At 70.0% G+C, this 90,950-nt stretch carries 67 protein-coding genes; 48 read left to right on the top strand and 19 right to left on the bottom strand.

The annotated features are described in order from the left end of the window. Positions 1-327 precede the first annotated feature (327 nt). A complete protein-coding gene (locus ACGFY9_RS46625; RefSeq protein ID WP_393764889.1) occupies positions 328-921 on the bottom strand; it encodes an NADAR family protein in 594 nt (197 codons plus the stop codon). A gap of 211 nt (positions 922-1,132) precedes the next feature. Between ACGFY9_RS46625 and ACGFY9_RS46620 the strand changes: the two genes are divergently transcribed. The 8 genes from ACGFY9_RS46620 to ACGFY9_RS46585 all read left to right on the top strand — a co-directional run bounded on the left by ACGFY9_RS46620 (position 1,133) and on the right by ACGFY9_RS46585 (position 10,789). Then, positions 1,133-2,668 carry a gamma-aminobutyraldehyde dehydrogenase gene (locus tag ACGFY9_RS46620; RefSeq protein WP_393764887.1) on the top strand — a complete coding sequence of 512 codons (1,536 nt, stop codon included), beginning with the start codon at positions 1,133-1,135 and terminating at the stop codon, positions 2,666-2,668. Positions 2,669-2,724: 56 nt separating this feature from the next. Continuing rightward, on the top strand, positions 2,725-3,972 hold the full coding sequence (locus ACGFY9_RS46615; protein ID WP_393764886.1) for a PotD/PotF family extracellular solute-binding protein: 1,248 nt from the start codon (positions 2,725-2,727) through the stop codon (positions 3,970-3,972). A gap of 5 nt (positions 3,973-3,977) precedes the next feature. After that, a complete protein-coding gene (locus ACGFY9_RS46610) occupies positions 3,978-5,132 on the top strand; it encodes an ABC transporter ATP-binding protein (protein WP_393764897.1) in 1,155 nt (384 codons plus the stop codon). Next, complete coding sequence (locus ACGFY9_RS46605) at positions 5,132-6,061, top strand: ABC transporter permease (protein WP_393764885.1); 930 nt, start codon at positions 5,132-5,134, stop codon at positions 6,059-6,061. The genes ACGFY9_RS46610 and ACGFY9_RS46605 overlap by 1 nt, the downstream gene beginning before the upstream one ends. Next, positions 6,062-6,862 carry an ABC transporter permease gene (locus tag ACGFY9_RS46600; RefSeq protein ID WP_393764884.1) on the top strand — a complete coding sequence of 267 codons (801 nt, stop codon included), beginning with the start codon at positions 6,062-6,064 and terminating at the stop codon, positions 6,860-6,862. Positions 6,863-6,891: 29 nt separating this feature from the next. Continuing rightward, positions 6,892-8,319: an NAD(P)/FAD-dependent oxidoreductase gene (locus tag ACGFY9_RS46595; protein WP_393764882.1), complete on the top strand. Its 1,428-nt coding sequence runs from the start codon at positions 6,892-6,894 to the stop codon at positions 8,317-8,319. A 129-nt stretch (positions 8,320-8,448) separates the two neighbouring features. Continuing rightward, the gene (locus ACGFY9_RS46590) at positions 8,449-8,904 is read left to right on the top strand and encodes a hypothetical protein (protein ID WP_365309969.1); all 456 of its coding nucleotides are present in this window, start codon (positions 8,449-8,451) and stop codon (positions 8,902-8,904) included. Positions 8,905-9,016: 112 nt separating this feature from the next. Further along, on the top strand, positions 9,017-10,789 hold the full coding sequence (locus ACGFY9_RS46585) for a chitinase (protein WP_393764895.1): 1,773 nt from the start codon (positions 9,017-9,019) through the stop codon (positions 10,787-10,789). Here ACGFY9_RS46585 and ACGFY9_RS46580 read toward each other — a convergent pair. Then, complete coding sequence (locus ACGFY9_RS46580) at positions 10,777-11,352, bottom strand: phosphatase PAP2 family protein (RefSeq protein ID WP_393764880.1); 576 nt, start codon at positions 11,350-11,352, stop codon at positions 10,777-10,779. The genes ACGFY9_RS46585 and ACGFY9_RS46580 overlap by 13 nt on opposite strands. A gap of 478 nt (positions 11,353-11,830) precedes the next feature. Then, entirely contained in the window at positions 11,831-13,165 is a 1,335-nt protein-coding gene (gene gabT / locus ACGFY9_RS46575; protein WP_393764878.1) for a 4-aminobutyrate--2-oxoglutarate transaminase, read from the bottom strand. A gap of 245 nt (positions 13,166-13,410) precedes the next feature. Here gabT and ACGFY9_RS46570 point away from each other — a divergent pair, with 245 nt between their 5' ends. The 3 genes from ACGFY9_RS46570 (at position 13,411) to ACGFY9_RS46560 (ending at position 19,154) form a co-directional block, all read left to right on the top strand. Further along, positions 13,411-15,825 carry an ATP/GTP-binding protein gene (locus ACGFY9_RS46570; protein WP_393764876.1) on the top strand — a complete coding sequence of 805 codons (2,415 nt, stop codon included), beginning with the start codon at positions 13,411-13,413 and terminating at the stop codon, positions 15,823-15,825. Between the two features lie 116 nt (positions 15,826-15,941). Then, positions 15,942-17,531, top strand: coding sequence for a PucR family transcriptional regulator (locus ACGFY9_RS46565; protein WP_393764874.1), 1,590 nt, complete (start codon positions 15,942-15,944; stop codon positions 17,529-17,531). Between the two features lie 177 nt (positions 17,532-17,708). After that, positions 17,709-19,154 (top strand): aldehyde dehydrogenase family protein, encoded by a 1,446-nt coding sequence (locus tag ACGFY9_RS46560; protein WP_393764893.1) that lies wholly within the window; start codon positions 17,709-17,711, stop codon positions 19,152-19,154. Positions 19,155-19,307: 153 nt separating this feature from the next. On the opposite strand, the gene ACGFY9_RS46555 is transcribed toward ACGFY9_RS46560, so the two are convergent. After that, positions 19,308-22,145: a glycoside hydrolase family 3 C-terminal domain-containing protein gene (locus ACGFY9_RS46555; protein WP_393764872.1), complete on the bottom strand. Its 2,838-nt coding sequence runs from the start codon at positions 22,143-22,145 to the stop codon at positions 19,308-19,310. 291 nt (positions 22,146-22,436) lie between these two features. On the opposite strand from ACGFY9_RS46555, the gene ACGFY9_RS46550 reads away from it, so the two are divergent. From ACGFY9_RS46550 to ACGFY9_RS46520, 7 genes are all read left to right on the top strand, one after another. Continuing rightward, a complete protein-coding gene (locus tag ACGFY9_RS46550; RefSeq protein WP_393764870.1) occupies positions 22,437-24,128 on the top strand; it encodes an extracellular solute-binding protein in 1,692 nt (563 codons plus the stop codon). A 27-nt stretch (positions 24,129-24,155) separates the two neighbouring features. Next, a complete protein-coding gene (locus ACGFY9_RS46545) occupies positions 24,156-25,190 on the top strand; it encodes an ABC transporter permease (RefSeq protein ID WP_393764868.1) in 1,035 nt (344 codons plus the stop codon). Beyond that, complete coding sequence (locus ACGFY9_RS46540) at positions 25,187-26,149, top strand: carbohydrate ABC transporter permease (RefSeq protein ID WP_393764866.1); 963 nt, start codon at positions 25,187-25,189, stop codon at positions 26,147-26,149. Before ACGFY9_RS46545 ends, ACGFY9_RS46540 begins: the two co-directional genes overlap by 4 nt. Positions 26,150-26,252: 103 nt before the next feature. After that, on the top strand, positions 26,253-28,475 hold the full coding sequence (locus ACGFY9_RS46535) for a 1,4-beta-glucanase (RefSeq protein ID WP_393764864.1): 2,223 nt from the start codon (positions 26,253-26,255) through the stop codon (positions 28,473-28,475). Beyond that, positions 28,475-30,445, top strand: coding sequence for a beta-galactosidase (locus ACGFY9_RS46530; RefSeq protein WP_393764862.1), 1,971 nt, complete (start codon positions 28,475-28,477; stop codon positions 30,443-30,445). The genes ACGFY9_RS46535 and ACGFY9_RS46530 overlap by 1 nt, the downstream gene beginning before the upstream one ends. Next, entirely contained in the window at positions 30,442-32,709 is a 2,268-nt protein-coding gene (locus tag ACGFY9_RS46525; RefSeq protein ID WP_393764860.1) for a glycoside hydrolase N-terminal domain-containing protein, read from the top strand. Before ACGFY9_RS46530 ends, ACGFY9_RS46525 begins: the two co-directional genes overlap by 4 nt. A gap of 36 nt (positions 32,710-32,745) precedes the next feature. Further along, the gene (locus ACGFY9_RS46520) at positions 32,746-33,459 is read left to right on the top strand and encodes a hypothetical protein (protein WP_393764858.1); all 714 of its coding nucleotides are present in this window, start codon (positions 32,746-32,748) and stop codon (positions 33,457-33,459) included. A 26-nt stretch (positions 33,460-33,485) separates the two neighbouring features. Here ACGFY9_RS46520 and ACGFY9_RS46515 read toward each other — a convergent pair whose 3' ends face one another. The 3 genes from ACGFY9_RS46515 to ACGFY9_RS46505 all read right to left on the bottom strand — a co-directional run bounded on the left by ACGFY9_RS46515 (position 33,486) and on the right by ACGFY9_RS46505 (position 37,138). Continuing rightward, positions 33,486-33,872: a hypothetical protein gene (locus ACGFY9_RS46515; protein ID WP_393764856.1), complete on the bottom strand. Its 387-nt coding sequence runs from the start codon at positions 33,870-33,872 to the stop codon at positions 33,486-33,488. A gap of 107 nt (positions 33,873-33,979) precedes the next feature. Then, on the bottom strand, positions 33,980-36,043 hold the full coding sequence (locus tag ACGFY9_RS46510) for a TIM-barrel domain-containing protein (RefSeq protein WP_393764854.1): 2,064 nt from the start codon (positions 36,041-36,043) through the stop codon (positions 33,980-33,982). 81 nt (positions 36,044-36,124) lie between these two features. Next, positions 36,125-37,138, bottom strand: coding sequence for a LacI family DNA-binding transcriptional regulator (locus ACGFY9_RS46505; RefSeq protein WP_327400947.1), 1,014 nt, complete (start codon positions 37,136-37,138; stop codon positions 36,125-36,127). Positions 37,139-37,395: 257 nt separating this feature from the next. Here ACGFY9_RS46505 and ACGFY9_RS46500 point away from each other — a divergent pair, with 257 nt between their 5' ends. Next, a complete protein-coding gene (locus ACGFY9_RS46500; protein ID WP_393764852.1) occupies positions 37,396-38,205 on the top strand; it encodes an endo-1,4-beta-glucanase in 810 nt (269 codons plus the stop codon). Between the two features lie 111 nt (positions 38,206-38,316). Continuing rightward, a complete protein-coding gene (locus tag ACGFY9_RS46495; protein WP_393764850.1) occupies positions 38,317-40,248 on the top strand; it encodes an acyl-CoA dehydrogenase family protein in 1,932 nt (643 codons plus the stop codon). Between the two features lie 7 nt (positions 40,249-40,255). Here ACGFY9_RS46495 and ACGFY9_RS46490 read toward each other — a convergent pair whose 3' ends face one another. Then, positions 40,256-40,705, bottom strand: a complete 450-nt coding sequence (locus ACGFY9_RS46490; RefSeq protein WP_393764848.1) for a lamin tail domain-containing protein — start codon at positions 40,703-40,705, stop codon at positions 40,256-40,258. 188 nt (positions 40,706-40,893) lie between these two features. On the opposite strand from ACGFY9_RS46490, the gene dxr reads away from it, so the two are divergent. The 6 genes from dxr to ACGFY9_RS46460 all read left to right on the top strand — a co-directional run bounded on the left by dxr (position 40,894) and on the right by ACGFY9_RS46460 (position 48,671). Next, positions 40,894-42,162, top strand: coding sequence for a 1-deoxy-D-xylulose-5-phosphate reductoisomerase (gene dxr / locus ACGFY9_RS46485; RefSeq protein WP_393764846.1), 1,269 nt, complete (start codon positions 40,894-40,896; stop codon positions 42,160-42,162). 8 nt (positions 42,163-42,170) lie between these two features. Then, positions 42,171-43,463, top strand: coding sequence for a M50 family metallopeptidase (locus tag ACGFY9_RS46480; protein ID WP_393764891.1), 1,293 nt, complete (start codon positions 42,171-42,173; stop codon positions 43,461-43,463). A gap of 168 nt (positions 43,464-43,631) precedes the next feature. Then, on the top strand, positions 43,632-44,789 hold the full coding sequence (ispG, locus tag ACGFY9_RS46475; RefSeq protein ID WP_393764844.1) for a flavodoxin-dependent (E)-4-hydroxy-3-methylbut-2-enyl-diphosphate synthase: 1,158 nt from the start codon (positions 43,632-43,634) through the stop codon (positions 44,787-44,789). A gap of 578 nt (positions 44,790-45,367) precedes the next feature. Then, the gene (locus ACGFY9_RS46470; protein WP_318019153.1) at positions 45,368-46,216 is read left to right on the top strand and encodes a GNAT family N-acetyltransferase; all 849 of its coding nucleotides are present in this window, start codon (positions 45,368-45,370) and stop codon (positions 46,214-46,216) included. Between the two features lie 104 nt (positions 46,217-46,320). Further along, positions 46,321-46,884 (top strand): GNAT family N-acetyltransferase, encoded by a 564-nt coding sequence (locus ACGFY9_RS46465; RefSeq protein ID WP_393764842.1) that lies wholly within the window; start codon positions 46,321-46,323, stop codon positions 46,882-46,884. Between the two features lie 83 nt (positions 46,885-46,967). Next, a complete protein-coding gene (locus tag ACGFY9_RS46460) occupies positions 46,968-48,671 on the top strand; it encodes a proline--tRNA ligase (protein ID WP_393764840.1) in 1,704 nt (567 codons plus the stop codon). A gap of 96 nt (positions 48,672-48,767) precedes the next feature. Here the strand turns inward: ACGFY9_RS46460 and ACGFY9_RS46455 are convergent, their stop codons facing one another. Next, positions 48,768-49,181, bottom strand: coding sequence for a hypothetical protein (locus ACGFY9_RS46455; RefSeq protein ID WP_393764838.1), 414 nt, complete (start codon positions 49,179-49,181; stop codon positions 48,768-48,770). 15 nt (positions 49,182-49,196) lie between these two features. Between ACGFY9_RS46455 and ACGFY9_RS46450 the strand changes: the two genes are divergently transcribed. From ACGFY9_RS46450 to ACGFY9_RS46435, 4 genes are read left to right on the top strand one after another with little or no spacing between them, the layout of a single operon-like run. Next, positions 49,197-50,168 carry an FAD:protein FMN transferase gene (locus tag ACGFY9_RS46450; RefSeq protein WP_393764837.1) on the top strand — a complete coding sequence of 324 codons (972 nt, stop codon included), beginning with the start codon at positions 49,197-49,199 and terminating at the stop codon, positions 50,166-50,168. After that, a complete protein-coding gene (locus ACGFY9_RS46445; RefSeq protein WP_393764835.1) occupies positions 50,165-50,746 on the top strand; it encodes a ferric reductase-like transmembrane domain-containing protein in 582 nt (193 codons plus the stop codon). The genes ACGFY9_RS46450 and ACGFY9_RS46445 overlap by 4 nt, the downstream gene beginning before the upstream one ends. Continuing rightward, complete coding sequence (locus ACGFY9_RS46440) at positions 50,743-51,966, top strand: NADH-ubiquinone oxidoreductase-F iron-sulfur binding region domain-containing protein (protein ID WP_393764833.1); 1,224 nt, start codon at positions 50,743-50,745, stop codon at positions 51,964-51,966. Before ACGFY9_RS46445 ends, ACGFY9_RS46440 begins: the two co-directional genes overlap by 4 nt. Before the next feature lie 2 nt (positions 51,967-51,968). Then, on the top strand, positions 51,969-52,193 hold the full coding sequence (locus tag ACGFY9_RS46435) for a ferredoxin (protein ID WP_393764831.1): 225 nt from the start codon (positions 51,969-51,971) through the stop codon (positions 52,191-52,193). A 78-nt stretch (positions 52,194-52,271) separates the two neighbouring features. Here the strand turns inward: ACGFY9_RS46435 and ACGFY9_RS46430 are convergent, their stop codons facing one another. From ACGFY9_RS46430 to ACGFY9_RS46420, 3 genes are read right to left on the bottom strand one after another with little or no spacing between them, the layout of a single operon-like run. After that, positions 52,272-53,171, bottom strand: coding sequence for an aminoglycoside phosphotransferase family protein (locus tag ACGFY9_RS46430; RefSeq protein WP_393764829.1), 900 nt, complete (start codon positions 53,169-53,171; stop codon positions 52,272-52,274). A gap of 51 nt (positions 53,172-53,222) precedes the next feature. Continuing rightward, positions 53,223-53,687 (bottom strand): ferritin-like domain-containing protein, encoded by a 465-nt coding sequence (locus ACGFY9_RS46425; RefSeq protein WP_393764827.1) that lies wholly within the window; start codon positions 53,685-53,687, stop codon positions 53,223-53,225. Then, positions 53,684-54,202, bottom strand: coding sequence for a hypothetical protein (locus ACGFY9_RS46420; protein WP_393764825.1), 519 nt, complete (start codon positions 54,200-54,202; stop codon positions 53,684-53,686). Before ACGFY9_RS46420 ends, ACGFY9_RS46425 begins: the two co-directional genes overlap by 4 nt. 307 nt (positions 54,203-54,509) lie before the next feature. On the opposite strand from ACGFY9_RS46420, the gene rimP reads away from it, so the two are divergent. The 9 genes from rimP to ACGFY9_RS46375 all read left to right on the top strand — a co-directional run bounded on the left by rimP (position 54,510) and on the right by ACGFY9_RS46375 (position 66,880). Beyond that, entirely contained in the window at positions 54,510-55,034 is a 525-nt protein-coding gene (rimP, locus tag ACGFY9_RS46415; protein WP_393764823.1) for a ribosome maturation factor RimP, read from the top strand. 2 nt (positions 55,035-55,036) lie between these two features. Continuing rightward, positions 55,037-56,035 carry a transcription termination factor NusA gene (gene nusA / locus ACGFY9_RS46410; RefSeq protein ID WP_033284955.1) on the top strand — a complete coding sequence of 333 codons (999 nt, stop codon included), beginning with the start codon at positions 55,037-55,039 and terminating at the stop codon, positions 56,033-56,035. A gap of 90 nt (positions 56,036-56,125) precedes the next feature. Beyond that, positions 56,126-56,404, top strand: coding sequence for a YlxR family protein (locus ACGFY9_RS46405; protein WP_078652706.1), 279 nt, complete (start codon positions 56,126-56,128; stop codon positions 56,402-56,404). A gap of 146 nt (positions 56,405-56,550) precedes the next feature. Beyond that, entirely contained in the window at positions 56,551-59,745 is a 3,195-nt protein-coding gene (infB, locus tag ACGFY9_RS46400; RefSeq protein ID WP_393764820.1) for a translation initiation factor IF-2, read from the top strand. Positions 59,746-59,881: 136 nt separating this feature from the next. Next, complete coding sequence (locus tag ACGFY9_RS46395) at positions 59,882-60,175, top strand: DUF503 domain-containing protein (RefSeq protein ID WP_393764818.1); 294 nt, start codon at positions 59,882-59,884, stop codon at positions 60,173-60,175. A 54-nt stretch (positions 60,176-60,229) separates the two neighbouring features. After that, the gene (gene rbfA, locus ACGFY9_RS46390; protein WP_033284958.1) at positions 60,230-60,679 is read left to right on the top strand and encodes a 30S ribosome-binding factor RbfA; all 450 of its coding nucleotides are present in this window, start codon (positions 60,230-60,232) and stop codon (positions 60,677-60,679) included. Beyond that, complete coding sequence (truB, locus tag ACGFY9_RS46385) at positions 60,676-61,581, top strand: tRNA pseudouridine(55) synthase TruB (protein ID WP_393764816.1); 906 nt, start codon at positions 60,676-60,678, stop codon at positions 61,579-61,581. Before rbfA ends, truB begins: the two co-directional genes overlap by 4 nt. 267 nt (positions 61,582-61,848) lie before the next feature. Continuing rightward, positions 61,849-65,781, top strand: coding sequence for a trypsin-like peptidase domain-containing protein (locus ACGFY9_RS46380; protein ID WP_393764814.1), 3,933 nt, complete (start codon positions 61,849-61,851; stop codon positions 65,779-65,781). Positions 65,782-65,920: 139 nt separating this feature from the next. Then, positions 65,921-66,880, top strand: coding sequence for a bifunctional riboflavin kinase/FAD synthetase (locus ACGFY9_RS46375; RefSeq protein WP_393764812.1), 960 nt, complete (start codon positions 65,921-65,923; stop codon positions 66,878-66,880). A gap of 60 nt (positions 66,881-66,940) precedes the next feature. Here the strand turns inward: ACGFY9_RS46375 and ACGFY9_RS46370 are convergent, their stop codons facing one another. From ACGFY9_RS46370 to eccE, 3 genes are all read right to left on the bottom strand, one after another. Then, a complete protein-coding gene (locus tag ACGFY9_RS46370) occupies positions 66,941-69,952 on the bottom strand; it encodes an SCO5717 family growth-regulating ATPase (RefSeq protein ID WP_393764810.1) in 3,012 nt (1,003 codons plus the stop codon). A 380-nt stretch (positions 69,953-70,332) separates the two neighbouring features. After that, the gene (locus ACGFY9_RS46365; RefSeq protein WP_393764808.1) at positions 70,333-71,049 is read right to left on the bottom strand and encodes a hypothetical protein; all 717 of its coding nucleotides are present in this window, start codon (positions 71,047-71,049) and stop codon (positions 70,333-70,335) included. After that, positions 71,046-72,380 (bottom strand): type VII secretion protein EccE, encoded by a 1,335-nt coding sequence (gene eccE, locus ACGFY9_RS46360; protein WP_393764806.1) that lies wholly within the window; start codon positions 72,378-72,380, stop codon positions 71,046-71,048. The genes ACGFY9_RS46365 and eccE overlap by 4 nt, the downstream gene beginning before the upstream one ends. 198 nt (positions 72,381-72,578) lie before the next feature. Between eccE and eccB the strand changes: the two genes are divergently transcribed. The 7 genes from eccB (at position 72,579) to ACGFY9_RS46325 (ending at position 80,199) form a co-directional block, all read left to right on the top strand. Further along, positions 72,579-74,099, top strand: a complete 1,521-nt coding sequence (eccB, locus tag ACGFY9_RS46355; RefSeq protein WP_393764804.1) for a type VII secretion protein EccB — start codon at positions 72,579-72,581, stop codon at positions 74,097-74,099. A 12-nt stretch (positions 74,100-74,111) separates the two neighbouring features. Continuing rightward, complete coding sequence (gene mycP, locus ACGFY9_RS46350; RefSeq protein WP_393764802.1) at positions 74,112-75,377, top strand: type VII secretion-associated serine protease mycosin; 1,266 nt, start codon at positions 74,112-74,114, stop codon at positions 75,375-75,377. 448 nt (positions 75,378-75,825) lie between these two features. Continuing rightward, entirely contained in the window at positions 75,826-76,296 is a 471-nt protein-coding gene (locus ACGFY9_RS46345; RefSeq protein ID WP_393764800.1) for a hypothetical protein, read from the top strand. Next, positions 76,296-78,089, top strand: a complete 1,794-nt coding sequence (locus tag ACGFY9_RS46340) for a hypothetical protein (protein WP_393764798.1) — start codon at positions 76,296-76,298, stop codon at positions 78,087-78,089. The genes ACGFY9_RS46345 and ACGFY9_RS46340 overlap by 1 nt, the downstream gene beginning before the upstream one ends. 93 nt (positions 78,090-78,182) lie before the next feature. Next, the gene (locus ACGFY9_RS46335; protein ID WP_393764796.1) at positions 78,183-79,394 is read left to right on the top strand and encodes a S8 family serine peptidase; all 1,212 of its coding nucleotides are present in this window, start codon (positions 78,183-78,185) and stop codon (positions 79,392-79,394) included. A gap of 96 nt (positions 79,395-79,490) precedes the next feature. Further along, entirely contained in the window at positions 79,491-79,829 is a 339-nt protein-coding gene (locus ACGFY9_RS46330; RefSeq protein WP_393764794.1) for a WXG100 family type VII secretion target, read from the top strand. Positions 79,830-79,893: 64 nt separating this feature from the next. Next, on the top strand, positions 79,894-80,199 hold the full coding sequence (locus ACGFY9_RS46325) for a WXG100 family type VII secretion target (protein ID WP_327400905.1): 306 nt from the start codon (positions 79,894-79,896) through the stop codon (positions 80,197-80,199). A 97-nt stretch (positions 80,200-80,296) separates the two neighbouring features. Here ACGFY9_RS46325 and ACGFY9_RS46320 read toward each other — a convergent pair whose 3' ends face one another. The 4 genes from ACGFY9_RS46320 to eccCa form a co-directional block, all read right to left on the bottom strand. Then, on the bottom strand, positions 80,297-80,827 hold the full coding sequence (locus ACGFY9_RS46320) for a hypothetical protein (RefSeq protein ID WP_393764792.1): 531 nt from the start codon (positions 80,825-80,827) through the stop codon (positions 80,297-80,299). A 32-nt stretch (positions 80,828-80,859) separates the two neighbouring features. Next, complete coding sequence (locus ACGFY9_RS46315) at positions 80,860-82,929, bottom strand: DUF6571 family protein (protein WP_393764790.1); 2,070 nt, start codon at positions 82,927-82,929, stop codon at positions 80,860-80,862. Next, positions 82,929-83,375: a hypothetical protein gene (locus tag ACGFY9_RS46310; protein ID WP_393764788.1), complete on the bottom strand. Its 447-nt coding sequence runs from the start codon at positions 83,373-83,375 to the stop codon at positions 82,929-82,931. Before ACGFY9_RS46310 ends, ACGFY9_RS46315 begins: the two co-directional genes overlap by 1 nt. A 122-nt stretch (positions 83,376-83,497) precedes the next feature. Next, the gene (gene eccCa, locus ACGFY9_RS46305; protein ID WP_393764786.1) at positions 83,498-87,463 is read right to left on the bottom strand and encodes a type VII secretion protein EccCa; all 3,966 of its coding nucleotides are present in this window, start codon (positions 87,461-87,463) and stop codon (positions 83,498-83,500) included. A 250-nt stretch (positions 87,464-87,713) separates the two neighbouring features. On the opposite strand from eccCa, the gene eccD reads away from it, so the two are divergent. Next, positions 87,714-89,219: a type VII secretion integral membrane protein EccD gene (eccD, locus tag ACGFY9_RS46300; RefSeq protein ID WP_393764784.1), complete on the top strand. Its 1,506-nt coding sequence runs from the start codon at positions 87,714-87,716 to the stop codon at positions 89,217-89,219. 65 nt (positions 89,220-89,284) lie between these two features. Continuing rightward, positions 89,285-90,811 carry a PQQ-binding-like beta-propeller repeat protein gene (locus ACGFY9_RS46295; RefSeq protein ID WP_393764782.1) on the top strand — a complete coding sequence of 509 codons (1,527 nt, stop codon included), beginning with the start codon at positions 89,285-89,287 and terminating at the stop codon, positions 90,809-90,811. Positions 90,812-90,950 lie beyond the last annotated feature (139 nt).

Below are 90,950 nucleotides of genomic sequence, written 5' to 3'. Positions count from 1 at the left end.
GGGGGGGGGGGCCGCGGCCCCCCCCCCCCCCCCCCCGCCCCCCCCCCCCGCCGCCCCCCCCCCCCCCCCCCCCCCCCCCCCCCCCCCCCCCCCCCCCCCCCCCCCCCCACCCCGACCTCACAACACACCCGCGCGCCCCCGCACCCCGACCCCGCTCACCCCAACCCCTCAGGGGCGCGGGGCTGAATCGATATGCGGCTCCGCCGCGTGAGCGCGACCAGCCCCCACGCACCCGCACCCCGCACACAGCCCAAACCACTCACCCGCAAACCGGCACGAACCCCCCGCCCCGCTCACCCCCCCCGTCACCCCACCCCCAACCCCCCGTCACGCCACCCCCAACCGCCCCCGCGCCACCATCAACGCGAACCCCAACAAGTTCGCCCCCCGCCACCGCTCAGGATCCCCCGCCGCCACATCGTCCGCGGCCAGCCCGATCCCCCACACCCGGTCCACGGGACTCGCCTCCACCAGCACCCGATCCCCCGTGCCCAGCAGAAACGCCCGCAGTTCCTCATCCCCCGCGAACTTGTGGACGCTCCCCTCGACGACGATCCCGAACCGCTCCCGCGCCCAGACCTCCTCGTCGAACCCCCGCACCAACCGCCCCGCCTTCTTCGCCTCGGCCGGATGCCCCGCAGCCAGCACCCGCGCAAGCGCATCCCCGTCGCTGAACAGCCGCGCTTTCCCCGCCATCATCCAGTGCTCGGCGGTCCCATACGTCACCCCGTCCACGGTGAACGGCGACGGCCACCACTGGCTCAGACAGCTCGCGCTCACCCGGCCGTCCGGGCGGGGCCGGTGGCCCCAGAAGTGCAGGTACTTGACCCTGGCCCCGGCCCGCACTTCCCTGATCAGGGCTTCCCGCGAATCGATCTTTTCCGCGGCCCCCGCCGCGAGCTTCCCCGTGATCCTGTCCATACACGCGAGTCTTGCAGGCACCACTGACACTCCGTCCCCCCTTTTCCACACGGACTCGACACCTGGTCGAAGGATTCCGTCGCGTAACCAAAAGGCAACAACGGAATCACTTGTTGGAGTCCCTTTGCTCTGTCAGGATCGGCATTCAAATCGAGCTGGAGCTACGCCACCCGCCAGCGGACGAAGCGGGGCGAAGGCGGAGGAGAGCGACATGCACAACCCGGGTAGCGTCACCCCGGAACGATTCCCCGCACAGGAGTACTTCGAGGACGGCGCGCAGTTCATCGCGGGCCGCCTGACCAAGGGCACCTCGGGCCACACCCATGCCGTCGTCGACCCGGCCACCGGCGAGGACGTGTACACGTACGCGCTGGCCGGTACGGACGACGTGGACGCCGCCGTGGCCGCCGCGCGCGCCGCGTTCCCGGGCTGGTCGGGTGCCACCCCCGGCGAGCGCTCCGACGCGCTGCACCGCTTCGCCGCCGTACTCGCCGAGCGCGCGGACGACTTCGCCCGCGCCGAGTCCCTCCAGTGCGGCAAGCCCCTCAAGCTGACCCGCGAGTTCGACGTCCCCGGGACGATCGACAACACGTCCTTCTTCGCCGGTGCCGCACGGCATCTGCAGGGACAGTCCGCCGGTGAGTACTCCGGCGACCACACGTCGTACGTGCGCCGTGAACCCATCGGTGTCGTCGGCTCCATCGCGCCCTGGAACTATCCCCTCCAGATGGCCGCCTGGAAGATCCTCCCGGCGATCGCCGCGGGCAACACGATCGTCCTGAAGCCCGCCGAGCTGACCCCGCTCACCTCCCTGATGTTCGCGCAGGCCGCCACGGAGGCGGGCATCCCGGACGGAGTCATCAACATCATCACCGGCACGGGGAAGGTCGCCGGTGAGCATCTCGTCGGGCATCCCGACGTGGCCATGACCTCCTTCACCGGGTCCACCGCCGTCGGCAAGCGCGTCGCCGAGATCGCGACCGCCACCGTCAAGCGCATCCACCTGGAGCTGGGCGGCAAGGCACCCTTCGTGGTCTTCGACGACGCCGACCTCGAAGCCGCCGTCAACGGAGCCGTCGCCGGTTCGCTCATCAACACCGGGCAGGACTGCACGGCCGCCACGCGCGCGTACGTGCAGCGGCCCCTCTACGACGCGTTCGTCCAGAAGACGGCCGCCCTCATGACGAGTGTCCGGGTCGGCGATCCCTTCGCCCCGGGCACCGACCTCGGGCCGCTGATCTCGCACGTACAGCGCGACCGCGTCGCCGCCTTCGTCGACCGGGCGCGTGACTACGCGCGCGTGGTGACCGGTGGCGAGGCTCCTCAGGGAGATCTCAAGAACGGCGCGTACTATCGCCCCACCCTGGTCGCGGACGCCGCCCAGGACAGCGAGATCGTGCAGTCCGAGCTGTTCGGACCGGTCCTGGTCGTCCTGCCCTTCGACACCGACGACGAAGGCATCGCGCTCGCCAACGACACCCCGTACGGCCTCGCGGCCTCCGCGTGGAGCCGGGACGTCTACCGGGCCAATCGCGCGACCCGCGAGATCAAGGCCGGCTGCGTGTGGATCAACGACCACATCCCGATCATCAGCGAGATGCCCCACGGCGGATACAAGGCGTCCGGCTTCGGCAAGGACATGTCCGCCTACTCGTTCGAGGAGTACACCCAGATCAAGCACGTCATGTTCGACAACACGGCGGTGGCCCGCAAGGACTGGCACCGCACGATCTTCGGGGACCGATAGCAGAACTGACGGCCGCCCAAGGCGCCGCCGTCTCCTCCCGAAAGGGCAGCACGCGCATGAAGCAGTACGAGCCCGACCGCCTGACCCCGGCCGAAGTGGCCGCCGCGCGGCGCAGCTTCCGCAAGAGCCGGTCCGCGCTGACCCGCCGTTCGGTGCTGCGCGCCTCCGCGGGCGGCGCGCTCGCGGTCGGCGGACTCGGCGCCCTGAGCGGCTGCGGGATTCCCGCGGCAGGCAAGACCCAGGGCGGCGTGTCCGCCGACGACCACTCGGCCACGGAGAAGGAGATCGACTTCTCCAACTGGCCCGAGTACATCGACACGGACGAGAGCGGCAACCACCGCCCGACGCTGGACGCGTTCACCAAGCGGACCGGCATCAAGGTCAAGTACACCGAGGACATCAACGACAACGACGAGTTCTTCGGCAAGATCCAGCCGCAGCTCGCCGCCGGCCAGTCCACCGGCCGCGACCTGATCGTCCTCACCGACTGGCTGGCCGCCCGCATGATCCGCCTCGGCTACGTCCAGAAACTGGACGCGTCGAACCTGCCGCACGCCTACGCCAACCTGTCGGACCAGTTCCGCAGCCCCGACTGGGACCCGGGCCGGGCCTACTCGTACGTGTGGCAGGGCATCTCGACCGTCATCGCCTACAACAAGAAGGCGCTCGACGGCGTCGAGGTGAAGTCGATCTCCGACCTGCTCGACAACCCCAAGCTCAAGGGCCGCGTCGGCTTCCTCACCGAGATGCGCGACAGCGTCGGCATGACGATGCTCGACATGGGCAAGGACCCGGCGAAGTTCACCACCGACGACTACGACGCGGTCATCGCCCGCCTCCAGAAGGCCGTCGACAAGGGCCAGATCCGCCGCTTCACGGGCAACGACTACACGTCCGACCTCACCAAGGGCGACTTCGCGGCCTGCGTCGCCTGGGGCGGCGACATCGTCCAGCTCCAGTCGGACAACCCGGACGTCGGCTACGTCATCCCCGAGGCCGGCTACATGACATCGACCGACAACCTGCTGATCCCCAACAAGGCGCGCCACAAGACGAACGCCGAGCGGCTCATCGACTACTACTACGAGCCCGAACCGGCCGCCGAACTCGCCGCCTACGTCAACTACGTGAGCCCGGTCGCGGACGTGAAGCCCTACCTCGCCAAGCTCGACAAGTCGGCGGCGAGCAACCCGCTGATCCTTCCCGACAAGGCCATGGCGGCCAAGTCTCACGCCTTCCGCTCCCTGAGCTCGAAGGAAGAGACGTCATACCAGCAGAAGTTCGCAAAGCTCACAGGGGCGTGACGACGATGAACACCAAGGACAACAGCGGCGACGTCCGCCTCTCCGGAATCAGCAAGACGTACGACAACGGCTTCACCGCCGTCCAGCCGCTCGAACTGACCGTCCCCCAGGGCTCCTTCTTCGCCCTGCTCGGCGCCTCGGGCTGCGGCAAGACCACCACCCTGCGCATGATCGCCGGCCTGGAGGAACCTTCCTCCGGCACCGTCCACCTCGGCGACCAGGAGGTCACCAACCTCCCGCCGTACAAGCGGCCGGTGAACACGGTCTTCCAGTCGTACGCCCTCTTCCCGCACCTCGACATCTTCGAGAACGTCGCCTTCGGTCTGCGCCGGCGCGGCATCAAGTCGGTGAAGCAGCAGGTCGTCGACATGCTCGACCTGGTCCAACTCGGCGAGCAGGCACGCAAGAAGCCGCACCAGCTCTCCGGCGGCCAGCAGCAGCGTGTCGCCGTGGCCCGCGCGCTGATCAACCACCCCAAGGTGCTCCTCCTCGACGAGCCCCTCGGCGCCCTCGACCTCAAGCTGCGCCGCCAGATGCAGCTGGAGCTCAAGCGCATCCAGACCGAGGTCGGCATCACCTTCATCCACGTCACGCACGACCAGGAGGAGGCCATGACCATGGCCGACACGGTCGCCGTGATGAACGCGGGCCGTGTCGAGCAGCTCGGCTCGCCCAGCGACCTCTACGAGAACCCGAACACCACCTTCGTCGCCAACTTCCTGGGCACCTCCAACCTCATCGAGGCCGAGGTCGACTCCAAGAGCGGCGACGACATCATCCTCAAGGCGGGCGGCGGCAAGCTCGTCCTGCCCGAGGCACGATGTTCGGCGCCCACGACGACCGGCGGCAAGGTCCTGGTCGGCGTACGCCCCGAGAAGATCACCCTCACGCACGCCGACGACGCCGGCGAGATCCCCGAGAACCGCAACCGCATCACCGGCAAGATCGCCGACTCCAGCTTCATCGGCGTCTCCACCCAGTACGTCATCGACAGCCCGGTCTGCCCCGAGTTCGAGGTCTACGCCCAGAACATCGACCGCGACACCCGGCTGCGGCCCGGCGCCGACGTCGTCCTGCACTGGAACCCGGCCCACACCTTCGGCCTCGACGCCGCCCAGGACATCGACGCCGGCGTCGACATCGAGGAAGAGGCCGCCTGATGTCGACCCTCACCGAGGCGCCCCCGCCCCTGGCGCCCACCGCGCCCGAGAAGAAGCCCCCGCGCAAGAGGGGCCGCTTCACGCCGTACTGGCTGCTGCTGCCCGGCATCCTCTGGCTGATCGTCTTCTTCGCGCTGCCGATGATCTACCAGGGCTCCACGTCGATCCAGACGGGCTCCCTGGAGGACGGCTACAAGGTCACCTGGCACTTCGCGACCTACTGGGACGCGCTGTCCGAGTACTGGCCCCAGTTCCTGCGCTCGGTCCTCTACGCCGCCGCCGCGACCATCCTCTGTCTGCTGCTCGGCTACCCGCTCGCGTACCTCATCGCGTTCCGCGCGGGACGCTGGCGGAACCTGATCATGATCCTGGTGATCGCGCCGTTCTTCACCAGCTTCCTGATCCGCACCCTCGCCTGGAAGACGATCCTCGCGGACAGCGGCCCGGTCGTCAGCGCCCTCAACACGCTGCACGTCCTGGACGTCACCAACTGGCTCGGCTGGACCTCCGGCGACCGCGTCCTCGCCACACCACTCGCTGTGGTGTGCGGACTGACGTACAACTTCCTGCCGTTCATGGTGCTTCCGCTCTACACCTCGCTGGAGCGCATCGACGGACGGCTGCACGAGGCGGCCGGCGACCTCTACGCCAAGCCGTTCACCACCTTCCGCAAGGTCACCTTCCCGCTGTCGATGCCCGGCGTCGTCTCCGGCACCCTGCTGACCTTCATCCCGGCGGCCGGCGACTACGTCAACGCCGAACTCCTCGGCTCCACCGACACCCGCATGATCGGAAACGTCATCCAGACGCAGTTCCTGCGCATTCTGGACTACCCGACAGCGGCCGCTCTTTCCTTCATCCTCATGGCCGCCATCCTCGCCATGGTGACCATCTACATTCGCAAGTCCGGGACGGAGGATCTGGTTTAAATGACCGTCGTACGCTGGTTCAAGCGTCATTTCGTCGTCATCGCGGGACTGATTACCCTCGGATATCTGCTCCTTCCGAACGTCATCGTCACGGTGTTCTCCTTCAACAAGCCGAAGGGGCGCTTCAATTACGAGTGGCAGCAGTTCTCGCTGGACGCCTGGAAGCAGCCGTGCGGTGTCGCCGACATGTGCGGCTCGCTCTCCATCAGCCTCCAGATCGCCGTCTGGGCGACCATCGGCGCCACCGTCCTCGGCACGATGATCGCCTTCGCGCTGGTCCGCTACCGCTTCCGCGCCCGCGGTGCGATCAACTCGCTGATCTTCCTGCCGATGGCGATGCCCGAGGTCGTCATGGCGGCCTCGCTGCTCACGCTGTTCCTCAACATGGGCGCCCAACTGGGCTTCTACACCATCCTGATCGCCCACATCATGTTCTGCCTCAGCTTCGTCGTCACCGCCGTCAAGGCCCGCGTGATGTCGATGGACCCGCGCCTGGAACAGGCCGCCCAGGACCTCTACGCCGGCCCGGTGCAGACCTTCCTCCGCGTCACCCTGCCCATCGCGGCCCCCGGAATCGCGGCAGGCGCGCTGCTTTCCTTCGCGCTCTCCTTCGACGATTTCATCATCACCAATTTCAACGCGGGCTCGACCGTCACCTTCCCCATGTTCGTCTGGGGTTCGGCGCAGCGCGGCACACCCGTCCAGATCAATGTCATCGGTACGACCATGTTCCTCGTCGCCGTATTGTTGGTGCTCGTCTCCATGGTGATCACCAACCGCCGCAACAAGGTGAAGGCGTAACCGCACTATCCCTGTAGGGAGTTGAAATCATGGCCCCGAGCGCCATGAGCCGTAGCAACAACTGGACGAAGTCCCTTTCGGAAGCACGGCCGGTGCCGTTCTGGCTGGACGACCCCGGCAAGCCCCACCCCGAACCCGCGCTCACCGGCGGCGAGACCTGCGACCTGCTGGTCGTCGGCGGCGGTTACAGCGGACTGTGGACCGCGCTCATCGCGAAAGAGCGCGACCCGCAACGGGACGTGGTGCTGGTGGAGGGCCGCGAGGCGGGCTGGGCCGCCTCGGGCCGCAACGGCGGCTTCTGCGCCGCCTCACTCACCCACGGACTCTCCAACGGCCTCACCCGCTGGCCCGATGAGATCCACAAACTGGAGGAGCTGGGCGCCCGCAACCTCGACGAGATCGAGAGCGCGGTCGCCCGCTACTCCCTGGACTGCGAGTTCGAGCGCACCGGCGAGATCGACGTCGCCACCGAACCCCACCAGGCCGAGGAACTCCACGACTGGCACGCCGAGTTGGAGAGCAAGGGCCTGGCCGACGGCACCGAGTTCCTGGACGCCGAGGCGCTCAGGGAACAAGTCGACTCACCGACCTTCCTGGCCGGCCTGTACGACCGTAGAGGCGTCGCGATGCTCAACCCGGCCAAGCTGGCCTGGGGGTTGAAGCGCGCCTGCCTCCAACTAGGCGTCCGCGTCTACGAACACACCCCCGCCCTCGCCCTCAAGTCGTACGGCGCCGGCATGGCCGTACGCACTCCGTACGGATCCGTCCGCGCCCGCCGGGTCGCGCTCGGCACCAACATCTTCCCGAACCTCATCAAGCGGGTCCGCTCGTACACCGTCCCGGTCTACGACTACGCCCTGATGACCGAACCGCTCTCCGCCGACCGGTTGGCGTCGATCGGCTGGAAGAACCGCCAGGGTCTCGGCGATTCGGCGAACCAGTTCCACTACTTCCGGCTCTCCGCCGACAACCGCATCCTGTGGGGCGGTTACGACGCGATCTATCCCTACGGCGGCCGGGTCCGCGCCGAGTACGACGACCGGCCGGAGACGTACGCCAAGCTCGCCGAGCACTTCTTCACCTGTTTCCCGCAGCTGGAGGGCCTCAACTTCAGCCATGCGTGGGGCGGCGCGATCGACACCTGCTCGCGCTTCTCGGCGTTCTTCGGCACCGCCCACCAGGGCAAGGTCGCGTACGCGGCGGGCTTCACCGGGCTCGGCGTCGGCGCGACCCGCTTCGGCGCGGACGTGATGCTGGACCTGCTCGCGGGGGAGCGGACCGAGCGCACGGAACTGGAGATGGTCCGCAAGAAGCCGCTGCCCTTCCCGCCCGAGCCCTTCGCGTGGACGGGCATCGCGCTCACCAAGTGGTCGCTGGCGCACGCCGATTCACACGGCGGCCGGCGCAACCTCTGGCTGAAGACGATGGACAAGCTGGGCCTCGGCTTCGACAGCTGAGCCGCTCCTGATCGGCGGGTGTGATCCGGTTCACTCCTTCGGGGTGCCGGAACCCGCGTAATGCCTGGCGGAGACCTCCCTCTCTCCTGTGACGCGACCAGCGTCGACATGAGAAAGGGAGGTCTCCTCATGACTGGGGCGAAGACGGCCGTCGAGTGGCTGGCATCCGTAGCTCCGGATCCGGAGGCCTGCCGCTGGGAATGGGAGCGCAACCCCCTCGGGGTCGCGCTGCTGCCCGCCGGCAAGGCCTGGGACGTACTCATCCTGCCGGGTGAGCTCGGCTATCCCACGCTCGATGTGCTCACCAGGGTCATCGATCAACTGGGCCCGGTACTCGTCGACTTCGGCGACGCACGGATGGGCTTCCTCGTACCGCCCGGCACCGCGAGCCGCTGGCTGGGCACGGGGATCCGTACGGCGGGACTCGGCACCTGGATCGTCGTGCCGTACCCCGGCCGGTCGACCGGCGGAGTCCGCTGGCTGGTACCGCCGGACGGCTCCGGCACCCTCACCGACCCCGCACTCCTCGAACTCGCCATGCACGAGGCGGCGGCGGGCCTGGCGACGGAAGGGGAGGACGGGTGAGCGGTTGAGGTCTTGACAAGCTAATTGGTCTGGACCAAATTGGGCGCGCTCCACCCCTCCAATTCCCCCATGCCCGGAGGCACTTGTGGACCGCACCAGACCCGTCCTCACCATGCTCACGGCCTTGGCCCTGGCCGTGTCCGGATTCACCGCGCTCTCGTCGGCCGCCCGTGCGGCCGACGCGGACCTGGCGAAGAACGGAGGCTTCGAAGCGGGCCTCGACAGCTGGTCCTGTACCGCGAGCAGCGGTACGACGGTCAAGTCGCCCGTGCACGGCGGCAGTTCGGCGTTGCAGGCGACCCCGGCCGGCAACGACTACGCCCAGTGCGCGCAGACGGTGACCGTGCAGCCCAACTCCCAGTACGCGCTCGCCGGTTACGTCCGCGGCAGCTACGTCTACCTCGGCGCGAGCGGCACCGGCACCACCGACGTCTCCACCTGGACCCAATCGGCCCCCGACTGGCAGCAGTTGACGACCAGCTTCCGCACCGGCCCGTCCACCACCAAGGTCACGATCTACACCCACGGCTGGTACGCCACCGGTGCCTACTACGCCGACGACATCTCCCTCACCGGCCCGGCGGTCGACGTAGGACAGCCGCCAACTACCCCGACGGGCCTCGCCGTAGGCTCCGTGACGTCCTCCTCCGTCGCCCTCTCCTGGTCCGCCGTCACCGGCGCCACGAGCTACGCGATCTACCGCGACGGGGTCAAGGTCCAGACGGCGAGCGGCACTTCGGCCAGCGTGAGCGGGCTGTCGGCCGCGACGGCGTACGGCTTCCAGGTCACCGCGGTGAACGACGCGGGCGAGTCCGCGAAGTCGACGGCGGTCACCGCGACGACGTCCACAGGCTCGGGCCCCAGTACCGGCCTGCCCACCCACGCCCTGGTCGGCTACCTCCACGCGAGCTTCGCCAACGGCTCCGGCTACACGCGCCTGGCCGACGTACCCGACAGCTGGGACGTCATCGACCTGGCCTTCGGTGAACCCACCTCCGCCAGCTCGGGCGACATCCGCTTCAACCGCTGCCCGGTCAGCGAGTGCGCGAACGTCGAGAGCGACGCCGACTTCAAGGCGGCCGTCAAGGCCAAACAGGCGGCGGGGAAGAAGGTGCTGATCTCCATAGGCGGCGCCAACGGCCAGGTCCAACTGACCACGACAGCGGCCCGCGACACCTTCGTCTCCTCGGTCTCGAACATCATCGACACCTACGGACTCGACGGCCTCGACATCGACTTCGAGGGCCACTCGCTGTCGCTGGACGCGAGCGACACGAACTTCAAGAGCCCCACAACTCCCGTGGTGGTCAACCTCATCGCGGCCCTGAAGACCCTGAAGGCCAAGTACGGCTCGAAGTTCGTGCTGAGCATGGCGCCCGAGACGTTCTTCGTGCAGATGGGCTACCAGTTCTACGGCACCGGCAAGTTCGGCGGCCAGGACCCGAGGTGCGGGGCGTATCTGCCCGTCATCTACGCCCTCCGCGACGACCTCACCCTGCTCCACGTCCAGGACTACAACTCGGGTCCGATCATGGGCCTCGACAACCAGTACCACACCATGGGCGGCGCCGACTTCCACATCGCGATGACCGACATGCTGCTCACGGGCTTCCCGGTCGCGGGTGACACCACCAACGTATTCCCGGCCCTGCGCCCCGACCAGATCGCCATCGGCATGCCGGCGTCGGTCAACGCGGGCAACGGCTATGTCGCCCCGGCCGAGGTCACCAAGAGCCTGGACTGCCTGACGAAGAAGGTGAGCTGCGGCTCGTACGCGACCCACGGCACCTGGCCGACCCTGCGCGGGCTGATGACCTGGTCGATCAACTGGGACCGGTACTCGAACTGGGAGTTCCAGAAGACGTTCGACGGCTACTTCGGCTGAGGGCCGCTGCGAAAGCGGTCGAGGAAGAGCCACAGCGAGGCGAGCAGCACCGTACCGAGGCACCAACTGGCCACGACGTCCAGTGGCCAGTGGTAGCCCCGGCGGACCAGGCCGAAGCTGACGCCGGCGACCAACAGGGCGCAGGCGATGACCAGTTCGCGGCGGGCGTACGTCGTCCGGAGCCAAGGGAGGAGAACCAAGGCCGAGGCGCCGTAGGCGATCATCGCGGTGGCTGTGTGGCCCGAGGGGTAGTAGCCGGTGCCGGGCGGGACTGCCGGGGTGCCGCCGCGGGCGATCAGTTCCTTGAGGGGGACGACGATCGCCGGGACCAGGGCCATCAGCACGGCCGCCGCGAGGGGTGGCAGCCACCACCGGTTTGTACCTGTGGCACGGGCGCGCCAGCCGACGTAGACGAGAACGACCATGAGGACAGGTACCGCGACCTGGATGTTGCCGAGGTCGGCGAGGAGTTCGGAGGCCCGGTCCGGGTGGACGAGTGCGCGGCTGAGGCGGGTGTCCAGGCGGAGGAGGGGACCGTCGGCCGCTACCTGCCAGGTGATCACCGCGAAGAGCAGCGCGGGAAGGGCGAGAAACAGCCAGAAAAAGGAGGTCGGCCGGCCCGGAACAGGGGGGGTAGTTCCGGGCCGGCCGTCCGGATCGGATCGTCGGCCGCCCCGGGGGGTTTGGGGCGGGCGACGATCCGATCGGTGAGGAGATTCGGAGCCAGAGGCTCCTGTTGTGTGCGCGAGGGCACGACCAGGTCGAAGCTGGGGAGGCCCCGGCCTGAAGTCGCCCACAGTCCCCTGTGGGCGGGGTGTATCTCTCATCTGGGTAGAACCTACGGCAGTGGCTGCGGGTACGACAGGCGGAATCGCGTCCCGTCATGCACCCCGCACACCTTCTTCACACGGCCTGACGCCCGCCGCCCCCGCCTGTGAATCGCTGTGGACGGAACGGGTGGGGCGGTTGAGGCGTATGAGGCTCAACTCCTGTGCGGGAGCTGGGAGTTGCGTGTGGCTGGGAGGTACGGGCGGGGGTGGCTCAGATACGTGCGAACGCCTGCTCGATGATGTCGAGCCCCTCGCTCAGCAGGTCCTCCCCCATGACCAGCGGAGGCAGGAAGCGCAACACGTTGCCGTAGGTGCCACAGGTCAGGACCAGCAGCCCCTCCTGGTGGCACGCCTTGGCGAGCGCGGCCGTCGCCTCCGGGTTCGGCTCCTTGGTCGTACGGTCCTTGACGAGCTCGATGGCGATCATCGCGCCGCGCCCGCGCACGTCGCCGATGATGTCGAACTTCTCCGCCATGGCCCCGAGCCGGACCTTCATGACCGACTCGATGTTCTTGGCCTTGGCGTTGAGGTCCAGCTCCTTCATGGTCTCGATCGCACCGAGCGCACCGGCACAGGCGACGGGGTTGCCGCCGTAGGTACCACCCAGCCCACCGGCGTGCGCGGCGTCCATGATCTCGGCACGCCCGGTGACGGCGGCGAGCGGCAGCCCGCCCGCGATGCCCTTGGCGGTGGTGATCAGATCGGGCACAACCCCCTCGTCCTCACACGCGAACCACTGCCCCGTACGGCAGAACCCGGACTGGATCTCGTCGGCGACGAAGACGATCCCGTTGGCCTTGGCGAACTCGCTCAGCGCCGGCAGGAAGCCCTTCGCCGGCTCGATGAAGCCGCCCTCGCCGAGGACCGGCTCGATGATGATCGCGGCGACGTTGTCCGCGCCGATCTGCTTGTTGATCATGTCGATGGCCTGCGCGGAGGCCTCGGCACCGGCGTTGTCCGGACCGGTCGGCCAGCGGTAGCCGTAGGCGACCGGGACGCGGTACACCTCGGGCGCGAACGGCCCGAAGCCGTTCTTGTACGGCATGTTCTTCGAGGTCAGCGCCATGGTGAGGTTGGTCCGGCCGTGGTACCCGTGGTCGAACACGACGACGGCCTGCCGCTTGGTGTACGCACGTGCGATCTTGACCGCGTTCTCGACGGCCTCGGCGCCGGAGTTGAACAGTGCGGACTTCTTGGCGTGGTCACCCGGGGTCAGCTCGGCCAGCGCCTCCGCGACCTCCACGTACCCCTCGTACGGCGTGACCATGAAACAGGTGTGGGTGAAGTCGGCGAGCTGCGCGCTCGCCCGGCGTACGACGGCCTCGGCGGACGCGCCGACGCTCGTCACGGCGATACCGGAACCGAAGTCGATGAACCGGTTCCCGTCGACGTCCTCGATGATCCCGCCGCCCGCGCGCGCGGTGAACACGGGCAGCACGGAGCCCACACCGGCCGCGACCGCGGCGGTACGGCGGGCCTGCAGCTCCTGCGACTTCGGGCCGGGGATGGCGGTGAGAACGCGGCGCTCCTGCGGAAGTGCGGTCATGAGGGGCTCCTGGGGTGGTGCGGACGCTTTTCTTCTTTCTTCCTTTCTCGCAGGCTAGGGCGGGTGGCCGGGGGTGGGCATGCTCCATGTGGGCGGTGTCGGGGGTGGGGGTTGTCCGTCGTGGCCAGTGCCGTTGTCGAGGGGATCGGTACGGGCCCGGCCGCGTAAACGGTGAACTCCCCTTCCAGGCGCGTTAGATTGACTCGCTGACGGTGGATGGAACGGCTGGTCAGGGGGCAAGGTCGATGGACAGCGACGGGACGCAGGACGCGCGACACACACAGGCCAATCCTGTGCCGCGTCCGGCGCGGCCGCCGGAGGTACCGGCCATGCCGCCGCGGCCTGCGCGGACACCGGGCTCGACGCCCGCGCCCGAACAGCCGCCGCGGTTCAACCCGGCCGTCGCCGACTGGCTGAACGAGCCCCGGCCGGCCGCCGCACCCGGGATCTGGCGCTACGGATACCGCCCGCCCAAGGCCGACCGCTCATCGACGCGGCTCTCCCCGGTCGCGATCCTCGGGCTGCTGGTCCCCCTGGTGGTGGCGCTGATCGTGTGGTCCTTCTGGCGCCACGGCGCCGTTCCGTACCAATGGGTCGTGCTCAAGCTGTTCACCCCGAACGACTGGTGGTGGGCCGGCACCACATCCCCCAAGAACTTCAGGGGCACCGAGGCCATCAGCGTCTACGACGGTGTCTTCTTCGCCCTGCTCGTCTACACCGTCATCCGGCTGGGCGGTTGGCTCGACGTCGCCCGCCATGTCATCGGCAGCCGTCCACAGCCGGCTCGCGCACTGCTGGCGGCCATCGGCGGCCTTGTCACGCTGAGCTTCGTGTTCCCCAAGGCGTTCGGCGTCGGCTGGAACGCCCTGCCCGTCCAGGACCCGCTGTTCTCTCTCCTGACCCTGATCACCGGGGGCTACGAGATCTTCCAGTCGGTGCTGCTCATCGACTTCCTGTACGCCCTCATCACCGCCCTGGTCCTGTGGCCCTTCGCCCGCCTCGGCGGCTGGTGGGCACTCGCGAAGGAACGACTCGCCGCGCGCGCCGACACGGGGGACGACGGCTCCCAGCCGGTGCCCGCCGCGCTGCCGCCCGCCCAGTGGCCCGCGCTGCGGGAGGCCGGCCAGCACGAGGCCGCCGAACTTCTCACCGCCGAAGTACTGATGGGCCGTATGAACGACGTGGACTGCGTCCGGATCGGGCACGCGTGGGAAACCGCCCGCAGGGAAGCACAGCTGGCGGCCTTCAGCGACACGGTGCTGCGCAAGGGAGCGGCGGCCTGGGTCCACCCGTCCGGAGTCCGGGACCTGGCCGGCCGTGCCGCACGGCACGACCTCCTCGAAGGGCAGGTGCGCATCGGACAGTGGACGGCCGGGGAACGTACGCCGTCGGCCTACCGCGGCGCGGGCACGGCACTCGGCCCCGACGCACTCGGCACCTCGCTCCTAGTCGTGGGGCCGTCCGGCTCCGGCAAGACCAAGCACGTGGTCGCCCCGGTCGTCGAGTCCCTGGCTCTGCGGGCGCTGACCGGACAGTGTGCCGTCGTCGCGGTCTGCGCGGCCGGCACCCCGCTCGGCCCGGACTCGGCGTACGACGTCGTGGTGCGGATCGGAGACCCCGCCTCCGTCTACGACCTGGATCCCTACGCCGACAGCGCCGACCCCGACGCGGCCGCCGCGTTCCTCGCCGAGGGACTGGTCGGAGACCTCGACACCGTCGGCGCCCAACGGGCCACGACCGCACTCGCCCAACTGCTCGGGCCGTATCGGGCGGTGCACGGCACCTTCCCGTCCCTGCCCGTGCTGCGGGAACTCCTCGAAGGCGAGCCGTCGGCGCTCGCCGCCCTGCGCCAGGCGCTGTCGGCGCCGGAGCACGCAGGCCTGCGCCGCGACCTCGACGCCCGGGCCCGTCAGACCGGTGCCGCAGCCGACCCCGGACCGGTGCTCGCCGACCGGCTCGCGCTGTTGGACCGGCCCGTGTTCGCCGACTTCTTCGGCACCGGCGACGCGGCCGTCCGGCCGTTCTCGCTGCGTGCCGTCGCCCATCACCCCCTGAGGGTCCGGATCGACGTGCCGGCTCACGGGCACGAGGAGGCCTCCCGGCTGATCACCCGGCTGGTCCTGGCCCAGTTCGACCATGTCGTGCACGACACCGGCCGCCGGCACTTCGCCTGTCTCGTCCTCGACGACGCGACCGGGACGGTGACCGCCGAGTCCGTTCGGCGCATGCAGCGTCTGCGCTCCCAGAACGCGGGCGTGGTCCTCGCCCTGCGCACCCTGGGCGACGTCCCCGAGGCGCTGCACGGACCGCTGCACGGCGCCGTCGGCTGCCGGATGGCCTTCTCCGGCGTCACGACCTGGGACGGCAGCCGCTTCGCGCACGCCTGGGGCACGGAGTGGGTGGAGACCCGGGACGTGGCCCAGCACACCGTCTTCGCGGACCAGCCGATGACCCGGGCCATCCACGCCCTGCGCAAGCTGGTGACGGGCCGGGCGGTGACGACGGAGGCCGTGACCGTACGGCAGGTCGAGCGGGAGCGGTGGTCCGCGTCCCAGCTCGCGCACGAGGTGCCGCCGGGGCACGCGGTGCTGTCCCTCACGACGGTGGAGGGGAAGCACACTCCGCCATCACTGGTGGATCTGCGAGCCCCAGCCCGCTGAACCGGACATACAGATACGCACCCACCATACGGTGAGGCAGAATCGGCACAGGCAGTTCATACGTGACGGCCAAAAGATCGACATGATCGCCAGTTCTTCCTCCACCTGAAGGCACCATGCCCCCCACGCTCGCCTCCCTCGTCCACCACTCCGCGCTCAAGCTCACCGTGCGCGCGGGTGAGGACCGGCTGGACGTGCCCGTCCGCTGGGCGCATGTGAGTGAGCTGGCGGACCCGGTGCCGTACATGGAGGGCGGGGAGCTGCTGCTGACGACCGCGTTGAAGCTGGACGCGGAGGACGCGAAGGCCATGCGGCGCTATGTGAAGCGGCTGGTGGGCGCGGGAGTCGTCGGGCTGGGGTTCGCCGTCGGGGTCAACTACGACGAGATCCCGAAGGTGCTGGTCGACACGGCCCAGGAGGAAGGGCTGCCGTTGCTCGAAGTGCCCCGCCGCACCCCGTTCATCGCGATCAGCAAGGCCGTCTCCGCGGCGATCGCCGCCGACCAGTACCGCTCCGTCACCGCCGGCTTCGCCGCCCAGCGCGAACTCACCAAGCAGGCCCTCACCGACGGCCCCGAGGGACTCCTCGCCGCCCTCGCCGCACAGGTCGACGGATGGGCCGCGCTCTACGACGCGTCCGGCGCCGTCGTCGCCACCGCACCGGAGTGGGCGGGCCGTCGCGCCGCCCGGCTCACGGCGGACGTGGAGCGGTTGCGGGACCGGCCCGCGCCGGCCTCGTCCGTCGTCGGCGGGCCGGACAACGAGGACCGTGTCGAACTGCACACCCTCGGCACCGGCCGCCGCCCGCGCGCCGCACTCGCCGTAGGAACCGCGTCCGCGCTCGGGACGGCGGAGCGGTATGCCGTGCACTCCGCGATCGCGCTCCTGACCCTCACCACGGAACGCTCGCGGTCCCTGCAGGCCGCCCACGAGCGGATCGGGGCGGCGGTGCTGCGGCTGCTGCTCGCCGGGCACCCGGACCACGCGCGGGCGGTCGCCGGGGACCTGTACGGCGGGCTCCTCGACGCGCCGTTCCGGATCATCGTGGGGGAGTCGGGGGAGTTGCCGGACAGTGACCCCTTGGACGGGCTCGCCGAGGCCGTCGAATCCGCTGCGGCGCGGTCCGGGGAAGCTGTGCTCGTCGTACCGGAAGGGCCGGAACGGCTGGTCGTGCTGGCCGTCGACGGCGGTGCCGCGGTCGAGGCGTGCGGGGAGTACGCGGCGACGCGGGAGGGCGAGCGGGCCTCTTCGAGCACCGGGGAGCGCACCGGTGATGAGGACGACCTGGTCGTGGGGCTCTCCGCTCCGGCCGGGCCCATCGCCGCCGCGGCCGCCTACAAGCAGGCCGAGCAGGCGTTGTCCGTGGCGCGGAGGCGGGGGCGGGTGCTCGTCGAGCACGAGCAGCTGGCCGCCGGGTCCGTGCTGCCGTTGCTCGCCGATGACGCGGTGCGCGCGTTCGCGGACGGGTTGCTACGGCCGCTGGCCGAGCACGACGCCACCGGGCGCGGGGATCTTGTCGCCTCGCTGCGGGCGTGGCTCTCCCGGCACGGGCAGTGGGACGCGGCGGCCGCCGACCTCGGGGTGCACCGGCACACCTTGCGGTACCGGATGCGGCGGGTCGAGGAGATCCTCGGGCGGTCGCTGGACGATCCGGACGTACGGATGGAGTTGTGGCTCTCGTTGAAGGCGACGGCCGCGGCGGAGTAGGCGGCACGGCATCTGCCGAACTGGAGTGTCTCCGCCCGGCACTGCTACGGCTCGGACAAACGCGCCCCCGCTTCCCCGCACCTACCGTTGACCAGAAGCATCGAGAAGCACCGAGTAACACCTAGAACAAGCACCCCCAACGCGGAAGGGCCGGCACACGCAATGCCCAACGAAACTGTGGCAGTCACCCACGCCTTCTGGCTCGCCGGCCGCCAGGCCACCGGCGAGGACACCTTCGACGTCACCTCACCCTGGGACGGACGCCTCGTCGGCAAGGTCAGCGTGCCGACCGACGCCCAGGTCGAGGAGGCGGTGGCCGCCGCCCACGCCGTACGGGACGAGTTCGCCGCGACCCCCGCCCACGTCCGCGCCGCCGCCCTCGACCACGTCAGCAGGCGTCTCGTCGAGCGCACCGAGGAGATCGCGCGGCTCATCTCCGCCGAGAACGGCAAGCCGATCAAGTGGGCACGTGGTGAGGTCGGCCGCGCGGTGTCCGTGTTCCGGTTCGCCGCGGAGGAGGCCCGGCGGTTCAACGGCGGCGAGGCCCAGCGCCTCGACACCGACGCCGGCGGCCAGGGCCGGCTCGCCCTCACCCGGCGCTTCCCGAAGGGTGCCGTCCTCGGTATCGCGCCCTTCAACTTCCCGCTGAACCTCTGCGCCCACAAGATCGCCCCCGCGATCGCGGCCGGCGTGCCGATCATCCTCAAGCCCGCCCCGGCCACCCCGCTCTCCGGCCTGATCATCGGCGACCTGCTCGCCGAGTCCGAGCTGCCCACCGGTTCGTGGAGCGTCCTGCCGGTCGCCAACGACCACATGCCCGCCCTCGTCCAGGACGAGCGGCTGCCGGTGATCTCCTTCACCGGTTCGGAGAAGGTCGGCTACGCGATCATGGACTCGGTGCCGCGCAAGCACTGCACCCTGGAGCTGGGCGGCAACGGCGCGGCCGTCGTCCTCGGGGACTACGCCTCCGACGCCGACCTCGACTGGGCCGCGACCCGCATCGCCACCTTCTCGAACTACCAGGGCGGCCAGTCCTGCATCTCCGTGCAGCGGGTCATCGCGGACGCGGCCGTCTACGACCGGCTGCTCCCGCGCATAGTCGCCGCCGTCGAGGCCCAGGTCACCGGCGACCCGAGCGACGACAAGACCGACGTCGGGCCGCTGGTCAGCGAGGCCGCCGCGCAGCGCGTCGAGTCGTGGGTCCAGGAGGCCGTCGAGGCGGGCGCCACCCTCCTCACCGGCGGCAAGCGCGACGGCGCCTCGTACGCGCCGACCGTCCTCACCGACGTACCGGCGGACACGACGATCTCCTGCGAGGAGGTCTTCGGACCGGTGCTGACCGTGACGAAGGTGGACGGCGAGGCCGCCGCCTTCGCCGCCGCCAACGACTCCAAGTACGGCCTCCAGGCAGGGGTGTTCACCCACGACGTGCAGGTCGCCTTCCGCGCCCACCGCGCGCTCGAAGTCGGCGGTGTCGTGATCGGCGACGTTCCGTCCTACCGCGCCGACCAGATGCCCTACGGCGGCGCCAAGCAGTCCGGCGTCGGCCGCGAGGGCGTCAAGTTCGCGATGGACGACTACACCTACGAGCGGGTGCTGGTGCTCACGGGCCTCGCGCTCTGACCGGGCTCGGGACGGGAGGGATCGCTCTGACCGTTCTCTCACCCAACGGCTCTAGCTAATGGGATCCATTTTCATATAGTCTCCTCGAAGGGGCCCGGCACCGATGCCTTCCGGTGCCGGGCCCCTTCTCAGCCGTCGGCTGCCTCCGGACCCTCAGCCCGAGAAGCCGACATGAGCGAGCCGCAGTGGGCCGCGCAGCTTCAGGTGCACGTCGTGCACGCCCTCGGCGACGATCCCGGCACCGAGCGTGGTGTAGCCGTACGGGCCTGACGTCGGCGCGGACAGGGCGAGTCGGGCGAGCGCCGGGCCACCGTCCAGGGACAGTTCTACGACGCCCTCGCCCGCAACCTCCACGGTCACCTCCGTGACACCGGCGCCGAAGTCGCAGTGCCAGTAGGTCAGTTCGGCCGTTCCGCCCTGTGCCGGGGTCACCGCGTCGCCCGCCACCTTCGTCCGGTCGACGATCTCGCCGCCCGACTGCTCGTCGAAGTCGGCCGCGTCCAGGCCGCGTTGGAGGAGAGGGCGGGGTGCTGCGGGCTCGCCGTCGAGCGTCACCGTCGTACGGAGACGGATGTCCTCGCTGGAGGCGCCGAGGAGGAGTTCGTACGGACCCGGTTCGAGGCGGTGGCCACCCCGCGCCACGTCCCAGAACCCGAAGGCGGACAGCGGGACTTCGAAGGACAGCACCGCCGCCTCGCCCGGCGCGAGGGTCACGCGGCGGTGGGCGGCCAGTTCGCGGCGCGGACGCGCGACCGACGGGTCCGTGGCGCGGGTGTACAGCTGCGCGACCTCGTCGGCCGTCACGTCGCCCGTGTTGGTGACCGTGAACTGCACGTGCACCGCGTCGAGTTCGACCTGGGCCCTGAGGCCGCCGTACACGAAGGACGCGTACGACAGGCCGTGGCCGAAGGGGAAGAGAGGGGTGCCCTCGAAGTAGAGGTAGGTCTGGCGTCCGCCGATCACGTCGTAGTCGAGGAGGCCGGGCAGGTCGGTGTCGGACGCGTACCAGGTCTGGGGGAGGCGGCCGGCGGGGGAGACGTCGCCTGCGAGGACGCGGGCCAGGGCGGTGCCCGCCGCCTGGCCGCCGTGAGCGGTCCACAGGATCGCGGGGAGTCCGGCCGGGTCGACCGTGTACGGGTACGCGGAGACCAGCGCCAGGACGGTCTTCGGGTTGGCGGTGCGGGCCGCGCGCAGGAGGCGTTCCTGGTGGGCGGGGAGGCGGAGTGTCGTACGGTCCTCGGTCTCGCGGCCGTTGATGTGCGGGTCGTTGCCCGCGACCACGAGCACCACGTCCGCCGCCTCCGCGACCCGGGCCACCGCGTCCTCGCCGCGCTCGGCGACCACCACCTCGAAGACTTCCGCGCCCTTTTCGGCAACCTTCACGCCGTCGGCGGCGACAGAGACGTGGCGACCCGTACCGATGTGCAGCAGGAGGTGACCGTTCTCGTGGGGTTCCAGACGGAATGTCTCCTGGACGACCCAGCCTCCGGGCTGGTCGGCGGAGGCGCGGACGTAGCCGTCCTCGGCGACCGAGAGGTAGCGGCCGTCGGGGGCGCGGAGGGTGAGGACGCCCTCGCCCCAGTCGACGAGGGCGAGTTCGGTGCCGGTGTCGTCCGTGGTGAGGGGCGGGAGGTCGGTGCGGCCCGCGAGGAGAGCCGGGTCCAACGCGCCCTCGGCTCCGCGTACTTCGTCTTCCGCGTCCGCCAACGGGACGTGCAGGAAGGCGCCTTGGGAGGTGCGCAGCCGGACGCGGTCCACGCCCTCCGCGAACTCGACGCGCTCGGCGCCGAACCGCTCGTACAGGCCCTCCAGCGGAGTGGAGCGGTGGATCAACGTGCCGCTGTACCAGTCGAGTTTGCACTCGTCCGCGAGCAGACCGATGACGGCGAGGCGCGTGTCGTGGGCGAGGGGCAGCAGATCGTCGTCGTTCTTCAGGAGAACCACCGCCTGTTCGGCGGCCTCCTGGGCGAGGGCCCGGTGCGCCGGGGTGTCGAAGTCCTTGATGTCGGCGTGCGGGTCCTGCGCCGGGTCGAACTCGCCGAGCCGGAACCGCACCGAGAGCTGACGGCGGACCGCCGCGTCGACGTCCGCCTCCGTCAACAGGCCCTGGTCCAGGGCACCTTGAACCCGCGCCACGATCGTCGAACCGTCCGTGCCGTGATCGGTGAAGCTGTCCACGCCGGAGAGCAGCGAGGCGGCCGTCGCCTCCTCGTGGGTGTCGAAGTAGTGCTCGGAGTCGACCAGGTTGGAGGGCGCGCCCGCGTCCGAGCAGACCAGCAGGTCCTCGTCGGTCCAGGTGCGCAGCTGCTCGCGGAGGTAGGGCGAGACGTGGTTGGGGCGGCCGTTGACCAGGTTGTACGCGGGCATCACCCCGGCCACCGCGCCCGCCTCGACCGTCTCGCGGAACGCGCGCAGGTCGTACTCGTGCAGCACGCGCGGGCGCACCGAGGACGACGAGATGTCCCGGCCCGTCTCGTTGTTGTGTGCCAGCCAGTGCTTGAGGACGGGGGCCGTGCGCCAGTACGTCGGGTGGTCGCCGCGCAGGCCCCGCGTGTACGCGGTGGCGATCGCCGAGGTCAGCTTCGGGTCCTCCGAGTAGCCCTCCTCGTTACGGCCCCACAACGGATGGCGCAGCAGGTTCACCGTCGGGGACCACACGTTGAGGCCGACGCGGTCGTCGCGGGCCCGCATCGCGCGGACCTCCTTGGACACCGCGTCGCCGACCCGGCGTACGAGATCCTCGTTCCAGGTCGCGCCCAGGCCGACCGCCTGCGGGAAGACCGTCGCCGGGCCCATCCACGCGACGCCGTGCAGGGCCTCCTGGCCGGTGCGGAACGCGGCGACGCCCAGACGCGCCACGGCGGGCGAGTACTGGTGCAGGAAGCCGACCTTCTCGTCGAGGGTGAGCCGCGCCAGCAGGTCGTCGATGCGCTTCGCGAACGGCAGGTGCGGATCGCGGAAAGGCGGCGTAGGCGGCGTTTGTGCGGTCACGTGGGGTTCCCCTTGCGATGGAGCGGCGCGGCTCTTTCGAAGCGCTTCGATGCTGATTCGATGCGGGGCAGGTGTCAAGAGACCTTCACCGTTATTTCAAGCAGCACATACGGACAGGTCATGCCCCGCACCTCCGAGGAATCTTGGGAGCGACCCTTGTGCACCCTTGGGTGTTCACTTAACCTCGCAGCAACATCGAAGCGCTTCGACTAAGTGCTCTGTTCCACTCAAGACACCGCAGCCGACGGCTCCACCGCCGGGTGTCCTGGTGCGCCATGAAGGGTTGACGCAATGACGCCGAACGCCTCCGCCGCCTCCGCTCCCAGCCGGAGAAGCTTCCTCGCCTCCACGGCGGTCGCCGCCGTCGCGGTAGCGGGAGGGGTACCGCTGCTCTCCGCCTGCGGGGCCTCGGACAGCGGGTCGGGCGGGGGCAGTTCGGAGGGCAAGGGCGTCAAGAAGCTGCTGCCGGCGTACGTGGCCAGCAACGTGGTGAGCCCCGACATCCCGGCGAAGAACGGCTCCGCGCTCGGTTTCACCGCCAAGCTCGACCTCGCCACCCTGAAGACCTCGGTGCCGAAGAAGCTCGGCAAGGGCAGCAAGGTCTCCATCATGTCGCCGTTCTGGGGCTCCCCGCCGAAGAGCGACAACGCCTACTACAAGGCGATGAACGCTCTGATCGGCGTCGACGTGGCCTGGCAGAACCAGGATGGCAACACCTACGACCAGAAGCTCGGCGCGGTCCTCGCCTCCAGCGACATCCCCGACATCGTGGTCGTCCCCAGCTGGAACATGGGCGGCAAGATACCCAGCGCCATCATCGGCAAGTTCGCCGACCTCGGCCCCTACCTCTCCGGCGACAAGGTCAAGGACTACCCGAACCTCGCGGCGATCCCCACCGACGCCTGGCAGCGCTGCATCTTCGGCGGCAAGCTGCGCGGACTGCCGATGCCGTCCTCGTACGTCCCCAACATCGTGCCGCTCTACCGCAAGGACATCTTCGACAAGGAGGGGTACGAAGTCCCCACCTCCGCCGATGAGTTCATGGCCCTGGCCAAGGAGATCACCAACGCCAAGGCCAAGCGGTGGGCCTGCCTGGACATGAAGTGGACCGCCTTCAACGCGTGGGGCGTGCTCTCCGGCAGCGAGAAGTCGCTCGGCTGGAACCTCGTCGACGGCAAGCTGGTCAACCGCGTCGAGACACCGGAGTACCTCGAAGCGCTGGAGTGGACCCGCAAGCTGTTCGCCGCCGGATACGTGCACCCCGACGCCAAGTTGGGCAAGAGCGCCGCCACCGACCCGGGCCCCAAGTTCGCCGCCGGCGAGTTCCTCATCTACAACCAGGACATCTCGCAGTGGTGGAGCCGCACCGCCGAACAGGCCACCCAGAACCCGGACTACAAGATCTGGGGCATGGACATCTTCGGCCACGACGGTGGCGACCCGACCCTCTGGGCCGGATCACCGGCCGGCATCTTCGCCTTCATCAGCAAGAAGGCCTCCGAGTCCGTCATCCATGACGCGCTGGCCGTCGCCAACGTCACCGCCGCGCCGTACGGCACCAAGGAGTACATGCTCACCAACTACGGCGTGGAAGGCACCCATTACACCGTCAAGAACGGTGTCCCCACCAAGACCGACCAGGGCAACAACGAGGTCATCAACGCCTACGTCATGGTCGCCAGCCCCGCCGCCACCATCGCCCACCCCGACTTCCCCGAGGTCGCCAAGGCGCAGGTCGAGTGGCAGCAGCGGATGGGCGCCTTCACAAAGAAGTCGAGCTTCTACGGCCAGCAGATCACCGAGCCGAGCCGTTACACCAACCTCTCCAACGACTTCGAGCAGCTGGAGGACGACATCGTCCGCGGCCGCAAGAAGATCAGCGACATGCAGCAGGCCGTCTCCGACTGGAAGAGCAAGGGCGGCGACCAACTCCGCGCCTGGTACCAGAAGTTGCTCGACGACAACGGCACGGCGGCGAGCTGACCGGGTACCGAGGCAAGGAGAACGGCCGTGTCCCACAGCACGGTGCCTCGGAGCAGGACCGAGGCCGACACGACAGGGAAGACCCCGGTGGCGTCCGGCGGCGCCACCGGCTCCCGGCAGAACAGGCCCAAGGCGAAGGTGAGTTGGCGCATCAGGTTCCGACGCGACCGCGTCCTGCTCCTGATGACCCTGCCGGCCGTCCTGCTCATCCTGGTCTTCAACTACCTGCCGATCCTCGGCAACATCGTCGCCTTCGAGGACTACGACCCCTACGTCAGCGACAACGGCATCGTCTCGATGCTGCACAGCCCCTGGGTCGGCCTGGAGAACTTCCAGCAGATCTTCGCGGACTCCGCCTTCTGGGGCGCCGTACAGAACACGCTCGTCCTGTTCTTCCTCCAGCTCATCCTGTTCTTCCCGATCCCGATCCTGCTCGCGCTGCTCATCAACAGCGTGGTCAGGCCCCGGGTCCGGGCGCTCTCCCAGGCGATCCTCTACCTCCCGCACTTCTTCTCCTGGGTGCTGGTCATCGCCGTCTTCCAGCAACTCCTGGGCGGGGCGGGCCTGTTCTCGCAACTCCTGCGGCAACACGGCTTCGACGGCCTCGACGTCATGACCGACCCCAACACGTTCAAGTTCCTCATCACCGCGCAGAGCGTGTGGAAGGACGCGGGCTGGGGGATCATCGTCTTCCTCGCCGCACTGTCCTCCGTCAGCCCCGATCTGTACGAGGCCGCCGCGATGGACGGCGCGGGGCGGTGGCGCCGGATGTGGCACGTCACGCTGCCGGCACTCCGACCCGTGATCGCGCTGCTGCTGGTGCTGCGCGTCGGTGACGCGCTGACCGTCGGTTTCGAGCAGATTCTGCTCCAACGCGACGCCGTGGGGCCGGGAGCGGCGGAGGTCCTCGACACCTTCGTCTGGTGGAACGGCGTCCGCAACCAGGACTTCGGCTACGCGGCCGCCGCCGGACTCGTCAAGGGCGTGATCAGCCTCGGGCTGGTCCTCGCCGCGAACAAAGTGGCCCACCTCATGGGCGAGCAGGGGGTGTACAAGAAGTGACCGCCGTCATCGACCAACCCGTCGAGCCGTCCAGGTCCGCCAAGTCCGTACGGCCGCCCGGGCGTTGGGCCGCGCCGCCCCGGCCTACCTGGGAGGAGGAACCAGGCAAGGTCGGCCTCGCCGGCAAGGGGCTCGTCCTCACCCTCGCCTGTCTCGCCATCCTCTTCCCGCTCTGGATCGTCCTCGTCACCAGCCTCTCCTCACGCAAGACCATCGACCAGGCCGGCGGGCTCGTCATGGTGCCCAAGGGCATCACCTTCGTCGCCTACAAGGAACTCCTCAGCGGCGGCCAGGTCACCCGCGCGGCGATCATCAGCGTCCTCATCACCGTCGTCGGCACGGCGTTCTCCATGGCGGTGTCCGTCCTCTGTGCGTACGGGCTCTCGCGTATCGGGTCGCTCGGACACCGGTGGATCCTGATGATGATGCTGGCGACGATGTTCTTCAGCGCCGGGCTCATTCCGACGTACTTGTTGGTGCAGTCGCTCGGCCTGACCGACAGTTATCTCGCGTTGATCCTGCCCAGTGCGCTCAGTGTCTTCAACATCCTTGTGCTGCGCGGGTTCTTCATGGGGATCTCGCAGGAACTCATCGACAGTGCGCGGATCGATGGTGCCGGTGACTTCCGGATTCTGTGGGTCATCGTCATGCCGTTGTCGCGTGCGGTGCTGGCTGTCATCACGTTGTTCTATGCCGTGGGGTATTGGAGCGCCTGGTTCAACGCGTCGCTGTATCTGAACGACCAGGACATGATGCCGTTGCAGAACGTCATGATCCAGCTGGTGCAGAAGCAGGAGGCTCCGGTGGGGCTTGGGCAGGCGATCAAGACGGGGGAGCTGTCCGGGCTTGCCGTTCAGATGGCGGTCATGGTGATGGCGTTGTTGCCGGTGGCTGTGCTTTCGCCGTTTGTGCAGCGGCATTTCAAGAAGGGGATGCTTACGGGCGCCGTTAAGGGCTGAATCGGTTGCTTTTTGTCTGCGGGTGCGTGGGGGCTGGTCGCGCAGTTCCCCGCGCCCCTTAAAAGAACTCCCCTCACCGTTTCTCTGTAGAACGAGGTGTGTCATGCGCGCGTCCGAAATGAGCCGGCGTGCCGTTCTGGCGAGTACTGCAGTCGCCGCCGCGCTCACCGCGGTGCCGGCCCTCGCAACGCGGGCGCAGGCGGCGGAAGCGACCACAGCCACCCCTTCCTACCGCTGGCGCAACGCCGTCATCGGCGGTACCGGATTCGTCACCGGTGTTCTCTTCCACCCCTCCGTCCGCGGTCTCGCCTACGCCCGTACCGACATAGGCGGCGCCTACCGCTGGGACGACCGTGTCGCCCGCTGGACCCCCCTCACCGATCAACTCGGTTGGGACGACTGGAACTTGCTCGGTGTGGAGGCGCTCGCCGTCGACCCCAGGCATCCGGACCGGCTGTACCTCGCCGTCGGCACGTATGCCCAGTCCTGGGCGAGCAACGGGGCGGTCCTCCGCTCCGAGGACCGGGGCGCCACCTGGACCCGCACCGACCTCACCGTGAAGCTCGGCGGCAACGAGGACGGACGGGGCGCCGGAGAGCGGTTGCTCGTGGACCCGCGGGACAGTGACACCTTGTGGCTCGGCACCCGGCATGGCGGGTTGCTCAAGTCGACCGACCGGGGCGCCAGTTGGGCGGCCGTCAGCGGCTTCCCGGCGGCCGCCAGTCAGAGTGGCCAGGGCGTCACCTTCCTCGTCGCCGTCGGGCGTGCCGTCTACGCCGGGTGGGGTGACGGCGACGGAAGCGCTACTGCCGTCAACCTCTACCGCACCACCGACGGCACCACCTGGACCGCCGTCCCCGCGCAGCCCACCGGCACCTCCGCCAAGGTTCCGATCCGGGCCGCGTACGACGCACGTGCCCGTGAGCTGTACGTGACGTACGCCGACGCCCCCGGGCCCAACGGCCAGTCCACCGGCGGTGTGCACAAGTTGGCCGTCGCGAGCGGGACTTGGACGGACGTGACGCCGGTCGTGCCGGGCGGGACCACTTCCGACGGGTCCAGTGACACCTTCGGCTATGGCGGCGTCGCCGTCGACGCCCGGCGCGCCGGCACCGTCGTCGTCTCCACCAACAACCGCTGGGCGGCCGTCGACACCCTGTACCGGACCACCGACGGCGGCCGTACCTGGACGTCCCTCAAGGACGCTGCTGTCTTCGACGTGTCCGAGACTCCTTTCCTCAAGTGGGGTGCGGACCAGCCGAAGTTCGGCTGGTGGATCCAGGCCGTGGCCGTCGACCCGTACGACTCGAAGCACGTCGTCTACGGCACCGGCGCCACGCTCTACGGCACGCGTGACCTCACGCACTGGGCGCCGCGGATCCGTGGCCTGGAGGAGACGTCCGTGAGACAGCTGATCTCGCCCCCGGTCGGGGAGGCGCACTTGATCAGCGCCTCGGGGGACATCGGCGTGATGTACCACGAGCGGCTCACGGCGTCTCCGTCGCGCGGCATGGCGACGAACCCCGTGTTCGGGTCGGCGACCGGGATCGCGCAGGCCGCGGGCAGGCCGTCGTACGTCGTCCGTACGGGCTTCGGCGACCACGGCAACGGTGCGTACTCCCGTGACGGCGGGCGGAGCTGGGCGCCCTTCGCTGCCCAGCCCGACATCGCCGGGGACTCACCGGGGCCGATCGCCACCAGCGCCGACGGCAGTACGCTGCTGTGGTCCTTCGTGCACTGGGACGGCACGAAGTACCCAGCTCACCGCTCGGCGGACAACGGCACGACCTGGACCGAGGTCTCCTCCTTCCCGAAGGGCGCCACGCCGGTCGCCGACCCGGCCGACCCGACGCTCTTCTACGCATACGACACCGACACAGGAACGCTATACGCCAGCACTGACAGTGGCCGTTCGTTCGCGGAGCGTGCGGGTGGACTGCCTGCCGGCGACAGTCAGTTCCAGCTGGTCGCGGCGCCGGGGCGGTCCGGTGACCTGTGGCTGAGCGTCAAGTGGAACGGGCTCTACCGGTCCCTCGACGGGGGCGTCAGCTTCTCGAAGGTCGACAGCTGCTGGGCCTCGTACACCCTTGGTTTCGGCAGACCCGCCCCCGGCGCGGACTACCCGGCGATCTATCAGGTCGGCTCCACCGAGACCATCACCGCCGTCTACCGCTCCGACGACGGGGCGAAGACCTGGGTGCGTATCAACGACGACCAGCACCAGTGGGGTTGGACCGGGCAGGCCATCACCGGCGACCCGCGCGTCCACGGCCGCGTGTACCTCGCCACCAACGGGCGCGGCATCCAGTACGGGGAGCAGATCTGATGCCTCGGCTCGGCGATGCCACCCGCGGGCGCATCCTCTTCGGCGGTGACTACAACCCCGAGCAGTGGCCCGAGGAGACCTGGCACGAGGACGTCCGGCTGATGAAGGACGCCGGCGTCAACTCCGTCACCCTCGGCGTCTTCTCCTGGGCCAGGCTCGAACCCGAGCCGGGGGCACGGGAGTTCGGCTGGCTCGACCGGCTGATGGATCTGATGCACGGCAGCGGGATCGGCGTCGTCCTCGCCACGCCCACCTCCTCACCGCCCCCGTGGCTCGGCCGCCTCCACCCGGAGACCCTGCCCCGCGACGCCGACGGCCGGATCGAATGGTGGGGCGGGCGGCAGCACTTCTCGCACTCCAGCGCCGTCTACCGCAGCCACGCCGCCGCCATCACCGAGGCCCTGGCCGCCCGTTACGGCGGCCACCCCGCGCTCACCATGTGGCACATCAACAACGAGTACTGCACCTTCGACTACGGCGACGAGGCCGCCGTCGCCTTCCGATGCTGGCTGCGCGCGAAGTACGGCACGCTCGACGCCCTCAACTCGGCCTGGGGGACGGCCTTTTGGAGCCAGGGTTACGACACCTGGGACGGCATCCTGCCCCCGCGTCACGCCCACTACCTCAACAACCCCACCCATGTGCTCGACTTCCGGCGCTTCACCTCCGACATGCTGCTGGAGTGCTACACCGCCGAGCGCGACATCGTCCGCCGGCACACCCCGCACATCCCGGTCACCACCAACTTCATGCCGTTGTGGGTGGGGCAGGACGGCTGGCGCTGGTCCGAGGAGGAGGACGTCGTCTCGGTCGATCTGTATCCCGATCCGCGTGACCCCCTCGGTGCCCAAAGTGCCGCTCTGGTCCAGGACTTGACCCGTTCGCAGGCGCGCGGTCCCTGGATGCTCATGGAGCAGGCCGCCGGACCGGTCAACTGGCGCGGGGTGAACCACCCGAAGCCGCGCGGCCTCAACCGCCTCTGGTCCCTCCAGGCCGTGGCCCGCGGCGCCGACGCCGTCTGCTACTTCCAGTGGCGTCAATCCCGGCAGGGCGCCGAGAAGTTCCACTCCGGGATGCTCAGTCACGCGGGGGAGCGGGGCCGCACCTTCCAGGAGGTGAAGCGGCTCGGAGCCGAACTCGCCCGGATCGGTAGTGAGGTGACGGGCACTCACATCACCGCCGACATCGCGATTTTGCATGACTGGAACGCCTGGTGGGCGGGCGCGCAGGACGGGCGTCTCTCCACCGAGGTCGACCACCCGGAAGTCCTCCGCGCCTGGCACCGCGCCCTCTGGGAGTCCCACCTCACCACCGACTTCGCCCACCCCGAACACGACCTGTCCGCCTACAAGTTGGTCGTCGTGCCGCAGCTCTACCTCCTCACGGACACCGCGATCGACAACCTCCTCGCGTACGTCCGAGGCGGCGGCACCCTCGTCTCCGGCTTCCTCACCGGCATCGCCGACGAGGACGACCGCGTACGCCCCGGCGGTATGGACGCCCGACTCCGCGAACTGTTCGGCATCCGCACCCTGCACGAGTGGTGGCCACTGGACGCGGGGGAGACGGTGGAGTGCGAGGGCCTTCGCGGGACGCTGTGGTCCGAGGAGATCGAGCCGGTGGACGAGGGCGTCGACGAGGTGATTCCGTACAAGGGCGGAGAGCTGGACGGTCTGCCCGCCGTCCTGCGTAAGGGCAGCTCCTGGTACGTCTCGACGCTCCCGGAAGCGCACGCGCTCCGCGCCCTGCTCGACCGGGTGGCAGCCGAGGCGGGCGTCCGACCGGTGCTCGCCGGGCTTCCGTCGGGCATCGAGGCCGTACGGCGCGGGGAACTGCTGTTCCTCCTGAATCACAGCCGCGAACCAGTCACCGTCGAACTCTTTGGCACTCACCACGACGTGCTCACCGACACGACCGCCGAGGGCGAGATCACCCTCGGCCGTTACGGTGCGGCAGTGTTGCGCCCATGACCAGCGAACCCGCACCGGCCGGCCCTCCGACCCCCGCCCCCGCACACGCCACCTGGGAGCCCCTCCCCGCCACCCGCTGGGAGGACGCCTTTCTCAGCGGCAACGGCCACCACGGCGTCCTCGTGTTCGGTGATCCGAACGACGACCGCGTCATCGTCACCCACCACACCCTCGTCCGCCCGAACGGCGCCGAACACGCCAGGCCGCCCCACCTCGCCGCCGAACTCCCCGCACTCCGGGCCCGGTTGCTCGCCGGCGACCTCACAGCCGCCGAGGAGTTCACAGACGACCGCCCGCTCCAGTGGGTGCAGCCGTTCCACCCGGCCTTCCAGCTACGGCTGCGCAGACCGTCCGGCGCGGCCGGGCGCGACTACCGCCGTACCGTCGACTTCACCACCGGCGAGGTCGCCGCCCGCTGCGACGAGTGGCGCAGCCGCGTCTTCGTCTCCCGGGCCGACGACGTGGTCGTCCAGCACATCACCGCCCCCGACCTCACCCTCGACCTCGCCCAGGACCACCAACTCCCGGGTGCGCCAACAGGGTTGGGCGTCGGCCACGGCACGCTCCTCACCTCAGACGGCGCCGTTCTCACTCTCCGCGTCCGCTATCCCGACAGTGATCGCGCGTGCACCGGAGTCACCCTCGCCGTGGTCACCGGCGGCACAACACGGCTCACCTCGGCGGGAGTTCGGATCGCCGGGGCCAGTGAGGTCCTTCTCCTCACCCGAGTACGGCGCCATACCGGCGAGCTGGACGTCGTAGAAGAGACCCGGGCCCTGCGGGAACTGATCGACGAGGGGCAGTCCTACGACGCCCTCCTCGACCGCCACCTCGTCCTCCATCGCACGGCCTACGCCCGCGTCACCCTCGATCTCCACGCCGACGACGCCGAACGCGTCCTCCCCGGGAGTGAGTTGCTGAAGCGGACCCACAGCCCCGCCCTCCTCGAACGGCTCTTCGCGGCCGGCCGGTACCACCTGCTCTCCTCCAGCGGACTGTTGCCGCCCCGGCTCACCGGACTGTGGACCGGCGACTGGAACACGGCCTGGTCGGGGGCGTTCACCAACGACGCGAACCTCAACCTCCAGACCGCCTGCGCCGCGAGCGCCGCGCTCCCCGAAGTCACCGATGCCCTCGCCTCCTTGATTCACCGTCAGCTCGGAGACTGGCGGGAGAACGCCCGTGCCGTCTTCGGCGCCAGGGGTGTCGTCGCGCCCGCGCACACCGACGGGGAGTCCGGGCTGTCGTACCACTTCAGCCGTGAGTACCCGCTGCACCTGTGGACCACCGGGGCGGACTGGCTGCTCAAGCCGCTCGTCGACCACGACGAGACGCGTGGCGCGCGCGATCCGCGTACCGCCGCCGTACTGGCCGAAGTCGCCCTGTTCTACGAGGACTTCCTCACGGCTGAACAGACCGACGCGACCGGACCCGGCACCGGCCGCGCCGGTCAACTGGTCGTCGTCCCCTCCTACTCACCCGAGAACCGTCCCGCGAACGCCAACGCCAGTTGGGGCGCGATCAACGCGGCGATGGATCTCTCCGCCGCCCGGCACGCACTCCACACGGCCGCCGCCTACCACCCGGGCACGCCCGAGGCCCTCCGATGGCTGGCCCTCGCCGACCGGCTGCCCCCGCACCGGGTCAACTCCGAAGGCGCGCTCGCCGAATGGGCCTGGCCGGGACTCGACGACACCTACGACCACCGTCACCTCAGTCATCTCTACGGTGTGTGGCCGCTCGACGAGATCAACCCGTACGACACCCCGCGGCTCGCCGCCGCCGCGCACCGCGCGCTCCAACTCCGGGGCGCCGAGAACGACTCCGCCCACGGGCACCTCCATCACGCGCTCGTCGCGGCCCGGCTCCGGGACGGTGAGCGGGTCGCGCACGCCCTCGGGCAGGTGCTCGACGGCGACTTCTTCCACGCCTCGCTCATGAGCGCGCACTACCCGAACCGCGACGTCTACAACGCGGACGCCGCGCACACCCTGCCCGGCGTGCTCGTCGAGGCGCTCGTGCAGTCCACCCCGGACCGGCTGGTCCTGCTGCCCGCACTCCCGGCGGCGTATCCGCACGGTCAACTCACCGGCGTACGCACGAGGTTCGGGGCGGAGGTCGATCTGAGCTGGACGCCCCACTCCGCCACGGCGCTGATCCGGCCGTCCCGAACTCACCGCGTCGAACTCCGGACTTCCTCCGGCACGGAGCCGCTCGACCTCGTGGCCGGAGAAGACCGCGTCCTCACCCTGGGGGCGCGGTAGCCACTCGCACCTCCCCCCACCCATGGAAGGGACACCATGGCAACACGCAAGCTGGGCCGCGTACTCACGGCCGTTCTCGCCCCCGCACTCGCGCTCGGCGCCACCGTCGCGCTCGCCTCGGCCCCGGCCTCCGCCGCCGTCTGGAGCTCCTGCGACCAGTGGGGCACCACGACCCTGAACGGCTACACGCTCTACAACAACATCTGGGGCTCCGGCGCCGGCAGCCAGTGCATCTGGGCCAACTCCGGTACCAACTGGGGCGTCAACGCCAACCACCCCAACACCGGCGGCATCAAGTCCTACCCCAACGCCAAGAAGGTGATCAACAAGTCGATCACCTCGCTCGGTTCGCTCAAGAGCAGCTACAACGTCACGGTTCCGTCGTCCGGTTCGTACAACACGTCGTACGACATCTGGGACACCAACTACGACTACGAGATCATGCTCTGGGTCAACAAGACCGGAGCCGTCGGCGCCCTCGGCACCTCGCAGGGCACCCTCACGCTGGGCGGTTCGACCTGGACCGTCTACAAGGGCAACAACGGCGCCAACGACGTGTTCTCGTTCCTGCGCACCTCCAACTCGACCTCCGGCACGGTCGACATCCTGCCGATCCTCAAGTGGATCAAGGACACCAAGGGCTGGTTCGGCAACGTGACCATCGGGGACCTGCAGTTCGGGTTCGAGATCACGTCCTCGTCCGGCGGGCTCGACTTCACCACCAACAGCGAGAGCGTCACCAGTAGTTGACCCACCCCGGCAGTCACGTACTCCGCTCAGCCGCCCGGTCCCCGTACTCCGCGAGGGCCGGGCGGTGCCACGACGAGCGCCGCGACCCAGCAGCCGAGCGCGGTCAGCACGAGGCCGAACGCCGCCGGATTGACGTACCCGGGAACGGTGTTGGTGACGTAGCTGCCCCCGCCCGTCATCTCGCAGTCGAACCTGAGCGGGACGAAGTCCACGGAGTAGTCCACGACTTGGGCGGCTCTGGGGTCCTCCGGCCCGCCCTCCTGCCCGTTGGTCGTACGACAGGGCAGTATCGGCGAGGAGTTGGCGCCGCCGTCCTCGGCCTGGAGGATCGCGCCCAGGACGCAGAACAGACCCCAGAGATACAGGGCGAACGCGGCGAGGCCCGCAGCAAAGGCGAGCTTGCGTAACACCATCGGAGGAGTCCAGCAGAACAAGATCGGTACGGCTGTGACGGAGGCCACAGTTCCGCACAACGGAAGCGTCACGGCCCGGGCGCCCGCCCCCCACGGGCGCCCTGCCCCTACTCCGTCACCGGCAGCGTCGCCCCGTCCCGCAGGAACAGCGGAATCCGGTCCAGCGGCGCGTCGACCGTGACCGCCGTACCGCCTTCGTACGTCTCGCCCGTCCACGCGTCCGTCCACCACGCGCCCGCCGGGAGATACGCCGTACGGACCGTGGCGCCCGCCGTCAGCACCGGGGCGACCAGCAGGTCCGGGCCGAAGAGATACGCGTCGTCGACCGACCAGGTCGCCGGGTCTGCCGGGAATTCGAGGAACAGCGGGCGCATCACCGGCAGCCCCTCCTCGTGCGCGGCGCGCATCACGTCGAGGACGTACGGCTTCAGGCGTTCGCGCAGCCGCAGGTATTTCTCCAGGATCGGCAGGGCCCGATCGCCGTACGACCAGACCTCGTTGGGGCCGCCGGTCATGTCGGGGCCGAGCGGCATGCCCGGGTCGCGGAAGCCGTGCAGGCGCATCAGCGGGGAGAGCGCGCCGAACTGGAACCAGCGGACCATGACCTCCTGGTACGCCGGGTCGTCCGGGTCACCGCCGTGGAAGCCGCCGATGTCCGTGTTCCACCAAGGGATGCCGGAGAGCGCGGTGTTGAGGCCCGCGGCGATCTGGCGGCGCAGAGTCGGGAAGTCGGTGCCTATGTCACCCGACCAGAGCGCCGCGCCGTGGCGCTGACTGCCCGCCCATGCCGAGCGGTTGAGGGTGATGACCTCGTCGTCACCGGCACCCTCGGTGCGCAACCCCTCCGCGAACGTACGGGAGTTCTCGGCCGGGTAGATGTTGCCGACCTCCAGACCCGGGCCCGCCCAGTAGCGCAGGTTCTCCTGGAAGCCCGGCTTCAGTTCGGGCTCGCAGGCGTCGAGCCAGAAGGCCGTGATGCCGTACGGCACAAGGTAGTTGTCGCGGATCTTCGACCACAGGAAGTCACGGGCCTCGGGGTTCGTGGCGTCGTAGAAGGCCACCTGGACCGTCGACGCGACCCCCTTGTCCGGCCAGTCGGCGTGGGCCATCGGGCCGTACTGGGTGCCGATGAGGTAGCCGCGCTGTTCCAGTACCCCGTGGTTCTCGCTGAGCGGGGACACCGACGGCCAGACGCTCACCACCAACTTCACGCCCAGCTCGTCGAGTTCGCGGACCATGGCCGCCGGGTCGGGCCACTCGGCCGGGTCGAACTTCCAGTCGCCGAGGTGTGTCCAGTGGAAGAAGTCGCAGACGATCGCGGAGAGGGGGAGTTCGCGGCGCTTGTACTCCCTTGCCACGGCGAGGAGTTCGGCCTGGGTGCGGTAGCGCAGCTTGCACTGCCAGAAGCCCGCCGCCCACTTCGGCAGCATCGGCGTACGGCCCGTCACCGCGCTGTAGCGGCGCTGGCCGTCGGCCGGGTCGCCCGCGGTGATCCAGTAGTCGATCTGCCGGGCCGAATCGGCGACCCAGCGTGTGCCGTTGCCTGCGAGTTCCACGCGGCCGATCGCCGGGTTGTTCCACAGCAGGGTGTAGCCGCGGCTGGAGACGAGCACCGGGATGCCCACCTCGGCGTTGCGCTGGACCAGGTCGAGGACCAGCCCCTTCTGGTCCAGCTTGCCGTGCTGGTGCTGCCCGAGGCCGTACAGCTTCTCGTCCTCGTACGCGGCGAAGCGCTGCTCCAGGCGGTGGTGGCCGTTGCCGACCGCCGTGTAGAGGCGCGAGCCGGGCCACCAGAAGTGGGCACGGGCCTCGGCGAGGAGTTCGCTGGAGTCGTCGGTGCGCAGGAAGCGGATCAGGCCCTCGGCGTCGACCTCGACGGTCAACTCGCCCACGGTCAGGGTCCCTTGACCGTCCTCGATCTTGACGGTGGCCTCGGTGGCCGGCGCCTCGTCAAGGAGCGCTCCGGGCAGCCCGTCGAGCAGCGGGCCGCCGAGCCGGGCCCTGACCCGTACCGCGTCCGGCCCCCACGGTTCGATCCGCAGGGTCTCCTGACGGCCGCTCCACTCCAGCGCGCCGTCCCGCTCACGGAAGGTGCCGACGGTGGGCGACGACTGCGCGAGGCTGACCGCACCCGCGCCCTGACTGATCTGGTTTTCGGCAGGCTGATTCACGAGAGGGCTCCTGTGAGGAGTGCAGACATGGCGGTGCCCTGGCGGCGGCACAGGGGTGGAGCTCTGAGGTCGGAAAAGGGGTCAGGAAACCGCGGGCGCCGGCCCCGTACTCGCCCGCATCGTCAACTCCGGTGTGATCAGCACGACTTCGTCGCTGCCGCGGCCATCCAGCTTGGCCACCAGGTGCTCCACGGCGTAACGGCCCATCTCCTGCGCGGGGATGGCGACGGACGTCAGCCGCACCGAGGCCTGGGTGGCGACCTGGTCGGGGCAGACCGCGACCACCGACACGTCCTCCGGCACGGCCCGGCCCTGCTGGCGCAGCAGCGCGAGCAGCGGCTCGACCGCCGACTCGTTCTGCACGACGAAGCCCGTGGTGCCGGGGCGCTCGTCGAAGATCCGGGCCAGGGTCGTCGTCATCGCGTCGTACCCGCCCTCGCACGGCCGGTGCAGCACCCGCAGGCCCAACTCCCGTGCGCGGGACCGGAGTCCGTCGAGGGTGCGCTCGGCGAAACCGGTGTGCCGCTCGTAGACCGCGGGGGCCTCGCCGATGACAGCGATGTCGTGGTGGCCGAGCTTGGCGAGGTGTTCGACGCACAGCGCGCCGGTCGCCCCGAAGTCGAGGTCGACACAGGTCAGCCCGGTGGTGTCGGCGGGGAGGCCGATCAGCACGGAGGGCTGGTCGGTGCCGCGCAGCAACGGCAGCCGCTCGTCGTCGAGTTCGACGTCCATCAGGATCATCGCGTCGGCGAGCCCGCTGCCGGTGACCCGGCGCACCGCGTCGGGACCCTCCTCGCCGGTGAGCAGCAGCACGTCGTAGCCGTGCAGGCGGGCGGTGGTCGCCACGGCGATGGCGATCTCCATCATCACCGGCACGTACATGTCCGTGCGCAGCGGCACCATCAGCGCGATGATGTTCGACCGGCTGCTGGCCAGGGCGCGGGCGCCCGCGTTCGGGTGGTAGCCCAGCTCGCGGATGCTCTGCTCGACCCGCTGCCGGGTGGCTCCGGAGATGGACCGCTTGCCGCTGAGGACATAGCTCACCGTGCTCGCCGAGACTCCGGCGTGCTGGGCGACCTCGGCGAGGGTGACCATCCAGCTCTCCAAGCTTTGTGAAGCGCTTCGACAGTGCGCGTTGCTGACAAGGGCGGGTGAGGGTGGTTCGACATTAGCTTCAGGCGGTGTGGGTGTCCATAGGTTGTCGAAGCGCTTCGACACTTTCTCAAAACACCGGGCTCGACTGTTCGGGAAACCCCGGCCCTGCGAGATTCTCCGCGCCGGGGAGGCAACCTCCGGGCGGGTCGGCGGCCACTGAGAGGTCGTAGACGAACCGTCCCCCGGAAGGACCCCCGATGCAACACCGCAGACCACGCCTGTCCAAGAAGCGGAAGACGCTGGTCGCCACCGCGGTGGCTCTCACGGCGCTCGCCGGTGTCACCGTCGCCCAGGCGGGTGAGTCGAGCGAGAAGTGCACGGCGGACGACACCGTCACGCTCGGCAAGTACTACGTCAACAACAACCAGTGGGGACGCGACAAGGCCACCGGCAGCCAGTGCGTGTGGGACAACTCCCGGTCGGGGTCCACCATTTCGTGGGGCACGTCCTTCAACTGGGCCAACAGCGGCAAGGGCACCGACGCCGACGTGAAGACGTTCGCGAGCACCGTCCTCGGCTGGCACTGGGGCTGGAAGGCCGACAAGGCGACCACCGGGCTGCCGGTCCGCGTCGGTGACCGGAAGCCGGTGAAGACGACCTGGGACTTCTCGCTCAGCTCCAGCCCCGGCACGCTCGATGTCGCGTACGACCTGTGGCTGCACTCCAAGAACACCGCCGGCTGGGCGGACCAGCCCACCGACGAGATCATGATCTGGCTCAACCGGCAGGGCGGCGCGGGCCCGCTCGGCACCAGGTTCGGCAGCGTCAGCCTGGACGGCGCCATGTGGGACATCTACCAGGGGAACATCGGCTGGAACGTGTACTCCTTCGTCCGGCAGAGCAACACCACGAAGGCGTCCCTGAACATCGACGACTTCACCCAGGCCCTCGTCCGGCGCAAGCTGCTGAGCAACGACAAGTACCTCTCCGGCATCGAGTCCGGCACCGAGATCTTCAAGGGTTCGGGGCGGCTTGACACGAAGGCGTACTCCGTCGACATCGGCTGAACGGACGCGCGAAGGGTGGCTGCTTCGCGGTGGATCGGGTACATACGATCGGGTAGCACCCGTCGGTAACCGCCATGGTCCGAGGGCCCGATTCGCGGCGAGGTGAGTCCCATGTCCGCTCCATCCAGCAAACCCACCGTCACCGAGCGGGAAGCCCGGCAGGTGGCGGAGGCGGCCAGGGAACAGGACTGGCGCAAGCCCAGCTTCGCCAAGGAACTGTTCCTCGGCCGCTTCCGGCTCGACCTGATCCACCCCCACCCCCTCCCGGCCGGCGAGGACGCCCGGCGCGGCGAGGAGTTCCTCGCGAAGCTGCGCGTCTTCTGCGAGACGGAGATCGACGCGGCCCGCATCGAGCGCGAGGCCCGCATCCCCGACGAGGTCATCAGCGGCCTCAAGGAGATCGGCGCCCTCGGCATGAAGATCGACACCAAGTACGGCGGCCTCGGCCTCACCCAGGTGTACTACAACAAGGCGCTGGCCCTCGCGGGCTCCGCCTGCCCCGCGGTCGGCGTGCTGCTCTCCGCCCACCAGTCGATCGGCGTACCGCAGCCGCTGAAGCTGTTCGGCACGGACGAGCAGAAGGCGGAGTTCCTGCCCCGCTGCGCCCGCACCGACATCAGCGCCTTCCTGCTCACCGAACCCGACGTCGGCTCCGACCCGGCCCGCCTCGCGACCAGCGCGGTGCCCGACGGAGACGCGTACGTCCTCGACGGGGTGAAGCTCTGGACCACCAACGGCGTCATCGCCGACCTGCTGGTCGTGATGGCCCGGGTGCCGAAGAGCGAGGGCCACAAGGGCGGGATCACGGCCTTCGTCGTGGAGACCGACTCGCCCGGCATCACCGTCGAGAACCGCAACGCCTTCATGGGCCTGCGCGGCATCGAGAACGGCGTCACCCGCTTCCACCAGGTCCGGGTCCCCGCCGCCAATCGCATCGGCCCCGAGGGCGCTGGCCTCAAGATCGCCCTCACCACCCTCAACACCGGCCGCCTCTCCCTCCCCGCGTCCTGCGTCGCCGCCGGCAAGTGGTGCCTGAAGATCGCCCGCGAGTGGTCGGCGGCGCGTGAGCAGTGGGGCAGGCCGATCGCCGAGCACGAGGCGGTGGGCGCGAAGATCTCCTTCATCGCGGCGACCACCTTCGCCCTGGAGGCCGTACTCGACCTGTCCTCGCAGATGGCGGACGAGGACCGCAACGACATCCGCATCGAGGGCGCGCTCGCCAAGCTCTTCTCCTCCGAGATGGGCTGGCTCATGGCCGACGAACTGGTCCAGATCCGCGGCGGCCGAGGCTTCGAGACGGCCGAGTCGCTCGCGGCCCGCGGCGAGAAGGCGGTCCCCGCCGAACAGGTCCTGCGCGACCTCCGCATCAACCGCATCTTCGAGGGCTCGACGGAGATCATGCACCTCCTCATCGCCCGCGAGGCCGTCGACGCCCACCTCAAGGTCGCCGGCGACCTCATCGACCCGGACAAGTCCCTCCAGGACAAGGCGAAAGCGGGCGCCAACGCGGGCGTCTTCTACGCCAAGTGGCTCCCGAAGCTGGTCGCGGGCACCGGCCAACTCCCGGGCACCTACGGCGAGTTCCGCCACGGCATCGACCTCTCCCGGCACCTTCGCTATGTCGAACGCGGCGCCCGCAAACTCGCCCGGTCCACCTTCTACGCCATGTCCCGCTGGCAGGGCCGCATGGAGACCAAACAGGGCTTCCTCGGCCGGATCGTCGACATCGGCGCGGAACTCTTCGCGATGAGCGCGGTCTGCGTACGGGCCGAACTCCTGCGCACCCAGGGCGATCACGGCCGCGAGGCCTACCAACTCGCCGACGCCTTCTGCGAACAGTCCCGCATCCGCGTCGAGGAGCTCTTCGGCCGCCTGTGGACCAACACCGACACCGTCGACCGCAAGGTGGCCAAGGGCGTCCTCGGTGGCGCGTACACGTGGCTGGAGGAGGGCATCGTCGACCCGTCGGGCGAGGGCCCGTGGATCGCCGACGCGACCCCCGGACCCAGCAAGATGGAGAACGTCCACCGACCCGTCGACTGAGCCCGGATCAGCAGTACTTGTCGCTCGGATCCCGCGTCGTCCAGGAGCAGGTGTCGACCTTGCTGCCGCTCGACCTGGTCAGCGTCGCCGTGTCGCTGGTGTTGTTCCAGACATAGGCGGCACGGCCCTGGTACGTGTTCGACGCGGTGTCCGAGCCCTTGCCCGTGTGCACCTTGATGTACTTGCCGGCGCCGATCTTGATGTTCTTGAAGACGTACCGGTGGTTCGAGACGTCCTTCAGGACCCACCCCTTGAGCGAGATCGCCGACCGGCTGGTGTTCTTGATCTGCACCCACTCGCCGTTCAGGCTCGTGTTGGACCGGTTGTCCGAGCCCGGGCTGTCGAACCAGACGTGGTAGATCGTGACCCCGCCGGCGGCCTCGGCCGGGGTGCTGAGCAAGGTGCCGGTGAGTATCGCGGCGCCCGCGAGCGCGGGCAGGGCAGCGCGTATCCGCATGGAGAATCCCCCCAGGATGTCGTCCACTGGCCGGCCGTCCACCGGCGCAGGACTGAAGTGTTATCACATGACCTTCACGTCGTATTCACAAAGGGGGATTTCCCTTCAATCACCGATGAGAGCCGATAAGCCACCCACCCGAGGGAACCGCTGTCCACCCGGGCACCCGTTGCGGCAACAATGGAGGGATGAGCGACAGTCCAGCACCCCTCGCCGACCCACATCTCGTCTACGACCCCGTCGTGGGAGACGGTCCCAAGGCCCTGGTGATCCTCGGGTCCACCGGGTCCATCGGCACCCAGGCCATCGACCTGGTGCTGCGCAACCCGGACCGTTTCAAGGTCACCGCACTCTCCGCGAACGGCGGCCGGGTCGGGCTCCTCGCCGAGCAGGCGTACCAGCTCAGGGTGCGGACGGTCGGGGTCGCCCGCGAGGACGTCGTACCCGCACTGCGCGAAGCGCTCGCCGCGCAGTACGGCGCGGGGGAGCCGCTCCCGGAGATCCTCGCCGGTCCTGACGCGGCCACCCAACTCGCCGCCTCCGACTGCCACACCGTGCTGAACGGCATCACCGGATCCATCGGACTCGCGCCCACCCTCGCCGCCCTGGAGGCGGGCCGCGTCCTCGCGCTCGCCAACAAGGAGTCGCTCATCGTCGGCGGCCCGCTGGTGAAGGCGCTCGCCAAGCCGGGGCAGATCATCCCGGTGGACTCCGAGCACGCGGCGCTGTTCCAGGCCCTCGCGGCCGGTACCCGCGCCGATGTCCGCAAGCTCGTCGTCACCGCGTCCGGCGGCCCCTTCCGCGGCCGTACGAAGGCGGACCTCGCGCGAGTGACCGTAGAAGAGGCACTCGCGCACCCCACCTGGGCGATGGGCCCGGTGATCACGATCAACTCGGCAACCCTGGTGAACAAGGGGCTGGAGGTGATCGAGGCGCACCTGCTGTACGACATTCCCTTCGATCGCATTGAGGTGGTCGTGCACCCGCAGTCGTATGTCCACTCGATGGTGGAATTCACGGACGGTTCGACACTCGCCCAGGCGACGCCCCCCGACATGCGCGGGCCGATCGCCATCGGGCTCGGCTGGCCCGAGCGGGTCCCGGACGCGGCGCCCGCGTTCGACTGGAGCAAGGCGTCGACGTGGGAGTTCTTCCCGCTCGACACCGACGCGTTCCCGTCGGTCGGCCTGGCCCGGCATGTGGGACAGCTCGCGGGCACGGCGCCGGCGGTGTTCAATGCGGCGAACGAGGAGTGCGTGGAGGCGTTCCGCGCGGGCGCGCTGCCGTTCAACGGAATCATGGAGACGGTGACACGGGTGGTCGAGGAACACGGGACACCGGCCACGGGAACTTCCCTGACCGTGCCGGACGTCCTCGAAGCGGAGACCTGGGCACGCGCCCGGGCCCGCGAACTGACAGCGCAGACGACCACGGCGAACGCGGAGGCGCGTGCATGACAGCCCTGATGATGATCCTCGGCATAGTCGTCTTCGCGGTCGGCCTGCTGGTCTCGATCGCCTGGCACGAGCTGGGGCATCTGTCCACCGCGAAGCTCTTCGGCATCCGGGTGCCCCAGTACATGGTCGGCTTCGGCCCGACCATCTGGTCCAAGCGCAAGGGCGACACCGAGTACGGCTTCAAGGCCATCCCGTTCGGCGGCTACATCCGCATGATCGGCATGTTCCCGCCCGGCCCCGACGGCAGGATCGAGTCCCGCTCCACCTCGCCCTGGCGCAGCATGATCGAGGACGCCCGCTCGGCCGCCTTCGAGGAACTGGAGCCCGGCGACGAGTCCCGCCTGTTCTACACACGCAAGCCCTGGAAACGGGTCATCGTGATGTTCGCGGGCCCCTTCATGAACCTCATCCTCGCGGTGGCGCTCTTCCTCACCGTTCTGATGGGCTTCGGCATCTCGCAGCAGACCAACACGGTCAGCTCGGTCTCCGAGTGCGTCATCGCGCAGAGCCAGAACCGCGACACCTGCAAGAAGTCCGACCCGGCCTCCCCGGCGGCGGCAGCGGGCCTGAAGGCGGGCGACAAGATCGTCAGCTTCAACGGAGTCAAGACCACCGACTGGAACAAACTCTCCGACCTGATCCGCGCCACCCCCGGCAAGACGGTCCCGATCGTCGTCGAGCGCAAGGGCCAGGCCCTCACCCTGCACGCGAAGATCGCGTCCAACCAGGTCGCCAAGAAGGACTCCAGCGGCCAGATCGTCCAGGGCCAGTACGTCACCGCCGGCTTCCTCGGCTTCAGCGCGGCCACCGGCATCGTCCGCCAGGACTTCGGCGACTCGGTCACCTGGATGGGAGACCGCATGAGCGAGGCCGTCGACTCCATCGCGGCCCTCCCCGGCAAGATCCCGGCCCTGTGGAACGCGGCCTTCGACGGCGCCCCTCGCCAGGCCGACTCCCCGATGGGCGTGGTCGGCGCGGCCCGCGTGGGCGGCGAGATCTTCACTCTCGACATCCCGCCCACCCAGCAACTGGCCATGGCCCTGATGCTGGTGGCCGGCTTCAACCTCTCCCTCTTCCTCTTCAACATGCTCCCGCTGCTCCCGCTCGACGGCGGGCATGTCGCGGGCGCGCTGTGGGAGGCGCTGCGGCGGAACCTGGCGAAGGTGCTCAAGCGCCCGGACCCGGGCCCGTTCGACGTGGCGAAGCTGATGCCGGTCGCGTATGTGGTGGCGGGGATCTTCGTCTGCTTCACCTTGTTGGTGTTGGTGGCGGACGTGGTTAACCCAGTCAAAATCTCCTAGCCATTCGTAGTTCGTGGCGGCCCGGCAGCTTCTGTGCCGGGCCGCTCTCCATTGAGTGGGTTTACGGCCGGGATGTGCTCGGGCCCGTGCGGTTGACGTAATCTCGAACCCTGGAGCCCGCTGTTCCGGGACCGGGGCCTTGATCCACGACTTGGGGTTGCACAGCAGATGACTGCGATTTCTCTCGGCATTCCGTCCGTTCCGACCCGGCTCGCCGAGCGCCGCAAGAGCCGGCAGATCCAGGTCGGCACCGTGGCGGTCGGCGGGGACGCGCCGGTGTCGGTGCAGTCCATGACGACGACCCGTACGTCGGACATCGGGGCGACGCTCCAGCAGATCGCCGAGCTGACCGCGTCCGGCTGCCAGATCGTCCGCGTGGCCTGCCCCACGCAGGACGACGCCGACGCCCTCGCGACGATCGCCCGCAAGTCGCAGATCCCGGTGATCGCCGACATCCACTTCCAGCCCAAGTACGTCTTCGCCGCGATCGAGGCCGGCTGCGCGGCAGTTCGCGTGAACCCCGGCAACATCAAGCAGTTCGACGACAAGGTCAAGGAGATCGCGCGGGCCGCCAAGGACCACGGCACCCCGATCCGCATCGGCGTGAACGCGGGCTCGCTGGACGCTCGACTGCTGAAGAAGTACGGCAAGGCGACCCCCGAGGCGCTGGCCGAGTCGGCCCTGTGGGAGGCGTCCCTCTTCGAGGAGCACGGCTTCCAGGACATCAAGATCTCGGTCAAGCACAACGACCCGGTCGTGATGGTCGAGGCGTACCGCCAGCTCGCGGCCCAGTGCGACTACCCGCTCCACCTCGGCGTCACCGAGGCGGGCCCGGCCTTCCAGGGCACGATCAAGTCGGCGGTGGCTTTCGGCGCGCTGCTCTCACAGGGCATCGGCGACACGATCCGGGTGTCGTTGTCCGCCCCGCCGGTGGAGGAGGTCAAGGTCGGCAACCAGATCCTGGAGTCCCTGAACCTCAAGCCCCGCCGCCTGGAGATCGTCTCCTGCCCCTCCTGCGGCCGCGCCCAGGTCGACGTCTACAAGCTGGCCGAGGAGGTCACCGCGGGCCTGGAGGGCATGGAGGTCCCGCTGCGGGTCGCGGTCATGGGCTGTGTCGTCAACGGTCCCGGCGAGGCCCGCGAGGCCGACCTCGGCGTCGCCTCCGGCAACGGCAAGGGCCAGATCTTCGTCAAGGGCGAGGTCATCAAGACCGTCCCCGAGTCGAAGATCGTGGAGACGCTGATCGAGGAGGCGATGAAGATCGCCGAGCAGATGGAGGCGGACGGGGTCGCCTCCGGCGAGCCTTCGGTTTCGGTTGCGGGCTGAGGGCCGAGGCGCGGGCTGAAGGTCTGTTGCGGGCCGAGGGAGCTGGGCGGGGCTGAGGGGTCTGGCGCGGGTTGAACGTCTGTGGCGGGCTGGGGAGCTGGCGTGGGCTGAGGGGCTGGGCCGGGCTGAGTGGTCTGGCTCGGGCCGTAGACCTGTGGCGGGCTGATCGGTCTGGCGTGGACTGAAGTCTGTGGCGGGCGAGAGGTCTGGTGTGGGCTGAGGATCTGTGGCGGTCCGAGGGGCTGGCACAGGTTGAAGACCTGGGCGGGCTGAAAGGTCTTGGGACTGGTACATGCCGGGGTGCCGAGGCCTCGGGGTCTTGCTCGCCGAGGTTCTGGGGCTTCCTGAGCCGGAGCCAGAGTCTTGGGCCTCACTTGTCAGCGCGGGCCAGCACAATCAGCCCGTCCGGCGTTTGAGGACGAGGCCGTCCAGGCCGACAGCGGGGGTCTGGGGGCGGCAGCCCCCAGAGACGGCGACCTGACCCACCCCCACTGAGAAGCAAGCGGCAACACAAAGCACCGCTCAGCTTCCGCAGGTACAGTGCGGAGATCAGCAGACCTTAGGGTGAGGCCCCGCACGTGTTGACCCAGACCACCTCTCGGGTGCTCGAACCGAGCGACCTGGACGCCGCGCTCGCCGTACTGGACCGCGAGCCGGTCACGAACGCCTTCGTGACCTCGCGGGTGCAGGTCGCGGGTCTCGACCCGTGGCGGCTCGGCGGCGAGATGTGGGGCTGGTACGAGGACGGCATGCTGACGTCCCTCTGCTACGCGGGCGCCAACCTCGTCCCGATCTGCGCGACCCCCAGAGCCGTCCGCGCCTTCGCCGACCGTGCCCGCAGGGCCGGCCGCCGCTGCTCCTCGATCGTCGGCCCGGCCGAGGCGACGGCCCAACTCTGGCGCCTCCTCGAACCGAGCTGGGGCCCGGCCCGCGAGGTCCGCGCCCGCCAGCCCCTCATGGTCGCCGACCGCATGCCCACCGACATCGCCCCCGACCCGTATGTCCGCCGCATCCGCAAGGACGAGATGGACACGATCATGCCGGCGTGCGTGGCGATGTTCACCGAGGAGGTCGGCGTCTCCCCCCTGGCCGGCGACGGCGGCCTCCTCTACCAGGCCCGAGTGGCCGAACTCGTGGGCTCCGGCCGCTCGTTCGCCCGCCTCGACGAGTACGGCAAGGTCGTCTTCAAGGCGGAGATCGGCGCCGCGACGCCCAAGGCCTGCCAGATCCAGGGCGTGTGGGTGGCTCCCGAGTACCGGGGGAGGGGCGTGGCGGCCCCGGCGATGGCATCGGTACTGCGTTACGCGCTGGCGGACGTGGCCCCCGTGGTCAGCCTGTACGTGAACGACTTCAACACCCCGGCGCGACGGGCGTACTTGAGGGTGGGCTTCCAAGAGGTCGGCGCGTTCATGAGCGTCCTCTTCTGAAACGCGCTAAGGGGCGACCCCCCAAGGGGCGCGAGGAACTGCGCGACCAGCCACACACAACCCGCACCCGAACAACCACCGAAACTCCCCTGTACTCTCCCCACATGCGATTTCCCGGTCACGGTCACCGCCACCCCCAAGACGTCGTGATCGGCCCCCTGGACCTCTCCGCCCACGTTGACGAAGCCCTAGCCGTACAGGCCCTCGCATTCGGCCTGGGCCCGGACGAGGTGGCGGTAAGACGCCAGATCGTCCTGCGCCACATGACCTACCCCGGCGCCCGCGCCCTCGGCGCCACCACCGAGGGCCGACTGGTCGGCTTCATCTACGGCATGCCCAACAACCGCACCCACTGGTGGTCCACAGTCGTAGAGCCGTACCTCCGGGCCCGCGACCACGACGACTGGCTCGACCACTCCTTCGTGATCACCGAGTTGCACGTCCACCCGCACTACCAGAACCGCGGCGCGGGCCGTTCCCTGATCACCACCATCACGGACGCGGCCACCGAACCCCGCTCGATCCTCTCGGCGATCGACACCGACAGCCCGGCCCGGGGCCTCTACCGCTCCCTCGGCTACGAGGACCTCGCCCGCCAGGTCCTGTTCCCCAGCGCACCGAAGCCGTACGCAGTCATGGGCGCGCCCCTCCCGCTGCGCCACCGGTAGACACCGTTAACCGATTTCCACCGGCACAGCACGCCCGGCTAACCTCCTAGCCATCACCCTTTCCCGGCAGGAGTACAGGAACCATGGCGAACGCACCGGTCCAGCGCATGTCCCAGTTGATGGCGAAGACGCTGCGCGACGACCCGGCGGACGCCGAGGTCCTCAGTCACAAGCTGCTCGTGCGGGCCGGCTACGTCCGCCGTACCGCGGCCGGCATCTGGTCCTGGCTGCCCCTGGGCAAGAAGGTCCTCTCGAACGTCGAGCGGATCGTGCGTGAGGAGATGGACGCGATCGGCGCCCAGGAGGTGCTGCTCCCCGCGATCCTGCCCCGCGAGCCCTACGAGGCGACCGGCCGCTGGGAGGAGTACGGCCCCGAGCTGTTCCGCCTCAAGGACCGCAAGGGCGGCGACTACCTCCTCGGCCCCACCCACGAGGAGATCTTCACGCTGATCGTGAAGGACCAGGTGTCCTCCTACAAGGACCTGCCGGTCATCCTCTACCAGATCCAGAACAAATACCGCGACGAGGCCCGCCCGCGGGCCGGTGTGCTGCGCGGCCGTGAGTTCCTGATGAAGGACTCGTACTCCTTCGACACCGAGGACGAGGGCCTCGCCCACTCCTACGCCCTGCACCGCGAGGCCTACCAGAAGGTGTTCGCGCGCCTGGGCCTCGACTACCGCATCTGCGCCGCCACCGCGGGCGCGATGGGCGGCTCCAAGTCGGAGGAGTTCCTCGCCCCCGCCGAGGCCGGCGAGGACACCTTCGCGGACTGCCCGAACTGTGACTTCGCCGCCAACACCGAAGCGATTTCGTACGAGTTGAAGCCCGTGGACGCCGCCGGCGTGCCCGCGCTCGAAGAGATCCCGACCCCCGACACCCCCACCATCGAGACCCTCGCCGCCCACCTCGGCGTAGCGGCCTCCGCCACGCTGAAGAACCTCCTCGTGAAGGTCGACGGCGAGATCGTGGCCGTAGGAGTCCCCGGCGACCGCGAGGTCGACCTGGGCAAGGTCGAGGCCCATTTCGCCCCAGCCGCAGTGGAGTTGGTGACGGCGGAGGACTTCACCGGCCGTCCCGACCTGGTGCGCGGCTACGTCGGCCCGCAGGGCCTGGGCGACAAGGTCACGTACATCGCCGACCCGCGCGTGGCCCCCGGCACCTCGTGGATCACGGGCGCCAACAAAGAGGGCACGCACGCCAAGAACGTCGTGGCGGGCCGTGACTTCGAGGTCGGCGAGTACGTCGACGTCGTGGTCGTCCAGGAGGGCGACCCCTGCCTCAAGTGCGGCACCGGCCTCAAGCTGGACCGCGCCATCGAGATCGGCCACATCTTCCAGCTCGGCCGCAAGTACGCCGACGCCCTCAAGCTCGACGTCCTCGGCCGGCACGGCAAGCCGGTCCGGGTGACCATGGGCTCCTACGGCATCGGCGTCTCCCGCGCGGTCGCCGCCCTCGCCGAGCAGACCGCCGACGACAAGGGCCTGTGCTGGCCCGCCGAGGTCGCCCCGGCCGACGTGCACGTCGTCGCCGCGGGCAAGGCCCTCCAGACCGAACTCGCCCTGGACGTCTCGGAGAAGCTGCGCGCGGCCGGCCTGCGTGTCCTGGTTGACGACCGCGCCGGGGTCTCCCCGGGCGTGAAGTTCACCGACTCGGAGCTGATCGGCGTACCGAAGATCCTGGTCGCGGGCCGCCGCTCCGCCGAGGGCGTCCTGGAGTTGAAGGACCGCAGGACGGGCGAGCGCGAGGAGCTGACCGTCGACGAGGCGATCGCGCGCCTCACCGCGTAGGCAAGTACCGCGTACGCGGCGATCACCAGGGCCTTGTTGAAGCCTCAAGCAATTTAAGATTCCTCTCAGAGAGTTCTCGGGAGGCGTATGGGCGCCTCACAGACTTCTCTCAGGCTGGTCCCCGACCGTAGTGAGTGACAGAGAGTCACTGCGGAGGGGAACGGTCATGACAGTCAAGGAGCGTGGGGCCGCTACGGCGGTCCGCAGAGGCAGGCGGCGCATCGCGGCCGCGACGGCGGCGATCACGCTGGCCGCGGCGGCCGGGGTGTTCGCCCTGGTCGGCACGATGCAGTCGGACGCGGAGGCGGACACGGCGGCGAGCAGCACCGGCACGAGCAGCTCGTCGTCGTCCTCGACACCCTCGCCGTCCGCCTCCTCCAACACCTCGTCCACGTCGGACAGTTCGACCTCGTCGTCGTCCTCATCCTCCTCATCTTCTTCGTCCTCGTCGGACCTCCAGTCGTCCTCGTCCGGCGTGACGTCGTCGTCCGGCAGCTCCACCGACTCCACGTCGGGAGCGTCGTGATGAGCACACGTACGAGCACCGCGCCCCTGCGCACCACGGCCGCCGCCGACTGGCGTGCCCTCGGGACCAGCGTTCGGCTGGTCGTCACCGACCCGGCCCTGCTGGACTCCTGCAACCTGCTCCTCGCCCGGCACCTCGCCGAGGTCGACGCGGCGTGCAGCCGGTTCCGTACCGACTCCGAACTGGCCGCGCTCGACGCCTCGTTGGGCCGCCCGGTCACCGTCAGCCCGCTGCTCGCCGAGGCGTTGGCGGTCGCGCTGCGCGCCGCCGAGGCGACGGACGGCGCGGTCGACCCGACGGTCGGCTCGGCCATGAACGCCATCGGCTACGACCGCGACTTCACCCTCGTCCAGGAGGACGACCGCCCGATCCGGCTCACCGTGAAGCGCGCACCGGGCTGGCGCACGATCGACCTGGACCGTACGACGGGCACGGTCACCGTCCCGGCCGGCGTCCGCCTGGACCTCGGCGCCACGGCGAAGGCCTGGGCCGCCGACAAGGCCGCCGCGATGCTCGCCCAAGTGGCCGGCTGCGGAGTCCTGGTGAGCCTCGGCGGCGACACGGCGGTCGCGGGCGAGCCCCCGGCCGGCGGCTGGAACATCCGCGTCCAGGACGTCACCGGCTCCGTCGACGAGACGCCCGCGCACGGCACGTACGCCACGATCGGCCTGCGCTCCGGCGGCCTGGCCACCTCGGGCACGGCGGCCCGCCGCTGGCGCCGGGGCGGCTACGAGCTGCACCACATCGTCGACCCGCGCACCGGCCTCCCCGTCCGCAGCCCCTGGCGCACTGTCTCGGTCGCCGCCGCGACGAGCGCCGACGCCAACGCGGCGAGCACAGCGTGCCTGGTCAAGGGGGCGGGCGCGGAACGCTGGTTGACGCGCCTGGGCCTCCCCGCGCGCCTGGTCGCGCAGGACGGCACGGTCGTCACGACCCCGGGCTGGCCCACGCATCCGGCGGCCGCCGTATGAGCTCCGAGATCCTCTGGTACGCCAACCGCGCCACCGGAGCCGTCTGCCTCGTCCTGTTCACGATCGTGGTCCTGCTCGGCATCGCGGTCCGGCTGCGCACCCGGCTCCCCGGCCTGCCCCGCTTCGGCACGGTGAACCTGCACCGCACCCTCTCCCTCTCCGCGACCGCCTTCCTGGCCCTGCACATCGCGATGGCGGTGATCGACGGATACGTGAACATCACCGTCGCCGACGCGGTCGTCCCCTTCGTCTCCGACTACGAGCCGCTCTGGCTCGGCCTCGGCACGGTCGCCTTCGACCTGATGCTCGCGGTCCTGGTCACCAGCCTCCTCAGGGAACGCATCGGACACCGCACCTGGCGGGCGCTCCACTGGCTCGCGTACGCCTCCTGGCCGGTCGCCCTGATCCACGGCATCGGCATCGGCACGGACACCGGCACCGACTGGATGACCTGGCTGACCGTGTCCTGCGTGGCCGCCGTGGTAGCCGCCTTCGGCGTCCGCCTGGCCCACTCGGCCCGGGATTCCCGCCGCACCCCCGCAGCCCTGCTCCGCACAGCAGAAGGAGCCCGTTCATGACCACGACCACGACCTTCACCGACGTCTACATGTCCCCCCGCCTCCTCGCCCCCGGCGGCACCGCGGCCGACCTCTCCACCCACGAACTCCGCTACGGCCCACTGTCGTACGGAGATCCCGACACGCTCCTCAGAACGGTCGCCGAGTCCGGCCTCACCGGCCGCGGAGGCGCCGCGTTCCCGACGTACCGCAAACTCGTCGCGGTGGCCGACGCGAGCCGCCGTACGGGCCGCGCACCCGTGGTCGTGGCGAACGGCGCGGAGGGTGAACCGGCCAGCCGCAAGGACAAGACGCTGCTCCGTCTGTCGCCCCATCTGGTCCTGGACGGGCTGCAGTTGGCGGCACGGGCGGTGGGCGCGGGCGAGGTCCACCTGGCGGTGGAGGACGGCGCGTCCTACCTGGAGTCGGCCCTGGCCCAACGCAACGACCCCCTCCCCGTACAGATCGCCCGCCTGCCCAAACGCTTCCTGTCCGGCCAGGCATCGGCACTCGCGCAATACGTCTCCGGAAACACCCCGTTGCCCCGCCACCAGCACCCGCCGGTCCGCGAACGCGGGGTGAACCGCGCCCCCACCCTCATCCAGAACGTGGAAACCCTGGCCCACCTGGCCCTGGTCGCCCGCTACGGCGCCGACTGGTTCCGCAGCGCCGGCACCCCAGCCCAGCCGGGCAGCACCCTATGCACCCTGCACGTCCCGGGCCGCGAAGTCCGGGTGGTGGAAGCCCCGTTCGGCCTCCCCCTGAACCGGCTGCTCCCCCTGCAGGGAACCTCCGCGGTACTGGTGGGCGGCTACCACGGCACCTGGCTCCCGACCCACGAGGCAGCCCAACGCGCGCTGGACGCAGGCGACTTGGGAGCGGGCGTCCTGGCCGCACTCCCGGCCGACCGTTGCGGCGTAGCCGAAACCGCCCGCGTTCTCCGCTACTTGGCCCTGCAATCGGCAGGCCAGTGCGGCCCCTGCCTCAACGGCCTCCCGCGCATAGCCTCCGCCTTCCAGACCCTGGCCACCCCCGGCCCCCAGACCAACACCCGCCAGGACGTGTCCCGTTGGTCCGGCCTGGTAGAGGGCCGAGGCGCCTGCCACCACCCCGACGGCACGGCCCGCCTGGTCCGCAGCGCACTTACTACTTTCGCGGCCGAACTGGACGCCCACGCAAGGGGTTTGTGCACCGCGAGCGACCCCACCCCCTTGCTCCCGATCCCGAACGAGGCCCACTGACCATGGACCAGAAGACGCACCAGAAGATCGACATCGACTGGACGGCGTGCCAGGGACATGGCTTGTGCGCCGAGTTGCTCCCCGACCACATCACCCTGGACGAGTGGGGCTATCCCCTGACGGACGGCACCCCGATCCCGCCCCGCACCCTGAAACGAGCCCGCAGAGCAGCGTCGGACTGTCCCGTGCTGGCCTTGAAATTGACGACGAGGGGAGCGCCCCTTTAGGGGCGCGGGGCTGTATCGATATGCGGCTCCGCCGCGGGGCGCGACCAGCCCCCACGCACCCGCAGACAAAAACGAGACCTAAAGCCACCCGGCAAATTCCAGCAACAACTCAGCATCCCGAGGCCGCCCCACGCGCAGTGCCCGCACCCCAGACTCCACAGCCCGGAACAACGTCCACCCCCGCAACCGCTCCTGATCCACATCCAAAGACTCAGCAAGTCGCTTGATCCGCCGCCGAGTTGTAGAAGCCCCCGAAGGCGTAGCGATCAAATCCTCGACCCGATCCCGAACCAACCGAGCCAGATCAAACGCACACTCACCCACAACCGGATCCGGCCCCACCGCAAGCCACGGCACCCGCTCAGCAGCCAACACCTTGCTCTGCCGAAACGTACCGTGCAGCAACCGAACCTCAGGCGGCGCAGCCAACAACGCCTCCCGAGCCTCCAACGCGGCCGAGACCAACGAGGCAACCTCAGCCCCACCGCTACCGCTGTCCCGCATGACCAGAGCCTGCCGCCCCGTCCGCTCGGCCACAGTCTCAAACGCATGATCGGCAGGCGGCTCCACCCACAACCGCCGCAAGGTCCCCGCCGCCTCCAACAAGGCCCTGGCCTCCGGCAACGACCGCACCGACACATCAGGCTGCAACCGCTCCAGCACGAGCACACCCTCGGCGGCGAACGGCTCGACAAGCTGCACGGCACCCAGCCCACCCCACCGCGCGAGCGCGGCCCGCTCACTCTCCGGGCGGGCCCGACGCGGGGCCAGCTTCAACACGGCCGGGGTCCCATCGGCCCGCCGCACCAGCACGACCAAACTGCTGCGCCCGCCGGGAACCTGCACCCGCTCCACAGTCAACTCGCGTAGATCAACGGCCTGTTGAGCCACCTCGGGCAGCTTCTCCAACCAGTCGTCACCACTCGGTGCCGTCTCCCCGAGCGCCCTCACCAGACGCTGCGGCGGTTCGAAAGCCATGCGCGAGTTGTTCCCTTCCTACGGTCCTGCGGTGTTGCGTCCCGGTGCGGATCACGCCGTGGGTGTCGCCGAGGCCGTGGGGGTCGCGGCCCGCTCGGCGAGACCAGGGAAGGGTACGCTCCCGCCGCGCCAGCGCACCGCGCGGACCGCCGCTTCCCGCAGCGCCTCCGCGGCCGTACCGCGCACCCCGTCCGTCGACGCCCGCACGAGGTCGGAGTAGACACCGGCCACCCGCTCCTCCAGCTCCGCGGCGAGCAGTACGGCCGCCGTCGAGTCCGGCACCGGGAACGGCAGCGCGTACGCGGCGGACGCGGCCACGGGCGTGCCGCCCAGGTCCCGCACCGCGCGGACCAGCGCGTCGCGCCGGGCCCGGTGGGCGTCGTAGGCCGCCTTGGCCTCGGTCCGCCGGCCCTCGCGGATACGCCCGCCGACGACGCCGTAGCCGTACACCGCCGCGTGCTCGGCGGCCAACGCGGCCTGCAGCGCGGTCAGTTCCGCGGCCTTCTCCTCGCTCACTTGGCACCCTCCGTCAGCAGATACGCGTGCGCGGCACCCGCTGCGGCCACCGAGGCCAGCAGCCGGGCCAGTTCGCCGGGCAGATCGAGCAGCGACTTGGCCCGCCGGTCGGCGAGAGCCCGCTCGGTGGCGGCCAGACCGGCGAGGGTGTCGCTCGGGGTGGCGGGTACGGCCGTGGCCGAAGCCGACGGTGAGGCAGTGGCCGTAGCGGACGGTGTCGAGCTGCTGCCGCCGAAGGCCGCCGCATGCCTCACGACCTCCGCCCGCAGCGGGTCCAGGCGGTCCGCCAGCGTCGGGTGTGCGGCGAGTGCCGCGTCGTAGCGCTGGAGGAGGGTCTCGCTGTCGGCGGCCGCACGCGCGCGTGCGTGTTCGGCGGCCGACTCGCTGCCGCCCGTGGTCCCGGAGTCGTCCCCGTCGGTGGAACAGCCCACCAGGAGAGCGGCTCCGGCGGCCGAGGCGAGCAGGCTCCTTCTGCGCGGCCCGACGAGGGTGCGCGGAGGTGAGGGGAACGGCACGGCAGACGTCCTCGGGGGGCTCGTACGAACGGAATGACGGCAAGGGCAGCGCGCCCGTGATCACGGTACCCGCGGACGCCCCCGACGTATGTCACCGGCTCGTACGCTTGCCCAAGGGGCGCGGGGAACGGCGCGACAAGCCCCCACCGACCCGCACCCGCCCGACCACGTCAACCACCCGAGCCCAAAGGCGCCCCGCGCCACCACCGGAGGTACACGTGGACGGCAACACACCCCGGGACCGGATACCCTTTGACCAGACACGCGCCCTACCCACAACAGCACACGCGGCCGAGGAGTCACCCGGATGAGCACGACCCAGAGCGAGAGGCTGCGAGAACTGCTGGAACCGCTCGTCGGCTCCCAGGGACTCGATCTCGAAGAGGTCGCGGTGGATTCCGTCGGACGCAAGCGGGTGCTCCGCGTGGTCGTCGACTCCGACTCCGGTGCCGATCTGGACCAGATCGCCGATGTGAGCCGCGCGCTCTCGGCGAAGCTCGACGAGACCGACGCGATGGGTGCCGGCGAATACACCCTGGAGGTCGGGACCCCCGGCGCCGAGCGAGAGCTCACCGAACACCGTCACTACGTACGTGCCACCGACCGGCTGGTGAAGTTCCAGCTGGCCGAGAGCGGTGAGCTGGTCGCCCGGATCATCGCCGTGGACGACGACGGCATCGACGTGGAAGTGCCCGGCGTGAAGGGGCGCAAGCCCACCGCCAAGCGGCTCGCCTTCGCGGACGTCGTCAAGGCCCGCGTGCAGGTCGAGTTCAACCGCAAGAACAAGAACGACGACATCGAAGACAACGAAGAGAACGCAGAGGAGGCGTAGCCGTGGACATCGACATGAGTGCCCTGCGGGGCTTGGTGCGGGAGAAGGAGATCTCCTTCGACCTGCTGGTCGAGGCGATCGAGTCGGCGCTCCTCATCGCCTACCACCGCACCGAGGGAAGCCGCCGCCACGCGCGCGTGAAGCTCGACCGGGAGACCGGTCATGTGACCGTGTGGGCGAAGGAGGACCCCGAGGACCTGGAGGAGGGGCAGGAGGCGCGCGAGTTCGACGACACCCCGTCCGACTTCGGCCGGATCGCCGCCACCACCGCCAAGCAGGTCATCCTGCAGCGCCTGCGGGACGCGCAGGACGACGCGACGCTCGGCGAGTACGCGGGCCGCGAGGGCGACATCGTCACCGGAGTCGTCCAGCAGGGCCGCGACCCGAAGAACGTGCTCGTCGACATCGGCAAGCTGGAGGCCATCCTGCCGGTGCAGGAGCAGGTCCCCGGCGAGACGTACCCGCACGGCATGCGCCTGAGGTCGTACGTCGTCCGGGTGGCGAAGGGTGTGCGCGGTCCGTCTGTGACGCTGTCCCGCACGCATCCCAATCTGGTGAAGAAGCTGTTCGCCATGGAGGTGCCGGAGATCGCCGACGGGTCGGTGGAGATCGCCGCCATCGCGCGCGAGGCCGGCCACCGTACGAAGATCGCCGTCCGCTCCACCCGCAGCGGTCTGAACGCCAAGGGCGCCTGCATCGGCCCCATGGGCGGCCGGGTGCGCGCGGTGATGGGCGAGCTGAGCGGCGAGAAGATCGACATCGTCGACTGGTCGGACGACCCGGCCGAGATGGTCGCCAACGCGCTCTCCCCGGCGCGGGTCTCCAAGGTCGAGGTGGTCGACCTCGCGGCCCGCTCCGCGCGCGTGACGGTGCCGGACTACCAGCTGTCCCTGGCGATCGGCAAGGAAGGGCAGAATGCCCGGCTTGCGGCCCGGCTGACGGGGTGGCGCATCGATATCCGTCCGGACACCGAACAGCCGTCCGACCAGGCAGGGGAATAGATCTCGGCCGCGAGTGGCTTAGATCACGACAACAACCGTTCGATTCTTCCCCCGAAGGGGTGAGGTCGGTGCGGGGAGGTAGACTTAGCAGTGTCTGGCCGGACGCGAGCCCGCGCATGCCCTGAACGCACCTGTGTGGGGTGCCGGGAGCGAGCGGCCAAGAAGGAACTGCTGCGGATCGTGGCGGTCGAGGGCGAATGCGCTCCCGATCATCGCGGTACGCTGCCCGGCCGGGGCGCGTATCTGCACCCCGCCCTGGTCTGTCTCGACCTGGCGGTACGCCGCCGGGCGTTCCCACGGGCGCTGCGTGCCCAGGGAGCGCTCGACACAAAGGCGTTGCGCCTCTACGTCGAGCAGGCGACACAGTAAGAGCGAGTCGTACGGAACCTCCGTGCGGCCCGGTATTCCGCGAGTTGGAAGTAGGTCGAGATTGCGATGAGCACTCGATGAGCACGCGATGAGTACGCCCATGAAGTAGCGACGGTCCGGACGCACCCGGACCTAAAAGGAGCGAAGTGGCTAAGGTCCGGGTATACGAACTCGCCAAGGAGTTCGGGGTGGAGAGCAAGGTCGTCATGGCCAAGCTCCAAGAACTCGGTGAATTCGTCCGTTCGGCGTCCTCGACGATCGAGGCGCCCGTTGTACGCAAGCTGACAGACGCCCTCCAGCAGGGCAACGGAGGCGGCAAGCCCGCCCCCGCACGCAAGGCTGCCCCGGCTCGTCCGGGTGCCCCCTCTCCGGCGCAGGGTGCCCGTCCGGGTCCTGCCGCCCCGCGCCCGCCGGCCCCGAAGCCGGCCGTCGCCGAGAGCGCCCCCGCGGCTCCCGCAGCCCCGGCCGCGCCCGCCGCACCGGCCTCCGCCGGTGGTCCCCGTCCGGGCCCGCGCCCCGCGCCGCGTCCGGCCCCGGCCTCGCCGGCGCCGACCACGCCCGAGTTCACCGCCCCCCCGGCGGCTCCCGCGGCTCCGGCCGCGCCTGCCTCCAACGGCGGTTCCAATTCTGCCCCGCGTCCGGGCGCCCCGCGTCCGGCGAGCCAGGCTCCCCGTCCGGGCGGTGCCCGTCCGGCCGGTCCCGGCCAGGGCGGCCAGGGTCGTGGCGACCGTCCCGAGCGTGGCGGTGACCGTCCCGGCGCACCCCGACCGGCCGGAGGCCATGGCGGCCCTGGCGCACGCCCCGGTGCTCGTCCGGCCGGTCCCCGTCCGGGCAACAACCCGTTCACCTCCGGTGGTTCCACCGGCATGGCGCGCCCCGGGGCTCCCCGTCCCGGTGCCCCGCGTCCCGGCGGTCAGGACCGTCCCGGTGGTGCTCCCGGCGGCGCTCCGCGTCCGCAGGGTGCCGGTCAGGGCGGTCCTCGTCCCCAGGGCGCTTCGGGTGGTGCCCGTCCGGGTGCTCCCGGCGGCGCGCGGCCGAGCCCGGGCGGCATGCCCCGCCCGCAGGGCGGCGCTCCGCGTCCCGGCGGTGGCCCCGGTGGCAACCGTCCGAACCCCGGCATGATGCCGCAGCGTCCCGCTGCGGGCAGTAGCCCGCGTCCCGGTGGCGGCCCCGGTGGCCGTGGTCCCGGTGCCGGCGGCGGTCGTCCCGGCGGTCCCGGCGGCGGCGGTCGTCCCGGTGGCGGCGGCGGTTTCGCCGGTCGTCCGGGTGGCGGCGGTGGCGGTTTCGCCGGTCGTCCCGCGGGTCCCGGTGGCGGTGGCGGCGGTTTCGCCGGCCGTCCGGGTGCTCCCGCCGGTGGCGGCGGTGGCCGTCCCGGCTTCGGCGGTCGTCCCGGTGGCCCGGGTGGCCGTGGTGGCACACAGGGCGCCTTCGGCCGTCCCGGTGGTCCCGCGCGTCGTGGTCGCAAGTCGAAGCGGCAGAGGCGCCAGGAGTACGAGGCCATGCAGGCCCCGTCGGTCGGCGGTGTGATGCTGCCTCGTGGCAACGGACAGTCCGTCCGTCTGTCGCGCGGTGCGTCCCTCACCGACTTCGCCGAGAAGATCAACGCCAACCCGGCGTCGCTCGTCGGCGTGATGATGAACCTCGGCGAGATGGTCACTGCCACGCAGTCCGTCTCCGACGAGACGCTGAAGCTCCTCGCGGACGAGATGAACTTCGTCCTGGAGATCGTCAGCCCGGAGGAGGAGGACCGCGAGCTCCTGGAGTCCTTCGACATCGAGTTCGGCGAGGACGAGGGTGGCGAGGAGTTCCTCGTCGCGCGTCCGCCGGTCGTGACCGTCATGGGTCACGTCGACCACGGTAAGACCCGACTGCTGGACACCATCCGCAAGACGAACGTCGTCGCGGGCGAGGCCGGCGGTATCACGCAGCACATCGGTGCGTACCAGGTCGCGACCGAGGTCAACGGCGAAGAGCGTCGCATCACCTTCATCGACACCCCGGGTCACGAGGCGTTCACCGCCATGCGTGCCCGTGGTGCCAAGTCGACCGACATCGCGATCCTCGTGGTGGCGGCCAACGACGGTGTGATGCCCCAGACGATCGAGGCGTTGAACCACGCCAAGGCGGCCGACGTGCCGATCGTGGTCGCGGTCAACAAGATCGACGTCGAGGGTGCCGACCCGACCAAGGTGCGCGGTCAGCTCACCGAGTTCGGTCTGGTGGCCGAGGAGTACGGCGGCGACACGATGTTCGTCGACATCTCCGCCAAGCAGGGCCTCAACATCGAGAGCCTGCTGGAGGCCGTGGTCCTCACCGCGGATGCCTCGCTCGACCTGCGGGCCAACCCGGAGCAGGATGCGCAGGGCATCGCGATCGAGTCCCACCTCGACCGCGGCCGCGGCGCCGTCGCGACCGTCCTGGTCCAGCGAGGCACCCTGCGGGTCGGCGACACCATGGTGGTCGGCGACGCGTACGGCCGTGTCCGCGCGATGCTCGACGACAAGGGCGACAACGTGGAAGAGGCGGGTCCCTCGACCCCGGTCCTCGTCCTCGGACTCACCAACGTCCCGGGCGCCGGCGACAACTTCCTCGTCGTCGACGAGGACCGCACGGCACGTCAGATCGCCGAGAAGCGCGCGGCGCGCGAGCGCAACGCCAACTTCGCCCGGCGTGGAGTCCGGTTCTCCCTGGAGAACCTGGACGAGGCCCTCAAGGCCGGTCTGGTGCAGGAACTCAACCTCATCATCAAGGGCGACGCGTCCGGTTCGGTGGAGGCTCTCGAGTCCTCGCTGCTCCAGCTCGACGTCGGCGACGAGGTCGACATCCGCGTCCTGCACCGCGGCGTGGGTGCGGTCACCGAGTCGGACATCGACCTGGCGACCGGCTCCGACGCGATCGTCATCGGCTTCAACGTCCGCGCAGCGGGCCGAGCGGCGCAGATGGCGGAGCGCGAGGGCGTCGACGTCCGGTACTACTCGGTGATCTACCAGGCCATCGAGGAGATCGAGGCGGCCCTCAAGGGCATGCTCAAGCCGGAGTACGAGGAGGTCGAGCTCGGCACGGCGGAGATCCGCGAGGTCTTCAAGTCGTCCAAGCTGGGCAACATCGCCGGTGTCCTGGTCCGCTCCGGAGAGGTCAAGCGCAACACCAAGGCGCGCCTCGTCCGCGACGGCAAGGTCATCGCGGAGAGCCTCACCATCTCCGGTCTGCGTCGCTTCAAGGACGACGTCACCGAGATCCGCGAAGGGTTCGAGGGCGGTATCAACCTCGGCAACTTCAACGACATCAAGGTCGACGACGTCATCGCGACGTACGAGATGCGCGAGAAGCCTCGCGGCTGATCGACACAGCACGCGATCGGGGCCGGTCGGCGGAGAGAATTTCCGTCGATCGGCCCCGGCCGTTGCGTGTACGGTTCCAGTATCGGCGTCCGAGACCGGCGCCCATACCCCGAACCGGCGGGACATCCGGACACACATGTATGTGGGGACTCTGTCCTTCGACCTGCTCCTCGGCGACGTCCACTCGCTGAAGGAGAAACGCTCTCTCGTCCGTCCGATCGTGGCCGAACTCCAGCGCAAGTACGCGGTGAGCGCGGCCGAGACGGGCAGTCAGGACCTCCATCGCAGGGCCGAGATCGGGCTCGCGGTGGTCTCCGGGGACACGGAACACCTCACCGACGTACTGGACCGCTGCGAGCGACTCGTCGCCGCGCGGCCCGAGGTGGAACTGCTCTCCGTTCGACGCAGACTCCACAGCGACGAAGACTGAAGCAAGCAGCAAGACGTAGTTGCAGCACGACGTAGTTACTAAGGAGACGGACCAGTGGCCGACAACGCGCGTGCCAAGAGGCTGGCGGACCTCATCCGAGAGGTGGTGGCCCAGAAGCTCCAGCGCGGGATCAAGGACCCCCGGCTCGGCACCCACGTCACCATCACGGACACCCGCGTCACGGGCGACCTGCGGGAGGCGACCGTCTTCTACACGGTCTACGGCGACGACGAGGCGCGAGCCGAGGCGGCGGCCGGCCTGGAGAGCGCCCGGGGCGTCCTGCGCTCCGCGGTCGGCGCCGCGGCCGGCGTGAAGTTCACGCCCACCCTCACCTTCGTCGCGGACGCCCTCCCGGACACCGCCAAGACCATCGAGGACCTCCTCGACAAGGCACGGCAGTCCGACGAGAAGGTCCGCGAGGTCTCGGCGGGCGCCGCCTACGCGGGCGACGCGGACCCGTACAAGAAGCCCGGCGAGGACGACGAGGACGACGCCTCCGAATGACCGAGAAAACCCGGACGCCCGACGGCCTTGTCATCGTGGACAAGCCGTCGGGCTTCACCTCGCACGACGTGGTCGCCAAGATGCGCGGCATCGCCCGCACCCGCCGCGTCGGGCACGCAGGCACCCTCGACCCCATGGCGACGGGCGTGCTCGTCCTCGGTGTCGAGAAGGCGACAAAGCTCCTGGGCCACCTCGCCCTCACGGAGAAGGAGTACCTGGGCACGATCCGCCTGGGCCAGAGCACCCTGACCGACGACGCCGAGGGCGAGATCACGGGGTCGGCAGACGCCTCGAAGGTCACCCGGGACGCCGTCGACGCCGGGATCGCCAAGCTCAGCGGCGAGATCATGCAGGTCCCGTCCAAGGTCAGCGCCATCAAGATCGACGGCGTGCGCTCGTACAAACGGGCCCGCGACGGCGAGGACTTCGAGATCCCCGCCCGCCCCGTCACCATTTCCTCCTTCGCGGTCCACGACGTCCGGGACGCGGTGGCCGAGGACGGCACCCCCGTCCTGGACCTGGTGGTCTCGGTGGTCTGCTCGTCCGGCACCTACATCCGGGCCCTGGCCCGCGACCTGGGCGAGGACCTCGGCGTGGGGGGCCATCTGACCGCCCTGCGCCGCACCCGCGTCGGCCCGTACAAGCTGGACACGGCCAAGACCCTGGACCAGCTCCAGGAAGAGCTGACCGTGATGCCGATCGCCGAAGCCGCCGAGGCCGCGTTCCCGCGCTGGTCCGTGGACAGCAGGCGGGCGAAGCTGCTGCTCAACGGCGTTCGCCTGGACATCCCCGAGGAGTACACGGGCGCCGGCGCGGTCGGCGTCTTCGACCCCGAGGGCCGCTTCCTGGCACTCGTGGAGGAACAGAAGGGCAAGGCGAAGAGCCTCGCGGTCTTCGCCTGAGAAACGCTCCCCGGGCGGGGCGGGATCTCAAGTCCCGCCCGTGGAGCGGCGGTCACGGGGTCTACGTTCCCACCGCTCCACGGTCCCCCCTCGGTTCCCCCACCCCTAGGGTGTATCCAACCCTCCGCTTCTATTCACCCGTCCGGGCAGGCGCTCGGAGTGAACCGAGGGAGCGGAAGGGGGCGCTTTCACCACGCGATCTGTCCCGCTGATCACGTCACGCCTACCGTCGAACACAGGGCACGGGTACGGCGGGGAGGTTCGACCATGGCGGGACGTGGCCCGCGGACGGACGGCGGCCGTCGGACGCGGGAAGACGCACGGGCGGAGCGATCAACGCGGGCTGCCATGTCGGCTGTTGATGGTGATGACGCGCCAGGTGCCGCGCCCGCCGCCGGTGATGAGTCCTTGGTGCGCATCCGCGACCTCGCCGGGCGTCCGCGCGGGACCGGCTTCGTCGCCGACCACCACGGCACGGTGATCACCAGCCACGAGGCGGTCGACGGACTGCCCCGCCTGGTCCTGCACGCCGCCGGCGACCGCACCTGCCTCGTGACCGCCGACGCGGTGACCCCCCTGCCCGCCCTCGACCTCGCCCTCGTCCGCACCGAGGGCCTCGGTGTCGACCCGCTCCCCGTCACCGTCCGGGACCGCGTGGAGACCGGCACCTACGTCCGGGTCGCCGCCGACCGCTGGCGCGAGGCCCGCCTCTTGGGCGCGACCTCCGTGACCTACACGGCCACCGACCGCTTCCATCTCCTCGACGACGCCCTGGAGTTGGCGATCGGTACGGCGGGGCGGGACGCGCTGCGGCTAGGCGGGGGAGCGGCCGGGGGCCCGGTCCTCGACGCGGTGACCGGAGCGGTGATCGGTGTCCTGGGTACGGCGTTGCAGTCCGGGCAACGGGACACGGGGTTCGCGGTGCCTCTGAGGCAAGCCGGAGGTGGGGAGGGGTTGTTGGGCGACCTCCTCGCACGGAATTCGGCGACCGTGCCCGCGTACGGCGCCGACCTCAATCTGGCGGGAGTCCTGGAACTGACGGCCACCTCGGTGGGGTCGGACGGGCCGCTGGGTGCGCTCGCGGGGTTCGTCGGTCGCGGGCGTGACGGCGACGGTGCGTGTGTGGTAGAGCCGGTTGAACGGCCGTCGCTGGTACGGGAGTTCGCCGCGTTCGTCGAGAGTCCGGCCGCCGTGCTCGGGCTCGTCGGGGCACCGGGCAGCGGCCGTACGACGGAACTCGCGGCGCTCGCCGCACGGCGCAACGGAGGTGCGGAACCGGCTCCCACGCTGTGGCTGCGCGGTGCCGATCTGCGGGACGGTGACGCGTCGGTGGCGGACGCGGCACGCAGGACTGTGGAGCGGGCGGCACGCATCGTCGCCGCGTCGGTCTCGCCGCCGGGGGACTCCGGTGACCTCGGTGACCTGGGCGATGTCGGTCCCGAGCGGCTGGCCCGGGTTGCCCGTGACGCCGGGCGCCCCTTGCTGTTGCTGCTCGACGGGCCTGAGGAGATGCCGCCGGTACTGGCGCATCGGCTGGCCGAGTGGACCCGGGGGACGGGGGAGTGGTTGCGGCAGAGCGGGGCGCGGTTGGTGGTGGGGTGTCGGGCGGAGTACTGGGAAGGGGCGGGGTTTTCGGGGGAGTTGCTGTACGGCGGGGTTGTTTCTGGTGCGGGTGGGGGTGGGGCTGACGGGGCGGGTTCGGGTCGGGGTGGGGTGCCTGGGCGTGACGATGTCGGGTCGGGTGAACTCAGGGTGCGGACGTCCGACGATGGCGGTTCGCTTCGGCCCGAGGCGCCTGCGTGTGCCGATGCCGGGTCGGTTCGGTTCGGGGCGTCCGCATCTGACGCTGATGGGTCGGTTCCGTTCGGGGTGCCCCCGTCCGACGACGGTGGTCGGGTCCGGTTCGGGGCGCCCGCGCCCGACGACGCCGATCCGGTTGACTTCGGAGCGCCCGGGTCTCCCAGTGCAGGCCGGCATCACTCAGCCCGTCCGGCGTTTGAGGACGAGGCCGTTCAGGCCGATGGGGGGTCTGGGGGCGCAGCCCCCAGGACGGTACTGCCGGCCTGCGTCCACCTCGGAGACCTGCGGCCGGATGAAGCCCGCCGAGCCCGCGCAGCCTACGGCGTTCCCGATGGCGCCCTCGCCGACGCCGATGCCCGGCACCCCCTCACCCTCCGGCTCCTTTCAGAGGTGCTCGCGGCGCTGCCCGCTACCCCGGGTGCCCAACTCCACCGGGACGACGTTTTCGCCGCCTACCTGGACCTCATGTGCCTCCGGATCGCGGTCCGGCTAGCCGCAGAGAACGGCCTGCGCGGAACCGTCGTACGGCGCCTCGCGGCGAAGGTGTCCGGGCAGGTGCACGAGGCGGCCCGGCGCAGTCTCGGGCCGGGGCAGGGGGAGTTGGACCGGGAGTCGTTCGAGGTGGTGTTCCCGTGGGGGCCCGCACCGGCGCGGCTCGCCGGCGGTACCGGGTGGGCGTCCGCCGTACTCACCGAAGGGCTGCTCGTGCCGGCCGGTACCGGATACCGGTTCACCCACGAGGAGTTGGCCGACTGGATCCAGGGTACGCACCTCGACCTGGACGAGGCTCTGCGTGCCCTGGTGCACCGACCCCGTACCCCACGGGCCGGGCATCCCCTCCCCGTCCCGCACCACCGCATCGGCCCCGTCGTACAGGCCCTGCTGCTCCTCGCCCGGCAACACGGCACCCGCCAACTGGCGCTGCGACTGGAGGAGTTGGCGCACGCCCTGAACGCCGACCCGGAGTCCTGGTGGGCCGCACGGCTGCTCGCCGAGGTGCTGCTGAGGGTGCCCGACGCGACGCCATACGGCAACGTACTGCGGTTGCTGGCCGACCAGTTGGTGGCACGGAGGCAGCAACAGGCGGTCGTACCGAAGGAGTTCGCGCCCGAGTTCTGGACCGCGCTGCACCTGCCGCACGCCGAGCGATTCGAGTTGCTGCGGCGTCTCGTGCTCGCCGACGGACCCCCGCAGGACAGCGCCCCGCCTCGATTCCTGGACGCCGCCGCCGAGTTGCTCGCCGCGGACCCCGCCGCCGTACAGCCGCTGCTGACCCGGTGGTTCGACGACGAGCGGTCGTTGCCCGCGATGCCGGAGGCGACCGTGGCGACGGCCGCGCAGGCGTTGTTGCACACGCATCGGCGGCAGGCGCTGGACGACCTGACGGAGGTGCTCGTCGGGTGTGCGCACGGGCGGGCCGACGAACTCCTCGCCGTACTGGCCGAGGAGGAGCCGTCGGCCGTGTGTCGGGCCGTGGACCGGTGGGCGCACGACGAGCGGCCGGCCCGCAGGGTGGCGGCGGTGGCGTACGGACTGCGGGCCGCACCGCACGTACGGACGGAGGCGGACCGTGAACTCCTGCGCTACGCGGCCGAGTTCCTGCTGGCCCGCCCCGCCGACTCCACCCTGCACGGCGGCGCGCTCGCCCTCCTCGTCCGCGATCCGCACACCCGCACCCGCCATCTCCCGCAGGCGCTACGGCACTTCGCGTCCGGCGACCCGCAGTTCCCGCCGAGCGCGCTGGCCGCCGCGCTGACCACGCACCCCGAACCGGTCCTGGAGGCCTTCCGCGCCCGGCTGCACGGACCGCACGCGAGCGAGGCGGTCCGCACGCTCGCCGACGTGGCGACCCCGTCGCTCGTGCGCCGGGCCGCCGCCCTGGTGCGCGAGACCGCCGTACGGTGGCCGGAGACGGCCGCGTACCTCGGCGTCTACGTCGACCGGTGCCTCGACCACGGCCCCACGGTCCGCGCGATCCTGTTCCCCCTGGTCACCGGTCTCCTCGACGCCGGCCCGGCGTCGGTGCGGACGGTCCTCGCGGGCGTGCTCGCCGCCCCCGGCACCCCGGCATCCCGCCCCCTGCGCCGCGAACTCCTGGAGTTCCTGCTCGCGCACGAGCACGACCCCGCCGTACTGGACGCGCTCCTGCACACGGCTGGCCGCCGTGACGACGACGAGATCCGCGACCTCGTCCACCGCACCGGCCGGCTGCTCGTCCGTACCCCCGCGGGCGCGACCCGTTTCGACCGCGGGCTCGTCGACCTGGGCCGCCACGTGCCCGGCTTCGCCGCCCTGATGGCCCGCTGGCTGGCCGACACCCCGGAGGACTGGGCGGCGGTCGTCGGACCCAGTACGCGGCGCATGATCGAGAACCTGGCCGGGGTGGGGGTTCCCGCGTAGCGGCCTCGGTACGTGCGCCCGGTCACAGCCTCCAGGCCGATGCGGGTCGGAGGCCCCCGGCATGGCACCCTTAGACCTGCGTAAGAGGTCAATGACACAGGTCTACATACGGACACGGGTTCGATGAGGAGCGGTCACAGTGCAGCGCTGGCGTGGCTTGGAGGACATCCCTGAGGACTGGGGGCGCAGTGTCGTCACCATCGGTTCTTATGACGGGGTCCACCGCGGGCACCAGCTGATCATCCGGCATGCCGTGGAGCGCGCCCGTGAGCTGGGCGTTCCCTCCGTCGTCGTCACCTTCGACCCGCACCCCAGCGAGGTGGTGCGCCCCGGCAGCCACCCGCCGCTGCTCGCCCCGCACCACCGCCGTGCCGAACTGATGGCCGAGCTGGGGGTCGACGCGGCGCTGATCCTGCCGTTCACCAAAGAGTTCTCGAAGCTGTCCCCGGCCGACTTCGTGGTCAAGGTCCTGGTGGACAAACTGCACGCGAAGGCGGTCGTCGAGGGCCCCAACTTCCGCTTCGGCCACAAGGCCGCGGGCAATGTGGCCTTCCTGATCGAGCAGGGCAAGACATACGACTTCGAGGTAGAGGTGGTGGATCTTTACGTGAGCGGTGCGGCGGGCGGCGGTGAGCCCTTCTCCTCCACACTGACCAGGCGCCTGGTCGCCGAGGGCGACGTCGAGGGCGCCCGCGAGATTCTCGGCCGCCCGCACCGGGTGGAGGGTGTCGTTGTGCGCGGCGCCCAGCGCGGTCGCGAGATGGGCTTCCCGACGGCCAACGTCGAGACCCTGCCCCATACGGCGATCCCGGCGGACGGCGTCTACGCCGGTTACCTCCACGTCGAGGGAGAGGCCATGCCGGCCGCGATCTCCGTCGGCACGAACCCGCAGTTCGACGGCACCGAGCGCACGGTGGAGGCGTACGCGATCGACCGCGTCGGCCTCGACCTGTACGGCCTGCACGTCGCCGTCGACTTCCTCGCCTTCGTGCGCGGCCAGGCGAAGTTCGACTCGCTGGAGGGCCTGCTGGAGCAGATCGCGCAGGACGTGAAGCGCTGCCGGGAGCTGATCTCGGCGGACGCGGGCGACGCCGGGTAGCCGTTCTTCTTTCTACGACGCGAAGGCGGCCGGTGCTTGTGAGCACCGGCCGCCTTCGCGTTACTGCTGCGGGGGTGCGGGCGGCGGGGGCGGGGTCTGGTCGCCGTCCGGCTGGCCGTAGCCCGGGTGCTGGGGATACGGCGGGGCCGGCTGCTGCGCCGGGGCCTGACCCTGCTGGGGGTAGGGCTGCTGCCCGTACAGCTGCTGACCGGGGTGCGGCGGCTGCGGTTGGTGCTGTTGCTGATGCTGGGGGTAGGCACCCGGCTGGCCGGGAGCCTGCTGGCCCGGGTACTGCTGCTGGCCCGGATAACCCGGCTGACCGGGCTGTCCCGGGTACCCCGGGTATCCCTGCTGGCCCGGCATCGGCGGGGCCAGTACCGGCGGGGGATTGCCGTCACTCGTCCACAGACCGTGCATCTGCTGGTGGCGGACGAAGTCCTCGGCGACCAGGGCCGCGAGGTTGAAGTACGACTCCCGGACCTTCGGCCGCATCATGTCGAGGTCGACCTCCGCACCGGCGGCGAGATGCTCGTCGAACGGTACGACCACGACACCGCGGCAGCGCGTCTCGAAGTGGCTGACGATGTCCTCCACCTTGATCGTCTTGCCGGTCTCGCGGACACCGGAGATGACCGTGAGCGAGCGTGAGACCAGGTCGGCGTACCCGTGCGCCGACAGCCAGTCCAGCGTCGTACTCGCGCTGCTCGCACCGTCGACGGACGGCGTCGAGATGATGATGAGCTGGTCGGCGAGGTCGAGCACACCGCGCATCGCGCTGTAGAGCAGACCGGTGCCGGAGTCGGTGAGGATGATCGGGTACTGGTTGCCCAGGACGTCGATCGCGCGGCGGTAGTCCTCGTCGTTGAACGTGGTCGAGACGGCCGGGTCGACGTCGTTGGCGATGATCTCCAGACCGGAGGGCGCCTGGGACGTGAACCGGCGGATGTCCATGTACGAGTTGAGGTACGGGATCGCCTGGACCAGGTCGCGGATGGTCGCGCCGGTCTCGCGGCGCACTCGGCGGCCCAGGGTGCCGGCGTCCGGGTTGGCGTCGATCGCGAGGATCTTGTCCTGGCGCTCGGTGGCGAGGGTGGAGCCGAGCGCGGTGGTGGTCGTGGTCTTGCCGACACCGCCCTTGAGGCTGATCACCGCGATCCGGTAGCACGACAGCACCGGCGTCCGGATCAGCTCCAACTTCCGCTGCCGCTCGGCCTCTTCCTTCTTCCCGCCGAGCTTGAACCGCGAGGGCGCGGCACCGGGCCGGCCGCTCTTCGCCTTCTGCTTCTTGTTGCTGAGCAGCCGGTCCGACGACAGCTCCACGGCAGCGGTGTAACCGAGCGGCGCGGCACCGGGATTGGTCGGCTGCCGCTGGTCGTGCTGCATGGGCTGCGGCCAGGCGGCACCGGTGCGGGGGTCGACCGGGGGTTGGGCGGGAGGCTGGGACTGGGGGTGCGGCTGCGCCTGCGGGGGCTGCGGTCCCTCGGGCTGAGCCTGCTGCGCGGGAGCGGGGGGCGCCGGGGGGAATCCGTAGCCGCTCTGGGGGTTGGGCGGGCCCTGCTGCGCGGGTGCGGGAGGGAAGCCGTAACTGCCTTGCTGGTCCGGCGCGTTGGGGGCGGGCGGGGTCTGCTGCGCCGGTCCCTGCGGGAAGCCGTAGCCGCCCTGCTGGTTCGGGGGTGCCGGGGTGGGCTGGGCCTGCTGCGCGGGCGGGAGCGGGAAGCCGTAGCCGCCGCCTTGCTGGTTCTGCGCGGCGGGGTTGGGCGGGCCCGGCTGCGCGGGTGCAGGGGGGAAGCCGTAACTGCCCTGCTGGTCCGGTGTGTTGGGGGCGGGCTGGGTCTGCGGTGCCGGTGCCGGTGGGGGCGGGAAGCCGTAGCCGCTCTGCTGGTTCGGCGCGGGGGCCGGGCCCTGCGGGGTCGGCGCCGGCGGTGCGTCCCAGGCCGCCGGTGCCGGCTGCGGGGGGTGCGGCTGGAACGGGGGCTGCTGCTGAGGCGGCAACGGCGGCTGGGCCGGGGCCGCGACCGGCTGCTGCGGTACGGGCGGTTGGGGCGCGGCGGGCTCAACGGACGGCGCCTGAGCCTGGGGGTGGGGCTGCGCGGGCCACTGGTCGGCCGGGGCCGGGGCGGCGGGCTGGTAGGAGGGCGGCAACGGCGGGACACCGCTCTGCGGGGCCGGCGGGGGAGCCCAGGCGGGAGGGGCTTCCTGTACGTCAGCCTGTACGTCACCGGTGGTGCCCGTGGCCGGGTCGGCGGCGTGGGGGGAGTCGGCGTCGGGCGTGGCCGGGGCGGCCGGTGTGGTGTCGATGCTGCTCGGCTCGTCCTCCGTGTCACCGGCCGGGTCCGCGTCGGGGTGCGCCACAGAGGCGGCGGAGGCGGTGTCGGCGCTCTCGTCGTCAGCGGTGTCCGTGTCGGTGACCGCGTCGTCCTCGTCCTGAGCGCTGACCTCGGCGGCGCCGGTCTCCTCGGCGTCACTGTCGTCCGCCGGCACCTCGCCCTCGAACTCCCGCTCCCCGGAACCCGGTTCCGCGTCACCGGCAGCGGCGTCCGAGCCTTCGGCGCCTTCCACGGGACCTTCGTCTGCCGCAGGAACCTCGGCCGGAGCCACGGAGGTCTCCGCGTCGGCCTGCTCAGGGCCGGTCTGTGCCGACGCGGCGTCTGCCCCGACACCACCCCGCTCCGGGATCTCCCGCTTCAACGAGGCGGACGAGATCCGCATCGTTGCCCCGCTCGCGAGGTCACCGTTCTCAGGCTCCTCCTCGGGGGCCGCGGGCGACGGAACCGCCGCGGGCGTCCAGCCGGCCTGGAAACCGGAGTTGTCCGGCGGTGCCGGCACCGGGAACGCGGGGCCGACCGGGGGCGCCGGAGGCGGGGGCGGCATCGCCGTACCGCTCGCCGGAGTCGGCGGCGGTGAGGCCTGCGCGGACGCGCCCGACGCGCCGGACGAGTTCTGCGTGTACCAGGCCGGTGGCGCGTAGTCGATCGTGAACTCGCCCGTCATCTCGATGGCGGACTCGTCGTCGGGCTGGTCATCGCCGGGCGTGGCCCAGCCCCCGCGGATCCCGTCCCGATCGCTGCTCACAATTCCTCCTGGTGTGGTCGAGCACCCTCATGTCGTGCCGGGGCGACCGCTCGTGTCGTACGGGCCCGGTCCGCCGAAAGCGCCGGGAACGGTCGGTCGGCGGCCCGAATCGATCGGATCCGCCCGGCCCGTCCCCCGAAGCGCTGTCGGCCCGGCCGCGGGCCCTGACGCGGCGCCCGGTCCCAGCCTAATCACCACAAGCGACCTCACGGCAGGCCCGCCCACCTCTCCGCGCCTGTCCAACGCGCCACAGGACGCCCTGAACCGGCACACGTGCCCACCAACTCCTCACGCAAAACGGGTGATAGCGGCGCGCGTCCTCTACGAAAGAGGGGGCGAAAGGGGACCAATCGTTCAATGTCGGTCAGTGGTCCGCCGGTTCAGTCCATCCGGCGTGGTGTACCCAACAATCCGATCTCGGCGTCCGTGGGCTGTGTCATCACATACTGCCGGTCGCGGTCGCCGCACCAGAGCGTGACGCCGTCCGGGAGCGTGGGCAGGGAGTCGACGTCGGCCCGGGGGAGCGCCATGGCGCGGCCCAGCTCCGCCGACTCGTCAGGCGAGATCCGCTGCACCCCGACGAGCCGGGCCTGCCGTATGAGCCGGGGTGCGACGGGACTGAGATACGGCAGCAGGGTCAGCACCGACTGCCAGGGCCCGGACACGACCCGCCCGCGCGGTGGACGCATGCCGCAGTCCCGCACCACGAGCACGGGTGTGCCCGCCGAGGCGCCCTGCGGCTGGACGCGGCCCACGTCGTACACTGCCAGGCCGTTCTGTCCGCCGCCCATGGCGTGGACCATCTGCATCCAGGCCTGCGGGCGGCCGGTCTCCACGGCGACGCGCGCACCGGTCGCCGCCGCTCTGAGGGCGATGACCTGTGCGGTCCACAGACCGCCGATGAGGACGACGTCGTAGGGAGTGGGCCGGTTGAGGCCGAGCACCGCGGGCTGTCCCTCGGCGTCGACGCCGATCACGACGCCGTCGTCCCCGATGGGCAGCGCGAGCGCGTCCACCTGTTCGGGGGACAGCACATGGCGTCCGTGCCGGGGACCGATCAGGCCGAGGCCGCTGCGCAGCATCTCCATCGCGGTCATCGGGCACCTCCGAGGGGCAGCGTGGCGAGCACACCGGGGAGCTGCTCGCGGTCGAGGCGGGCCAGTGCCAGGCCCGTGTGCTGTGCCGCGCCCTCCAACGCGCGCCGCGCCGCGACCAGTTCGTCGTCGCTGCGGCCCGTCACCCGCAGGTGTCCGCACATCGACACCTCTTGGCGCTCCCCGCGCGCGAGCGTGAGGCTGAACGTCGTGGCGAGCGCCGGTGTGGCCGTGAGCAGGGCGATCAGCTGCGGCAACGACGGGCCGCGACCGCCCAGTTGGGGCCAGCGGCGGATCCAGTACGTCGTGTGTCTGCGGTTGTCGCAGCGCCAGCTCCGGCTGGACTCCTCGGTCCGGCGCTCCCGCGTTTCCGTCCGTCCGGCCTCCGCCGTCACCAGGGGGTTCGCGCAGGCGGAGGTGGCGAGGGCCGCGGTCAGCTCCTCCTCGTTGAGGATCGTCGTGCGGAAACCGGCGCCGGTGAGGCGGCTCGCGAGATGGTCGGCGACGCGCACGACGCACTTCTGCGCTCCGGTGAGCCCTCCGCCCCGGGCGGCCACGGCCTCCAGACACTGCTCGGGGTCGAGCTTCAGCGCGATCCAGGTGATGCGCACCGCCGGGGCGCCGGTCTGCTCCTGCAGCGGCGCGTAGTTGGTGACGGCCACGGAGTGCTGGGGCAGGTGGAGCGCGGGCGCGGGCTGGGTGTGCAGCACGAGCTGCGCCGACTCCAGCCGGATGCCGTCCACTTCGAGCGCGTCCCGCACCAGCGCGAGCGGCAGCGGATGCCGGCTGCGGTCGGCCCGCAGCGCGGTGACATCGGCCTCGACCTGCACGACGGCGGTCACGAAGGTGCCGTCCCCGATCAGCCCGATGGGACGCCGGTCCCGGCCGCCGTACGAGTACGTCCTCAGGGTGGGGTCGCACTCCACGGCCGGTGCGAGACCGGGCTCGGTGCCCGGCGGTGTCTCCGTGCCGGCGGCGCTCTTCTGGCGTGCCTTCAACGCCCGCGCGGTGCCCAGCCATTCGGGCAGGGAGCGGCCGCGCCGGCGGACGAAGGCGAGCAGCACGAGCGCCACGGCGACGATGCCCGCCGGCACCATCGCGATCGGGTCGATCGCCCAGCCGACGAGGAGGACGGCCGCCGCGATCTCCAGCAGGACGAGCCGTTGCAACCGGAATGCCCCGCCCTGTCCGCGGCGCGTCCTGAGATGAAGTCCGCCCGGCCCCTGGGACGGTGTGTCCGCCGCGGACCGCGGCTGCGCGGAGCCCGGCCCCGGCGTCCCGGAGCCCCTCGTCCGCGACCGGTCACGAGACCGCGTCCGCGTTCCGGAAGCCATCACTCCATCCCCCCGTATTACTCACAACTCACCGCTGTTTCAGCACCACATAGGGCCCCTGAAGGTCCAGGTACCCTACCCGCTCCCCACGTCCCCGCGGATACCAGGCATAGTAGGTGCCCGGTCTGACATCGATGGGCGGGGGACGGCGAACCCCCGGGCGCTGCCCAGGCGGAACACGGGGAGAGACAGACACAGATGGCATCTCGGCGGGACCGGCTCAACGCCTACACCTTCGCGAAGCGCCGCATGCTGGCGTCCTTCGTGCAGTCGTCCCCCGACGGTTCGGAGGAGGGGGCACCGCGGCCGCTGCGCGGAGTGGTGCCCGGCGTCATCGTGGGCGTGGTCGTCATGGCGGTCTTCGGCGCCTGGGGCATGTTCAAACCGACGGCGCCACAGGGCTGGGACACCCCCAAGTCGAAGGTGATCATCGCCAGCAAGTCGACCACCCGCTACGTCGTCCTGAAGACCGACGGCAAGGCCCAGCTGCACCCCGTCCTCAACATGGCGTCCGCGAAGCTGCTGCTCAATCCCGGCCAGGGCGAGGTCGTCACCGTCGACGAGTCGGTCCTCGACGGCGGCAAGATCCCGCACGGCGTCACCGTGGGCATCCCGTACGCCCCCGACCGTCTTCCCTCGGCGAGCGAGGCGGGCGCCGAGAAGCGCTGGGCGGTCTGCGAGCGCCCGAGCGCGGGCGGCGGTTCCATCCAGAAGGCGGCGCTGGTCCTCGCCGAGCGCGACATGAAGAAGACCGAGGGCAAGCAGCGGTTGCGGGGCGGAGAGCTCCTCTACGTAGTGGACCCGGACAAGAACCGCTACGTGGTGGACGCGAGCGGCACGGCGTACCCCGTGGACAAGAGCGACGAGCTGCTGCTGCGCGCCGTCGTCGGCACCGGCCGCGTGCCCGAGCGCGTCTCCCAGGAGTGGCTGGCCACCCTGCACCAGGGCGACCCGATCGCCTTCCCGAGCATTGGCGCCACACCGGGTACGGCCGCCGGCGCCCCGGGTGAGCTGGACGCGTCGGCCAACAAGGTGGGCATGGTGCTCACGGCGTCCGACGCCAGCGGTGAGCACTACTACGTAGTGCTTCCTGGCAAGGTCGCGCAGGTCTCCGCCTTCGTCGCCCAACTCCTGCTGTCCAGCAAGGACTTGGCTCCGCTCGGCCAGGCCGGTCACGCCACCGCGGTGAGCGCGGGCGAGATCACCCCGGAGGGCACCTTCGGCGCCGAGAACCGCTGGCCCACCAAGGAACCCAAGGCCGTCAACGAGGCCTCGGACGCGTCCGGCAGCCGCAGCACGATCTGCAACGTCCTGGAGAAGGTCGGCGCCAAGGGCGCCACCACCCTGACGACCTGGGCGGGCACCGACTTCCCCGCCCCGCTCCCCACCGACTCCACCAGCGCTTATGTCACGCCCGGCTCCGGGCAGCTCTTCCGCCAGTTCCAGGGCGAGGAGACCAAGGCCGGCCCCGTCTTCCTGGTCACCGACACGGGCCTGCGGTACGTCCTGCAGTCCAACGCCGACAGCGCCACGAACGACGCGGGCATCGGTACGACGGCCAAGGAGCGCCAGCAGGAGCAGCAGGAGGCCGAGCAGGCCCAGATCCGCCTCGGCTACGCCGACGTCGACCCGGCGCCGATCCCCGCCTCCTGGTCCGAGTTCCTGCCCACGGGCCCCCGCCTGTCGACGGCGGCGGCACGTCAACCGCAGGGTTCGTAGGGGGAGTTGGGCATGCCGTACACGACTTCCCTCCACCCCCTCCGCGCGACGGCGGCCCTGGCTGCCGTCGCCGCGACCCTGGCCGTGTCCGCCGTCGTGCTCGCGCCCCCCGCGGTGGCGGACGACAGCTTCTCGGACCAGTGCACGTTCCCCAACAAGGTGTACCCGGGCCGCCCTTGGGCCCTGCAACGCGTCCTCCTGGACGAGCTGTGGAGCCAGTCCAAGGGCAAGGGCGTACGGGTGGCGGTGATCGACACCGGCGTGGACGTGAAGAACCCCCAGCTCACCCATGCGGTGGACGTGAAGAGCGGCCGTAACTTCATGCCCAGGAACCTCAAGGACAGCAACGGCGACAAGATCGCGCGGGGCAGCGAGAACGGCACCACCGACACCGTGGGACACGGCACCAAGGTCGCCGGCATCATCGCCGCCCGCCCGGCCGGCGGCACCGGTTTCGTGGGCCTGGCCCCGGAGGCGACCATCATCCCGATCCAGCAGAACGACGCGGACGGCCACGGCACGGCGAAGACGCTCGCGGACGCGGTCACCTACGCGATCCAGGCCAAGGCCGACGTCATCAACATCTCGCAGGACACGTCGAACGCGGTGAAGCCCGATCCCTCCCTGGAGGCGGCGATCGACTCGGCACTGTCGAAGAAGATCGTGGTGGTGGCGTCGGCGGGCAACGACGGCCAGGGCGGCAACGTCAAGCAAACGTACCCGGCGTCCTTCCCCGGCGTCCTCGCCGTCGCGGCCTCCGACCGCAACAACGAACGCGCGTCCTTCTCCCAGTCCGGCGACTTCGTCGGCGTCGCGGCACCCGGCGTCGACATGATCTCCACCGTGCCCAAGGGCGGTCACTGCTCCGACAACGGTACGAGTTTCTCGGCGCCGTACGTCGCCGGCGTCGCCGCGCTGATCAAGGCGAAGCATCCGGACTGGACCGCCCGCGAGGTGGTCGCCCAGATCGAGCAGACCGCCGAGCGCACCATCGCCGGCCACGACCGCCTCGTCGGCTGGGGCGTCGTCGACCCGGTCCGCGCGCTCACGGAGGACGACCACCCGATCGAGTCCCCCGACCCCCAGGACGGCCTCACCAAGGCCCAGGCCCCGTCCCCCGCGAAGCTCCAACTCGGCGAGACCGCCGACGAACACGACGCCCGCCTCGCGACCTACGTCGCCCTGGGCGCGGCCGTGCTGGTGGCGGGACTCGGCGGTACGGCGGTGGCGACGCGGGACGCGCGGAAACGGGCGCGGCGGGTCGCGGGGCTGGACTGACGTCCGACGTACCCAGCGCAACGGGTGGCGCCGCGACACCCTCCGTCTGTCTGTCAAGAGGCCGCGACCTGCGAAGGAGCAGCCCACGGCGGGAGTTGACGGAACCGGACGACACCATTCGCAATGGCCACGCAGCAACGACGGCTCCGCGTCACCCCTCCGCCCGCCATGATGCTCACTCACATGTGTGCCGCTACGGCGACTGAGTAGCCGTACTCAGGACGCCGGCCCGCAGGTCACATAGCGTCAGGGGGCGGCAGTTGCCCAGGTGGGCGCGAGAGCGCGCCGTGAAGGAGCGGTGAAGCTTGGCCGAGTGGTAGCACAGCTGTCGCATAAGGCAGTTGGGACTGTCACAGGAAGCGACTAGAGTGATTGCGTTGCGGAGAGGAACGCTCACGGGGTGCGGTCGCCCGGGGGCGGGCGACGAAAAACGGGGAGGGAAGGCATCATGCTTCCTGCGGACATGACAGGCGGGGTATCACCGAAGACGGCTGCCGACCTCAAGGTCGGCGCCGACGTGCTGATGACGTTCAAGCAGCGCATCGACAAACTGCTGTCCGAGTTCGAGGACTCGGCGGGCAGCGCTTCCAAGTTGGGCGCACAGCGTGTCTCGCGGGCATCCCTCAGCGGCCACGGCCTCGACTTCCATGAGGCGGACGCGCTGTTCGCCCAGTACCAGTCGGTCCACGAGCACATCACGCAGCTCTCCAAGACGCTGGGGCTGCAGATCGAGGCCATGGGCATCGCGACGCAGGGCGCGCAGAACGGCTTCGACAACCTCGACGACGACCAGCGACGCCGGTTCTGGGAGATCCAGGTCGAGACGGACCGCCTGTACACCGAAGCCCAGGAGAAGAAGTCCGGCGAGGGCGAGCGGAAGCTGAGTGACGCCAAGAAGTCCACGAAGGGACTCCAGTAGTGAGCGGGGACGACAAGGCGCCGAAGGAGCTGACCGACCAGCAGCGTGTCGACCTTCAGGTCGGCCAGGTCGACGCACTGGCCGGGGTGTCGGAGGTGATGCACGACGCGTTCGGAGCGAAGCGCGTCCGCCTCCTGACGAACGGCAGGGTCACGGACTTCGAGGACCACCGGCTCAACGCCATGATCGACCTGGTCCACCAGTCGAACCCCGCCGACCTGGAGCACGCGGGCGAGACCTTGGCGAAGGCGAGCAAGGCGATCAACGAAGCCGCCGTGGAGCTCAGGCGTCATCTCAAGCACGCGGGCGAGGACTGGCAGGGCGACGCCGGTACGGCGTTCCAGAAGTGGGGCGAAGGCCTCGCCACGCACACCGAGAGCCTGGCCACGTACGCCGACGGCGCCGGCGTACAGGTCACGGCCGCCGCGACGGGGCTCGCTTCGGTGCGCAGCTCCTTGCCACCCCGGGACACGCGTCCCGTCGTCGACCAGAAGAAGCCGGGACAGCTCCCGGTACTCCAGCAGTTCGAGGGCAACAAGCAGTACACCGAGGCGGTCCAGGTCGAGAAGGACCGCCAAGAGGCGATCAACCAGATGAACCGGCTGGCGTCGTTCTACTCGGTGTCGGGGTCGGAACTGGCGAAGTTGGAGAAGGCGGCGCCGGAGCCGTATCGGGCGATGCCCAGAGTGGGGATACAGCCGCCAGAGGACAGAGTCGTCGCCAGTGGTTCCGCGAATAACTCCACCCCGAGTTCAGCCCACCGAGCAGTTGTCCGCGAGAGTGGAGGCGGCCATGTCAGTGTGCCGAGCGACATCTCCGGCGACAATCTCCCAACTGAGCATCATCCCGCGAACACGAATCTCGACGTGCATCGGCCCACTGTCGGTACCGAGATCAACAGCGTCGGCACGCTGCCTCCGGAGACTGTAAAGCCGACGCCGGTGACTCCCACGCCGTCTGTGACAGGGCCCAGTGGTCCTTCGGGAGGGATGGTGCCTCCCATGGGGACCGGCGCGGTACCTCCCGCCTTCGGAGGACCGGTCGGCCGAGCAGCCGGGCTGGGCGGCAGTACTCCTGGATCGGCTCAAGGACGGGTTACCACATCCGAGGGGACCACCGCCGGAGGCCGCACCGGACGAGGCCCTGCGGGACCGGTGGGCCGTGCATCGGCAGTTGGCCAACAGGGTGCTCGTGGGCCTGCGTCTGCGACGGGCAGGTCGCCCGTGGGGCGGGGTGTCACCGGCGGTGTGCCCAGGAGTACGGGTACGACCGGTTCACGCACAGGCGGCGTGCCGGGCGGGCGTGTGGGTGGCGTGCCCGGTCAGTCTTCGCCTCGGACCGGCCCTGGAGCCACGGGCGCTGCGCGTACGGGTGGTGTGGTCGGTGGTAGGCCCACTTCTCAACCCGGCCCGAATGCGACGGGTGCCAAAGTTCCGCGTGGCACGGTCGTCGGCGGCGAGGGAGCATCCGCTGCTCGTCCGAACGGTGAAAGGCCGGGCCAGCGCGGAGTGATCGGCGCGAACAACCCGGCGCCGGGCACGAAGCAGGGGCAGACTCAGCGTCGGTCTCCGGGTAATACGGAGGGCGTTGTCGGCGAGCCCGCGAGCCGAGGCAGCGGCAGGGGTAACGGAGCAGCGTCCCGTGGTTCTGGCATGGTGTCCGGTTCCCCCGAGGGCAGCAGCCCGGATCGTGCCACTGGCAGGACAACGCGGCGTCAACAGCACCCTGCCGAGGACGAGAAGCGCTCACGTGATGACGCGCGGCGCGGCGACGCGCCGTCGGCGACCGACTGACCGAAACGACTGAGGACGTACAGAAGCATGAAGTCAGGGACTGGCGTACGCCGCATCCGGGCCGCGCTGTGGGCGAGGAGTGCCCGGAGGCATGTGACCACCGTGGGCGCGACGCTCGGTGCTCTGGCCGTCATGTCTGTTGGGCTTGCCCCGTCGGCAGCTGCCGACGACATCCAGTCGCAGCAATGGTACTTGGACGCGATGAACGCCCAGGGATTGTGGAAAGTCAGCACAGGCAAGGGCATTTCAGTCGCGGTCGTCGACACTGGTGTCAACCCGGACACGAGTTCATTGAAGGGACAGGTGCTCCCCGGAGTCGATGTCACGGAGGCCGCCGGCGATGAAACGAATGACTATGAGGGCCATGGCACTTCAATGGCCGAACTGATCGCGGGGACAGGCGGCGGGGGCGGCCTGAGAGGCGTTGCGCCGGGGGCCAAAATCATCCCGATCCGCACTGCGCTTACCGGAATCGACAAGAAGGCCGAGAAACAGGGCGACACCACGGTGAAGGCCATCCGCGCCGCTGCCGATTCCGATGCGAAGATCATCAGTATGTCGTTCGGTGGCGATTTCCCGATTGACGGCGAGCCTGAAGCCGTGCAGTACGCGCGAAGTAAGGGAAAGCTGCTCATCGCCAGTGTGGGAAACGGCGCTGATCAAGGCGAGAATTACATCGGCTATCCCGCCAAAGACCCGGGCGTGGTCGGCGTCTCAGCCATCAACGAGAACGGCGAGGTGGCAAAGTTCTCGGAGAGCGGTGCTTACGTTGATCTGGCCTCGCCCGGCGTGGACGTGCCGCTCTGGTGCAACAACAAGTTCAGGTCCTACTGCTCCAAGAGCGCTGGCACCAGCCAAGCCGCCGCCATCACCTCCGGCGCCGCCGCCCTCATCTGGTCCGCCCACCCCAAGTGGACCGCCAACCAGGTCCTCCGCGTCATGATCGACACCGCGGGCCGGGACTGGCCGAAGAACACCCCGAGCCGGTACCTCGGTTACGGCACGATCCGGCCGGCGCAGGTTCTCCTGAAGGGCAAGGGAGATCCCGGAGCCGCCGACATCGATCCCGTCAGTAACAAGAAGACACCCGGGCTGACCACCGGCACCGCAACCTCGCCCTCCGCCTCCGCATCGACCTCGTCCAAAGCCCCCAACCCCACCTCAGGCGGCCAGACTTCAGCCGCGGCATCGACGTCCGACTCGTCCGGCAACACCACCCTGTGGGTCGCTCTCGGCGCCGCGGCGGCGGTCGTGGTGCTCGGCGGTGGAGCCTTCGCGGTGGTTCGTTCGCGGCGAGGCGCATGAGAGCTCGTACACAGGGCTCACCCGACCAACCAGCGCCTCACCACTCGGTGTTGCGCCCCAGGAACACCAACCTCTCTCGCGAAAGGGAGTGCCGAGATGGCTGACGGCCGCAAGCTTGATGACGCACATGTACAAAAGCTCCAGACGAACGTCATCGACAGGTACGACAACGTCAAGAAGCACCTGCAGAAGCTCCAGGGCTGCATCGACATGATCGAGGCGAACTGGACGGGCCACGGTGCCAACGCCTTCAAGACCAAGCAGCACGAGATCAACGAGCACATGGCCGGGATCGGCCGCATGCTCGACGACTTCCTGAACGGGATTCACCTCACCAAGCAGGACAAGGACAAGTTGGAGGACGAACTCCACTCCACGATCTCCAGCATCGAAGTGGACGCCGGTGCCAAGACCTCGGCGCTCAACCTCTACTGACCGCCCCGAGCGTCGCACCCCGGACCGCGAGGTCCCTCTCACATCGTCAAGGAGATGAGGAAACATGACCGGCACGCCGCACATGCAGGATCTCGCCGTCAAGTACGGCACCCTGGACGCGCTCGCCACTGAACTCGGCAACCTGGCCAAGCAGTTGGAGAGCGACCTCACGGCGCTGAAGAAGGGCGTCCACGACGCGGCCGAGGGCTGGGCCGGTGACGCCTACGAGTCCTTCAACCGGAAGTCGAGGGAGTGGGACGGCCACACCAGCGCCATCCACCAGGCGCTGCTGTCCATCACGCAGAAGGTGCACCAGGCCGGCGGCGACTACCGCGGCGGCGACAAGAAGGCGGCCAGCTTCTTCGAGTAAGAGGGCTGACCAACGTCACCGGGGTGGGCACGCACGGGAGGTGCCCACCCCGCTCTTGCGTCTCTGAGCCGTAACGCGGGGTGAGCGGGACAACAGCTCAACTCGCCTGCCCGCACCCCTGCTCGGCCATGGCGCTAGGGAAATAGGACCCCAGGAACGAGCGCAGCGCATCCCGCCGCTGCGAGGTCTTCGCGGGGGTCTTCTCCTGGAGTTGCACCAACGCGACGAACTTGCGCTGTCGGCCTTCGTACGTGCACGCGCCCACCGCCAGGGCTCCGTTGTCGGCCACTCTGGCGCTGTCACCGATGTCGACGGCGGCGGGGTTGCCGAGCCGTACCAGGGCCCGGTCCTGGACCTTGACGGGGTCGGTCTCCGCGGGAACGACATCGCCCGACAGGTAGACGACCAGTTTGCCGTCCACCGACAGACGGCAACGCGGGCTCTCCTGACCGGCGTTGTAGGACCGCTGGGTGAGCTTCTGTCCGTCCGGCAGGAACGGCGACAGGAGATCCGAGTCGACGGCCACTCCGCAGACCTTGCCCGGAACGGTGTAGGCGCGTGAGTCCGAGTCCGTACAGCCGGCCGCGGCCAGGACGAGCAGCGTCACCGCGGTAGCGGTAGTCGCCACGCGCCGCGCCGAAGGTTCTGATGCACCCTTGATCACTGATTGCCCGCCAGTCCTTGAGCCCGCGCGTTGCCGTCGAAAGCGGCACCGTTGATCTCGGAAGTCAGTGTGTATCTGTTGCTGCTGCCGTGGTTCGGATTGGCGTCGATCCACAGGTCGCTGAGCTTCTGCAACTGGTTCTCCCGCGCGGTGAACACCTCGCCGTTCTGGCGCGCGTTGTCGTCGTCGATACGGGCCTGCTCGTCCAACTGCCATTGATACGCGAGGGCATCGACACCGCGCTGGGCCGCGTCGCCGACGACCGGAATGAAGTTCACGGCGCCGCCGAAGCCGTGGTAGAGCCATTTGGCATTCCACGAGGGATCGTCCTTGTCGGTCGCCAGGGCCTGATAGCGGGCCTCCTCCAGGAAGCCCACCGTGTGCCCGGCTCTGAGCAGGGTCTCCTTGGGGTCGCTGGGGTGGTCCGTGTAGATGTCGCGGACCATCTCCTTGTTCAGGCCGTCGTTGAGGATGCCGTAGGCGTGCTGGTCCCGTGACACCTGTTTCGTCACTTCCAGCAGCTGGTGCCGGTCGAGCTGGCGGGGGTCACTGGGATCGTCCGCGAGTGAACTCGCCGTGTTGTGCACCTCGTCGCCGTAGTTCACCAGCACTTTCGCCATGTCGTCACGCATCTCGGGGGCGAAGTCGTCACCCGTGCCGGAGATGATCTTCAGCGACCGGTCGAGGACGCTCCGGTTCTCGGCGCTGTGTTCCACCGGAAGGGCATGGGGATCATTGGGATTGACGCCGGTGGCCGCGGCGACAAGCGCGTTCCCGGTGGCGTCGCGTGACTGGTTTCCGTCGTGACTGTCCAACGGTGTGTCGTCGAACGTGGGGCGGTCTTTGAGCACCCATTCCGCGTTGTCCTGGGGCTGGGTCTCGTTGAAGAACGCGGTCGCGGCATCGGGGCTGTTCGACAGGGCTGTCATGAAACCGGTCATCGGGTCCCGGCCGAAATCCTCGCCGATGAAATTCATCTTGGGCATGGGCGGCCCGCCGCTGCCGTTCCAGTAGTGGTCGGGAAGCTGCATCTTCTTCTCGGTCGAGACGAGAGCGTTCCCGTACCTGTCCAGGAACGTGTCGTCGTAGTCCCCCGTACGCATGAGATTGCTCATGAGCTGGAAGCCGTAGACCTGCGTCCCGCGGGTCTGGATACGGTCGTCCGCCAGGTTGACCATGCCGTCCTCCCACTGCCGCATGGCCGGTGAGTCCGACCGCGTCGCTCCCGCGAGGGTGAGGCCGAGGTTCTTCTGGAAATCGCCCAGTTGGTCCAGGCGGGCCCGCTGGAGATCGCCTCCGTCGGAGGGATCGGAAAGGTCCGCCCAGAAGTCCAGCACGCCTTTCGGGCCCAGCGTGGTGGCGAACTTCTCCTGGAAGAGGGGATCGTTCCTGTATCCCGCGAGCTGCCGGTTGAGATCGTCGAATTCCTCGGGGGACATGGAGTCCCCCTTGGTCTTGATGAGATTCGCGTATTTCTCGGCGTCCTGGAGCGCCTGCGCGGCGGAGTCCCGGTTCTCGTACGCCGCGCCGGAGAAGCCGTACTCGGCCTCGTCCGCTATGGCCCGCAGCGCGTCGGAAGCGGTGTCGTCGCTGTGGGTCGCCCTGCTGAGGAGGCGTTTGACGTCCTCGCACAGTTCGTCCACGTCCTGTTGGCTGTGCTCGGGAACCGTCGTCCCTTTCGCGGCGCGGTCGGGGTGGATGTTCATGGTGACGGTGAAGGAACCGTTGCCGGTGTCCATCACGGTGAGGTTCTTCTTGAGACCCCGTGAGATCGTCTCGACCAATTGATCGTGGTAGCCGACGAGTTCGTCGTGGGTGTCCTTGAGAATGTTGTAGATCGTCGTCGCCTGGGTGTGGGCGTCGGTGAACTCGCCGGCCGTCTTGGTGATGAACTCGCGGGAGACGGTCGCGTTGACACCGGACCAATTGGCTTTGTCGGCCAGTCCTTTGAGGCCTTCCCGTGCGTCCTTCTCAAGGGCTTCCAGGCGTTTCACCACACCGGACCAGTCGTCTATGGCGGTGCCGAGCGAAGCGAAGTTCCCGAATCGGAGCGTATCGAGGTCCATCAGTGACCCGTCCCTTCACTGAAACCCTTGTCCAGTGTCGAGATGCTGCTGATCTGACCGGATATGTAGAACTCGTCGCCCTGGTGCGCCTTTTTGGTGTAGTCCATGTGGTTGGAGATATGGGCGCACGCGTCGAGCAGACTCGTGAGCTGCTCTTCCCACCGCTTCTGTACGTGGTCCACCGCCCCGCCGAGCCTGAACCCCTGGGCCGTGAGATCCGAGGCCGCGGTCTGGCTGCTCGACCAGGCGTCACGGCCGTAGCGGCCCAGATCCTCCCAGAGCTTGAACGCCCGGTCGCCGATCGCCGCCAGATCCTTGTGGCTGACGGTCAGATCACCTTGCGGTGTGCTGCTGCCGCCGTCCGCCGGAAGCTGATCGATCCGCATGCGTCCGGACTGCTTCCGCGCGGCCTGACTCTTCAGCTGTTCCCACTCGTCCCATGTCACGCGTGGACCCCTTCCCCGTGCCCCCGTAGGACCCCGCCCGTCGGACGGGACCAGTCCGTCAACCTACCAACAGGCCGGTCCGGAGCCTGAGTTCAAGGGACCGGACCGGCCTCGGCCGACCGTCAGTACACCGTCTCCGGCACCAACCCCGTCTGCACCAACGGCTTCCCCCGCTTCCGTGACACGAACACCCCTCGCCCCGTGGGCATCGGCCGAGGCCGCACCCCGCCCAGGACGTCGCCCTCGCCGGGGTCGCCCGCCAGGACGACGCCCTGGGCGCCCAGCTCCTGCATGCGCTGCATGAAGGGCTCGTACGCGGCGCGTCCGGCGCCCGCCGTGGAGCGGGCGATGATGAAGCGCACGCCGACGTCACGGGCGAACGGCAGCATCTCCGTGAGGTTGCCCAGCGGGTTGCCGCTGGACGTGGAGACGAGGTCGTAGTCGTCCACGACGACGTACACCGTCGGGCCCTGCCACCAGCTCCGCTCGCGAAGCTGCCGTGCCGTGACGTCGGCCGTCGGGGTACGGCGCCGCATCAGGTCCGCCAGGGCGACCATGTGGTGGTCCATGGCGTTGGACATCGGGATGTACTCGGCGAGGTGCGAAGCGGGCGTCGCGTCCAGCAGGGAGCGCCGGTTGTCGATGACGAAGAGCTTCGCCTCGTCGCCGGTGTACCGCTCCGTCAACTGCTTGACCAGCAGCCGCAGCAGGTTCGACTTGCCCGACTCGCTCTCGCCGAACACGAGGAAGAACGGGTCCTGCTCGAAGTCGACGAAGACCGGCTCCAGATTGTTCTCGTCGATGGCGAACGCGACACCGCGCTGCGGGAAACGGTCGCCCGGCGGCAGCTGCGCGGCGGCCAACTCCCGTGGCAGCAGCCGTACTTCGGGCGCGCCCGGCGCCTCCCAGTGCCGGGACACCTCGGTCGCCAGCGCCTGGGTGGCGTCGGCCAGGTCCGTGTCCGAGACCAGGCCGTCGATGCGCGGCACCGCCCCCATGAAGTGCAGCCGCTGCGGCGACACACCGCGTCCTGGGACGCCGGTCGGGACGTTCACCGCCACCTTGCGGTCGATCTCGGAGTCCATCGTGTCGCCGAGCCGCAGTTCGAGGCGGTTCATAAGGTGGTCCTTGAGGTTCGCGCGGACCTCCATCGACCGGGACGCGGTGAGCACCAGGTGGATGCCGAAGCCCAGGCCGCGCGCGGCGATGTCCAGCACCGCCGCCTCCAACCCCTCGTAGTCCGCGCGGAAGTTGCCCCACCCGTCGATGACGAGGAAGACATCGCCCCAGGGCTGGTCCGTGACCGAGATCTGGCCGCGCGCCCGGCGGGACCGGAACTCCGCGATCGACGGGATGCCCGCCGAGCGGAAGTACTCCTCGCGGCGCGTCATCACGCCGTAGACCTCGGAGACCGTGCGCCGGACCTTCTCGGGGTCTAGGCGGGAGCCGATGCCGCCCACGTGCGGCAGGCCGGCCACCGAGGACAGGCCGCCGCCGCCGAAGTCGAGGCCGTAGAACTGGACTTCGTGCGGGGTGTGGGTCAGGGCGAAGGCGCAGATCAGGGAGCGCAGGAGGGTGGACTTGCCGGACTGCGGGCCGCCGACGATCTGCATATGGCCGGCCGCGCCCGAGAAGTCGATCCACAGGTGGTCGCGGCGCTGCTCGTACGGCTTGTCGACCAGGCCGACCGGGACCACCAGCCGGCCCGCGCCCTCGTAGCCGGGCTGGGTGAGTCCGCGGCCCGGCACCGCCGTGAGGCCGGGCAGCAGGCCGTCCAGCGAGGGCGGGCTGTCGAGCGGTGGCAGCCACACCTGGTGGGCCGCCGGACCCTGCGCCTCCAGCCGGCGCACGATGACGTCGAGCACGGTGTCGGCCAGCGCGTCGTCGATGTCCGGGGACTCGGTGCGCTGCTGCGGCACCGCCGTGTACCGCACCGGCACCTCGGCCGCCGTGAACAGCACCGGCCGCCGGTCGACCGGCAGTTGACCGGCACCGAACGCCGCCTGCGGGGAGTCCGAGCGGTAAGTGCCGGACACGTAGGCGGCCTTGAACCGCACCATCTCGTCCGTGCCGTACTTCAGGAAGCCGGAGCCGGGGACGTTCGGGAGTTCGTAGGCGTCCGGCACGCCGAGCGCCGCCCGCGACTCGGCCGCCGAGAAGGTGCGCAGGCCGACGCGGTACGACAGATAGGTCTCCAGACCGCGCAGCCGGCCCTCCTCCAGGCGCTGCGAGGCCAGCAGCAGATGCACGCCGAGCGAGCGGCCGATCCGGCCGATCTGCACGAACATCTCGATGAAGTCCGGCTTGGCGGTGAGCAGTTCGCTGAACTCGTCGATCACCAGCACCAGGGAGGGGATCGGCTGCAGCGGGGCGCCCGCGGCGCGTGCCTTCTCGTAGTCGTGGATGTTGGCGTAGTTGCCCGCGTCGCGCAGGAGTTGCTGGCGGCGGTTGAGCTCGCCGCGGATGGAGTCGCCCATGCGGTCGACCAGCGTCAGATCGTCCGCGAGGTTGGTGATCACGGCCGCGACGTGCGGCATCTGCGCCATGCCGGCGAAGGTGGCGCCGCCCTTGAAGTCCGCGAGGACGAAGTTCAGGGTCTCCGAGGAGTGGGTGACCGCGAGGCCGAGGACCAGGGTGCGCAGCAGCTCGGACTTGCCGGAACCGGTCGCGCCCACGCACAGGCCGTGCGGGCCCATGCCCTCCTGCGCGGCCTCCTTGAGGTCGAGCATCACGGGCCGGCCGTCCTCACCGAGCCCGATCGGCACCCGCAGCCGCTCGGCCAGCGAACGCGTACGCCAGGTGCGCTTGGTGTCGACGGAGGCCGCGTCACCGAGGTTCAGCAGATCGGTGAACTCCAGGTTGGCGAGCAGCGGTTGGTCGTCGTCCCCGCCGGACGCCATCCGCAGCGGCGCCAACTGCCGCGCGAGCGCCTCGGCGGACTCGTACGACAGGGCGTCGGGAGTCCCTTCGTAGACGTCCCCGTGACCGGACTCCAGATGCAGCGACGCCGGCTGTACGACGATGGAGAGCTCGCCGCGGGCCGCGGCCGGTTCACCGGGGACGACGTCGACCAGCGTCACACCCTGCAGGCCCTCGGGGTTGGCGAGGACCGAGTCGGGGGGCAGGGAGACCCCGTCGAGGACGACGACGATGTGCGGCTCGTCCGGCAGCGGCGCCGCGTCGGGGTGGAAGCGCGGCCGGCCGGTCAGCCGGGCGGAGATCATGTTCTCCAGCTCGCGGAGGTCGCTGTCGATCAGCCGGCGGCTGCCCGCGCCGTCCGTGGCACCGGGCGCCTGCGCGTGCGGCAGCCACTTGGCCCACTCCCAGTGCGGCAGGGTCTCCCTGGCAGCCGCGACCACGATCACCAGGTCCTCGGGCGAGTGCAGCGCGGCCAGCGAACCGGCCAGGGCCCGGGCGGAGGACCGTACGGACTGCGCCTCGCCGCTGATGGTGAGGTAGGAGAACGCGCGCAGGGAGACCGCCATCGGCAGGTCGTCGAGGGTGCCGTGGACGGAGAGGAAGCGCTGCATCGCGCCCGCCGTCAGCGGCTCCAGCTGCTCGACCCCGCCGGTCTCGGGGGCGATGAGCGGGGTGGCGAGCGACTGCCGGCCGAGGCCGATGCGCACCTGGCCGAAGTCCTCGTCACCCGGCCGCCGTTCCCACACCCGGCTGCCCTCGGCGACCAGCGCCCAGAGCTGCTCGGGGGAGGGGTGGAGGTAGTACTGCGCGTCGCGCTGTGACCGGGCGGTGTCCAGGGCGGTCCGCCGGGTCTGCGCCAGGTAGCGCAGATAGTCGGTGCGCAGATCCGCCAGCTGGCCCTGGTTGCCGCGGCGGAAGCGGACCACCATCGCGATGGACATGGCCACCGTCGAGACGATCATCACCATGCCCATGATCTTCATGAACGGCTGTCCGTTCGTGAAGAAGAAGACCACCGAGCCGCCCATGCCGAGCGTCGGCAGCAACTGCATCAGGACGCTCTCCTGATGCCCGCGGGGCAACTCCGGCGGAGGCTGCAGGACGATCTCGTCCGTGGGCACCTCGGACGGCAGCGCGCGCGGCGGGCGCTTGACGACGATGTGGCTCACTGCTCACCAATTCCCTTGCGCGGCCCCGGGACTACCGTCCACCACCCCGTGTCAGGCGGACGCAGGCCGCCGCGTGATCCTACTGACTTCGCGCGGGACGGGTGAGCGGTAGGGTGCCGGATGTTCGCGTGAGCACACGCGAACCAGGCTGGAAAAACAGGGCATTTCGCGTGATGTGAAGGTCTGCGGAACGCACCGCGCGACACCTTCACGAAGCAGACGCACCATCACCATTGAGGGGGATCAACAGGTGAGCATCACGGCCTCCGCGGCGGGCGGGCCCGGTACCGGAGCCGCTGTCGGCACCGGCCCGGGGCTCGGTTTCTGCCGGGTCACGATCGTCGCGCCCGACAGCCGGATCGACGTGGCACTGCCCGACGACATCCCGGTCGCCGACATCTATCCGGAGATCCTCAGGCTCTCCCGGCAGAGCCCCGCCGACGGTGCCCCGGTCGGCTATCACCTGGTGCGCCGGGACGGCACCGTCCTCGACAGCTCCCGCACGTTCGCCGGCCAGCGCATTCTCGACGGCGAACTCCTCACCCTGCGCCCCTTCTCCGAGTCGCTCCCGCCGGCCGTGTTCGACGACGTGTCCGAGGCGGTCTCGGCCGCGGTGACCCGCGAACACACGCTGTGGGGCGGCGAGTTGACCCGTGCCGCCGGCCTCGTCGGCGGCGGTGTCCTGCCGGCCCTGCTCGCCTTCGTCGCCTGGACCGCCGACCCGCGCCACGACATGAACAGCCTGCCCGGCATCCTCGCCGCGGTCGTCGGCGTCCTGCTGGTCGTCCTGGCGTGCGTCCGCGCCCGGGTCTACGACGACCGTGCCTCGGCCATCGCGCTGGGACTCGGCGCCCTGCCCAACATCGGGGTGGCCGGCTCGGGCCTCCTGCCGCTCACCGACGGCCAGGGGATCGGCAAACTCCAGTTCCTCCTCGCGTGCGCGGCCGTGCTGGTGGCCGCCGTCGTCCTCACCCTGTGCTCACCCGGCGGGGACGCGCCGTTCGTCGCCCTCGTCTTCGCGTCCGCGGTCGGCCTGATCGTCGCGTTCACCGCGATCCGGGCCCACTGGACGCCGTCCGAGATCGCCGCCCTGTGCGCCCCGGTCGCGGTCGGCGCGCTGGCCTTCCTGCCGGGCCTCTCGATGCGCTTCGCCCGCCTTCCGATCGGCTTCGACCCCCCGAACACCGCCCCCCGCAGCGCGTACGGCGCCGAGCCCGCCGCCCAGGAAGCCGTCGACACCGAACGTGTCGCCGCCCAGGCCCGCCGCGGTCACGAACTCCTCGTCGGCCTCGTCGGCGGCTGCGCGGTCACCGCCGTCGGGGCCACGGCCGTCCTCGGTTTCTCCGACGACGTCTGGGCCCAGCTGCTCGCCCTCGCGACCGGTGTCGCGCTGCTGATGCGCGCCCACCTCTTCCGCTACACCGCCCAGGTCGCCCCCGTCCTGGCCGCCGGCCTCGGCTCCCTCGTGCTGCTCGGCCTGGGCCTCGCGCTCAACCCGCCGCACTCCCTGATCCACGAGGCGCTCAAGGGCGACCGCGGCGGCCTCGACATCCGTACGGTCTGGCTCGTCGCGGCGATCGCGGCGGCCACCGCGCTCGTGACCTCGATCGGCCTGATCGTCCCGCGCAGCGGTCTGACCCCGTTCTGGGGGCGTTTCCTGGAGATCGCCGAGGGCTTCGTCCTGCTGACGCTGGTGCCGCTGGCGCTCGCCGTGTTCGACGTGTACGCGACGGTCCGCTCGCTGACGAGCAACTGACCCCGCGCCCATGGGCGCGGAAGACGACAGAGACCGCTGAACAGGCGCCGAAAGGATTCGCCCGCGTGAGCTTCGGCCCACCCCCCTCCCCGTACACCCACTCCGTCCTCACCCAGAACGACCAGCACAAGAAGCGCCGCCGGAACCGGCTGCTCGGGCTGCTCGCGGTCGTCCTCGTGGCGGCCGTGGGTACGGCCGGCCTTCTCGCGGCACGGGGCGACGACAAGAAGAAGGCGACGACCGACAACGCCCCCGCGGCGAGCCTGGGACGCCTCGACGTCCGGGACACGGTCGAGAAGAAGCCCGCCACCACCACCGGCGACATGGCGTTCCGCTTCTCGATCGACGACGCGGCCGCCGGCGAACACACCGAGATGCCGGGCACCTGGGCCACCGACAAGATCCTCGCCAAGGGCATCAACCAGACACTGGTCGGCTTCAGGACGGGCACCGACGCCGCCCCGGGCGACGAGGTCTGGAAACTCCGCCTGGCCGGCCCGATCTGCGGCTACACCCGCCATGTGACCGGCGAGAACCGTACGGCCGTGGTCTTCAGGGACAGCAAGGACAAGGCGTCCCTCTGCGACCACGTCGCCTTCTTCGACCTCGACGACGGCAAGCAGATCTGGGAGCACGAGTTCCCCGTCTCCACGATCGGCGACGAACCGGGCACCCCGACGGACGGCGCCGTCCAGGACACCCCCAGCGTCACCCTGACCCACGCCACCGTGACCGTCACCTGGGGCGGCGGCACGGACGCCTACGACATGGACACCGGCGAGCGGACCTGGCGTACGACGGAGTCCGGCTCGTGCCAGGACATGGGGGCCGCGGGCGGACGCGCCCTGCTCGTACGCCTCGAATGCTGGGACGACAGCACGACCGCAGCCTCGTGGCAGACGATCACCTACAAAGTGCGCAAGGTCGATCCCGGCACGGGCAAGGAGAAGTGGACGTACGCCGGGACCAAGGGCCTCCGGGATCTCGAACTGCCGTCGAGCGATCCGCCCGTCGTGGCCGTCTCGGCGGGGGAGACGGGCTTCACCGAGCTGCTCTCCCTGGACGACCGGGGCACGGTACGCGCCACGATCGGCCTGACCAGCGGCAGCTACGTCGGCGACTGTTCCGACGCGGTCGACTACCTCGTCGTCGACGACTGCCAGACCATCGCCGTCGGCCTCGGCCAGGTCTTCGTCCGGAGCAAGGAGGCGGGCGCCCCGCACAACTCGAACTGGATCATCGGCTTCGACCTGGCGACCGGGAAGACGACGGAGAAGTTCGAGTCCGGGCCCAACTCCCTGCTGTACCCGCTGCGCGTGAGCGGCAGCCGGCTCCTCGCGCTGCGGATGAGCGACGACCGCATCTCGCCGGCGGCACTCGTCAGCCTCGACCCGAAGACCGGCAAGGAGACCCCGTACCTCTACTTCGGGATACCGACGGACGCCGACACCCTCACGACCCTCGACGCGAACGACATCCTCGTCCAGGACGGCCGGCTGTTCTTCGCGGCCCACGCGGCGGACGGTCCCAGCAGCGGCAAGGCGTGGATCTGGCTGGTCCTGGGCATCGGGAGCAGCGCCACGAAGCAGTGACGGCACGTGGCAGTGACAGCAGAAGGGGTGGGACGCGCCCGCGTGCCACCCCGTCTGCCTGTGTTCGGCCGGACGACTACTGCTGCGCCTCCCGAGCCGGCTCCAGGTCGAACACCCCCTCCCAGGCGCCCCGCACCAA

Origin of the sequence: Streptomyces sp. NPDC048504 (assembly GCF_043200035.1) — a bacterium.
In the GTDB taxonomy this organism is placed as follows: Bacteria; Actinomycetota; Actinomycetes; order Streptomycetales; family Streptomycetaceae; genus Streptomyces.
This window is presented reverse-complemented; position numbering and strand designations above follow the sequence as displayed.

Coding starts and splice junctions, on each gene's coding strand:
- ACGFY9_RS46525 (WP_393764860.1), top strand. CDS start 30,442: ATGACCAGCGAACCCGCACCGGCCGGCCCTCCGACCCCCGCCCCCGCA.
- dxr (WP_393764846.1), top strand. CDS start 40,894: ATGAGCGACAGTCCAGCACCCCTCGCCGACCCACATCTCGTCTACGAC.
- ACGFY9_RS46620 (WP_393764887.1), top strand. CDS start 1,133: ATGCACAACCCGGGTAGCGTCACCCCGGAACGATTCCCCGCACAGGAG.
- ACGFY9_RS46535 (WP_393764864.1), top strand. CDS start 26,253: ATGCGCGCGTCCGAAATGAGCCGGCGTGCCGTTCTGGCGAGTACTGCA.
- ACGFY9_RS46315 (WP_393764790.1), bottom strand. CDS start 82,929: ATGGACCTCGATACGCTCCGATTCGGGAACTTCGCTTCGCTCGGCACC.
- ACGFY9_RS46435 (WP_393764831.1), top strand. CDS start 51,969: ATGGACCAGAAGACGCACCAGAAGATCGACATCGACTGGACGGCGTGC.
- ACGFY9_RS46345 (WP_393764800.1), top strand. CDS start 75,826: ATGCTTCCTGCGGACATGACAGGCGGGGTATCACCGAAGACGGCTGCC.
- ACGFY9_RS46625 (WP_393764889.1), bottom strand. CDS start 921: ATGGACAGGATCACGGGGAAGCTCGCGGCGGGGGCCGCGGAAAAGATC.
- ACGFY9_RS46565 (WP_393764874.1), top strand. CDS start 15,942: ATGCCCCCCACGCTCGCCTCCCTCGTCCACCACTCCGCGCTCAAGCTC.
- ACGFY9_RS46520 (WP_393764858.1), top strand. CDS start 32,746: ATGGCAACACGCAAGCTGGGCCGCGTACTCACGGCCGTTCTCGCCCCC.
- ACGFY9_RS46465 (WP_393764842.1), top strand. CDS start 46,321: ATGCGATTTCCCGGTCACGGTCACCGCCACCCCCAAGACGTCGTGATC.
- ACGFY9_RS46480 (WP_393764891.1), top strand. CDS start 42,171: ATGATGATCCTCGGCATAGTCGTCTTCGCGGTCGGCCTGCTGGTCTCG.
- ACGFY9_RS46570 (WP_393764876.1), top strand. CDS start 13,411: ATGGACAGCGACGGGACGCAGGACGCGCGACACACACAGGCCAATCCT.
- ACGFY9_RS46605 (WP_393764885.1), top strand. CDS start 5,132: ATGTCGACCCTCACCGAGGCGCCCCCGCCCCTGGCGCCCACCGCGCCC.
- ACGFY9_RS46595 (WP_393764882.1), top strand. CDS start 6,892: ATGGCCCCGAGCGCCATGAGCCGTAGCAACAACTGGACGAAGTCCCTT.
- ACGFY9_RS46325 (WP_327400905.1), top strand. CDS start 79,894: ATGACCGGCACGCCGCACATGCAGGATCTCGCCGTCAAGTACGGCACC.
- ACGFY9_RS46615 (WP_393764886.1), top strand. CDS start 2,725: ATGAAGCAGTACGAGCCCGACCGCCTGACCCCGGCCGAAGTGGCCGCC.
- rimP (WP_393764823.1), top strand. CDS start 54,510: ATGAGCACGACCCAGAGCGAGAGGCTGCGAGAACTGCTGGAACCGCTC.
- ACGFY9_RS46440 (WP_393764833.1), top strand. CDS start 50,743: ATGACCACGACCACGACCTTCACCGACGTCTACATGTCCCCCCGCCTC.
- ACGFY9_RS46515 (WP_393764856.1), bottom strand. CDS start 33,872: ATGGTGTTACGCAAGCTCGCCTTTGCTGCGGGCCTCGCCGCGTTCGCC.
- ACGFY9_RS46610 (WP_393764897.1), top strand. CDS start 3,978: ATGAACACCAAGGACAACAGCGGCGACGTCCGCCTCTCCGGAATCAGC.
- ispG (WP_393764844.1), top strand. CDS start 43,632: ATGACTGCGATTTCTCTCGGCATTCCGTCCGTTCCGACCCGGCTCGCC.
- ACGFY9_RS46365 (WP_393764808.1), bottom strand. CDS start 71,049: ATGACCGCGATGGAGATGCTGCGCAGCGGCCTCGGCCTGATCGGTCCC.
- ACGFY9_RS46430 (WP_393764829.1), bottom strand. CDS start 53,171: ATGGCTTTCGAACCGCCGCAGCGTCTGGTGAGGGCGCTCGGGGAGACG.
- ACGFY9_RS46450 (WP_393764837.1), top strand. CDS start 49,197: ATGAGCACACGTACGAGCACCGCGCCCCTGCGCACCACGGCCGCCGCC.
- ACGFY9_RS46550 (WP_393764870.1), top strand. CDS start 22,437: ATGACGCCGAACGCCTCCGCCGCCTCCGCTCCCAGCCGGAGAAGCTTC.
- eccB (WP_393764804.1), top strand. CDS start 72,579: ATGGCATCTCGGCGGGACCGGCTCAACGCCTACACCTTCGCGAAGCGC.
- ACGFY9_RS46590 (WP_365309969.1), top strand. CDS start 8,449: ATGACTGGGGCGAAGACGGCCGTCGAGTGGCTGGCATCCGTAGCTCCG.
- gabT (WP_393764878.1), bottom strand. CDS start 13,165: ATGACCGCACTTCCGCAGGAGCGCCGCGTTCTCACCGCCATCCCCGGC.
- ACGFY9_RS46380 (WP_393764814.1), top strand. CDS start 61,849: ATGGCGGGACGTGGCCCGCGGACGGACGGCGGCCGTCGGACGCGGGAA.
- ACGFY9_RS46495 (WP_393764850.1), top strand. CDS start 38,317: ATGTCCGCTCCATCCAGCAAACCCACCGTCACCGAGCGGGAAGCCCGG.
- ACGFY9_RS46490 (WP_393764848.1), bottom strand. CDS start 40,705: ATGCGGATACGCGCTGCCCTGCCCGCGCTCGCGGGCGCCGCGATACTC.
- mycP (WP_393764802.1), top strand. CDS start 74,112: ATGCCGTACACGACTTCCCTCCACCCCCTCCGCGCGACGGCGGCCCTG.
- ACGFY9_RS46395 (WP_393764818.1), top strand. CDS start 59,882: ATGTATGTGGGGACTCTGTCCTTCGACCTGCTCCTCGGCGACGTCCAC.
- ACGFY9_RS46330 (WP_393764794.1), top strand. CDS start 79,491: ATGGCTGACGGCCGCAAGCTTGATGACGCACATGTACAAAAGCTCCAG.
- ACGFY9_RS46500 (WP_393764852.1), top strand. CDS start 37,396: ATGCAACACCGCAGACCACGCCTGTCCAAGAAGCGGAAGACGCTGGTC.
- ACGFY9_RS46600 (WP_393764884.1), top strand. CDS start 6,062: ATGACCGTCGTACGCTGGTTCAAGCGTCATTTCGTCGTCATCGCGGGA.
- eccE (WP_393764806.1), bottom strand. CDS start 72,380: ATGGCTTCCGGAACGCGGACGCGGTCTCGTGACCGGTCGCGGACGAGG.
- ACGFY9_RS46445 (WP_393764835.1), top strand. CDS start 50,165: ATGAGCTCCGAGATCCTCTGGTACGCCAACCGCGCCACCGGAGCCGTC.
- ACGFY9_RS46460 (WP_393764840.1), top strand. CDS start 46,968: ATGGCGAACGCACCGGTCCAGCGCATGTCCCAGTTGATGGCGAAGACG.
- ACGFY9_RS46530 (WP_393764862.1), top strand. CDS start 28,475: ATGCCTCGGCTCGGCGATGCCACCCGCGGGCGCATCCTCTTCGGCGGT.
- truB (WP_393764816.1), top strand. CDS start 60,676: ATGACCGAGAAAACCCGGACGCCCGACGGCCTTGTCATCGTGGACAAG.
- ACGFY9_RS46585 (WP_393764895.1), top strand. CDS start 9,017: ATGCTCACGGCCTTGGCCCTGGCCGTGTCCGGATTCACCGCGCTCTCG.
- ACGFY9_RS46505 (WP_327400947.1), bottom strand. CDS start 37,138: ATGGTCACCCTCGCCGAGGTCGCCCAGCACGCCGGAGTCTCGGCGAGC.